Source organism: Amycolatopsis minnesotensis, from assembly GCF_039529815.1.
Lineage (GTDB): Bacteria > Actinomycetota > Actinomycetes > Mycobacteriales > Pseudonocardiaceae > Amycolatopsis > Amycolatopsis minnesotensis.
On the sequence record NZ_BAAANN010000032.1, the window covers coordinates 1 to 110,768 of the forward strand.

Here is a 110,768-nt window from a genome sequence, read left to right on the forward strand (position 1 = left end):
CTCAACTGGCTCACCCCCAAAGAAAAACTCACCATGCTACTGTCCTAAATAGAGCATGTTGCGACCACCGCATGAATCCGCCCGTCCTTCGGGGCATGTGACGCCGCGAACTCGGCTCTCATTGCGCGGGGGGTGGCGCTGCTGATGCCCCGAAGGTGCCCTTTGCGGCGTCTGGTTCCCTCAAGGGCGCCTTCGGGGCATGCGCAGCGGACCTCGCCTCGACCCCGATAGGAGCATTCTTCGGGGTATGGAGCAGGCGCCCGCCGGTCAGGCGGTGACCGGGGTCGCCCAGTCGATGTGGTGGGCCCACATCCACTCGCCGGCGTCCTGCCCCGCCTTCGGGTTGCGGAAGGCGCGCCGCAGGAAGGCATCCCGGATCAGGTGGCTCACCGGGCCGCTCATCTTGTTGCTGCCGTTGCGCTTGCCCTGTTCGACGACCCGTTCCACACGCGCGCGGCGCAGCTTTTCGTAGTGCCGCAACGCTTCGGGGACCGTCGAATCGCGCAGGCACCGGCCGAGCGTGACGGCGTCCTCCAACGCCATCGCGGCGCCCTGGCCCGCGGCGGGCGAGGTGGCGTGCGCGGCGTCACCGATGATCACCATGCGGGCGGTGCGCCAGTTCGGCACGCTCGGGAAGTCGTAGGTCGACCACGGCGTGGAGATCTCCTCGGTCGCTTCGATGACCGCCCCGATCGGCGAGCGATCGCCCGCGGTCAGCCGCAGCAGCTTCGCGCGCCACTCCTCGCTGGTGATCCCGGCCAGCTCGGACTGGGTCGGTTCGCGGCGTCGCGGCAGGTTGGCGAACCACCACACTTCGCCTCCTGGCCGCGGCACGTAGGCGTGGAACAGGCGCTTGCCGAAGGTCATGTGCATGACGCCCGGCTCGCCGCCGACCTCGACATCGCGGGTGAAGCCGCCGGTGTTCAGCAGCGGGATGTACCGCGGCGCGGGCGCGGCGGGGTCGATGATTCGGCGCACCTGTGACCGCAGGCCGTCCGCGCCGATCAGCAGGTCGCCGTCGGCCTCGGTGCCGTCGGCGAACCGCGCGCGGACGCCGTCGGCCGTTTCCGACGCGCTGACCAGCCGTTTCCCGTACTCGGTGTGGACGCCTCTGCGCACGGCCTCGTCGCGCAGCGCGACGTAGAGGTCCGAGCGCCGGACCGTCTGGCTGACGGTGCCGTCCGGCATCGCGCCGCCGAGCGGGAACTCGGCGAGCCGGTGCCCGTCGCCGAGGCTCAGCGACATCTTCGGCGTGTCGAAGCCGAGCCCCTTGACCAGGTCTTTCAGGTCCAGGGCGTCGAGTGCGTCGAGCCCGTTGACGGCGAGGGTCAGGAACGCGCCGACGCCGTCGGCGCTCCGGTCGTACGCCTCGTAGAGCCGCACGTCGTGGCCCGCTTTGCGGAGTGCCATCGCGGTCACGGTGCCCGCGATCCCGCCCCCGATGATCAGCGCCTTCGCCATGTCCTTCATCCCCTCGAACCTCTTAGAAACTAATTCGTTTCGTCGAACTAAATAGTGGGTTAGAATCCCGGGCGTGTCAAGCCGCAAGGAACAGCTCGTGGGCAAGGTGCTCGACGGTGCCCGGCTCTGGTCGACGGAGACCGTCATGTTCCACACCGCCATCGCCGAGACCGCGGGGCTTTCGGCCACCGAGTCGAAAACCGCCGACTACCTGGACCGGCTCGGCCCGCTCACGCCGAAGGAGCTGGCGAAGCACTCCGGCCTCGCCCCCGCCTCGGTCACCGCCCTCATCGACCGGATGGAGCGCAAGGGCGTGGTCCGCCGCCGCCCGCACCCCGGCGACCGGCGCAAGGTGCTGGTGGAGATCGACTCCGACGGCCTGCGGGCGGACGTGCACCTGTGGGACTTCCTGATCTCCTCGGTGGTCAAGGCGTGCGCGAGCTATTCCGAGGCCGAGCTCGACACGATCGTCCGGTTCATCGGTGAAGCCACGGAAATCACCCACGAAGCAACCGCGCGCCTGCCCGGCCACACGAAAGAGATCACCTAGCCGGGTGGCTTTGTCCACTGTGGAGATAACGAAAGCGCCCGAATCGGCGACACATGACAAGATCCGATCGTCACGTCGCCTTGTTCGGGGGTCACGCGCATGTCCGTTGCGGGCAGGTTGTTTCGCATTCTGCTGGCCTCGTTGGTGGCGTTCGCGGGGGTGACGCTGGTCGACGCGCCCGCCGAAGCGGGCGTGGTGAAACCGTTCGCGCTGAACTTCAACAAGACGCTCTACGGCGACTTCCTGTACGTCGGGAACGGCGTCACCCGGTGTCCCGTCGCCGGTGACGGTGCCCCGCTGACGGGGAACAATCCGTTGTCAGCGTGCGCCGCGACGGCGGACCGCACCGACACGAGGGTGAACGACAACTACTTCATCCAGTGGACCGATGTCGATTCCGATCCCGGCACGTTCAATTCCAGCCGTGCCGCGGTGACGATTCCGCCCGGCGCCAAGGTCGAATTCGCGCGGTTGAACTGGGCAGGCAACACCGGTGTCTACAACCTTTCCCCCGGGTTCCCGTCGAACGTCCCGATGTGCCAGCGGCGGAACTTCGACACGCCCGCGATCCTGCCGCCGGGCACACCCGCGAACCAACCGGTCCGGCTGACCGTCGGCGGCGGGAAGGCCGCCGATATCGCGCCCGGTTCCTACACCGAGGACCCGTCGGCCAGTTACAGCGGCGGCCAGTACTACTCCGCCTACGCCGACGTCACTTCGGCGTTCGCGGGGGCGCCGACCGGGTCCGCTCTGGACCTGACGGTCGGGAACGTGTGGGCGCCCAAGGGGTTCAACTGCATGGGCGGCTGGTCGATCGCGGTCGTCTACTCCTACCCCGAGCGCAACGCCGACCACGCGCCGAACAAGCGCGAGGTGTTCGTCTACGACGGGCACGTGCGGCAGAACAGCACGGACCCGACCACGAACGCCACGGTCAGCGGGTTCCGGGCCGCCGCGGCGGACGCGCACGTCGGCGTCACCGCCTACGAAGGTGACTGGGGCATTTCCGGCGACCGCTTCCTGATCAACGACACCCCGCAGCGAGAGCCCGACACCGGCGATCCCAACAACTACTTCATTTCCAATACCAACGGGGCGACCGAACCCGGCGCGAAGAACAATTTCAGTGTGGACGCGAAGTCGTTCAAGACCGCGGCGATCCCGGCCGGGGCGACGAGCGCGAGACTGGGATTCGGCACGACCGGCGATTCCTATCTCGCGCAGAACCTGGCCTTCTCCACGCCGGTTCCCGAACTGCAGATCACCAAGACCGCGTCGCCTGCCGTGGTCCACGAGGGCGAACCGGTGACGTTCACGATCAAGGTCACGAACCCGAGCGGTGCGCCCGCTTCCGGGGTGCGGGTCGAGGATCCGGCGTATCCGGCGTGCGCGAAGACGATCGGGAACCTGGCAGGCGGCGCGAGCACGACGTACACGTGCACCGCGACCGCGCCCGGCGACGATTTCGCCAACACCGCGAAGGTCAGCGGCAGAAGCGCACTCGACGAGCCGCTCGACGGGTCCTCGACCACCACGGTCGACGTGATCCACCCCGCCGTCGGCATCACGAAGAAGGCCGACAAGCCCGCCTACCGCGCGGGCGACCGGGTGACCTTCACGGTCCGCGCCACCAACACCGGCGATGTGCCGCTGACGAACGTGACCGTGGCCGACCCGAAGACGGCGAGCTGCGCGCGCACGCTCCCGGGTTCGCTCGCCGCCGGCGCGTCGACGGAGTTCACCTGCACCACGACGGCACCGGTGGCGGGTGGCGTGAACACCGCGACGGTGACCGGCGCCGATCCGCTCGGGAAGCAGGTCACCGCGACCGCCGACGCGCCGGTGCCGGTCATCGCGCCCGCGATCGAGGTCACCAAGACCGCCGATCCGGTGACCATCCACGCCGGGGACAAGGTGACCTGGACCATCACCGTGAAGAACACCGGGGACAGCCCGCTGAACCCGGTGAAGCTGACCGACGACACCACGACCGCGTGCAGCAGGACGTTCGGTGCGCTCGCGCCGGGCGCCGCCCAGACCTATTCGTGCACGGCGAACCCGTCGAACACCACCACGAACACGGTCACCGCGGACGGCACCGACGCCTCGGGCCAGCACGTGACCGATACCGCGTCCGCCACGGTCACCGTGATCAACCCCGGCCTCACCATCGAAAAGTCCGCGAATCCGGCCGTCGTGCACGCGGGTGACCAGGTGACGTTCACCATCACGGTGACCAACTCCGGTGACGTGCCGCTCGCCGATGTGTCCGTTGTGGACAATCGGACGCCTTCGTGCGCGCGGACGATCGGCGCACTGGTGCCGAAGGGAACGCGGACGTTCACCTGTACCGCGCCCGCGCCTGCGGACGACTTCACCAACACCGCCACCGCCTCGGGCAAGGACCCGATCGGCCGCGAGGTGACGGTGACCGACGACGCCGTGGTCGACGTGATCCACCCGGCGGTGACGATCACGAAGGACGCCACCCCGACGGCGGTCCGCGAGGGCGACACGGTCACCTACGCGATCACCGTCACGAACACCGGCGACGTGCCGCTGTCGAACGCACGGGTGGCCGACGACCGGACTCCTGCCTGCGCGCGAACCTTCGATTCGCTTGCACCACAAGGAAAACAGACCTACCAGTGCACGACGGTCGCCGGCGCGCAGGGCTTCACCAACACCGCCACCGTCACCGGAACCGACCCGATCGGCGGTGCTGCCAAGGCAACCGACGACGCGACCTTCACCGTGCAGCAGCCCGCCGTCACGATCGCCAAGGACGTGCGCGGCGGCCCGTTCCGCGAAGGCGACACGGTCACCTACGCGATCACCGTGACCAACACCGGCGACGTGCCGCTCACCGGGGTCGCGGTGACCGACCCGCTGGCCCCGGACTGCGCGAGGACCTACAGCGGCACGCTCGCGGTGAACGGGACCTGGACCTTCGAGTGCACCAGTACCGCTCCCGCGGACGATTTCACGAACGTGGCGACCACGACCGGAACGCCGCCCGTCGGGCCGCCGGTGACCGCGACGGACGACGCGAAGGTGAGCGTGATCCACCCCGCGATCGCCATCCAGAAGGACGCCGCGCCCGCCGTGGTGCGCGCGGGTGACACCGTGACCTTCACGATCACGGTCACGAACACCGGCGACAGCCCGCTGTCCGACGTCACGGTGGCCGACCCGGTGGCCGCGTCCTGTGCGAAGCACCTGGGAACGCTTGCCCCGCAAGGGAAGCAGACCTACCAGTGCACGATGGTCGCGGGTGAGGGCGACTTCACCAACACCGCGACGGTCACCGGCACCGACGGCAGCGACCGGCCGGTGACCACGGCCGACGACGCGAGCGTGGACGTGATCCATCCCGCCGTCGAGATCCGGAAGGACGTCGCGCCCGGCGAGGTGCGCGAGGGCGACACGGTCACCTTCACCCTCACCGTGACCAACACCGGCGACGTCCCGCTGACCACTGTGTCCGTTGTGGACGATCGAACGCCCGCCTGCGCGAGCACGATCGGCGCGCTCGCGCCGAAGGACACCCGTACCTACACCTGTTCCGTCGTCGCGGGCGCGGCCGGGTTCACCAACACCGCGACCGTCACCGGCACGGATCCGACCGGCCGGCCGGTGACCGACGAGGACGACGCGTCGTTCGTGGTCCGCCATCCCGGCCTGTCCATCACCAAGGACACCGTCGGCGGCCCGTTCCGCACCGGTGACCAGGTGACCTTCCGGATCACCGTGGCCAACACCGGTGACGGTCCGCTGCGCGCGGTCACCGTGGTGGACCCGGTCGCCGCGGACTGCGCGCGCACCTTCGCCGAGATCGCCGCCGGTGCCTCGGAAACCTACGAGTGCACGATGACCGCGCCCGGCGACGACGTCGTGAACGTGGCGACGGCGACCGGCACCCCTCCGGTCGGGCCGCCCGTGACGAGCACGGATGACGCGAAGGTCGACGTGATCCACCCGGCCGTCACGATCACCAAGGACGCGTCGCCGACCACCGCGCGCGTCGGCGAGACGGTGACCTTCACCCTCGTGGTGCGCAACACCGGTGACGTGCCGCTGACAAATGTGTCCGTTGTGGACGATCGGACGCCGTCGTGTGCCCGCACGTTCGACCGGGTCGAACCGAGCGGCGTGGAAACCTACACCTGCACGGCCGCGGCGGGCCAGGACGACTTCACCAACACCGCGACGGTCACCGGCACCGAGCCGACCGGCCGCACCGTGACCGCGGCCGACGACGCGAGCGTGGACGTGATCCACCCGGCGGTCACGATCACCAAGGACGCCAACCCGGCGGCGGTCCGCGAGGGCGACACCGTCACGTTCACCATCACCGTGACCAACACCGGAGACGTGCCGCTCACCGACGTGTCCGTTGTGGACGATCGAACCCCGGCCTGTGCGAACACGATCGGCACCCTCGCGCCGCAGGGCACGAGCACGCACACCTGCACCACCGTGGCGGGCACCACCGGGTTCACGAACACCGCGACCGTCACCGGCGACGATCCGACGAAGCAACCCGTGACCGCCACCGATGACGCGACGTTCACCGTGCAGCACCCCGGGATCGCGATCACGAAGGACGTCCGAGGTGGACCGTTCCGCGAAGGCGACTCGGTGCCGTTCACGATCACGGTCACGAACACCGGGGACGTCCCGCTGACCGGGGTGACGGTCGCGGACCCGATCGCCGCGGAATGCGCGCGGTCCGTCGGCGACCTGCCGGTGGGCGGGAAGCGGACCTACCCGTGCACGATGACCGCGCCCGGCGACGACGTCACGAACGTCGCGACGGTGACCGGAACCCCGCCGACCGGGCCGCCCGTGACGAGTCAGGACGACGCCGAGGTCGACGTGATCCACCCGGGTGTCGAGATCCAGAAGGACGCGTCGCCGCCGCTGGTGCGGCCGGGCGAGCAGGTGACCTTCACGATCACCGTGACCAACACCGGAGACGTGCCGCTCACCGGTGTGTCCGTTGTGGACGATCGGACGCCCGCGTGCGGGTTCACCGTCGCCACGCTCGCGCCGAACGCCACCGAGAAGCACACCTGCACGATCACCGCGACCGAGGACGTGACCAACACGGCGACGGTGACCGGGGACGATCCCACCGGCCGGAAGGTCACCGGCACCGACGACGCCGAGGTCGACGTGATCGGGCCGGGCATCACGGTGACCAAGACCGGGCCGGCGAAACCCGTGCTACCGGGCCAAAAGGTCACTTTCACCGTGGTCGCGAAGAACACGGGTGACGTGCCGCTGGTGAACGTCAAGCTCGACGACCCGGTGGCGAAGGGCTGCTCGGCGGAGATCGGCTCACTCGCCGTCGGCGCGGAGTCGAAGCCGGTCACCTGCGAGCTGACCATGGGCGACGCGGACATCACGAACACCGTCACGGCCACCGGCGACGACCCCACGGGCAAGCCGGTCGACGCCACCGACGACGCGGTGGCGAAGGTCGCGAAGCCGGGCCTCGACGTCACCAAGAAGGCGTCCGCGGAGACCGCTCGGGCGGGCGAAACCGTCACGTTCACGCTGACCGCGACGAACACCGGCAACGTCGACCTCGTGCCGGTGAAGGTGAGCGACCCGACGCTGCCGGTGTGCGATCGGACGTTCGACAAGCTCGCGGCGGGCGCGAAGCAGGAGTGGACGTGCACCACCACCGCGCCGCAGACCGGCGAGCTGGTGAACGTCGCGACCGGCACCGGCACCCCGGACACCGAACAGCCGGGCGACCCGGTGCGCGACACGGGCACCGCGAAGGTCGCCGTGCACACGCCCGAGGAACCCGGGGTGCCGGGAACACCGGGCGAACCGGGCACTCCCGGCGCCCCCGAGCCGGGCGGACCGAGGAAGCCACTCGCGAAAACCGGTGTCGACGTGCTGATTCCCGGTCTCGCGGGCTTCGGGATGGTGCTCATCGGCGCGGCGCTCGTGTTCGCGGGAAGGCGGACACGCCGTGACTGAGCCGGGTGGTCCACCTCACCATCTGGTATGGCATGGTCCAGACCATGTGAGAGGTTGACCCAGACGGGTGTGCGCCGCCGCGCCGTTTGCGCGGGCGGTGTCGCACGAGGTCGGAATCGATGCGGATTGCGGGTGTGGCCGTGAGCAGTACGGCGATCGGGAAGCAGGGATCGGGGGCCGAGCACCAGCACTTGGCCCATGTCGTGTTCATCGCGGGCGCCGCCGCCGTCGGCGGGTTCCTGTTCGGCTACGACAGCTCGAACATCAACGGCGCCGTGCTCGGCATCCAGAAGCACTTCGAGGTGGGGCAGGCCGCGACCGGGCTCACCGTGTCCAGCGCGCTGATCGGCTCCGCGGTCGGGGCCTGGTTCGGCGGGCTGCTCTCCGATCGCATCGGCCGCATCCGCACCATGCAGCTCGCCGCGGTGCTGTTCCTGGTCAGCGCGATCGGCGCGATGTTCCCGTTCAGCATCTGGGACCTCGCGATCTGGCGCGTGGTCGGCGGGATCGCGATCGGTGTCGCCTCGGTGATCGGGCCCGCCTACATCGCCGAGGTCGCCCCGCCCGCCTACCGCGGCAGGCTCGCGTCGCTGCAGCAGCTCGCGATCGTGCTCGGCATCGGGGTGTCCGCGCTGGTCAACTGGGTGATCAAGGACTTCGCGCCGCTCGGGCCGGACGGCAGCCACGACCTCAACGGCTCGCTCGGCGGCCTCGAACCGTGGCAGTGGATGCTCGGCGCCGCCGCGGTGCCCGCGATCATCTACTTCGTGCTCGCGTCGGTCATCCCCGAATCGCCGCACTACCTGCTTTCCATCGGGAAGACCGGAAAAGCGCGCGCGGTTCTGTCCGAAGTGGAGGGTATCGAGGACGACGAGGCGCTGGACGCCAAGGTCGCCGACCTGCGCCGCGGGATGCGCACCGAACGGCGGTCGAGCGTGAAGAGCCTGCTCGGCGGGAGGTTCGGGCTGCTGCCGATCGTGTGGGTCGGTATCGCGCTCGCCGTGTTCCAGCAGTTCGTCGGGATCAACGTGATCTTCTACTACTCGGACACCCTGTGGCACTCCGTCGGCCAGAACACCGATTCGCTGCTGATCTCGATGGTCAGCCCGGTCATCAACATCATCGGCACCTTCATCGCGATCGCGTTCATCGACCGCGTCGGCCGGAAACCGTTGCTGCTCATCGGTTCCGTCGGCATGGCGATCGGACTCGGCGTGGCAGCCATCGCGTTCGGCAACTCGGTGAAGGTCAACGGCGAACTGAGCCTGCCGGGCGCGTGGGGCCCGGTGGCGCTGGTGTTCGCGAACGTCTTCGTGCTCTCGTTCGCGCTGTCGTGGGGCGTGATCCTGTGGGTGCTGCTCGGCGAGATGTTCCCGCTGCGCATCCGCGGCGCCGCGCTGGCCGTCGGCACGGCCGCGAACTGGGTGGCGAACTGGCTGGTCACGGTCAGCTTCCCGAGCATGGGCGACTGGAACCTGAGCGTCACGTACTGGATCTACGCCGCGTTCGCGCTGCTGTCGATCCCGTTCGTGCTCAGGTTCATCCGCGAAACCAAGGGCACCGCACTGGAGAACGTCGCCTAGCGTCCGGGCTGGATCGAGCGCCCGAGGTGGGCCATCAGCCGGGTGGTGGGGGTCGACGGTTCGGGCACGGGCTTGGCCGGCCCGAAGCCGCCCGGCCGCCGCAGCATGTCCTCGGGCACCGACGCCACCAGGGCGCGGCAGAACGCCAGCGCCTGCTCGGGCAGCTCGACCAGCCGCCCCTGCGAGCGGTGCACGTCCCAGCTGTGCAGGGTCAGGTCGGAGACGGGAAAGGTGAGCGCACGGCGAAGCGGGACCGCACCCTCCGGGGATGCCCGCGGTGTGTCCAGGTCGGCGCCGGGCAGCGCGTCCCGCAACCGCGCGGCCAGCTCGCGGAGCCGCGCTGCCGGGTCCTCGTACATCCAGTCCGCGGGATCGGAGGGACCTGGCCGGATCTCGCCGTCCTCGACGTGCGTCACGATCTTCGTGGCGCTTCCGGTGGCGTGCGCGACCAGCTCGCGCACGCTCCAGCCCTCGAGGTTCGACGGCTCGTCCCAGCTTTCCGGCGGCGTCTGCTCCACCGCGGCGAGGAACAGGCCCAGCGCCTCGGTGGCCATCGCGCCGATCGGTGCGGTTGTGTCGGTCATGGTCGAACGATAGGACCCGCCCCCGACAATTCCGGTGCCGCGGGGTACCGCGCGGAAGACTTTGTTGCGAGGGCGCGTGGCCGCGAGGGGCGAGTTCGCGGCGTTGGATTCCCTGAAGGCGTCCTTCAGGGATCCCGGAGGTGTACGAGAATGCCCTTTCGTGCGCCTGGGAGCCCCCGATTTCAACGTTACCGGGTGGCACCGACATTCCTGGTGCAGCGCGGGCCGGATGCGTTCCCGCGCTGAAGGTCGCATGCGGGGTGTGAGCGGGCGACGCGGCAGTCGGAGGTCGCTTTTCGGGGTGCGGCCGAGAAGTCTAGGTGAAGGAGCCGTGCCTGCCTTCGCCGTCGGCGAAGCGTTTCGCTCCGGCGAGGGTGTCGGCCGCCAGGGACGTCAGGCCGTGCCGGTACTCCGCCACCAGAGCATCCTTTTCGGACAGTCCGTTCTGGTCCATCAGGGAGAGCCGGTCCTCCCGCAGGCAGGTCTGCGGGAAGCCGGCGATCTCGGCGGCCAGCCGTTCCGCGGCGACGCGGGACTGGCCCGGTTCGCACACCCGGTTGACCAGGCCCATGCCCAGTGCTTCGGCCGCGTCGACGGGGCGGCCGGTGAGCACCAGGTCCATCGCCCGGCTCGAACCGATCAGGCGCGGCAGCCGCACCGTGCCGCCGTCGATGAGCGGCACGCCCCACCGGCGGCAGAACACGCCCAGCACGGCGTCCGGTTCGGCGACCCGGAGATCGCACCACAGCGCCAGTTCCAGCCCGCCCGCGACGGCGTGCCCCGCGATCGCGGCGATCACCGGTTTGCCCAGCCGCATCCTGGTCGGTCCCATCGGGCCGTCGCCGTCCTCGGTCAAGGAGTTGCCGCGTTCGGTGCCGACGGCCTTCAGGTCGGCGCCCGCGCAGAAGGTGCCGCCCTCGCCCCACATCACGGCGACGGAAGCCTCCTCGTCGGCGTCGAATTCGCGGAACGCGTCAGCCAGCATGGCGGCGGCCGAGCCGTCGACGGCGTTGCGCTTCTCGGGGTGGTCCAGGATCACCGTGGTCACCGGGCCCTGCCGTTCGATGCGGACGCCCATCAGGAAGCCCTTGCCCTGTCGATGATCGCGGCAGTGTCCACACCGGACGGCAACGTGCCGAAGGCGACGCCCCAGTCCCCGCCGAACCGCGACGCGCAGAACGCGTCGGCGACCGCCGGGGCGCCGAACCGCACCAGCAGCGAGCCCTGCAGCACCAAGGCCATGCTCTCGACGATCCGGCGCGCGCGGTATTCGATGTCCGCGAGATCGGAGAGGTCCTTGCGCAGCCGCGCGTGCGCGTCGTCGAGGCGCGAATCGGCGCCCGCCGCCAGTTCGACCTCGGTGAAGAAGGCGTCCACTGTGTCCGGTTGCTTCGCCATGGCGCGCAACGCGTCCAGTGCGGCGACGTTGCCCGAACCCTCCCAAATGGACATCAGCGGCGCTTCGCGGTAGAGCCGCGGCATCCCGGACTCTTCGACGTATCCGTTGCCGCCAAGGCATTCCAGTGCCTCGGCCGCGTGCGACGGCGCGCGCTTGCAGACCCAGTACTTCGTCACCGCGAGGCCGAGCCTGCGGAACGCCTGCTCCTCGGGACGTCCGGTGGCGCCCGCGAGCCGCATGCCGACGGTCGTCGCGGCCTCCGACTCGAGCACGAGATCGGCCAGCACGTTCGCCATCAGCGGCTGCTGGTCGAGCGCCTTGCCGAACGCGTGCCGGTGCGTCGCGTGGTGCACGGCCTGCACGGTCGCGGCGCGCATCCCCGCCGCGCTGCCGACCGCGCAGTCCAGCCGGGTGTTATTGACCATCTCGATGATGGTCCGCACGCCACGGCCCTCCTCGCCGACGAGCCAGCCGACGGCGTTCTCGTACTCGATCTCCGACGACGCGTTCGACCGGTTGCCGAGCTTGTCCTTCAAGCGCTGCAAGCGAAGCGCGTTGCGCGTGCCGTCGGGCAGCACGCGCGGCAGCAGGAAGCACGAGAGCCCGCCCGGCGCCTGCGCGAGGGTGAGGAACAGGTCCGACATCGGCGCGGAGGTGAACCACTTGTGGCCGACGATCCGGTAGGTCCCGTCGCCGTTCGGGCGCGCGGTCGTGGTGTTCGCGCGCACGTCGGAGCCGCCCTGCTTCTCGGTCATCGACATGCCCGCGATGAGCCCGCGCTTGGTGCCGGGCTCACGCAGGCCGTAGTCGTATTCCCGCGCGGCGAGCAGCGGTTCGTACTTCGCCGCCAGCTCGGGGTTGTGCCGCAGCGCCGGAATTGCCGCGTACGTCATCGAAACCGGGCAGGAATGGCCTGCCTCGACCTGGCCCCACACGTACATCTTCGCGGCGCGCGCGGCGTGCGCCGACGGCCGGTCGTCCCGCCACGGCGCGCCGTGCAGGCCGTGCGAAACCGCGACGCGCATCAGGTCGTGCCAGTGCGGGTGGAACTCGACCTCGTCGATCCGGTTGCCGTACCGGTCGTGCGTGCGCAGCACCGGTTCGTTCTCGTTGACGAGCCGGCCCCACTCCCGCGCTTCCTCGCCGCCGGCGAGCTCGCCCAGCTCGTGCAGCTCCGGTTCCGCCCAGCCCGCGCCTTCGCGGTCCAGCGCCGCCAGCAGCGCCGGATCGGCGGCCACGTCGTGCCCGTGCAGCGGCGGAACCTGGTTGGTGACCTCATGTGTGGGCATCCGAACCTCCAAGCGGGGAAATCGCCCGTACGGCGAAGCGGCAGAGTTCTTCGATGGCGGCGGCGTCGCCCGAGGTGAGCGGTCCGATGAGCACTTCGGCGAACGCGCCGACCAGCCCGGCCGCGGTGATCGCCGGATCCTGCGGGGTCAGCTCGCCCGCGCGCACGCCGTCGGCGACGTGCCTGGCGACGATGTCCCGGAACGCCTGCCGGAACACCAGCCGCTCGGTCTCGATGGGCGCGTCGACGGGCTCCGCCAGCAGCGCGTACGCCAGCCGCGGTGCCTTCAGCGCGCGCCCGGCGAACGTGTTCACCACCGCGAGCACCCGTTCGCTCGCGGTGCCCGGCCGGTCCGCGGCGGCCGCGACGGCGTCGACCTCGCGGGTCACCACGCGCCGGAACAGCTCGACGACCAGATCGGCCTTCCCGGGGAAGTGCTGGTAGACGCTGCCGGTGGCGACGCCGGCCTTCGCCGCGACGGCCGCCATCGAGCAGCCCGCATAGCCGCTTTCGGCGAGCAGTTCCGCGGCCGCGTCGAGGATCGCGGCCCGCTGTTCGTCGAGTCGCTGCTGGACCTTCGGCGTCCGTCGGTAGGGCACATCAAGAAGTGAAGCACTGATTCAGTGCTTCAGGCAAGGACCGGTAAAATCATTCGGATGCGGCTGCCCCCGCGCCTCGCGCGCCTCAACTGGTACCTGCCCCAACCAGTGCAGCGCGTGTGGGCGGGGCGAGCGCCGGGGCTCGGCCTCGTCCGGTATCGAGATCGGACGACCGGCACCTACCGCAGCGTCCCGGTCACGGCCTTCCGCATCCAGGACGGGTTCGTGCTCCCGCTCCCCGACGGCCCCGGTGTCGACTGGGTGCGGAACTTCAAGCGGGCCGGTGGTGGCGGCATCCGGCACCAGGGCCGCTACTACGTGATCGGCACGCCGGAGGTGCTGCCCGCCGCCGAGCTGGAAGGCGATCTGACCGAGGACGGGGAAGAGGTCATCCGGCTGCTCCAGGCGACGGAGGTGCTGCGGGTCCCGATCCGGTAGCCGGGTTCCAGCGCGTCGCCACTTCGTCGCCGTAGCGCGCGAGTACGCGGGCGCGCAGGTCGGGATCGTTGCGGGGCACCGGTTCGATGAAGACCTCGGTGACGTCGTTGAACTTCTCGACCAGCTCCGCGGCCAGCCGGACGCACACGTGCTCGACGTCGGACGCGCCGAGCGAGTCGTCGAAGTCCACGCGCGTGCAGACGAGCACCTGGTCGGTGCCCATCAGCATGGTCTGCAGGTCGACGAGCGCCTCGATCTCCGGTGTCGCGATGATCGCCCCGCCGATCCCGCGGACCAGCCTCGGGTCGGCCTGCCTGCCGATCAGCAGGCCGCGGTTCGTGCGGCCCAGGAGGTAGGCGACCACGGCGAGCAGCAGCCCGATCGCGATCGAGGCCGCGCCGTCCCACGCCGCCGAACCGGTGAGCTGGTGCAGCCCGAGCCCGGCGAAGGCGATCACCAGGCCGACGAGCGCGGCCGAGTCCTCGAACAGCACGGTCTTCGGCGCCGGGTCGTCGATCAGGCGCAGGTACTCGCCGAGCGTCTGCCGCGCCGCCGCGGATTCCCGGCGCACCTGCCGCACGGCCTGCACCCACGACACCGATTCCATCGCGAACGCCAGCGCCAGCACGAGATAGCCGACGATCGGCGCCGTCTGCTCTTCGGGCTCGCCGAAGATCGTCGAAAAGCCTTCGTAGAACGAAAACATCGCGCCCGAGGCGAAAATGGACACCGCGGCGAGCAGCGACCAGAAGTACCGTTCCTTGCCGTAGCCGAACGGGTGCACGCGGTCCGCGGGGCGGTCGGAGCGGCGCAGCGCGGTGAGGAGCAGGACCTCGGTGATGGTGTCCGCCACCGAATGCGCGGCCTCGGAGAGCATCGCGCCGGAACCGGTGATCACGCCCGCCACCAGCTTCATGATCGCGATCGCCAGGTTGACGCCGCCGGCGAGCACCACGGTGAGCGTGCTCTCCCCGCCCTTTTCTGCCTCGGTCACCGGCCGATCGTAGTGCGCGCCCGCGCCCGTCGCCCGGTTAGAGGAACCGTTGCAGCGCGCCTTCCACCACCGCGGCGAGCCCGTCCGCGTCCGGCGCCGCGAATGCCGCGTCGCACGCGCCGTTGAGGCCCGCGAACGCCTCCGGGGTGCCGATGCCGACCGTTTTCGCGCCGAGCTGCCGCGCCGTCCACGCGGTCATCAACGCGATGTGCGCGCTGTTGCCGTCGGCCTTGCCGGTGACGATCGTGACGATTCCGGCGCCGTCGAGGAATTCGCGCACATTGTCCGCTTCCCATTGCGCGCCACCGGCCACGAATTCGACGTGCGGCAGGTTCGCCAGCCCGGACACGCGCAGCTCTTCGAGCGCTCTCAGCCCGTCGGCGCCGATACCGGCGATCACGACCCGCTCGGGCAGCCGCTGCGCGCGCTCCTGGAGCTTGCGGATGTTCTCGAGCCGCTCCAGTTCGGCCGCCACCACGTCGACGGGGAGGTCGAGCGTGCCCGCGATCTCGTTGGCGGTCAGGTCCTCCAGGAAGTGCAGCGCGCCGACGGTCCTGGTCACCGGCGGCAGGTCGCGCAGGGTCGCGCGGAGCAGGCGCTGCGCGGACTGGCGGTGCAGCACCGCGAGCTGCCCCGGTTCCCAGGCGGGCAGGCCGTCGCGGCGCCTCGATCGGCCGTACCGGTTTTCGCGACGGTACGCGTCGGCGACGGCACGCACGGCGAGCCCGGTCGCGGACCGGTAGTTGGCGGGAAGCGAGCGTTCGCGGCGTTCGTCCCAGAGGCGGCGGAGCGCTTCGTACGCTTCGTCCGTCGAGGCGACGGCCAGTTCTTCGTCGCCACCCGCGGCGACCCTGGCGGTGGCCAGCGTGCGGGGTGCCATCGCACGAACGAAACCCACGAAGTCTGGGGGATCCGTATTCTCGCGCACTGTCATGATGGTGCGCGATGAAGGGGCTCCAAGCCCAAGAGAGTGCTAAAGGTTACTCCATCCGGGTTAGACGGAGAGCACTCTCAGAGCCGTTGCAGCCCGTCGAGGACCCGCTCCATCAACGCCAGCGGCGGACGCCCGGCCGTCGTGGTTTCCCCGCCCTGGAGGTGCACGAGCCGCAGGTCGGCGAGGTCGCTGACGACGACACGGGTGACGCCGAGCGGGATCCCGAGGAAGGCCGAGATTTCGGCGACGGACACCGGCGTCCCGCAGATCTCGTGCACGCGCCAGTAGGCGGGTCTCGTCGGGACGCGGTTCATGCCCTGCTCGGGCGCCACCGTGACGAGCGTTTCCAGCGCGAGCCGGTGCGTGCACCGGGTGCGGCCACTGGTGAGCACGTACGGCCGCGTCCGTGGGCGGATGGGGTTCCTTGATCGCATTCCGTCACCGGCCATGTGCGGGAAATCAGTGCGGCCGCGCACCGTGTTACGGGTTGACTCGAAAAGACGCTTCCCTGCACAAAAAATTTATGCGGGGAAGCGTCTTTTCGGGTGGTGTTATTTGTCTTCTTCGGAAAGCGGCGTTCCGGTGGTCACCTTTTCGGTCGATTCGTCGGCCTTGCCGTCGGCCTCCGCGTCGGCGCCCGTTTCGGGGGCGGGATTGCGCTTCACGGCGGTCAGCAGGAGCTGCGCGACGTCCACGATCTCGACCGATTCGGCCGCCTTGCCGTCGTTCTGGCGCGCGGTCAATCCGTCGTTGAGCATCACGCGGCAGAACGGGCAGCCGGTCGCGATCTTCGACGGCGCGGTGCCGAGCGCTTCGTCGACGCGCTCGATGTTGATCCTTTTCCCGATCTTTTCTTCCATCCACATGCGCGCGCCACCGGCGCCGCAGCACATCGACTTGTCGCCGTGCCGCGGCATTTCCCGAAGCTGTGCGCCCGCCGCGCCGACCAGTTCGCGCGGTGCGTCGTAGACCTTGTTGTGGCGGCCCAGGTAGCACGGGTCGTGGTAGGTGACGTCCTCGGCGACCGGGGCCACCGGGGTGAGCCGCTTCTCGCGCACCAGGCGGTTGAGCAGCTGCGTGTGGTGCACGACGTCGAACTGGCCGCCCAGCTCCGGGTATTCGTTGGCGAGCGAGTTGAAGCAGTGCGCGCAGGTCACCACGATCTTGCGCTGCAGCGGGTCGCGGCCCTCGAACACCGAGTTCAGCACCTCGACGTTCTGCTGCGCGAGCATCTGGAACAGGAACTCGTTGCCCGCGCGCCGCGCCGGGTCACCGGTGCAGGACTCCTCCGGCCCGAGCACCCGGTACTCGACGCCCGCGATGTGCAGCAACTCCGCGACGGCCCGCGTGGTCTTCTTCGCGCGGTCCTCGAAGGCGCCGGCGCAGCCGACCCAGAACAGGTACTCGGCCTCGCCGAGATCGTCGGATGTAACGCCGTAGACCGGCACCTCGAAGTCGAGGTCCTCGGCCCAGGCCATCCGGTCCTTGGCGTTCTGGCCCCACGGGTTGCCCTTGTTCTCCAGGTTCTTGAACATCCCGTTCAGCTCGGACGGGAAGTTCGACTCGATCATCACCTGGTAGCGGCGCATGTCGATGATGTGGTCGACGTGCTCGATGTCGACGGGGCACTGCTCGACGCAGGCGCCGCAGCTCGTGCACGACCACAGCACCTCGGGGTCGATGACGCCGAGCTCGCCGGCGTCGCCGATCAGCGGGCGCTCCGCCTCGGCGAGCGCGAGCACGTCGATCCCGGCGTGCCGCTCCTCCTCGGTTTCACCCTTGAGGCCGATTTCGTCCCCGGCCATGTCCTTTTTGCCGCCCGCGAGCAGATACGGCGCCTTCGCGTAGGCGTGATCGCGAAGCTGCGTGATGACGAGCTTCGGCGAGAGCGGTTTCCCGGTGTTCCACGCGGGGCACTGCTCCTGGCAGCGGCCGCATTCGGTGCAGGTGCTGAAGTCGAGCCAGCCCTTCCAGCTGAAGTCCTCGATCTTCCCGGCGCCGAACACGTCCTTTTCGGGGTCGGCCTCTTCGAAGTCGAGCGGCTTGCCCTCGCTCATCATCGGCTTGACCGCGCCGAGTGCCACGCCGCCGTCGGCCTCGCGCTTGAAGTAGATGTTGAAGAACGCGCTGAACCGGTGCCACGCGATGCCCATGGTCATCGTCCTGGCGATCACGATCAGCCAGACGGTGGCGCTCATCAGCTTGATGAACGCGAACACGGAGACGAGGTCCGGGCTGGCGGGCAGCAGCTCGCCGATGGGGTTCGAGACGAACGCGGCCCAGGTGGGCGTCTCGTGGGCGTGCAGCGCGGCCTTCGCGGCGCGGACGCCGATGATGCCGATGCCCTCGATCAGCACCACGGCCTCGATGAAGTAGGCCCACTTGAAGTTCGAGCCCTGGAACCGGCTCTGGCGATCGGCGCGGCGCGGGTGGTTGCGCTGGCGGACGCCGATCAGTACCAGGATGCCGACGATGGTGCCGACCCCGAGCAGCTCCATCAGCAGGCTGAACAGCGACCAGTCGTCGAGGATCGGCCAGCCCCACTCCGGCACGAAGACCTCGCCGTAGGCCTCGAACAGGGCGAGCGAGCCGATCAGGAAGCCCCACATCACGAGCCAGTGCGCGGGGCCGACGGAGCGCTTCCGGTTCATCCGGGTGTGCGCGGCGAACTCCTTGACGAGCGTGCCGAGTCTCGCCATGAACGGGCCGTTGCGGGTCCCGTCCGGCTGGCCGAGGCGGATGATGCGCACGAAGCGCGCGATCGTCGCCGCGAACATGCCCCAGGCGACGATGCCGAGCAGGACCGAGAGCCCGCCTAGCGTCAGCTGTACAGCGCCCATGATCGGGTGCCTTTCGTCCGGATGTGGTGGGTAGCGCGGAGCTTAACTCTTCTTACTGATGAGTAACCGATCAGCGGACCCTAAGTCCCCCTGATGTGGCACAGGACTCTCTTTCTAATGGGACGATCGTTCAGGTAGTTTTGGGGCATGCTCGCTTACCTGTTGCTGGGCGTGGCCGTGGTGGCCGAGGTCACCGCCACGATTTCACTGAAACTCTCCGAGGGCTTCTCGAAACTGGGCCCGTCGGTGCTCGTCGTGGTCGGCTACGGCGTCGCGTTCTTCATGCTCTCGCAGGTGCTGAAGCTCGGCCTGCCGATCGGCGTGGCGTACGGGATCTGGGCCGCCGCCGGGGTCGCGCTGGTCGCCATCGTCGGCGCGGTGTTCCTGCACGAACGGCTCACGCCGACGATGATCGGCGGGATGGTGCTCGTGATGGCGGGCGTGCTGCTCATCGAACTCGGCGGTGCGCACGGGTGAAACCGCAGCCGGACGGGCGGAAGGCGCGCGGCGAGAAGCGGCGCGCGGAGATCATCGACGCGGCCCTGCGCGTGATCGAACGCGATGGCGTCGCGGGCGTGACGCACCGGACGGTCGCCGTCGAGGCCGGGGTGCCGACCACGTCGACCACCTACCACTTTTCCTCGTTGGACGACCTGCTGATCGCGACGCTCATTTCGTGCGCGCGGGACATGGCGACCGAGGTCTACTGGATGATCGACCGCGCGCGCTCCCGCGGCAGCCGCGGCGCCGAAGAGGTCGCCGGGCTGCTCGCCGAAGCGCTGGGGCCGCGGCGGGGCCGGACGATGGCGGAGTACGAGCTGTACCTGCTCGCCGCGCGCCGCCCGGAACTGCGGCCCGCCGCGCGGCGGTGGCTGGACGTGCTGACGTCGATGGTGCGCCACGACGACGAAGTAGCGTTCCGGGTCTTCCTCGCCGGTATCGACGGCCTGCTCATCCAGGGCCTGATCGACGACGAACCCCCGTCGGCCGAGGAACTCCGCCCCGTCGTGGACTACCTCCTGAAACCCCGCTGACCTATGCTTTTCCTTATAGGGGGCGCTTTTCGTCCCTGAAGGGGTCCTTCGGGGAATCTGACGCCACAATCTCGCCCCTCGTCCCTCGCAGCGCGCGGCATGGTGATGCTGATGCCCCGAAGGGGCGCCTTCACGGCATCACATTCACCCAGGGGCCCCTTCAGCGCATGCGCGGCGGTCGTCGCCGATCCGTCTCCCACTGTGCTGCTCTGAGCACTGTGCTGCTCTGAGCACTGCGCTGCCCTGAAGCACTGCGCTGCCCCGAAGGAGCACTGTGCTGCCCTGAAGGTCGCCTTCGGGGAATCTGATGCCGCGAAGGTCACCTTCGGGGCATGAGGATCGCCAACGCCGCGCGCTGCGAGGGCCGCTCCCTTCGCGAGCGTCGGCGGCGCGGTGCACGAGGGCCGTGGCATCACGGGCTCGGGGCGGGTCAGTGCTCGGGTGCGCCGAATCGGGCCAGTTCGTCACTGTCGTGGCGTTCGAGCAGACCCTCGGCGCCGTTTTCGAGGGCGCGGGCCGTTTCGATGGACCGCGGGAGCATGGTCGTTTCGTAGTGCTCGATGGCGTCTTCGATCGTGGCGGAACCGGCCAGCGCGAGGGCGAGTTCGCAGGCATCGAGCATGGCCAGGTTGACGCCGACGCCGAGCGGCGGCATGAGGTGGGCGGCATCACCGAGCAGGGTGACGGTCTTCGAGCGCGCCCAGGTGTGCGGGACCGGCAGCACGAACAGCGGGCGATCGACGTACGGCCCGTCGTTGCCGGTGATCATCCGGAGCAACGACGGCGCCCAGCCGTCGAAGACGTCGAGCAGCCGCGCGCGGATCTTGGCGGTGTCGCTCAGGTTGTTCGCGGCGATCCAGTCGGCTGGCAGGCGCTGGATGATGTAGACGCGGATGTGGTCGCCGCTGTTGCGCTGGGCGAACAAGGCACGGTCGCCGTCGGCGGCGGTGGCGCTGCCCTGGCCGACGAGCTCGGCGACGTCGGGGTGCGCGTTCTCGACGTCCTCGAACCAGGCTTCCAGGAGGCTGATCCCGCTGTACTGCGGTACGGCGGGCGACACCGCCGCGCGTACGCGGGACGAGGCGCCGTCGGCACCGATGACCAGGTCCGTCTCGACGGTGGTGCCGTCGGTGAAGTGCAGTTGCCGCGGCCCGTCGTCCGGGCCGCTGACCCGTTCGAGGGCGCGGCCCCACCGCACGGTCCCCGGCTCCAGCGAGCCGAGCAGCAGGTCGCGCAACTGGCCGCGGTCGATCTCCGGTTTGAAGAGCTCGCCCTCGTCGGGCACGTGGTGGCCGACGAGGCGGCCGGCCGGATCGAGCGCGCGCATCTCCTGCCCCTCCGGGCGCGACCGTCTGAAGAACTCGTCGAGCAGGCCCGCCTCGCGCAGGGCGAGTTGCCCGTCGTCGGCGTGCAGGTCGAGGGTGCCGCCCTGGTTGCGGGCCTTCGGGTGCGGGTCGCGGTCGTAGACCGTCACGGGGATGCCGTGCTTCTGCAGGATGCGGGCGCCGGTGAGGCCGCCGGGACCCGCGCCGATGATGCTGATTCGTGAGTTCATGGCTGCTCCTCTCGTCCGTGGTGACACGTCCAGAAAAGCAGAATCACTAAAAAAGTGCAATCACTTCACTAATCGAGTGTGGCCACCTTCGCGGCGCATGAGCGCCGCGTAGAGCGCGCCGGGGACGAGGAGGCCGAGCAGCCACGAGATGTCGGCGCCGCCGAGGACCGGGGCCATCGGGCCGACGAAGATGCCGTCGACGTTGGCGAACGGGATCTGGATCGCGATGCCGAGTACGTATGCGATCAGCGCGCGAGCCGACCAGCGCCCGTAGCGGCCGTTCGGGTCGTACACCGCGTCGAGGTCGTAGGTTTCCTTGCGCACCAGGTAGAAGTCGACCAGGTTGATCGAACTCCACGGGGTCAGGAAGTACAGCAGGAAGTCCAGGAAGAGGACGAAGTTCGAGAGGAACTCGCCCCGTCCGAGTATCGCGAGCACGCCGCCGAGCACGCCGACGGCCGCGATGTAGGTGACGCGCGCGGCCTGCGAAAGCGCGGCGCGGCGGCTGAACGCGGTCAGCGCGGTCGCGACGGTCATGTACCCGCCGTAGATGTTGAGCACGTTCACGGTGAACTTCCCGATCGCGACCGCGAACAGCAGCGGGATCAGCAAGGCCTCGCCACCGAGGCCGACCACGTAGGCGACTTCGTGGCCCTTGAACGCCTTCCCGGCGATCGCGTAGGCCAGCGCGCCGAACGACATCGCCCACACCGCGCCCAGCACGGTGCCGCCGTAGGTCCACCAGAAGGTCGAGCGCACCGAGGTCGCCGACGGCAGGTAGCGCGAGGTGTCGGCGACGTACGGGCCGAAGGTCAGCTGCCAGGACGCGGTGAGCGAGAGCGCGAGGAGGAACTTGGGGAAGTCCAGGTGCGGCGCGGCGAGCACGGCACCGAGGTCGTGCCCGCTGACCAGCCGGATCGTGAGGTACGCGAAGACGACGACGGAAAGCGCGGACGCGACCCAGCCGAACCGGTGGATCAGCCGGTACCCGACGATCGCGATGAGGGCGGAAGCGACGGCGTACACGGCGATCGCGGCGTCCGCGGGCAGGTGCGTGATCTGCGCGACGGCCTGGCCGCCGAGCACGTTGCCGCTGGCGAAGTAGCCGAGGTACATCACCACGACGAGCACCAGCGGCAGCACCGCGCCGTACACCCCGAACTGCGCCCGCGACTGGATCATCTGCGGGATGCCGAGCTTCGGCCCCTGCGCGGCGTGCAGTGCCATCGGAATGCCACCGAGCGCGTTCCCGAGCACGACCGCGACGATCGCCCACAGCGGATGCACGCCGACCAGCACGGTCAGCGCCCCGGTGACGGCGGAGGTGATCTGCGTGTTCGCCGCGAACCAGAGCGTGAAGAGGCTGCGGGGATGGCCGTGCCGCTCGGATTCCGGGACCGGGTCGATCGACCGCCGTTCAAGGGTCGCGGCTGCCATGTGACCTCCTGTGATCGTGCTTGGAGGCACTTAACGGCAGGGGGACCTGGATGGCCTAGTGGGCGGGACCGGAATCCGTCTGAGATCCGAGACGCTGAGTGAAGGCGGCCCAGGATCGGGTGGAGGTTCGGACGGTGCCGGAGGTGCGGGCTTTGGTGCCGCGGATTGGGCTTCGGGCGGCCTCCTTCACCTTGGGGAGTCTGGTTCCCTTCTCCCACAAGGAAAGCCGCGCGGGGTGATGCGATGGGTGTCGCCATGACCTCGTTCTGTCACCGGGGTCCGGCAGTTTTCGGGGCTGGTCCTCGGAAACTGGTACAGATTCGCGCCACCCGTGCGCTAGTTTCACGGGCATGATCACGACCAAGGGCGACTACGAACTCGACGACGACCGTACCCGGGTGGACACCGACGTGGTGTGGGACTTCATGTCCACCGAGGCGTACTGGGCGCGCTGGCGCGAACGCTCCGATGTGGAGGCGCAGCTCGCGGCGGCGTGGCGGATCCTCGGCGTGTACGAAAAGGATTCTGGCCGCATGGTCGGTTATGCGCGCGCGATCTCCGACGGGGTCAGCATCGCCTATCTCGCCGATGTCTTCGTGCTCGACGCGGCTCGCGGGAACGGGTTGGGGAAGGCGCTCGTGCACGAGATGGTCGAAAACGGGGCCGGGGCGAGGATGCGGTGGATGTTGCACACGAACGATGCGCACGGGTTGTACGCGCAGTTCGGGTTTGGGGTGCCGGATGGTACTTATCTGGAGCGGCCTTCTCGGCGGTGACGTGTTTGGGGGGCGCGGTGATTGCCAACGGAACGAAAACCCTTGGTCGCCTTGGTGTGCCGTCCCCGACGCATTGTTGGTCCCGGATTTTTGTTGGCTTGCGGTGTTGTTGTGGGCGCGTTGTGGCAGGTAGTCATCTTTGTTGTACCTGATCGGGTTAATGGTTGATTGGTAGAATTGTGGCGTGGATGTACTGGAGATTTCTGACGGTCGGGTTATTTCTGATTCTGCGGAGCATTGGAAGAGATGGTTCCGGTTTGGGCAGGCGATGTTGTTGCGGCAAATCGCGCAGATGAGTGGGGTGTGGTCGCGAAGATCGGTGCTGGCGTGGGTGGCGTTGTCGTGCAACTGCACCCAAGCCGGGGCGGAGAAGAAAGCGGCGCTCGCTGACGCGGTGACCTCCTACCTCCCGCGCACCCTGGAGGCGTTGGAGAACGGGCTCATCGATGAGGGCATGGCATCGAAGGTGTTTGAGGCTACCGCGTGTGCGTCCCGGGAGGTCGCGGCTGAGGTGGACTCGCGGTTGACGTTCGAGAACAAGAATCCGGGCTCGTTACGACGGATGGCCAACTCGCTGCTGATGCGGGTCGACCCCGAGGAGTACGAGCAGCGGCGGCGAGCGAAGACGGCGGCGCGGATGGTGGAGATCCGGCACGGGGATCACGGGTCCTCGACGTTGTTCGCGGAGTTGCCCTCGGATCGGGCACAGGCGATCTACGCCCTGTGTGACCGGTACGCGTTGGACAAGAAGCGCCAAGGCGACATGCGCACCACGGACCAGCTCAGAGCCGATGGCCTCGTGGAACTGTGCCTGGGCGGGGAGTGCGGAGGTAAGCCGACGGCGCAGGTCTTCGTCTACATCGACCTGCCGACCCTGACGGGCCTGCGGAACAACCCCGCCGAACTGGCCGGATGCGGCGAGATCTCACCCGAGATGGCCCGCGAGATCGCCTTCGACCCGAACTCGGTGTGGAACCGGATCGTGTCCGAGCCAATGACCGGGCTACCGATCGACATGGGCCGCAAAAGCTACCGGCCGTCGAAAAAGATGCGCAGGTACGTCCAGGTCTTGCACCGCACCTGCTACCTGCCGGGCTGTTTCCGGCCCGCCCAGTACAGCGACCTCGACCACATCCAGCCCTGGAGCGAAGGCGGCGGCACCGACAAAATCAACTTCCGGCCCTTCTGCCGCGTGCATCACGGCCTGTGCGACGAACCCGGCTGGGAATTCCACACCGACGACGACGGCACCATCACCGTCACCACCCCCGACGGCCGCACCTACACCGAAAAACCGACCGGATTCTGCTGACTGTCCTAACTGGACTCTTCGATCAACGGGCGGAGCGGGTCGCGGACGCCCGCGATGTCGAGGCCGCGGAGCAGCCTGGGGGTGACGTCCTTCAGGCGATCAGCTGCACCTCGGTCGAGTCGACGTCCACACCTCCCGCGCGCCCGAAGTGCCGTTCGAACCGACAGCCCTGTCCAGGTCGATCACCGTGATCGGGTGCGGGCCCTGGCCGGTGAACGGCGGTGCGTTGCCACCCGCGGTCTTCGTGGCCGGTCAGCACCGTGGTGAGCGGGGGCTGGCCCTGCGGGACCGTCAGGTGGGGACGAGTGCCGTCGGGTTGGGGGCTTGTGGTGCACGGGGGTACCACCGGAAGCGCGGCGACCGATTCATTCCCGGCGCGAGCTGGGCCGGGTGGCTAGTCCCGGCGACGCAGGCCGTCCACGACGAGTTCCAGCAGGTGCCGCGCGCGGGTGTCCCACTCGGCCTCGTCGAGCCGGGAAAGGTAGCCGGTGAGCAGGATGACATCGCGCGCGTCGACATCCGGACGGATCGTGCCATCGGCCTTGCCCGCGACGAGCAGCGCGGTCAGTGCGTCGCCGATCGGACCGTGGCTGTGCGCTACCAGATCACGCTGGACGCCCGCCTCGACCGCGGCGAACACGCCGCGCTTGACCCGCGCGTAGTCGATCACCCGGTCGAACCACAGGCGCAAGGCGGCGAGCGGTTCGTGCTCGGTCAGCAGTGCGGGCGCCGCCGCGACGAGCTCGTCGACGTCGTAGGCGTACACCTCGGCGAAAAGCGCCTCCCGCGTCGGGAAGTGGCGGTACAGGGTGCCCTGCCCGACGCCCGCCTCCTTGGCGATCGCGTTCAGCTTCACCTCGCCGGAGCGCGCGATGACGGTGCGCGCGACCTCGATGATGCGCGCGCGGTTCTCCGTCGCGTCGGCGCGCCGACGGGTCGCGTTCATCAACCCTCCCTTTGCCTAAGCGGACACGTGTCCGGTACGGTTTCACGGGTTAACCGGACACGTGTCCACTCTATCGCGGAGGGTTCCCATGTCAGCAGTCGACGGCAAGGTCGTCGCCATCACCGGGGCGAGCAGCGGCATCGGCGAGGCCACCGCGCGCCTGCTCGCCGAACGCGGCGCCGCCGTCGTCCTCGGCGCGCGCCGCACCGAACGCCTCGAACGGCTCGCCGCCGACATCCGCGAGCAGGGTGGCCGCGCGGTCGCCTGCCGGATGGACGTCACCCGGCGGGCGGACCTGGACCGGCTCGTCGAACGCGCCGTCGCCGATTTCGGCAGGCTCGACGTGCTGGTCGGCAACGCGGGCATCAGCAGGATCAGCCCCGTCGCCGACCTCGACGTCGACGGCTGGTCCGCCATGATCGACGTGAACCTCCGCGGCGTGCTCCACGGGATCGCCGCGGCGCTGCCGGTGTTCCGGGAGCAGGGTGAAGGGCATTTCGTGACCACGCTGTCGACGGCGGGCATCAAGATCAAGCCGACGATGGCCGTCTACGCCGGAACCAAGAACGCGGTGCGCACGCTGCTCGAAGCGCTGCGCCAGGAATCCACCGACGGGACACTGCGCACCACGTCGATCTCGCCCGGTTTCGTCGGCACCGAGCTCGCGTCCTCCATCGACGATCCGGTGGTGCGCGAAGGGATCCAGCGCACGATGGAGGCGTTCGCCATCCCGCCCGCGGCCGTCGCCAGCGCCATCGCGTTCGCCATCGAGCAGCCGCGTGACGTCGAAATAGGCGACATCACGATCCGCCCCACCGTGCAGGACTAGCTTCCGGTCACCTCCGCGCGGTGAGCGGGCTCAGGGATCACTCGTCGTCGGTGCCTTCGGTCCGGCAGAAGTCGACCAGTTCCGCGAAGTTCGTGAACCGGGTCAGCTCCCCGTCGTCCACTTCGTACCGCCAGGCGATCCACTCCCCCTCGGCGCCGGGGTCGGCCGGATCGAGCAGCCAGTAGTCGTGGCCGCCCGCCACCAGCAGCGACCGCTCGAAGATCGCGGGCGGATGCCAGTCCCCCTCGTCCGGGTGCTGGTCCGACTCGCCGTAGAAGACCTCGGCGACGGCGATCGAGGTCTCGCCCGCGGCGGTGTCGCGGAACCAGGCGAGGCGGTCGCACGAGTACAGCTCGTCGGTCCACGCGCCGATGCCGGGGCACCCGTCGCTGGTCAGCAGGAAGTGGCGGAAACTCGGCGGAAACCGCACAGCGAGGCGGTGTTCGGCCGCTGCCACGGCCCGCTCGGTGCCGGGTTCGTTCCCCAGCACGCCACCTTCCCCATGACGATCGTCCACCGCGGCGTCTCCTTTCCTGGTTCTTGGCTGGGGTCCGTCGTGCGGAAGCCGCCCTCCATCGCGACATGATCGGTGATGAAGAGGGCGGGTTACCCGCGCTCACCGCCGAAACTGCCCTCGCGGACAAACATCCGAATCCGAAAAACTGGTCAGTCTTCCTGACACGCGTCGGCGTGGCCCGCGAGCCTGCCCGCCAACGCGCGCACGAGGTCGCGGAGTGCTTCGGGCCGTTCGAGGACGAACGGCCGGTCGAGCGCGGCGAGCAGCGGCGGTATCCAGTCGAGCCGCTGCGCCCTGATCCGGGCCCGCACCCAGGGCGCGTCCTCGTCCAAGGTCGCGATGGAGGGCGGGAAGACGGAGCGGACGTGCTCCGGCGTCGAGCGGATCCGCACGGACACCTCGTGCCGGTGCGGCGCCTCGGCGATCGCGGTCAGCACGTGCTGGGCCGGGTCGAAGCCCGCTGGCACGTCGAAGGTTCCGGCGCCCGCCTCGGCGGTCTTGATCCGGTCCACGCGGAACGTGCGGACCTGCCCGCTGGCGGAGTCGAAGCCGGTCAGGTACCACCGCCCGGAATGCGCCACGACCCCGTACGGGTGGACGACGCGTTCGCTCGCGCCGCCGTGCCCCGCGGTGTAGGCGAGTTCGACCTGGCGGCGATCCCGCGCCGCTTCCGCGACCGTGAGCAGCACTTCGGCCTCGGCGGTGAGCGCCGATCGCGCGGGCGCGGTGAAGTCGGCGATCTCCAGCAGCGCGTCGAGCCGTCGCCCGACGGCCTCGGGCAGCACCCGCCGTACCTTCGCGGCCGCGCTCTCGGCGGCCGCGGCGGAGGTGGTGATCAGCCCGGCGCGCCTGCCCGCGACCAGGCCGAGCTGGACGGCGAGCGCCTCTTCGTCGCTGAGCATGAGCGGCGGCATCCGGTAGCCGGGCGACAGGCGGTACCCGCCGTACCGCCCGCGCACCGAGCGGACCGGGACGTCCAGGTCGAGCAGGTGCTCGACGTAGCGGCGGACGGTGCGCTCGTCGACGTCGAGGCGCTCGGCGAGCTCGGCTACGGTCCGGGTGCCGCCGCGCTGGAGGATCTCCAGCAGGGCGAGTACGCGCGCGATCGGCCGGGTCACCGGCGAAGTTTCGCAATACCGGGCGGATCCTGTCCACTATTGCTTCTAGCGTGGCCGGTGTCCCCAGGAGGACGGGTCAGGACCGCTCTCCCCGTCGAAAGGATCCGCCATGCAGTTCGTTTCCGTCCGCGTCATCACCGACGACATCGCCCGCCTCGTCGAGTTCTACGAGCGGGCGACCGGCCTCCAGGCGCGATGGCCCGCCGAGCGGTTCGCCGAGTTCGCCGGCGCGTCGTGCACGCTGGCGATCGGCAGCGCCGAGACGATGGCGCTGTTCAGCGCCGGGGCCGCCGTGCCGGGGTCGAACCGGACCGCGATCCTCGAGTTCCTCGTGGACGACGTCGACCGCGAGTACGAGCGGCTGGCGAGCCTGGCCCCCGAGATCGTGCAGAAGCCGACCACGATGCCGTGGGGGAACCGCTCGCTGCTGTTCCGCGACCCCGACGGCAACCTGGTCAACTTCTTCACACCGCGGACCGAGGCCGCCCGCGCGAGGCTTGCCTGACCACGGCTTTCCCGCCGCGAAGGGAGCCTTCACGGCACCGCGTTCCCCGAAGCGCTCACCCGCACCGGCCCGGACGGCACCGACCGGCGCGCACTGTCCACTATGGATGAATTCGCCGATGCGCTGGACGGTGGGGTCCGGACCTGGCTCGCCGGGCAACGGTCAGCGTGACTTCGGGAAGGCCGCCCGCAGCACGGGCCCGTTGACGAGGAAGGCGGCGGGCACCAGTGCGACGGCGCCCGCGATCTGCAGCACGGCGAACCACAGCGGGAGCGCGCCCGGGATGCTGTCGACGGCGACGAGCGCGATCGGCGCGACCACCGAGATGATGCGGACGCGCACATGGGCCCACCGCTTTCCCCGCGCGGCGAGGTCGGTGAACCAGTAGGTCACCACCGCGCTCGCGAACATCCCGGCTCCCCGGCCCCACATGAACGAGGTCACCTCGTGGCCGGTGACCGAAAGAACGACGACCACGGCGAGGACGGCGGCGCTGAACGCGCCGTAGGCCGCGACGGACTTCTTCACGGTGCCGAAGACCCGGTGCGTGTCGACCGGCGCGGACTGGGTGCTGGTTTCCATTTTTCCTTCTTCCACTTTGGTGTGGTAACGAAGTTAGGGAGCGCGCGGGCCGCCCGGTACCGGTCTGGGCGCACGGGTGGGTGTGGCTGGACCTACTCCTGGCGCGAACCCCTGTGGCTCCGGCGCCGCGCGGTGCACAGTGGACACACCAAGCCGGAGGAGGGAGGGCCATGCGACAGCTGGTGTCGAGTGCCTGTGTGGGGTTCGGGCGGGCGTGCGTGCTGGCGGTCGTCGGCATGCTGGTCCCCGCCGTGTGGGCGGGCGCCGTGGCGCTGACGATCTGGTGGGGCAGCCCGTGGGCGGGGATCGGGCCGTTCGTGTGGGCATGGCTCGGCACGATCCTGCTGGCCCGCCCGATCTGCCGGATGGTCCGCTTCCTCGTCGCGAAGTGGACGGCCACCGCGATCCCCGCCGGGTACCGGCGGGCCGAGCCGGTGGTGCGGATGTCGACCGGGTACTGGTGGAACGGCTCTTCGTACTCGCGCAGCAGCCGCGAAGCCCGCCAGGACCAGCGGCTGCGGCTCTGGCGGACCGATCCCGCCACCTGGCGCGACCTGCGCTTCATGGCGATCCTCCCGCTCACCGTCGGCGTGGTCGCGGCCGTCCCGCCCGTCGGGGTCGCGGTGGCGGTGCTCGGGTTCAGCGGGCCGGTGCCCCTGCTCGGAGTCCTCGGACTGGTCGTTGCCGCCGGGAGCGCGCCGTACGCATGGCGGCTCCTGGAGCCGGTGGCCGTCCGCTTCCTGCGCGCTTCCCCCGCGATGGAACTGGAAGACCGCGTCGACGAGTTGACGGCCCAGCGCGCGGACACCACGATCGCGCAGGCGGCCGAGATCCGCCGGATCGAACGGGACCTGCACGACGGCGCGCAAGCCCGCCTGGTTTCGCTCGGCATTTCGCTGGCCACCGTGGAAAAGCTGATGGACACCGACCCGGACCGGGCCAAGGCGCTGCTCGCCGAAGCGCGGTCGGGCGCCGCTTCGTCGATGGCGGAGCTTCGCGAACTCGTCAAGGGAATCAGCCCGCCGGTGCTGACCGAACGCGGGCTCGTCGACGCCGTTCGCGCCTTCGCCCTCGACAGTCCACTTGAGACAGTGGTCGTCGCGGAGGTGGAGCTGCGCCTCGATCCGCCGGTCGAAGCGGCCGTCTACTTCGGAATCGCCGAGCTGGTGACCAACGCGGCCAAGCACGCCGGGGCGAGCAGGGCACGGGTTTCGATCGCCAGGGACGGCCGCGACACCGGCGTCGTCGTCGAGGTCGAGGACGACGGCAGGGGTGGTGCCGAGGAGCGGCCCGGCGGCGGGCTCGCGGGCCTGCGCCGACGCCTCGCGGTGTTCGACGGCACCTGCGAGATCACCAGCCCGCGGGGCGGGCCGACGACGGTGAGGATGATGGTGCCATGCGAATCGTGGTAGCCGAGGACCTCTACCTGCTGCGCGAAGGGATGGTCCGGCTCATCGAGGCCTACGGGCACGAGGTGGTGGCGACGGCGGCCACCGGCCCGGAGACGCTCGAGGCGCTGCTGAAGTGGCGCCCGGACGTGTCCGTGGTCGACGTCCGGATGCCGCCGAACCAGTCGGACGAGGGGCTGAAGGCGGCGCTCGCGGCCCGCCGCGAACTGCCGGGGCTGCCGGTCCTGATCCTGTCCCAGCACGTCGAACAGCTCTATGCCCGCGAACTGCTGGCCGACGGCGCGAGCGGGGTCGGCTACTTCCTCAAGGAGAGCGTGTTCGACGCCGACCAGTTCGACGACGCACTGCACCGCGTCGCCGGTGGCGGCACCGCGATGGACCCGGCCGTGATCACCAAGCTGCTGTCCAGCGGGTCCTCGAACCGGCGGCTCGAAGGTCTCACCGAACGCGAGCACTCGGTGCTCGGCCTGATGGCCGAGGGCCTGTCGAACCAGGCCATCGGCCAGCGGCTGTTCCTCAGCGAAAGCGCCGTCAGCAAGTACACGACGTCCATGTTCGGCAAGCTCGGCATCACCGACGACGACAGCAGCAACCGCCGCGTGCTGGCCGTGCTCACCTACCTGAACCAGAGCTGACCGCGCGCCGGTCAGCCGATGCGGCTCGCGAGCGTCGGCTGACCGGGGCCGGAAAGCCCTTCCACCGCACCGCGCCTGCCCGCGATGGCCATCAGGATCGCCTCGCCGGTGCCGCGGACCTCCGGGCCGGTCCCGTTCGTCCAGTCCACATCGATGGCGACGAGGTGCAGTCCCCGCGCACGGGGACCCGCGCCGACGGGCGGCGCCTTCAACGCGGCCGACAGCACGGTCTTCAAGCGCTCCTCCGGCATTTCCCTCGGCAGGCCGAGCGGGCGGCGGATGTCCTGGTGGTGGATGAACCCGTCGACGAGCCCGATCATGCCGCCGAACAGCGTGCTGAACCCCTTCGGCTCCAGGTGCGCGTTGAGGAACGCGAGCAGTTCCTCCGGCGTGCGCGTGCGGTAGCGGGCCAGCGCGACCTCGTTGATCCGGCCCGGCTGGAACCGGCCCTTCACGAGCGTCGCGAGCACGCCCCCGAAGCCGAGTTCCTCGTAGCTGGTCATGTGCGCGACGACATCGCGGACGCGCCAGCCCTCGCACAGGGTTTCGTGGTCCCACTGCTCTGGCGTGAGCGTCGCCAGGAACGCGGCGAGATCCGCCCGTTCCTCGCGCGCGAGATCCTTCATCGTCATGCGCTCATCCTGTCAGCCCGGCGGAGCCGGTGGCCCGTCTCGCCGCGAGTCCCTGCTGGCCACCATGACCGCGCTGGACGCCATCTCGCGAAGGACGCGTTCCGGGGCCATGCCGCGCCCGTCCGGGCCGGGTGCTCAGCCCTTGTTCTCGTGGGTCGGTGTGATCGTCGCGCGGCCCAGCGTGTGGCCGAACATGTTGAAGCCGAGGAACGCGGGCGTGGCGTTCCCGTCGACGGAGTCCGTGAGCGATTCCACGTCGAGGGCGTGCACGGCGAAGATGTAGCGGTGCGGCCCGTGTCCCGGCGGCGGCGCGGCGCCGAGGAACTGCTTCACGCCGCCGTCGTTCTTCAGCGTGCGCGCGCCGGCGGGCAGGCCGGAGCCGCTCGAATCGCCGGCGCCGGAGGGCAGTTCGGTCGTCGACGCGGGCAGGTCGAGCACGGCCCAGTGCCAGAACCCGCTCGCGGTGGGGGCGTCCGGGTCGTAGCAGGTGACGACGAAGCTCTTCGTCCCCTCCGGGGCGCCTTCCCACGAAAGGTGCGGCGAGCGGTCTTCGCCACCGGCGCCGAAGATGCCGCTGAGGTGCGGGGTGGCGAGCGGTTCGCCGTTCGCGACGTCGTTGCTGCGCAGGGTGAAGCCCGGCGCGGGGGGAAGGAAGTCGTACGGGTTGGGGGGCTGCGGCATCGATCCTCCATGTTCTCGGGAAAGCTGCGCCGCCGACTCTAGTGCGGTCGTGCCGCGTTCGCCGGGGTGGAGGTAGGGGCAGCCTCAGGGGCGATCCGGGGGATCGCCCCGATGTCCCCGGTGCCCTCGACCCCTTAGCGTCATCGACGTCGAAAAGCTGCGACTGGAGGACTCAATGGTACGGCCGGCACTGGCACTCGGGGGGCTCGCGCTGATCGGGCTCGGTGTGGTCATGGCCACCGGCTGGTGGTGGCCGTCCTCGGCGCACGCCGACGCCGAGGTCGCGGAGGCGGTGAAGACGGTGCGCATCGACAACGGCTCCGGCTCGGTCAAGATCAGGACCGGTGCCGACGCGAAGTCGTCCGTGCGGCAGGAGTTCAACTACCACTGGGGCGACAAGCCGGGCAACTCCTTCCGCGTCGAGGGCGACACGCTGGTGCTCGCCGACTGCGGCAGCGACTGCTCCGTCGACTACGACGTCGTGGTGCCGAAGGGGACCGTGGTGACCGGGAAGAACGGCTCGGGGGACGTGAAGATCCAGGGGGCCGCGAGCGCGGACGTCACCTCGGGCTCCGGCCAGGTCACCGTGCTGGGCGTCGAGGGCCCGGCGACGGTCAGCACCAGCTCCGGCGACATCGAAGTGCACGACATCGGCGGCGAGGTGCGAGCGCGCGCCCAGTCCGGGCACGTCCGCGGCGACGGGCTGCGCGCGAAGATCGACGCCGAGGCGCAGTCCGGTGACGTGGACCTGAAGGTCACCAGCCCGCAGGACATCCGCGCGCACACCGGCAGCGGCCACGTCAGGCTCACCGTCCCGCAGGACACCTACCGCGTCGAAGGCGATTCCGGCAGCGGCGAACGGGACATCTCCGTCGGCCAGAGCGCGTCCGGGACGCACCTGCTCGACATCGACACCGGCAGTGGCGACGTCACCGTGCAAGCCGCCTGAGCCGCTTGAACCGTCCACACCAGACAATCGGGGGAAGAAACCGCCATGGGAAAGACAGAACTGCGGGTGCTGGGCGCCGTCGTGCTCGGTGCCGCGGTGGCGCTGGCGATCACCGCCTGCACCGGGCTGGGGCCAGCCGAGGCCGCGAGTGACGGAAAGCCGATCACCGCACCGGTTTCCGTGGTGAAGTTCGACGTGCCGACCGGCGGAGTGCACGTGCGCGTCGAGGACGGCGCGCCGGTTTCGATCCGGCGCGAGCTGAAGTTCTCCGGCACCAAGCCCGTCGGCGACTCCCACCACGTGGAGGGCGGCGCGCTGGTGCTGAACGGCTGCGGCGACGGCTGCGCGGTCAACTACGACGTGGTGGTGCCCGCCGCGCTGCCGGTGTCCGGCCACGTCGGCACCGGGTCCGTGGTGCTCGACCGCGCGGCCTCGGCCGACGTGCGCACCACCACCGGCGGGATCGACGTGCACGGAGTCAGCGGCACCGTGCGCGCCGAGGCGCGGACCGGGGACGTGCGCACCGCGCAGACGAAGCCGGGCGCGGTGTACGCGGCCGCGCAGACCGGCTCGGTCACCGTGACCGTGCCGCCGTCCACCTACCGCGTGACCGCCGAGGCGCGGACCGGCCGCGTCGACCTCCGGATCCCGAACACGCCGTCGGCGGCCGACACCGTCGAAGCGCACGCCGGGACCGGCTCGGTCACCGTGACTCCCGCGGCGAACTGAGGACCGTGTTGAAGCTCGAAGCCCTCGCCGCGGCGGCCCTGCTCGTGCCGCTGGCCGCCGGGACCGCCGTCGCGGCCGGACCCGCGCCGCTGACCTGGACCCCGTGCGCTGCCCCTGGCACCGACCCGACGGTCGAATGCGCGTCGGTCGAGGTGCCGATCGACCGCGCGAACCCGGCGCTCGGCACCGCGAAGATCGCGCTGAACCGGTTGCCAGCCAAGGACAAGGCGCATCGCGCCGGCTCCCTGCTGACCAATCCCGGCGGGCCGGGCGGCTCCGGCACCGCGAGCATCGCCTATCAGGACATCGGCTTCGGCACGCCGGAGTTCGCCGAAATCCGCCGGCGCTACGACGTGATCGGGTTCGACCCGCGCGGGATCTGGAAGTCCACGCCGAGGATCCGGTGCGGAACGCCGTACGACCCCGCGGTGAACCGGTTCCCCGTCGACCGCGCCGGGTTCGACCGGCTCGCCGCGTTCACCAAGGCCGCTGGCGAAGAATGCCTCGCCAAGACCGGCCCCCTGCTCGCGAACGCGGACACCGCGAACGTCGTCGAGGACGTCGACGCGATCAGGGCGGCGCTCGGCGAGGACACGGTTTCCTGGTTCGGCCTGTCCTACGGCACGGAAATCGGCGCCATGTACGCCGCGAAGTATCCGCAGCGCGTGCGGGCGATGGTGCTCGACGGCGCGATGGACCACGCCCGTTCGTCGCGGCGCGCGATCGTCGACGAGGCCGCGGCCGTCGAGGACGCCTGGCACCAGTTCGCGACCTGGTGCGACAGTTCGCCGGAGTGCGCACTTCGCGGGCAAAACGTCCTCGCCTACTACGACGGGCTCATGGCGGACGGCGAGCGGGGCAAGGTGCCGTCGAAGCACCTCGGCCGTCCCGCGACCGCCGACGAACTGGCTTCGGGCGCTTACAACGGCCTCGTCGTCTCCAGCGCGTGGCCGGTGCTGTCGAAGGCGCTCGCCGACGCGCGGGCCGACGCCAGCAGGCTGACCACGGCTTCGCAGTTCACCAGGGAGGACTACCCGGCGTACATCGGCGTCGGGTGCCACGACATCCCGTCGCCGTTCGCCGGTCCGCGCGACCTGAAGGCGGCCGCGGACCAGGTGAAACGCGTCGCGCCGCATTCGTGGCGGTACTCGGAGTTCTGGACGATCACCACCGCGTGCACCGGCTGGCCGGTCCCGCCGAAGAACCCGCCGCATCCCGAGCACATCTCCGGGACCGCGCCGATCCTCGTCGTCGGCGGGCAGCACGACCCGGCGACCCCGCTGGTCTGGGCGAAGGGCCTGACGTCCCGCATCGACAACGGCACCCTGCTCACCTACGCCTCGCCGGGGCACTCGGGCACCTACAACTCCAGTTGCGCGCGTGCCGCCATCGCGAAGTACCTGGTGAGCGGCGTCACACCGGCGAAGGGCGCGATCTGCCCGCCGTGAGGGAACAACTCGCGCAGGTGGCTCGTTGGACTGGCAGAAAGGTTGAGCGACCCCGGCTCAAGTCCAGCTTGACGGCGGCGGCTCTCTCTCGATAGAACTTGAGCAGGCCCCGCTCAACGCGGGCGCACCTGTGCAGGTCGGAAACGTAGTACACCGCGGTTCAACCGCACTGATCAGGAGGAACATCATGGCGCGAGCGGTCGGCATCGACCTCGGCACGACCAACTCGGTCGTCGCCGTCCTGGAGGGCGGCGAGCCGGCGGTCATCGCCAACTCCGAAGGATCCCGCACCACCCCGTCCATCGTCGCGTTCGCCAAGAACGGCGAGGTGCTGACCGGGCAGCCCGCGAAGAACCAGGCGGTCACCAACGTCGACCGCACGATCCGGTCCGTCAAGCGCCACATCGGCACCGACTGGAAGACCGAGATCGACGACAAGTCCTACACGTCGCAGGAGATCAGCGCGCGGGTGCTGATGAAGCTCAAGCGCGACGCCGAGTCCTACCTCGGCGAGGAGATCACCGACGCGGTGATCACCGTCCCCGCCTACTTCGAGGACGCGCAGCGCCAGGCCACCAAGGAGGCCGGGCAGATCGCGGGCCTGAACGTGCTCCGCATCGTCAACGAGCCGACCGCGGCCGCGCTGGCCTACGGCCTGGACAAAGGCGAGAAGGAACAGACCATCCTGGTCTTCGACCTCGGTGGCGGCACGTTCGACGTCTCGCTGCTGGAGATCGGCGAGGGCGTCGTCGAGGTCCGCGCGACCTCCGGTGACAACCACCTCGGCGGTGACGACTGGGACGAGCGCATCGTCACCTGGCTGGTCGACAAGTTCAAGGCCTCCAACGGCATCGACCTGACCAAGGACAAGATGGCGCTGCAGCGCATCCGCGAGGCCGCGGAGAAGGCGAAGATCGAGCTGTCCAGCTCGAACAGCGCCAGCATCAACCTGCCGTACATCACCGTGGACGGCGACAAGAACCCGCTGTTCCTCGACGAGACGCTCTCGCGCGCCGAGTTCCAGAAGATCACCTCGGACCTGCTGGACCGCACCAAGTCGCCGTTCAACAACGTCATCCGCGACGCGGGTATCGCGGTCGGCGACATCGACCACGTGGTCCTCGTCGGCGGTTCGACCCGCATGCCCGCCGTCGCCGAGCTGGTCAAGGAGCTGACCGGCGGCCGCGAGCCGAACAAGGGCGTGAACCCGGACGAGGTCGTCGCGGTCGGCGCGGCACTGCAGGCCGGTGTGCTCAAGGGCGAGGTCAAGGACGTCCTGCTGCTCGACGTGACCCCGCTGTCGCTGGGCATCGAGACCAAGGGCGGCGTGTTCACCAAGCTCATCGAGCGGAACACCACGATCCCGACGAAGCGCTCGGAGATCTTCTCCACCGCGGACGACAACCAGCCGTCGGTGCAGATCCAGGTGTTCCAGGGTGAGCGCGAGATCGCCGCGCACAACAAGAAGCTCGGCATGTTCGAGCTGACCGGTCTCCCGCCCGCGCCGCGCGGCGTGCCGCAGATCGAGGTCACCTTCGACATCGACGCCAACGGCATCGTGCACGTCCTCGCGAAGGACCTCGGCACGAACAAGGAGCAGTCGATGACGATCACCGGCGGCTCCGCGCTGCCGAAGGACGACATCGAGCGGATGGTCAAGGACGCCGAGGCGCACGCCGAGGAGGACAAGACCCGCCGCGAGGAGGCGGAGACCCGCAACCAGGCGGAGACGCTGGTCTACCAGACCGAGAAGTTCGTCAAGGACAACGAGGACAAGCTCCCCGACGAGCTCAAGGGCAAGGTCAAGACCGCGATCGACGAGGCCAACGAGTCGCTCAAGGGCACCGACTCGGCGAAGATCCGCGAGTCCATCGAGAAGCTGAACACGGCTTCCCAGGAGCTCGGCACGGCGCTCTACGCCAACGCGAACGCCGCGCAGGAAGGCGCCGGTGACACCGCGTCCGCCGGTGCGGGTGCCGCCGGTGACACCGGTTCCGCCAAGGCCGACGACGTCGTGGACGCCGAGATCGTCGACGACGAGAAGGCCGACGACAAGTCCGGGGATGCGAAGAAGTGACTGGCAAGCACGACGAAAGCGCACAGCAGGCTCCGGAGGAGCCCGTGGTGGTCCGCGATCGCCGGAAGATCGACCTGGAGACGGGGCAGCTGCGCGAGCAGTCCGCCCCGGAACCGGTCGAGCCGGAAGGTGCCGCGGCCGAATCGGGTCCGTCGCTCGGAGAGTCCATTGTGGATGAAGCGGTGCCCGCGCAGACCGATCTCGAAAAGGAGCTGGCGGAGCGCACCGCCGATCTGCAGCGAGTGCAGGCGGAGTACGCGAACTACCGGCGCCGCGTCGAGCGGGACAAGGAAGCCGTCGCGGTCGCCGGCAAGGCGTCCGTGGTCGGCGACCTGCTCCCGCTGCTCGACGATCTCGAGCGGGCCGAGCAGCACGGCGACTACACCGGCGCGCTGAAGGCCGTCGGCGACAAGCTCGTCGCCGGTCTGCAGCGCGCGGGGCTCGCGTCGTTCGGTGCCGAGGGCGAGCCCTTCGACCCGAGCGTGCACGAGGCCGTCCAGCACAACACGTCGCCGGAGGTGGCAGGGCCGACCGTCACCGTGGTGATGCGGCGCGGCTACCAGCTCGGTGACCGGGTGCTGCGGGCCGCGCTGGTCGGGGTCACCGACCACGAGCCCGGCGCGGCGCCGGTCGACCCGCCGTCCGAGGGCGAACTGCCACTGGACGGGGTCGCCGAGGCGGCGAAGACCGAAGAGAACTCCGAACACTAGATACGACCAGGGAGGAGGCGCCCGATGAGCGCTCGGGAGTGGATCGGCAAGGACTTCTACCGTGAGCTGGGCGTCTCCTCCGACGCCACGGCGGACGAGATCAAGAAGTCGTACCGCAAGCTGGCCAAGGAGAACCACCCGGACGCGAACGCCGGGAACCCGCAGGCCGAGCAGAAGTTCAAGGCCGTGTCCGAGGCGTACGGCGTGCTGTCCGATCCGGGCAAGCGCAAGGAGTACGACGAGGCGCGCCAGATGTTCGGCGGCGGCGGGCCCGGCGGGTTCAACTTCCCCGGCGGCCAGGGTGGCGGCGGTTTCGACGTCGGCGACATCTTCGGCCAGGCAGGCGCGCAGGGCGGCGGTTTCGGCGGGCTCGGCGACATGCTGGGCAACCTGTTCGGCGGCCGTCGAGGCGCCGCGGGTGCCACGGCGAACCGCCCGCAGCGGGGCGCGGACGTGGAAACCGATGTCCGGATCGACTTCGTCGAGGCAGTGAAGGGCGCGACGCTGCCGTTGCGGCTGTCGAGCCCCGCCACGTGCGCTACCTGTGGCGGCAACGGTGCCAAACCGGGCACGAGCCCTCGGCTGTGCCCGACGTGCAGCGGCAGCGGGCTGGTCAGCCGGAGCCAGGGCGCGTTCGCGTTCTCCGAGCCGTGCCAGGACTGCCGAGGCCGCGGCAAGATCATCGACGACCCGTGCCCCGAATGCGCGGGCGAGGGCGTCAGCACCCGCACCAGGACGCTCACCGTGCGGATCCCGCCCGGTGTCGACGACAACCAGCGCATCCGGCTGGCCGGCCAGGGCGAACCGGGCCGCGGCGGCGCGCAGGCGGGCGACCTGTTCGTCCGCGTGCACGTGGCGCCGCACCCGCTGTTCGGGCGCAAGGAGCTCGACCTGACCATCACGGTCGGCGTGAGCTTCGCCGAGCTCACCCTCGGCGGCACGATCACGGTGCCCACGCTCGACTCGAAGGTTTCGGTGAAGGTTCCGCCCGGTACCGCCAGCGGCCGCGTGCTGCGGGTGCGGGGCAAGGGCATCACGAAGCGGGACGGCAAGCAGGGCGACCTGCTCGTCACCCTGCAGGTCGCCGTTCCGTCCACTGTGGACGAGAAGGCGAAGGCGGCGCTGGAGAGCTACGCGGAGGCCGTCAAGGATCAGGACCCACGTCCGGAGATCACTGAGCTGCTGCAAGGGCGGTGAGCACGATGGCGGTGTTCGGCATGCTCCCGGGCGGGGGGCTTCCAGGCGGTGCCGACGAGGACACCCCGGTCTTCGTCATCTCGGTGGCCGCGCAGCTCTCCGGGATGCACGCGCAGACGCTCCGCTCCTACGACCGGCAAGGGCTCGTCTCGCCCGGCCGGACCTCGGGCGGCGGGCGGCGCTACTCCATGCGGGACATCGCCGTCCTGCGCGAGGTGCAGCGGCTCTCCCAGGAGGAGGGCGTCAACCTCTCCGGTATCAAGCGCATCATCGAACTGGAGAACCAGGTCGACGCGCTGCGGATGCGGGTGCAGGAACTGACCGAAGAGCTGGCCTCGGCCTACGCCGCGGCCGAACAGGCGGCGGCGTCGATCCACGCGTCGTACCGCAAGGACCTGGTGCCGATGCGGCAGCAGACCTCACTCGTGGTCTGGAAACCGCGCCGCACCCGCTGACCCTTCCGGCCAGGCCCGCCGACGTCCGCACCCGGACCCGGCGGGCCCTTTTCGTGCGCGCGCCGAACCCGCTCGGTCCCGCCGAACCTGCCTGGCTGATCGAACGCACCTGGTCGCACCGGGCAAAACCTGCTCGCGCCAACCACAACTGGTTAAGAAGAATCCCCCACCCGTCCCGGGGGCGGCCCCAAGCCCAGCATACCGCCACCCCGTCCCGGAAAGGGGCGACTGACCGAGTTGTCCACAGGTGCCCCGGCTGTGGACAACTTAGTTGACAGCGCGCGGTTTTCCTGGACCGGATTCCCCGGAACAGAGCCCGGCGATTGTGCGGATTCCGTGGGACGCGTGGAGCCGGTCGGCATCCTGGCGCGGCCGGACGCGCTCCGCGCCACCGAGGTAGACGGCGTCGTGTGCTTCACCGGAATGCCGTCGAACGAGTGGCTTGTGGTCCGGACCTGAAGCTCAGCGCAGGTGTTCGGCGAAGAACGCGAGCACCCGCCGCCAAGCGTCCTCATTGGACTCGTGGTGGTACCCGAAACCGGTGGTGACGCGCAACAGGCGGTTCAGCGGGAGCTGGTTCGCGAAGCTGTGGCCCGCGTCCGGGTATTCCTTGACGTCGTGCGGAATCCCGCGCTCGGCGAGTGCCGACTCCAGTTTCGCCGCGGCACCCTTCAGGGTCACGTCCTTGCGGCCGAAGCTCGCCACCACCGGGCAGGCTTCGTCCAAAACGGACAGGTTCTTCGGGAGCTGGCCGTAGTACGGCGCGGACGCGTCGAACTCGCCGCTGGCGGCGACGAGCGCGAAACCGCCGCCAAGGCAGAACCCGACCACGCCGACCTTCCCGGTGCAGTCGTCCCGCTCGGCGAGTGCGCGGCGCGCCGCGTCGATGTCGTCGAAGGCGCGGCCCTTGGCGGCGAACAGGTCGCGGAAGACGCCCTTCAGGCAGCGCAACGCGCCGCCCCGCGAGTACATGTCGGGCGCGAGCACGAGATAGCCCGCGGTGGCGAACCGTTCGGCGATGGTCTTCGCGTCCTGGGTGAGCCCGGCCGCGTCGTGGATGAGCACCACCGCCGGATACGGGCCGGGGCCGGACACCTCCGGCAGTGGCTCGGCGAGGTACCCCTTGATGGATCCGTCGGCAACCGTGATCGCAGTCTCCATCCCGCGAGGCTACCCGCGAGTAATGAGAGTCTCCAGTGGCGAGCGGTCAGTCGATGGTGAACGGGTCGTAGCGGATTTGATCCAGCGCCGTTCCCGCGACGAGCATCCTGGACACGGTCGCCCTGATCATCGCGGGCGACCCGGACACCAGCACGTTGTGGTCGGGCCACGCGCCGTGCCGCGTGATCGCTTCGGCCAGCGTGCCGTGTTCGCAGCCGGTGAGGCCGGGGCCGTGCTCCACCACCGGGGTCACGGTGAGCCACGGGTTCGTCGACGCGAGCATGCGCAGGTTTTCCAGGTTGTAGAGGTCTTCGCGGGTGCGGTCGCCGTAGAACACCCGGACCCTCGGGTTCTCGCCCCACTGGGCCAGTTCGTCGAGCAGGGACTGGACGGTCGCGACCCCGGTGCCGCCCGCGACCATCAGGACGTCGCGGTCGCTTTCCCGGTCGACGCTCATCCGGCCGAGCGGCGGCCCGAACCGCCACACGTCGCCTTCCTGGGTGTGGCTGACGATCGCGCGCGAGACCCAGCCGCCCTCGACCGCGCGCACGTGGAACTCCATCGAGCCGTCTTCGCGCGGGGCGTTCGCGGGTGAGAGGTACCGCCACAACCGGGGCCGCTGCGGCACTTCGACGCTCATGTACTGGCCGGGGAGGAAGGGAAGCTGCCGCTCCGGCTGGAGCCGGACGAGCGCGAGGTCCCAGCTGAGCCTGCGGTGCTCGGCGACGGTGGCCGTCCAGGACGCCGGGTTCGTGTCGGCGGCGGCCGCCTCCTGCATGGACCTGGCGATGATCGTGAACGCCTCGGCCCAGGCGCGCTCCACTTCGGGCGTCCATTCCGGACCGAGGTGCTTCTTCAGCGAAGCGAGCAGCGCGGTGCCGACCGCCTCGTAGTGCTTGGGGATGACGCCGAACTTGCGGTGGTCCCTGCCGAGCTGGCGCAGGAACGGCACCAGGTCGTCCGGGCGGTCGACCATCTGGACCACGTGCACGAGCGCGCGCACGAGCCTGCCGCGCTGCACTTCCATGTTGATCGGGAAGAAGTCGCGCGTCGCGGGCGCGAGGGTGAACAACATGCCGTAGAAGAACTGCGAGATCTCCGGCAGGTACGGCTCCGCCTTCGCCCAGGCATCCCTGATCAGCCGCACCATGTGGGTGACGGCTGGCGGGGCCTCCCGGTGACTGGTCCGGGGGACGGGGCTGACGGCGTCGGCGGTCATCTCGGTGTCTGCTCGCAGGGATTTCGGTGGGCGGGGATCCTCCGTGGGGGATTATTCATGAACGGCCCGTCGTTACGAGTTCGTCGGCGGACACCGGCCACACCCCGCGATCAGTGGCCACTTCGGTCATGAATATTCCATCCTCTTGATCAAATGCGCGTCGCGGGGATGCCGGGCGGGCAGTCCGCAGAGTAACCGGCAGGCGGCCGAATCCCAGCAAGGTTGCGCCAGACGGGTGGTGTTGCCCGGCACTGGGGTGCGCTAGCTCACGCCAAGGATAGTTGTGCTAAGCAACTAGCTGATAGTAAACTTGTATGGCGCAAGCAATTGGCGCGAGCACCGCGAAGAAGAGGGAGGCCGGTCCACATGGGTGAGCAGCCGGAAACGCTCGAACGCCCCGCCGTGGGCACCGAAGCGGACCTGGGTGTCGAGCCGCGTGGCGGCCCCAGTGACAACGCCAGCATGGAGCTGATGCGCCAGCTCCGCGCCTCCGCGCAGCTCCAGCACGGCTGGATCGCGCAGGCGTGGAACGCCGAGCCGGGCATCCACCCCGCCGCGGGCATGCTGCTCGCGGAGCTGGCCCATCGCGGTGAGAGCCGCCCGTCCGAGCTGGCCAAGCGCCGCATGGTGGACCTGTCCGTGATCAGCAGGCAGATCTCCCAGCTCGCCGCCGCGGGCCTGATCGAACGGCGGCCCGCCCCCGAAGACGGGCGCGCGGCGCTGATCCGGGTCTCCGAACAGGGCGAGGCGCAGCTCGAACGCTGGCGCGGGCTGTACATCGCCTTCGTCAAACGCGCGCTCGGGAACTGGTCCGACGACGACGTCGACGCGCTGACCCGGCGACTGGAACTGATGAACGAAGACCTGCGCGACGCACTGGGTGGCTGTCCCGCGCAGGACGGAAAGAAGTGAGGGGGACCGTGAGCACACCAACCGTGACGAGCGCCGGCCCGGCGGAACCGATGACCCACCGGCAGATCATGAAGGCGTTCTCGGGCCTCTTGCTGGCCCTGCTCGTCGCCATGCTGTCGTCGACCATCGTGTCCAACGCGCTGCCGACGATCCTCGCCGATCTCCACGGCTCGCAGAGCCAGTACACCTGGGTGGTCACCGCCACCCTGCTGACCTCCACCGCGACCACGCCGCTGTGGGGCAAGCTGTCCGACCTGTTCAGCAAGAAGCTGCTGTACCAGCTCGCCATCGTGATCTTCACGCTCGGCTCCGCGCTCGGCGGCATCGCGCAGTCGATGCCGGAGCTGATCGCCTACCGCGCGCTGCAGGGCATCGGCCTCGGCGGGCTGCAGGCACTGATCCAGGTCGTGATCGCGGCGATGATCTCGCCGCGCGACCGCGGCCGCTACTCCGGCTACATCGGTGCCACCTTCGCCGTGGCGACCGTTTCCGGCCCGCTCGTCGGCGGGCTCATCGTGGACTCCCCGCTCGGCTGGCGCTGGTGCTTCTGGGTGTGCGTGCCGGTCGCCGTCGCCGCGTTCGTGGTGCTCGGCAGGACGCTGCACCTGCCCGTCCTCACGCGCAAGGTCAAGATCGACTGGCTCGGCGCGACCCTGCTCGTCGGCGGTGTCGCCCTGCTGCTGATCTGGGTTTCGCTGGCGGGCAAGAGCTTCGCGTGGGGCTCGTGGACAACGGTCGCCTACGTCGGTGGCGCGCTCGTTTCGCTCGGGCTCGCGGTGTTCGTCGAGTCGCGGGCCAGCGAGCCGGTGCTGCCGCTGCGCCTGTTCCGCAACCGCACGATCACGCTGTCCGTGCTCGGCACGCTCGCGGTCGGCACGGCGATGTTCGGCGGCTCGGTGTTCCTCGGGCAGTACTACCAGATCGCGCGCGGCTTCTCCCCGACGCACGCGGGCCTGATGACGATGCCGCTGGTGCTCGGCCTCTTCCTCTCGTCGACGGTTTCCGGGCAGGTCATCTCGCGCACCGGCCGCACGAAGCCGTTCATGGTGGCGGGAGCGGTGTTGCTGCTGGTCGGCCTCGGGCTGCTCAGCACCGTCGACCACGCCACGAACCTGACCCTGATGGGCTCGTACCTCGCGGTGATGGGCATCGGCATCGGGTTCCTCATGCAGAACCTGGTGCTGGTCGTGCAGAACACGGTGGCCATGCACGACATGGGCTCCGCGTCCTCGGTGGTCACGTTCTTCCGGACGCTCGGCGGCTCGGCCGGTGTTTCCGCGCTCGGCGCGGTGCTGTCCGCGCAGGTCGCGACGAACGTCAGCGCGGCGCTCGGCGGCAAGGGCGGCGGCGCGGGCGGTGGCTCGCTCGACCTCAAGGCGCTGCCGGAACCGGTCCGCGCCGTTGTGCGCACCGCCTACGGCGACGCCACCGGCAAGGTTTTCCTGATCGCCGCGTGCATCGCGGTTGTCACGCTGCTCGCGGTGGTACTCATGAGGGAGACGCCGCTGCGCGCGAGCCTCGACTTGCGCGAGGAGGCGGCGCCGGAGGAGGCCGAGACCGTGGAATTCCAGCCGATCCAGCAGGCGCACGCGCCAAGGCACGCCCGAACGGACGACCGGCCGCGCGCCTGGTTCGAACCGGAGCAGCAGCCGGTCTCCCCCGTGCACGGCGTGGTGCTCACCCCGGATGGCGCCCCGGTCGTCGGCGCCGCGGTGACGCTGACCGACGCCGCGGGCCACCAGGTCGCCCGCACCAGCACGAACGACGTCGGCGGTTACCGCCTCCCGGCACCGGGGAGCGGTCACCACATCCTCATCACCGCCGCGCCCGAGCACACGCCGGAAGCGGTGGCGCTCGACCTCGCGGGCAGGCCACTGCACCACGACGTCACCATGGCGCGCGCCGACTCACTCGTCAGCGTGCACTGAGCGGCTCGCTCAAAGCCCCCGGAGGCTGCGCCTCCGGGGGCTTCTCGCTGCCCGCCAGCAGCCGGGATGAAGAAAAACGAAGTTGAGCGGAACAGACTCAACTTTTCTGACGTTGTACTTGTCGATGGCCCATGGTGGAGGCTGTCACCAGGCATGCACAACACAGAGGTGAGGGATGGACGCTTTCAACCCGACGACGAAGACCCAGCAGGCGATCTCGTCGGCGGCGCAGGCGGCGACCGTCGCGGGGAACCCGGACGTCGCGCCGCCGCACCTGCTCGGTGCGCTGCTGGCCCAGGGCGACGGGATCGCCGGGCCGTTGCTGACCGCCGTCGGCGCCGACGTGGACCAGGTGCACAAGGAGCTGGAGCCGATCGCCCGCGCGCTCCCTTCGGCGACCGGTGCCACCGTGTCCACGCCCCAGTTCGACACGTTCGCGCTCAAGTCGCTGACCCACGCGCAGAAGCTCGCCACCGAACTCGGCGACGAGTACGTCTCGACCGAGCACCTGCTGGTGGGGCTCGCGTCCGAGGGCGGCCAGGTCGCCGACCTGCTCAAGCGGCACGGCGCGACCCCCGACGCGCTGCGCGACGCGTTCCAGAAGGTGCGCGGTTCCGCGCGGATCACCAGCCCCGATCCCGAAGGCACGTTCAAGGCGCTGGAGAAGTACGGCGTCGACCTGACCGCGCGCGCCCGCGCCGGCGAGCTCGACCCGGTGATCGGCCGCGACACCGAGATCCGCCGCGTCGTCCAGGTGCTTTCGCGGCGCACCAAGAACAACCCGGTGCTGATCGGCGAGCCCGGTGTCGGCAAGACCGCCATCGTGGAGGGCCTCGCGCAGCGGGTCGTCGCCGGTGACGTGCCGGAGTCGTTGCGCGGCAAGCGGGTCGTGTCGCTCGACCTCGGGTCGATGGTCGCGGGCGCGAAGTTCCGCGGCGAGTTCGAGGAGCGGCTCAAGGCCGTGCTCAAGGAGATCACCGACTCCGCGGGCGAGGTCATCACCTTCATCGACGAGCTGCACACCATCGTCGGCGCCGGCGCGACCGGTGAGGGCGCGATGGACGCGGGCAACATGATCAAGCCGATGCTCGCCCGCGGTGAGCTGCGCATGGTCGGCGCGACCACGCTCGACGAGTACCGCCAGCACATCGAGAAGGACGCCGCGCTGGAGCGGCGCTTCCAGCAGGTCGTGGTCGGCGAGCCGTCGGTCGAGGACACCATCGGCATCCTGCGCGGCCTCAAGGAGCGCTACGAGGTGCACCACGGTGTCCGGATCACCGACGCCGCGCTGGTCGCCGCCGCGACGCTGTCCGACCGCTACATCACCGCGCGCTTCCTGCCGGACAAGGCGATCGACCTCGTCGACGAGGCGGGTTCGCGGCTGCGGATGGAGATCGACTCGCGGCCGGTGGAGATCGACGAGGTGGAGCGGCGCGTCCGCCGCCTCGAGATCGAAGAGATGGCACTGTCCAAAGAGGACGACGCGGCGTCGCGGGAGCGTCTCGCCGCGCTGCGCGCCGAACTGGCGGAGCAGCGCGAGCAGCTCTCCGCGCTGACCACGCGCTGGCAGAACGAGAAGGGTTCGATCGAAAAGGTCCGCGACCTCAAGGAGCAGCTCGAACAGCTGCGCGGCGAGGCGGACCGCGCCGAGCGCGACGCCGATCTCGGCCGTGCCGCCGAACTCCGCTACGGCAAGATCCCGGCGCTGGAGAAGGACCTCGAAGCCGCCACCGCGGCCAGCGAGTCCGCCGCGAGCGCGCAGGTCATGCTGAAGGAGGAGGTCGGCAGCGACGACATCGCCGACGTGGTGAGCCTGTGGACCGGGATCCCGGCGGGCAGGCTGCTCGAAGGTGAGACCGGCAAGCTGCTCCGGATGGAGGACGAGCTGGGCAAGCGCGTCATCGGCCAGCCGGAGGCCGTCACCGTCGTGTCCGACGCGGTGCGCCGCACGCGCGCCGGTGTCGCCGACCCCGACCGGCCGACCGGGTCGTTCCTGTTCCTCGGCCCCACCGGTGTCGGCAAGACCGAGCTGGCGAAGGCGCTCGCCGAGTTCCTGTTCGACGACGAGCGCGCGATGCTCCGGATCGACATGAGCGAGTACTCGGAGAAGCACTCGGTGGCCAGGCTCGTCGGCGCGCCCCCGGGGTACGTCGGCTACGACCAGGGCGGGCAGCTCACCGAATCCGTGCGGCGCAGGCCGTACTCGGTGGTCCTGCTCGACGAGGTCGAGAAGGCGCACCCCGACGTGTTCGACGTGCTGCTGCAGGTGCTCGACGACGGCAGGCTCACCGACGGCCAGGGCCGCACGGTGGACTTCCGCAACACCATCCTGGTGCTGACGTCGAACCTCGGCTCGCAGGCGATCGCGGACGCCTCGCTCGACGAGCGGCAGCGGAAGGACGCGGTGCTTTCGGTGGTGCAGCGCCACTTCAAGCCCGAGTTCCTGAACCGGCTCGACGACCTGGTGGTGTTCCACGCGCTCGGCACCGAGCAGCTGACCTCGATCGTCGACATCCAGATCGACCGGCTCGCGAAGCGGCTCGCGTCGCGGCGGCTGACGCTGGACGTCACGGACGGGGCCCGCGAGTGGCTCGCGCTCAACGGCTTCGACCCGATCTACGGCGCGCGCCCGCTTCGGCGGCTCGTGCAGTCCGCGATCGGCGACAAGCTCGCGAAGCAGCTCCTCTCCGGCGAGATCAGGGACGGCGACACCGTCCGTGTCGACATTCCGGAGTTCGAAGCGGGCGATTCGCTGACCATCGAGCGCGCATAAGGGCGGTTTCCCCGAACGGGTTGCGGCGACACGGCCAGCTGATCTTGGTCGGCTGGCCGTGGGGGATACCCTGATGGTCGTGGGTATTCCGGCGTGGATCTGGTTCGTCATCGCCGCCATCGCACTGGTGGCAGGCCTCGGGCTGCTCGCGGCCGACCGGTCGAGAGAGGGCTCGCGCAACCGAGAGCGCGCGCGGTGGGCCGATCTGCGCGGCTGGCAGTTCGTCGAGGAGGACGAACGCCTGCCGCGCCAGTGGTCCGGCGGCGCCATCGGGTACTTCGGCGCGGAGGCCGCGGTCAACGTGGTCGCGGGCTCGACGTTCACCTCCGACGGCAGGCGCCCGGTGTTCGTGTTCGACATCGAGTCCGACGGCCAGATCCCGGCCGTGGTGGTCGCGGTGCGCTGCAACCGGGTGCACCCGGTGCTCGTGGAGCTGTGGCTCGCGAGCGTGCCGTTCCAGCGGGCCGAGATGCCGGAGCTGCTCGGCCCGGTCGGCCAGCGCTACGCCTTCGCCGACGACGCCGAGGGCGCCCGCGCGCTGATCACCCAGGAGCTGGTGGACGCCGCGGACTCGCTCGGCGGCGACGTCGGCGTCACCTGGCTCGAGAACGAATGGGTGCTCGCGAGCGCGGCCCCGAACGTCGGCCCGTCCCGCCTCGAACGCCTGCTGCGGGACCTCGGCGAGATCGCCGACATCGTCGACCCGTTCGACGACGAGTTCAGCGGCACCCCCGCCCCCGCCGCGGGCAAGCACTGGCAGCAGGCCCCCGCGGCCCCGGAGCACGGCGGCGGTGCCACCGAGTACCAGGCGCCCCCGCCCCCCGCCCACTGACCCGAAACGGCCCCGCCTTCGCGGCGGGGCCGTTTTCGTTCTTGCGCTTGTTCGCGGGATCCCGCGAGGAGTTGTCCACATCGGCCGCCGCCTGTGGACAACACGGCACTTCCGGGCCGATCCCACCCCATCCCCGGTAAACTGGGCTTGGGGCCGCCCCCGGGACGGGTGGGGGATTCTCTATCGGTAGCGGAGAAAGTCCAGCGCGGCGAACTCGGTGCTGGTCGCAGTCATTCCGGTTCTGCTCGCGAGAGCACCGTTCCGGAAGGATGTTCCTGTAGCGGTCGAGGCCGAGGTCCGCTGCGTATTCCCTGAAGGTGCCCTTCGGGGACCAAGCCCCTCCCCGCCCATCGCACCTGGAATCGACGCGCGCATCGTCCCCGAAGGTGCCCTTCGGGGACCCGCCTCACCGCGTCGTCCAGGGCACGAGCCGGGCAAAAAGAATGGCCCCGCCACAGCGGGGCCATTCCTGCCGAACGCCTAGTCCAGGTGCGGCGTGATCTTCAGGCCGTCGACGGAAACACCGCCGCCGACGAGTTTCTGGCCGAGCACCCCGATCCGGAGGTCGTTGTCGTGCTTGACCGACGCGTCGCGCGTCACCTCCGGCACTCCCGGCTTGCTGTCCTTTGTGGACTGGGAAACGCCTGCCGCGGTGTCGACCGTGGTCTTCGCGCCGCCGGAGACGGTCAGCACCTTGTCGATGCCGAGCGAGCCGCTGGTTTCGTCCGAGAAGTGGCCCTTGGTGAGCGACTTCGCCGTCGAGTCGACCTTGCCCGCCGGGCTGACCGTCGTGGCGCTGTGGTTGGCCGAGTCGAACGAGCCCTCCTGCGCCGTGGCGGCCGCGGCCGAGAGCGGGCCGAGCTTGCCGCCCACCGCGTGCGCCTGCTTCAGCTCGCCGGAGGCGTTGCCGCCGGTGACCACGGTCGCCGAGCCGTCGCGGTTCCGCTCGGCGTCGAGCACGCCGCTGAACGAGCCTCGCGCGCCCTGGTCGGAGGCCACCGTGCCGCCGGCGAGGTCGCCGAACGTGACGCCCTGCGAGGAACTGCGCGCGGCCTTCGCCTCGGCGCCTCCCTTGACGACGCCGTGCACGTGCCCGTCCTTGGAACCGGAGAGCCCGGCGTAGCGGTCGGCGCTGGCGCCGACGCTTTCGGCGTTGTTGCTGAACGCCGAGTTGCCGCCCTTGCTCACGGCGTGGGACATCGAGTTGTCCGCGACCACGTGGTGTCCCTCCTGGGTGGCGGTGTCGAGCGTGCCCGCCACGGGATCGAACTCGAACGCCTCGCCGCGGTCGTTCGTGACTTCGGCGTTCTGCTTGTTGCTGGTGAGCGCGGCGCCGTCGCCGAAACGGACGCCTTCGGTGTTACCGCGCGAGCCCGCGACGCCGGTCGAGCCGACCTCGGAGGCGGAGACCGCGCCGTTCCGCGAGACGTGCAGGTCCCGGTTGCCCTCCGCGGCGACGCGGCCCGCTTCCTCGGAGGTGTGCGCGATCCCGTAGTCGCCGTAGCCCACGGCGTACTTCTGCGATTCGCTGCCCGCGAGCAGCCCCTTCGCGTACGCGGTCGAATCAACGCCGGACAGCCCGGCCGTGGTGGTGTCGGCGGCGTCCACCGCGCCCTTCGCCGCCTGCGCCTGCTCGGCCGCGATCTTGGCGCCACCGAGGTCACCGGCGTAGGTGTCCTTGTTCATCGCGTCCACGAAACCCTTGACGAACGCGGTGTAGCCCGCGCCGTCAGGGGTCTGGATGGGCTGGACGCCCTTGTCGAGGCCGTGCTGGAACGAGTGCTCGTTGTGGTGGTCGATCGGCAGGTCGGGGCTGGTAGCCGCCCACCCGGTCGCCGGTCCGGCCAGCAGGAGCGCGAACGGCGCCGTACCCGCGGCTACCTTCGGCAGGTAGCTCATTCTCCGCTTGTTGTGCTTCCCCATAAGAAGGTCCTCACAGTCAGAGCTTGCATCGGACAAAGCTTGTCTCGGACAGCCCGTTCATCGGAGTGGTGATCTCGGTTACTCCGAATGGCGGCCCGAACGATACTGCCCGTCCTAGTACCCCGCATGGGTGGGACTTAACCGACCACTTTGGGTTAACGCCAATGAGTCAGTATTCCCAGTTCGGCTGACCTCTTCTGTACTCACAGCAATCATTGACGCGTCGGTAACGTGGTCGCCATGCCCACCGCCCTCATCACCGGCGCCACCGCCGGAATCGGTGCCGAGTTCGCCCGCCGCCTCGCCGCCGAGGGACACGACCTCGTGCTCGTCGCACGGGACAAGACCCGTCTCGAAGCACTGGCCGCCGAACTCGCCGAACGTCACGGCATCGCCGCTACCCCGCTTCCGGCCGACCTGAGCACCGCGGACGGCCGTCTCGCCGTCGAGGACAAGCTCGCCGCCGAGCAGGTCGACCTGCTCGTCAACAACGCGGGCTTCGGGCTCAACGGCGACTTCTGGACCGTTCCGCCCGACGAACTGCAGGGCCAGCTCGACGTCAACGTGACCGCCGTGCTGAGGCTGACCAGGGCCGCCCTGCCCGGCATGATCGAGCGCGGCCGCGGCGACGTGATCAACGTGTCGAGCGTCGCCGGGTTCATGTCCGGCCACGAGGCGACCTACACCGCGAGCAAGAACTGGGTGGTGTCGTTCTCCGAGGGCATCGCCGGTTCGACGCGCGGCACCGGCGTCCGCGTGCTCGCGCTCTGCCCCGGCTTCACCCACACCGAGTTCCACGAGCGGCTCGGGATGAAGAAGATCGGCCCGAAGTTCCTCTGGCTCGACGCGGGCTCGGTGGTCCGCGAGGGGCTCGCGGACCTCCGCCGCGGCAAGGTGGTGTCCGTGCCCAGCCCCCAGTACAAGGCGATCGTCGCCTTCCTCGGCCTCGTCCCCCGGTCGCTGATGCGCGCGGTCGGGAACAGGGTCGCGGCACGCGACCGGATCAACGGACGCGTGTGACAAACTCACGCCGTGCGGAAACCGGATCACGCGGCGAAGATCGAACTGGCCAGGCTCGTCACCGAACTGGCCGTGGTGCACGGGAAGGTCGTGCTTTCCTCCGGTAAGGAGGCCGGTTACTACGTCGACCTCCGGCGGGCGACCCTGCACCACGCGGCGGCCCCGCTGATCGGGCAGCTGCTGCGCGAGCTCACCGCGGACTGGGACTACGTCGCGGCGGGCGGGCTGACCCTCGGCGCCGACCCGGTGGCCACCGCGATGCTGCACTCCGCGGCGGCCGACGGGATGGTGCTCGACGCGTTCGTGGTGCGCAAGAACGCCAAGGAGCACGGCATGCAGCGCCGGATCGAAGGCGTCGAGGTGCGCGGTCAGCGCGTGCTCGCGGTGGAGGACACCTCGACCACCGGCGGCAGCGTGCTCGCCGCGGTCGAAGCCCTGCACGAGGCAGGCGCCACCGTGGTGGGCGTCGCGACCGTCGTCGACAGGGACACCGGTGCCCGCGAAGCGATCGAAAGCGCCGGGCTCGAATACCGGTACCTGCTCAACCTCGAAGACCTCGGCCTGAACTGACCCCGAGCCGGGCGGGCGGCCCGAGCGGCCACCCGCCCCGCCGGTCACTTCTTGAAGGCGCCCTTGACCTTGTCCGCGGCACCGGAGACGGCGTCCTTCACGTTCTCCACGGCGTCCGCGACCCCGGCCTTCGCCTGGTCCGCCTTGCCCTCGCCCTGGAGCTGGTCGTCGCCGGTGACCTTGCCCGCGGCCTCCTTCGCCTTGCCGCCGAGATCGTCGGCCTTGTTGCCGAAAGACATGCTGGCTCCCTTCGCTGGTGACGGCACCGGGCCCGGGCCGTCCTCGCCCCGCTCGACACCGCGGCGCGCCGGATCCTCACGCCAGGGCGCGGGTGACGACGCTCACCCATAATTCGACCGTGACGTTTCGGGCTCCGGAGTGTCCAAGGGGTCATGGGAGGTGCCGTGAGCACGACGACCAGCGCGGGGGAACACCCGCCTGCCCCGCTCGACGACGAGACGCTCGTCGCCAGAGCGCGCCAGGGCGACGTCCGCGCGTACGAGCAGCTCGTGCTGCGCTACCAGGGCCCGATGTTCCGGCTCGCCTCCCGCATGCTGGCCAGCAGATCGGACGCGGAGGACGTGGTGCAGGAGGTCTTCCTCACCGCGTGGCGCAGGCTCGGCCAGCTGCAGGAGGACGCGGCGTTCGTCGGCTGGCTCTACCGGGCCACCACGAACCGGTGCCTCAACCACATCCGTGCGCGGCGCCCGGTCGCCGAGGCGGACTACGAGACCACCGAGTCACCGAGGGCGGAGACGAGACCGGAGCACGCGGTCCAGGTCAGCGCGCAGCTGGAGGCACTCGAAAAGGCGTTGCAGCAGCTCACCGCCGAGCAACGGGCGTGCTGGCTGCTCCGCGAGGCACACGGCCGGTCCTACGACGAGATCGGCCGGATAGTGGGGACGAACAGCACGGCGGTGCGCGGACGCATCGCGCGGGCGCGTGCCCAGCTGGCAGAGGTGATGCGGCCATGGCGGTGAACTACGAGCTCCCCTGCGAGCGCGATCTGGAACAGGTGTGGGAACGGCTCGACGAGGTCGGCGCCGGGCGCGCCGACGAGCACGAGCTGAGCTGCCCGCACTGCCGCACGGCGCGGGAGAGCCTGCAGGCGCTGCGCGCGGCGACCGACGAGCTGGTGGCCGAGGCCGACCAGCCCTCCCCCGACCTGGTCGGCAAGATCATGTCGGCGGTGCGGGCGGAGGTGCGGCGCGGGCACATGATGCGGCTGCCGAGCCCCGAGCCGGGCGTGGTCGAGGTGAGCGAGCAGGCGGTCGCGGTGGTGCTGCGGTTCGCCGCGGACGCGGTCACCGGGATCAGGGCCCGCCGCTGCCGGGTCCGCACGGTCGGCATCGGCGACGGCGGCGAAGCGATCGTGGAAGTGGACCTCACCCTTGCGGTGAGTCTGCGGAACGTTACCGGCAGTGAGGCGTTGACTGAGGTGAGGGAGCGGGTCAGCGCCGCCGCGGCGGCACGGGTCGGCCTGCGTCTCGAGCGCTTGAACCTGATCGTGGACGACGTGTACGAGGCGGATGGGTGATGACAGCAACGGAGCCGGTGGCGGAGTACGTCATCAGCGACACCGTGGTGTCCAGCGTGGCCGCGCGCGCGGCGATCGCGACGCCGGGCGTGGTGCGGCTCGAACCGGGACTGGTCGGGCTCGTCACCGCGTGGGGGCGCGCGGCGCGCCAGCGCTGGGAAGGCCTGACCCCGGCGCCCGCGGACGGCGTCACCGCGAAGATCGTCGACGGGCAGGCCGAGGTGAAGGTGGACCTGGTGACTTCGTCGATCGATCAGGCCGCGGCGGTCGGCCAGGCGGTGCAGCGCGCCGTCTCCCGCGAGGTGGCCGCGCAGACCGGGCTCGCCGTCTCGGCGGTGACGGTGTCTATTTTGGACATCGAGCCGGGGACGCGGTGATGGCGAAGACCGATCTGGTCGCGGAACTGCTCGACGCGCTCGCCAAGGTCGACGGCCTGCGCCCGGCGACCCCGCTGGCGCCGCCGAACCAGACCTGGATGTGGTGGGACTGGCAGTCCCTCGCCGTCGATCTCGACGACGAAGTGGTGCGGATCCGTTTCGTGGCAACGAAACTGCCACTTCCCCCGTTGCTGCGCGCCGCCGAGGGCGCGGTGCGCCCGATCCTGCGCGGCACCGCGTGGGAGACGGCCGCGCTCACGCTCGTCGTCGCCGACATCGACGGTGAAGCGTTCACACCGATGCGTGATCGGGACCACACGATCGGGTCGTGACGTTCTCCGAAGTGCTGTGTCTACAGGGTATCGGGGTAGTAAACGAGCCCCGGCCCAAGACAGCTCCGGTCCAAGACACAGCAACCAGAGGGAGAACCGTTCATGAGCACCTCGACCGCGGAGAAGAGCACCACCGTTTCCAAGCCCGGCAACACCACCGAGGTGAGCGCGCTGGTGACGAAGCAGGGCGCGACCACCATCGCGGACACGGTGGTGCAGAAGATCGCCGGCCTCGCCGCCCGTGAGGTGAGCGGCGTCTACGACCTCGGCGGCGGCGCGGCGCGTGCGTTCAGCGCGCTGCGCGAGCGCATCCCCGGCGCCAGCGCGAGCGCGGGGCAGGGCGTGTCGGTCGAGGTCGGCGAGAAGCAGGCCGCGATCGACCTTCAGCTCCTGGTGGAGTACGGCGTTTCCATCGCCGACCTCGCGCGCTCGGTGCGCAAGAACGTGATCACCGCGATCGAGCAGATGACCGGGCTCGAGGTCGTCGAGGTCAACATCAACGTCAACGACGTGCACATCCCCGGTGACGAGGACGAGCCCCAGAACGACCGGGTCCAGTGAGCCAGGCGGCCGCCGCGCACCCGCGCGGCGGCCCGGTTCCTTCGGAGAAGGAGATCGTCATGAACGGCACGCTCTACGGGCTCATCGTCGGGCTCGCGCTCGGTTTCGCGGCCGCGTTCGGCGGGTTCCCGGCCTTCGTCATCGTCCTCGTGCTCGGCGCGCTCGGCCTGCTCGCCGGCCGGTGGCTCGACGGCAAGCTGGACCTCTCCGCGCTCGTCGGCGCGGGACGGGACCGGGGGTAGCCCGATGTCGCTCGCAGTCGAAGCGCCCGCCGCGAGGCATCGCGCCGAGGACGTCGAAGAGCAGACGGTCGACGTCGAAAAGGACGACGGCGCCGAACGGGGGCGCACCACCCTCGAACCGCGCACCGTCAAAAAGATCGCCGCGCACGCGGTCGCCGAGGTTCCCGGTGTCGGAGACGGTGCGAAGGTCGACGCCGCGATCGACCGCGAATCGGCCACGCTGACCGTCTCGCTCGAGGTGCGCTACCCGGAGTCGGTCGCGCGCACCACCGAGGCCGCGCGGGCGCACCTGATGGCGCGGACCGCCGCGCTCACCGGGCTCACCGTGCCGAAGGTGGACATCGTGGTGACCGCGCTGCGGTCCGAGGAGACCGGGAAGCGGAGGGTGCAGTGATCCGGCGCCCGCGCCGCAGCCTGCCCGCCGCGCTGGTCGCGCTCGTCGTGCTGGCCGCCTGCGTCTTCGTCGCCGTTTCGGGTGTCCAGTACCTGCTCGGCGGCCGGCCGTGGCTGACCTTCGACACCGCGCTGGACACCGTGCACGGGATGACCTGGGACGGCGTGCCGGTGCTCGTCGCCGGGGGCGTGGCCGCGGTCGTCGGGCTCGTGCTGCTGCTCGCGGCGGTACTGCCGGGCAAGCCGATCGTGCTGCCGCTCGCGCCGTCCGGTCGCGACGAGACCTCCGGGGCGACGCGGCGCAGCGTGCACGGCGAACTGCGCCAGACCGCGGCTTCGGTCGACGGCGTTTCGTCGGCGAAGGTGAAGCTGCGGGCCAGGAAGCTGACCGCGCGCGTGCGGACGGGCCGGACGGTGACCGAGGGGCTCACCGGCGCGGTTTCCTCCGCGCTCGAAACACGGCTCGACCAGATCGCGCCCGCGAAGCGCCCCCGCGTCCGGGTTCGCGTGAAGAAGACGAGGAGCAGCTGATGGCGAATCTGAACCGGCCCGCGCGGGTGAACCGCGCGCTGCTGGCCGTGCTCGGCCTCGTGCTGCTGGCCGCGGGCGCGTTCGCACTGGTGACCCATTTCGGGGCGCTGCGGGTGCTGGACCCGTCCTCGCCGGTGGTCCCGTCCCTGTCCGCGCCGCCGACCTGGGCGTACTACGCGGCGATCGCGGTGGCGGTCGTGCTCGGGCTGCTGTGCCTCCGGCTGCTCGCCGCGCAGGCGTTCCGCCGCCCGAGGCCGGGCACCTGGCGCTTCGAGAGCGAACCCGAACGCGGCGGGACCCGGCTGAACGGGTCCGTCGCCACCGAGCCCCTGGCCGGGGAGATCACCGCCTACCAAGGCGTCCGCTCGGTCAACGCCACCCTCGCCGGCCGCCGGGAGGACCCGACGCTCTACCTCACCGTCGGCACCGAACAGGGCGCCGACCTCGGCGAACTGCGCGAGCGCATCGACGAGGACGCGGTGCCGAGGCTGCGGCGCGCGCTCGACCTCGACGCGCTCCCCGTCGTGCTCGAATTCCGCCTCACTACCAAGACGGGCGCCCGCGCGCTGTAGGGCTGATACCCGTGTTCGCTCGGGGGAAAACCCTGATGCGCACGCCCTGACCCGGTTGTAGCGTCGTTGACGTGGAGAAACCGGAGAAGCCGGGTACACCACCCGAGCGACCAGGGCACCAGCCGCCGTCCCCCCGCCGGTCGCGGGGAGACGGCGAGCCGGAGGACTATCCCCGCGAATCGCCCACGCCCTATCCGGGGCACGGGCCGCAGGAGCTTTCCCCGGAGGACCCACCGCCCGATGGTGGTCTCTAGATCACTTTGTCGACCGGTTCTCAGCCGTCGAGGAGTACGGTCGGACGTGAAGTGACTGTGAAAAGGGGGATGTGCGCATGTACCGGTTTCTCGCCGACCTGACCGTCCTCGTGCACATCCTCGCGCTGGTCTACATCGGCTTCGGGGGCTTCCTCGCGTGGCGCTGGCCGAAGGCCATCTTCGTGCACGTTTCTTTCGCGGTGTGGGGCGTCGCCGTGAATACTTTTCCCATTCCCTGCCCGCTGACCGCGCTGGAGAACTTCTTCCGCCACCAGCAGGGCCTCACCGATCTTCCCGGCGGGTTCAACGCCTACTACCTCTACGACACCGTGTTCCCGAGGGCGTGGCTGCCGCTGATCGCGGTCATCGCGTTCGGCGTGGTCGTGATCTCCTACATCGGCGCGTACCAGCGCTGGCGCCGCGTCCAGCACGGTGACCAGGTGCCGGGCCACCCCATCGGCCTCGGCTAGGGAACAATCACCCCGGTGTGGGTGGTCTGTTCGTACGCGTGGGAGAACCGGATGGCTCGGCGGTGACCGGGCCGAGCGAGTGGGGCGCGCGCGAGGAGGTCGGCGTCGGCCCGTGGGACGGCCCGTGGCCGGACGACCCGCGGTACGACCCCGAGCTGCTGGAAAACGGCGACCGCCGCAACGTGGTCGACCCGTACCGCTACTGGCGCCGCGAGGCCATCGTGTCCGATGTGGACACCCGTCGGCACCCGTTCCACGTGGCGATCGAGAACTTCCAGCACGATCACAACATCGGCACCGTGGTGCGCACCGCGAACGCGTTCGCGGCGGCGGCCGTGCACATCGTCGGCCGCCGCCGGTGGAACCGCCGCGGCGCCATGGTCACCGACCGGTACCAGCACCTCGAACACCACGAGGACGTGACCGGCCTGCTCGCCCACGCCGCGGCACGGAACCTCGCGGTGGTCGGCGTCGACAACACACCGGGCGCGAGTCCACTCGAAACGGTCGAACTGCCCCGCGACTGCGTGCTCCTGTTCGGACAGGAGGGACCGGGGCTTTCCGGTGCCGCACAGGAAGTCGCCTCGGTGGTGGTGTCGATCGCGCAGTTCGGCACGACCCGCTCGATCAACGCGGGTGTCGCGGCGGGCATCGTGATGCACACCTGGGTCCGCCAGCACGCCGATCTCGGCGATGCGTGGTGACTTTCCCGGGCGGGTAAGCGCCTAGGCGGGGGTGACCTCCACCGGAATCCCATTGAGGACCGCGGTGCCGGACAACGCGTCGAGCCGGGTTTCGTCGGTCAGCAGGTTCGTGTTGACCCCGGCGTGCGCGGCGGCGACCCTGGTCCGCGTGCCGTCGCCGCCGTGGCCCCAGCCGTGCGGGATGCTGACCACGCCGGGCCGGATCTTCTCGGTCACCTCGACCGGCACGGCGATCTTCCCCGCGGCCGATCCCACGTTCGCGAGCCCGCCGTCGGTGAGGCCCAGGCGCCGAGCGTCGTCGGGGTGCACCTGGACGGTGCAGGTGTTGGAGCCGCGCACGAGCGGTTCGAGGTTGTGCATCCAGGAGTTGTTGGAGCTGAGGTGCCGCCTGCCGATCAGCACGAGCGGGCTCGGCGTGGCACCGAGCTCGGCCGCCAGCCTCGGCACGTCCGAGGTGATCGGCTCCGGGGCGAGTTCGATGCGGCCGCTGGCCGTGTTGAGCACGCCGGGCACGCGCGGGCGCAACGGTCCGAGGTCGACGCCGTGCGGCGCCGCTTCGAGATCGGCCAGTGCCAGGTCGTACGGGCCGCCGCGCAGCATCAGGTCGATCAGCCGCGCGGGCCCGGTGCGGTCACCGGCGAGCGCACTGTCCACTCCGGACCGCCGCGCCACTTCGGCGGCCACGAAATCGTCCATCGCGGATAGTTCGGCGGCGGGCTGCCCGGTGACGATCGCGGTCAGCCGCAGCATGGTTTCCCACTCCTGCGGCAGTGCGGTGCCGAGCGCGGCCGGGGTCCAGTTCGCCACGTTCCGCACCGCGAGCTGGTAGAACGTGACGTCGTAGTGCGGGCGTTCCAGCGGGCTCGGGCCGGGCAGGATGACGTCGGCGTGCCGCGTGGTCTCGTTCAGGTACACGTCGAGGGAGAGCTGGAAGTCGAGCCGCCCCAGCGCTTCCGCGAGCCGCTCGCCGTTCGGGGCGCTCAGCGCGGGGTTGCCGCTCACCGTGACGAGCGCGCGGACCCTGCCGTCGCCGGGGGTCAGGATCTCGTCGGCGAGCGTGGCCACCGGTACTTCGCCGAACACCTCCGGCAGGCCGCGCACCCTGGTCCGCCACCGGCCCGCGGTGAACGGGCGGCGCTTGCCGTGCGCGCTGTTCGCCTGCCCGGCCGCGGCCAGCGGGAACAGCACCCCGCCCGGCCGGTCGAGGTTGCCGGTGAGCACGTTCAGCACGTCCACCAGCCAGCTCGCGACCGTGCCGAACGACTGCGTCGTGGTGCCGATGCGCCCGTACACGGCGGCGCGCTCGGCGTCGGCGAGGTCCAGTGCCATCCGGCGGATCTCGGCGGCCTCGATCCCGGTGTGCCCCGCGACGGCGTCCGGGGTGAACGGGCGGGCGAGTTCGCGGACCTCGCCGAGCCCGTTCACGTGCTCCGCGAGGTGCCCCGGCGCGACGCGGTTCTCCGCGAACAGGACGTTGACCAGTGCGAACAGCAGCAGCGCGTCGGTGCCGGGCCGGATCCAGTGGTGCTCGTCGGCGAGTTCGGCGGTGCGCGTGCGCTTCGGGTCGACGACCACGATCCGGCCGCCCCGCGCCTGGATCGCCCTGAGCCTGCCGCGGGTGTCCGGCGCGGTCATCAGGCTGCCGTTGGACACCAGCGGGTTGGCGCCGAGCAGCAGCAGGTGGCCGGTGCGGTCGAGATCGGGCACCGGGATGGAGAGCGGGTCGCCGAAGAGGTAGCCGCAGGAAAGGTGCTTCGGGAGCTGGTCGACCGAGCCCGCCGTGTAGAAGTTCTTGGTGCCGAGCGCCTTGTAGAACACGCGGCCGTACAGCGCGAGCGCGGTGTTGTGCACGCCGGGGTTGCCCGCGTAGACGGCGACCGCGTCGCGGCCGTGCTCGTCGAGGATCGGGCGCAGCCTCGCGTCGATCTCGGCGAACGCCTCGTCCCAGCCGACCTCGACGAACTCGCCTTCGCGCTTGACCAGCGGCGTGCGCAGCCTGTCCCGGTCGTGGTGCAGCGCGCCGAGCGACGCGCCCTTCGGGCACACGTACCCCTTCGAGAACACGTCGTCGGCGTCGCCGCGGACGCCTTTCACCGCCGGTCCGTCGAAGGTGACTTCGAGGCCGCAGCACGCCTCGCACAACGGGCAGGTGACGTTCGCGGTGGTCATAGTGCCCGAACATACCGAGCGGTATGTCGCGGGGCAAGGGAAGATGGCGGGATGAGGGCGGAACGCGCGGCGGCGGCCGAACGGGCGATCACGGTGCGGCACCTGCGGCCGGTGTGGGGGCTGCCCGGCACGGTGCTCGGGCGCAGCGGCTGGCCGCCCGATCCCGGCCAGCGGCTGCACTGGCACTGGAACTACTGGTGGCAGTCGCATCTGCTGGAGGCGCTCGCGGACGCGCAGCACCGCGCGCCGACGGCGGCGCGCGCCGGGCTCATCGCGCGGTTCGCGCGCTCGGTCCGGCTGCGGAACTTCGGTAGCTGGGTGAACGAGTACTACGACGACATCGCGTGGCTCGGGATCGCGCTGCAGCGGGTGGGCGGCGACCCCGGCGCGCTCGACGCGATCGCGAACCGGCTCCGGTCGGGGTGGACGCCGGACGCCGGTGGCGGGATCTGGTGGCGTCGCGGGGATCGGTTCAAGAACGCGCCCGCGAACGGCCCCGCCGCGATCTTCCACGCCCGCGCCGGGGACACCGAGCACGCGCGCGGCCTGCTGGACTGGATGACCGAACGGCTCGTCGACCCGGACACCGGGCTCGTCCGGGACGGATACCGGGTGGACACCGGTGAGATCGTGCCGCACATTTACACCTACTGCCAAGGGGTTTACCTCGGTGCCTGTGTCGAATTGTCCGAAGTGGACTCGGCGAAGCGGGTGATCAGGGCGGTGTCCGGGCACTGCGCGCCGGACGGGGTGATCCGGGGGCAGGGCGGCGGGGACGGCGGGCTCTTCGCCGGAATTCTGGCGCGCTACCTGGCGTTCGCGGCGCGGAAGCTGCCACCGTGCGAGGAATCCGATACCGCGGCGGGAATCGTGCTGTCTTCGGCGGACGCGTGCTGGGATTCCGCGGCCGATGCGCGGGGCGGGCCGTTGTTTGGTCCGGAATGGACAGAACGGGTTTCCGCCGTGCCCGCGAAAGGTGCTGTGGCGCGGGATCTCTCGGTTCAGGTCGGCGCGTGGATTCTGCTGGAGGCCGCCGCCACGCTCGGTTAGCCCCGCCGGGTTCCGGGTTCTCGTGCGGGTAAGCCCCGGAGAAGCGTGCCGAGGAACAGCTCGTAGCGCGGGGCGTGCTCGCCGAGGTCGAGCGGGTTCTCCTGGGACGCGAGCCAGCTCACGACCGAGGTGATGAAGATGTACCAGCTCTGCTCGGCCAGGCCGGGGTGGACGCCCGCGTTGGTGAAGGCGGTGACGACCTCGGTGCGGAGCCGCCCGAACGACCCGGAGTGGCGGTGCGGCCTGGCGGTGCGGGTGGCGTAGCCGGGCACCGCGAGGAACTGGTCGTGCATGGCCCAGGCGAGGCGCGCGAGCCAGGGCCGCCAGTGGCGTTGGGGCGGGCCGTCGGCGGGCAGGATGCGCTCCACCATGACCTCGCTGACCAGGTCGAACAGCTCGTCGCGGTTCTTGACCCAGCGGTAGAGGGCGCCGTGGCTGACCTCGAGGCGGGCGGCGAGTTCGCGCATGGTCACCGTGTCGAGGTTCCCCGCCGACAGCGCGGCGTCGACGATCCGCTCGCGGTTGATCTGCGCGGGGCGTCCGGGGCGGGCTGTCGTGACGTCGGCCATGACCGGGACTCTAGTTTGTGACCAGTGGTCACTAATAGGCGTACACTTCGGCTGTGGCCGATCTTTCGAGGTGAGGAGGAACGGTGGAGGGCACGGTTGCCGCCGGTTTCGAGCCGGTACGGGACGAGTTCGCCGCGATCGCCCTTGGGGAGGGCGGTGACTTCGCCGCGCAGGTAGTGGCCTACCGGCACGGCGAGCGGATCGTGGATCTGTGGACGGGTCCGGAGATCACCGGCGATTCGCTGCTCGGCGCGTTCTCCGCGAGCAAGGGCGCCGCGCACCTGGTCGTCGCGCTGCTGGTGCAGGACGGCGTGCTCGACCTGGACCAGAGGGTCAGCCACTACTGGCCGGAGTTCGCGGTGGAAGGCAAGCGGGACATCACTTTGCGCGAGGTGCTGGCGCACCGCGCGGGCCTGGTCGGCGCGGACACGGGATTCGCGCTCGACGAACTCGCCGACGACCGGATCGTCGCCGACCGGCTCGGCGGGCAGCGCCCGTACTGGCGGCCCGGCACCGCGTTCGGCTACCACGCGCTGGTCGTCGCGGCGCTCAGCGGCGAGGTGGTGCGCCGCGCCACCGGGCGGACCAGCCAGCAGCACTTCGCCGAGCGGGTGCGCGATCCGTACACAGTGGACTTCTACTTGGGACTCCCGGCGGACCGGGAATCCCGTTACCTGAGCGCACAACCGATGCTGATGACCCCGGAGCGGGCGGTCGCGCCCGATACCGGTCCGAACAGTATCCCCGGTATCGCGTTCAACCGGAACCACCCGCGGAACCCGGAACTGTGGCGGCTCCCGAACTTCCGGGTGATCAGGGCGGGCGGTCCCGCTTCGCTGGGCGGCGTTGCCTCGGCGCGCGGCATGGCCAGGATGTACGCGGCCGCGACCAGTTCGGTGGACGGCATGCCTCCGCTGCTGAAACCGGACACCGCCGCCGCGTTCGCGCAGATCCAGTCGCTCGGCTACGACCTGGTAACCCGTGAGCACAAGACGTTCGGAGTCGGCTTCCACGCCACGTCCGAGGTGTACCCGGTGCTGGGGCAGGGTGCGTTCGGCCACAGCGGCGCGGGTGGGCAGCAGGCGTTCGCCGATCCGCGCAACGGTGTCGCCTACGGCTACAGCAGGCGGCGGTTCCCTTGTCCCAGCGGGCCCGCGCCGGAGAACGACCGGCTGATCCGCGCGCTTTACGCGTCTCTCGTGCGGTCCCGGTAGTCCTGGCCCCACTGTTCGAGCATCCCGGTGATCGTGCGCAGGCTTTCGCCGATTTCGGTCACCGAGTACTCGACCTTCGGTGGCACCTGCGGGTACACGGTGCGCAGCACCAGGCCGTCGGCCTCCAGTTCGCGCAACTGCCTGGTCAGCATCCGTGGCGTGATGCCGTCCAGCGCCCGGTCCAGCTCGCCGAACCGCATGGTGCCGTCCAGGAGGTGCCGCAGGATGACCAGTTTCCACTTGCCGCCGATGACCTCCAGCGCGGCCTCGACCGTGCACTCGTCGGCCAGGTCGTCGATCCGGGGCATGGCGCCTCCTCACTATCCTTCTTGATAGTACTGGCTGAAAAAGACCGTACTTGTCGTGCTGGCTGGTACGGGACACGCTCTGGTCATGACTTCGATCGAGCGCGTGACGCACGACCCGGACTGGTACGAGCCCTACCGCATTTCCCTGGCCATCAAGGCGAACGGCCTGGTCTTCGTCTCCGGCCAGGCCGGGATCGACGAGCAGGGCCGGACCGTCGGCGGTTTTGAAGCCCAGGCGCGCCAGGCGTTCCGCAATCTGCGGACGGTGCTCGGGGGCAGCCTCGACACCGTGGTGAAGGTGACCATCATGGTGACCGACATGAGCCATCTCGATCAGATCGTCCGGCTGCGCGAGGAGTACTTCACGCCGCCTTATCCGGCTGACACGCTGGTTCAGGTCGCGGGGCTGGCGCAGTCTGACTGGCTCATCGAGATCGACGCTATCGCGGTGGATCGGTGATCGTTGATCCGGAATCGCCGGTGCCGTTGTGGCAGGCTGGCGATCTTTCGGCACCCGATGGTGTGATGGAATGTGCTTCGCGGGGCGGTGGAATCGCGGGGTGTGTATCGAAGAGGAAGTTTCCAGGTGGCCGCACTCATCTGACGGCGACAGTCCACAGTGGACCGGAGGTCAGCAGCCGCAGGAGGCGCGGTGCCGGAATTCCGGGGCCAGCCGCACGGTTTCCGGGCGTCGTTCGGGGGTGGTGAGCCTGCGCAGCAGGAGGTGCACGGCGGCGCGGCCGATTTCGGCGACCGGTGGGGCCATCACGGTGAGGGCGGGGTCGACGGTGCGGGCCCACGCGGGGTCGCCGTAGGCGGCCAGTGCCACGTGGTCGCCGATCCGCAGGCCGCGGCGGTGCAGTTCGTAGTGCACGCCGACCAGCATCGCTTCGTTCGCCACCACCAGTGCGGAGAGCGCGGGGTGGTCGTCAAGGAGCTTGCCCGCGGCGGCGGCGCCACCGCTCGCGTCGCCTCGGCCGTTCGCCACCAGGTCCGGGTTCCAGCGCAGGCCCGTCCTGCCGAGGCCGAGCCGGTAGCCGAGCGCGCGCTCGTCGCCGGCCACGCGGCCGGGGAGGTCCGCGACGAAACCGATGCGCCGGTGCCCGCGGGTGCCGAGGTGGCGGACGAGCGCCGAGATCGCCTGGATGTTCTCCGCGCCGGACTGGTCCACGTCGTTGCGGTTCGCCACGTGGTCCACCAGCACGGTCGGGATGCCCAGCCGCACCAAGCCGGTCACCACCGAGTCGTCACCGGCCGCGGGTGACAACAGCACGCCGTCGACGTTCTGCTCGCGCAGCGACCGGACGACCTCGGCCTCGGTGGCCACGCTGTCGCCGGTGTCCGCGAGCGTGATCGCGCAGCCCGCGTCGGCCGCCGCGTCCTCGATCGCGTGCACCACGCGCGTGACGTGCGGGTTCGACGGATCGTGCAACGCCATCGCCACCCCGAACCGGTGGGTGACAGGTGTGTCCCAAAGAGGGAGTTCCGGACTGACCGCGGTCATGATTTCTGGCCCCTACTCGCTTGCGAGTGACCGTAACCCCGTTTCGGGTGTCATCCGGTCGGGAAGGGCCAGAGTCGCCGCAGAATCAGGCGTGTGGGTGAACGAGTGCGCAACCGCAGGATTCTCGGTGACGCAGCGTAGGCGGAAGGCGGACGGTTTCCGGGCGGCGGTCGGGATCGGCGATCCTGGCGAGCAGCATCCGCACGGCCTGCCGTCCGATCGCCTCGACCGGCTGCGCCATCGTGGTGAGCGGCGGGTCGACCAGTTCGGCCCACTCCACGTCGTCGTAGACGACCACCGGCAGGTCCGTGCCGATCCGGATACCGCGGCGGCGGGCCTCCTTCAGCACGCCGACCATCATGCTGTCGTTGCCGACCACCAAGGCCGTCGGCGGTTCGAGCCGCGCGAGGAGCTTGCGGAACGCCTCGGTCCCGCCCTCGGCCGACGAGTGTCCACATTCGACCAGATCGGGGTTCCAGGTGAGCCCGCCGCGGCCGAGCCCGAGCCGGTAGCCGAGGATGCGCTCGTCGCTCGTGGTCAGGCCCGCCGCGCCGCTGATCAGGCCGATCCGCCGGTGCCCGAGCGAGGCGAGGTGCTCGGTCAGCGCCGAGGTGGCCTGGATGTTCTCGCTGCCGACCTGGTCGACGTCGCCGCGCGTGGCGAGCCGGTCGACGAGCACGGTCGGCACGCCGAGGGAGACCAGTTCGCTGATCACCGCGCCGTCGCCGGAGGACGGGGTCAGCAGGATCCCGTCGACGCGGCGCGAGCGCAGCGCCCGCACGGTGTCGCGTTCGGTGCCGACGGTGTCGTGGGTGTCCGCGAGCAGCACCGTGTACCCGGCGCTCGCCGCCTCCCGCTCGATCGCGCGCATCACCGCCGCGAAGTACGGGTTGGCGAGCAGCGAGATCGCCACCCCGAGCGATCTCGTGCCGCCGGTGACCAGGGAACGGGCGATCGCGTCGCCGGTGTAGCCGGTCGTTTCGATCGCCTTCAGCACGGCGATCTTCGTTTCCTCCGCCACCGCGCGGGTCCCGTTCACCACGTGTGAGACGGTGGTGATCGACACCCCCGCGAGTTCCGCGATGTCGCGCTGGGTCGGCCGGGTCGACCTCGACGGCGGCATGCTCACCTCTTTCAACTCGCAAGCGTTTGCGCAAACGCTTGCGAGTGAGCATAGGCGGCTCTACGTTCTGCGGCATCGAACGGGAGGTACCCACCCATGAGACAGCGTGGTCTCACCGCACGCGCGACGGCACTGGCCGTCACCGTGCTGGTCACCGCCGGAGCCTGCACGGTGCAGCGGCACTGGGGCGGCGGGTCGAACGCCGGAAGCGGCGGCAAGGCCAAGGTCGGCCTGGTCACCAAGACCGACACCAACCCCTACTTCGTCGAACTCCGCAACTCCGCCGGTGCCGCGGCGAAGGCGCAGGGCGCGGACTTCAGCGCGCTCGCCGGCCAGTTCGACGGTGACAACGACGGCCAGGTTCGCGCCATCGAGAACCTCATGCAGCAGGGCGCGACCACCATCCTCATCACGCCGAGCTCGTCGACCGGCGTGCTCGACGCGATCAAGCGCGCCCGCGAATCGGGTGTGCTCGTGATCGCGCTGGACACCGCGACCGAACCGGCCGAGGCCGTCGACGCCACCTTCGCCACGGACAACTTCGAGGCGGGCCGCCAGCAGGGCGCCTACGTCAAGGCCGCGCTCGCGGGCACGGCCCCGAAGTTCTTCATGGTCGACGGCACCGCGGGCAGCACGGTCGACACCCAGCGGCACGGCGGGTTCCTCAAGGGCATGGGCCTGACCGACGCCGCGCCGGAGATCAAGGGCAAGACGCCCGCGAACGGCGACCAGAGCCTCGCCCAGCAGGGCACCGAGAACCTGTTGCAGCGCACCGCGGACATCAATTCGCTGTACACCATGAACGAGCCGATGGGCCGGGGCGCGGCCGCCGCGCTGCGGGCGCGCGGGCTGACCGGGCAGGTCGTCGTCGGCTCGATCGACGGCGGCTGCGAGGGCGTGCGGAACGTCAAGAGCGGCGAGCTCGCCGCGACCGTCATGCAGTTTCCGAAGAAGATGGCCGAGCAGGGGGTGACCGCGGCCGTGGAGTACGCGAAGACCGGGAAGAAGCCGCAGGGGTTCGTCGACACCGGATCGGTCGTGATCACCGACAAGCCGGTGCCCGGCCTGCCGAGCCAGAACAGCGCGTGGGGCCTGCGGAACTGCTGGGGTGGTCAGTGATGACGGCGGCGACCGCGGCTCAGTCGGCTCAGTCGGCGCAGTCCGGGGAACGCGCGACGCTCGGCGAGTTCTTCCTGCGCGCGCCCGCCGTCGGGCCCGCGCTCGCGCTCGTCGTGGCGGTCGCGGTGTTCTCCATCGCCACCGACACGTTCCTCAACCTCGACAACCTGTCGCTCGTGGTGCAGCAGTCCCTCGTGGTCGGCACGCTCGCGCTCGGGCAGACGCTGATCATCCTGACCGCGGGCATCGACCTGTCGAACGCGGCCGCGATGGTGCTCGGCACGCTGCTGATGGCGAAGCTGCTCGCCGGCGGCGTCACCGGGATCTTCGCGCTGCTGCTGGGAATCATCGCGACCGCGCTGCTGTCCACTGTGACCGGTGCGCTCGTCACGCGGATCAAGCTGCCGCCGTTCATCGTCACGCTCGGGATGCTGACCATGCTCACCGCGACCGCGAAGCTCGTCGCGGGCGGGCAGGGGGTGCGGATCGACGACGGCCTGCTCACCTGGCTCGGCACCCGCCGTTACCTCTTCGGCGGCATCCCGGTGACCTACGGGATGACGCTGGCGCTGCTGATGTTCGTCGGCATGTGGTACGCGCTGACGAAAACCGCGTGGGGCAAGCACGTCTACGCGGTGGGCAACGCGCCGGAATCGGCGCGGCTGTCCGGGATCAAGGTGAACCGCACGGTGCTTTCGGTGTACGTGGTGGCGGGCGTGATCTTCGGGATCGCCGCGTGGCAGGCGCTCGGCCGCGTGCCCAACGCCGACCCGAACGCCTACCAGCTCGGCAACCTCGACTCGATCACCGCGGTGGTGCTCGGGGGCACCAGCCTGTTCGGCGGCCGCGGATCGGTGCTCGGCACGATGCTCGGCGCGCTCGTCGTCGCCGTGCTGCGGTCGGGGCTGACCCAGCTCGGCGTGGACGCGCTGTACCAGGACGTGGCGACCGGCGCGCTGGTGATCGCCGCGGTGGTCGTGGACCGGCTCGCGAGGAGGCAGCGCTGATGACCGAGCAGCAGGAAACCCTTTCCGCGCGCGGGTTGGTGAAGCGGTACGGCCGGGTGACCGCGATCGACGGCGCCGACTTCGACCTCTACCCCGGCGAAGTGCTCGCCGTGGTCGGTGACAACGGGGCGGGCAAGTCGAGCCTCATCAAGGCGCTTTCCGGTGCCGTGGTGCCGGATGCCGGTGAGATCAAAGTGGACGGCCGGACCGTCCACTTCAGAACCCCGATCGACGCGCGCCGCTACGGCATCGAGACGGTGTACCAGGACCTCGCGCTGGCGCCGGCGCAGGACATCGCGTCGAACATGTTCCTCGGCAGGGAAAAGCGCCGCGGTGGCCTGTTCGGACTGTTCCGCGCGCTCGACACGGCGACCATGCGCACCGAGGCGCAGCGCGTGCTCGACGAGCTGGGCATTCAGGTCAAGTCCATCACGCAGCCGGTGGAAACGCTCTCCGGCGGGCAGCGGCAGGGCGTCGCGGTGGCGCGCGCGGCGGCGTTCGGCACCAAGGCCGTGATCATGGACGAGCCGACCGCCGCGCTCGGGGTCGCCGAGTCCGGCAAGGTGCTCGCGCTGATCGACCGCATCCGCGAGCGCGGCCTGCCGGTCGTGCTGATCAGCCACAACATGCCGCACGTGTTCGACATCGCCGACCGCATCCACGTGCACCGGCTCGGCAAGCGGGTGGGCGTCGTGTCGCCGAAGACGCACAGCATGAACCAGGTCGTCGGGCTGATCACCGGCGCGCTGCGCATCGGTGAGGACGGTGCGGTGGAAGAGGTGGCGGCCGCGGTGCGCGCGGGGCTGAAATGACCGTACTCCTCGCCGGTCTGTCCACTGTGGACGTCGTGCAGCGCGTCGACGGGTTCCCGGCGCCGGGTGAGAAGGTGCAGTCGGGCTCGGTCGACGTCGCCGCCGGTGGCCCCGCGGCGAACGCGGCGGTGACCGTGGCGGCGCTCGGCGGGCGCGCGGTCCTGCACACCGTGCTCGGCGCCCACCCGCTGGCCGGGCTCGCCCGCGCGGACCTGGAGTCCTGTGGTGTGACCGTTGTCGACGCCGCGCCCGGCCACCCGGACCCGCCCGCGTTGAGCAACGTCGTGGTCAGGGAAGGCGATGGCGAGCGGACCGTGGTGTCGCGCAACGCCGCCGAGACCGGCCCGATCGGGTCGCTCCCGGTGCCGCCGGAGGACACGCGGGTGGTGCTCGTCGACGGGCACCACCCCGAGCTGGCGATGAACGCGGCGCGCTGGGCACGGGCGCGCGGTGTCCCGGTGGTGCTCGACGCGGGGAGCTGGAAGCCGGTGCTCGACGAGCTGCTGCCGCTGGTCGACATCGCCGCCTGCTCGGCGCACTTCCGCGTGCCGGAACCGGATCTGCACGCGCGTGGGGTGCCGGCGGTGGTCGTCACCGCGGGTCCCGAGCCCGTTCGATGGTCCACAAAGGACGGATCGGGCGAGGTCGCGGTTCCTCGGGTGGCCGCAAGGGATACGCTCGGCGCGGGCGATGTGTGGCATGGTGCGCTTGCGTTCGGCGTGAGACTGCTCGGGCTGCCCGAGCTGATCGGGTTCGCCAACGAGGTGGCCGCCGAACGCGTGCGCCACGCCGGGCCGAGGAGCTGGCTGGCCGCGGTCAGCGACAAGGGAAGGGGAATCGGATGACGTCGTTCGACGAGCTGCTCGGCAGGGCGGAAGCCCTGGCGTCGGCGGGAACGCGGAAGCTGCTCGGCATCGTGGGCGCGCCCGCGTCCGGCAAGACCACGCTCGCCTGGGGCATCGCCGAGAAGCTGGGCACGCGCGCCGCCGTGGTCGGGATGGACGGGTTCCACCTCGCGCAGGTGGAGCTGAACCGGCTCGGCCGCGCCGAGCGCAAGGGCGCGCCGGACACCTTCGACGGCGCCGGGTACGTGCACCTGTTGCGGCGCCTGAAAGCCGCCGAGGAAACCGTGTACGCGCCGGAGTTCCGCCGCGAGATCGAGGAGCCGATCGCGGGCGCCGTCCCGGTGTCACCGGACGTGCCGCTGGTGATCACCGAGGGCAACTACCTGCTCGTCGACGAAGATCCGTGGAGCGGTGCGCGGGCGCTGCTCGACGAGGTGTGGTTCCTCGCGCCCGACGAGCCGGAGCGCATCCAGCGCCTGGTCACCCGGCACCGCCGTTACGGCCGCTCGCTCGTCGAGGCGCAGCAGCGCGCGCTCGGCTCGGACCAGCGCAACGCCGACATCATCGCGACCACCGCGGCCCGCGCGGATCTGGTGCTGGAAAACATGCCGCTGGTGAACTTCGAGATCTAGGATCGCCGGTATGACGGGGGTGCTGATCGTGACCGGCGGAAGCCGGGGCATCGGCGCCGAGGTGTGCGCGCTCGCCGCACAGCACGGCTACGACGTGGTGGTGAACTACGCCGGCGACGAGCAGGCCGCCGCGACCGTGGTGAAACGCGTCGAAGAAGCGGGCCGCAAGGCGGTCGCGGTGCGCGGCGACGTGGCGGTCGAAGCGGACGTCTGCGCGCTGTTCGACGCGGCCGCCGGGCTGGGCACGCTCACCGCGCTGGTGAACAACGCCGGGATCACCGGCAACACGCCGGGCAGGCTCGACGCCCAGCGCGTCGAAACGGTGCGGCGCGTGCTGGACGTCAACGTGACCGGCGTGTTCCTGTGCGCGCGGGAAGCGGTGCGCCGCATGTCGACGCGCTACGGCGGCGAGGGCGGCGTGATCGTCAACGTGTCCTCGACGGCCGCGCGGACGGGTTCCGCCGGCGAATGGGTGCACTACGCGGCGAGCAAGGCCGCCGTCGAGACGATGACCTTCGGGCTCGCGCAGGAGGTCGCGGCGGAGGACGTCCGGGTCAACGCGGTGGCGCCGGGCATGGTCGAAACCGGCCTGCACGCGGCGGCGGGCCTGCCGGACCGGCTCGGCCGGCTCGCGCCGACCATCCCGATGGGCCGCGCGGGGCGTCCCGAGGAGATCGCCGAGGCCGTGCTGTGGCTGTTGTCCCCAGCCTCTTCGTACGCGACCGGCGCTGTCCTGCCGGTCGGCGGTGGCCGCTGAGGAGTTGTCCACAGATCTGCGGGTTGTGCACAATGCCTGTGGATAACCCGGGTGGATGCGGCGGGCGGCTATTTGTGGACGTTTTTGTTCTCCGATTGGCGGGGAAACGAGTGGGTAACTCTTCGCTGTGAAGGCGGTCCAACCCGGATCTTGCGCGTCTCAAGAGTCGTTCAAGCGTGGGGACCGGCGAACCGGGCCGACGCTCCTCAGACAGCCCCACAAGGGTGGGAAGGACGGCATGTCCAAGCTCACGAGTGTGCATCACCTGGCGCTCACCGTCACCGACGTCGACCGCAGCGTGCCCTGGTACGAGCGGGTGCTCGGCCTGGTGGAGTTCGCGCGGCGCGAAGATGCGGAGACCGGGTTGCGCAAGGTGGTGCTGAGATCGCCGGGTGAAGAGTTCTCGGTCGCGCTGGTGCAGCACCCGTACGCCGACCGGCGGCCGTTCGACGAGCGGGTCACCGGCCTCGACCACGTCGCCTTCAAGGTTTCGTCGCAGGCCGACCTGCGACAGTGGGAAGAGCGCCTGGCCGAGTACGGCGTGACCTACACGCCGGCGAAACCGTCGCGGACGCTGCCGGGCTCGCTCGTGGTGGTGCTGCGCGACCCCGACGGCATCCAGCTCGAGATCTGGGCCGATCCCGAACCCTGAGCCGCCCCGAACGCGAGTGCGGCAGGAATTGCGGCACTGCTTTCGTCGTGCGCCAGCGCTTACGTTTCCGCCCGGTAGGGGCGTCGAAATCGTCGCGGAAGGCACTTTCCCCGCCTGCGCCGCAAACTACGCACGCGGTTCGAAACCGAAACGCGCCTCGTGGTCTGGGGCCAGGTGAGTACGCGGGCTGGGGTCGCCGCTGCCGGGTCCCCGAAGGCGTCCTTGAGGGAATCTGACGCCACAAATCCTCCCCTCGCGGGGCTCGCCGCTTGGGTCGCTTCGCTGCCGCATGCCGCATGCCGCATGCCGCGAAGGGCACCTTCGCGGCGTCAGATTCCCCCAAGGCGTCCTTCAGAGCATGCGCGAGCGAAGGCGACGGGGCGCTAACGGACGAGCTTAGGCGCGAGGGGGCGATTTGGGGCGCTCTGTTCCCCGAAGGCGCCCTTCAGGGACGGCGGCACTCGGGTGAAGTGCGCGAGGGGAAGATTTGCGGCGTCTGGTTCCCCGAAGGTCACCTTCGGGGCATCAGCGGCGCCATGCTCCGCGCTGTGACGGCCGAGAATGCGGCGTTGGGTGCCCTGAAGGCGTCCTTGAGGGAATGTGATGCCGCGAAGGGCACCTTCAGGGCGCTCTATGCCCCGAAGGTCACCTTCGCGGCATAGGAGGGCGGAGCAGGAACTGCACGAGGGGGAGATTTGTGCGTCTCATGCTTCGAAGGCGTCCTCCGGGGCATGCGCGCAAGGGGCCGAAGAGAAGGTCAGGTGTGGGCGGATTCGATGTCGTCGACGGGCTTCCGCATTTCCTGGCGGTACCGCCACACGCCGTAGGCCGTGCCCAGTACGAAGAACGCGATGCTCAGCCACAGCACGACCGTCTTCACCCACGGGATCTGGTCCAGCAGGCCCGCGCCGTAGTAGCCGAGCAGCACCAGCGTCGGCACCCACAGCACGCCGCCGACCGTGGTCGCCAGCAGGAACCGCCGCTGGTCCATCCGCGCGGTGCCCGCGATCAGCGGCGCCAGCGTGCGGATCCACGGGATCCACCTCGCGGCGACGATCGCGAAGAAGCCCTTGCGGTCGAGGAAGGAGCGCGCGCGGTCGAGGTTGTGGCGGTTCAGCACCTTGCCGCCGCGGCGGGCGATGAACTTGGTGCCGGTGCGCTTCCCGATCACGTAGCCGATGTGGTTGCCGATCACGGCGACGAGCAGCGCGGCGACCGAAAGCAGCCACGCGTGCCACGGCGCGTCCTGCTGCGCGAGCACCACCCCGGCGGCGAACAGCAGCGAGTCGCCGGGCAGGAACAGGCCGACGATCAGCGCGCATTCGACGAACACGAAGCTCAGCACGATGACCCAGACCAGTGTCGGCCCGGCGGTATCGAGCCAGCTCACGCCGAAGCCGGCGGATTCGGCATACACCCCGTTCACAGCCATGAGCCTACGTGTCCGTCGTTGCCGGCATGTGCCCGAATCGAATTTCCGGCGTGTCCGTTATGTGAAGAAGGGGGCGTTACCGCGGCTGACCCGCGGCAACGCCCCCTTGCCAAGATCATCAGAACTCCGGCAGGGACTCACCCTGGAGCGCCTGGATGTCCAGTTCGATCTTCACGTTGGTGCCGATCGCGGCGACCCCAGCCCGCACCATCGCGTTGTAGTTGATCGCGAAGTCGTTCCGGTGCAGCTGGGTCTCCGCGTGGAACGCGGCGCGCACCCCGCCCCACGGGTCGGGGCCGTACCCGCCGTAGGTCAGGTCGAGATCGACCTCGCGGATCTGCCCGTGCAGCGCCAGCTCGCCCGACAGCGTCCACGAGTCGGCGCCGCGCTGGCGCATCCCGGTGCTGGTGAACGAGATCAGCGGGTACGCCTCCACGTCGAGGAACTCCGGCGAGCGCAGGTGGTCGTCCCGCATCTTGATGCCGGTGTCGATGCCCGCCGTCTTGATCTCGGCGTGCACGCTCGACTGCTCGGCGGGCCTGCCGATGGTGATCCGCCCGGACACCTCGCTGAACCGCGCCTTGATGCTCGCGATCCCGAGGTGCCGCGCGGTCGCGACCACCGACGAGTGCATCGGGTCGATCACCCACGGCCCGGCCGGCGGGAGCTCGACGGCCCCCGCCACCGGCGCCAGGATGATCTCCCCGAGCGAGGCCGAACCGTCCGAGGCGACCTGCGCGGTCCGCGCGACCGGGGTGAACCCGGCCGCGGTGAGCACCGCGGTGTAGACCCCGGGCGCGAGCGGCTCGGTCATTGCCGTGCCCCTCGCGTCCGCGGCCACCCTGGCCACCTGGCGGCCGGACAGGTCCGTCACGGTGAGCACCGCGTGCTCGACGGCCCAGCCCTCGGTGGTGCGGAGATCCGCGCGGAGCCCCGTCACCGGTGGTCCGCCGCGAACTCGTCGATCGTCTGGTCGTAGCCGAGCCGGACGTCGTGCGTGGACTCGCCGCCGCCGGCGAGGTTCACCTGGCTCGTCGCGGGCGGGTAGCCGCTCGCGACGACCGTGTACTCGCCCGCGGGCAGGTCGCTGACCAGGTAGCGGCCCTCGCCGTCGGTCCGCGCCACGGCGGCGACGTTGCCCTCGGCGTCGAGCACCGTGATCCGCGCGTCCGGCACGATCCGGTCGCCGTCGGTCCGCGCCGTCCCGGCCAGCAGCACCGCGCCGGTCAGCTCGACGTCGTGGCGGAGCTGCCCGCTGTCCGGCACCGCGAGCGTCACCGCGACCGGGCGGAAGTTCTCCGCGCTGGCCACCAGCGTGTAGTTGCCCGCGCCGACGCCGTGGAAGGTGTAGACGCCATCGGCCTGCGTGATGAACGCGCCGGTGACCTCGCCACGCTCGTCGGTCAGCGTCACGGTCGCGGCGCCGAGCGGGGTCGCCTGGCCCGCGACCCGCACCAGCCCGGTGACTTCGCCGGACCCGGTCAGCGTCAGGTCCAGCTTCGCGGGCGCGCCCGCGTTCACCACGACGCTCGACGCCTGCGGCTGGTGCCCGGGGGCGGACACGATCAGCACGTAGGTGCCGGGGCCGGGCGTGCCGACCGAGTAGCTGCCGCCACCGCCGCCGGTCGCCCTGCCGACCTGGCGGCCGCGCTGGTCGATCAGGGTCAGCGCCGCGCCGGCGACGGACGAGCCGTCCTGCCGCCGGACGTGCCCCGCGATCGTCTGTGCGCCGTTCGAGGCCACCGAGCCGTTCACGCTCACTCCTGCCGCCGAATTGGTGATGGGTGCCGCCGCCGGGTAGGCGCCGTGGCCGTTCTCGCTGATGCGGGAGTGCTTGCCCGCACCGACCAGTTCCGGCTCGCGGTCCCGCCCGTCGAGTGCCGCGTCGGCATCCGCCCACGCGTCGAACTCGGTGGTGGTCTCGGCGCCGGTGGCCGCCGCGGTCACCGCCGGTTCGTCCTCTTCGAGCAGCGCCTCGCCGCCTTCCAGCGTCGCGGCGGCGGCCGAGGGGCCACCCGCGAGCGGGATCTCCTTCATGAACAGCAGCACGATGAACGCCAGCACCGCGACGCCGCCCGCGACGTAGAACACCGTCGAGATCGAGTCGGTGAACCCGATCAGCACCGGGGTCTTGATGGCCTCGGGCAGGCTCGCGATCCCGCTGGTGTTGGACTGCAGGTCGCCGACCGCGCCGCCCATCCCCGGCGGGGTGTTGCCACCGAAGGCCTTCGTGATGTTGCCGGGCAGCACGTTGAACAGGATCGTCAGGAACACCGCGACACCCGCGGTACCACCGATCTGCCGGAAGAACGTGGCCGACGCGGTCGACACGCCCATGTCCCGGCGCGGGCCCGCGTTCTGCACCGCGATGATCAGCGTCTGCATGCAGTTGCCGAGGCCGAAGCCGATGATGAACGCGGCCAGCAACGGGTGCCACAGGCCGCTGTCGTACTCGACCTGCGCGAAGAAGAACGCGCCGATCGCGATCAGCAGCGTGCCGATCACCGGGAAGATCTTGTACCGCCCGGTGCGGCTGGTGAGCTGGCCGGACAGCACCGACGCGCCCATGATGCCGAGCATCAGCGGCAGCATCAGCAGGCCCGATTCCGTCGGCGTGTAGCCCTGCACCACCTGCATGTACTGCGGGATCATCATGATCGCGCCGAACATCGCGACACCGACGATGAAGCCACCGATGATGGCGACGGTGAACGTCGAGTTCTTGAACAGCCGCATCGGGATGAGCGCGGCGTCCTTCATCAGCTTTTCGATCACGATGAACAGCACGATGCCGACCGCGCCGATCACGTAGCAGACGATCGCCGAAGTCGAGCCCCAGCCCCACTTCTGGCCCTGCTCGGCGACGACCAGGAACGGCACCACGCCGACGGCGAGCGCGAGCCCGCCCCACCAGTCGATCTTGTGGTCGTGCCGTTCGTGCGGCACGTTCAGCACCTTCGCCACCACGAACAGCGCGACGATGCCGATCGGCACGTTGATCAGGAACACCCAGCGCCAGCCGGCGATGTCGTAGCCGAAGAAGCTGCCCAGCTTGTCGAACCCGGCGAAGAAGCCGCCGAGCACCGGCCCGAGCACGGTGGAAATACCGAACACGGCGAGGAAGAAGCCCTGGTAGCGGGCGCGCTCACGCGGCGGCACGATGTCGCCGAGGATCGTCATCGCCAGCGACATCAGGCCACCGGCGCCGAGGCCCTGCACCGCGCGGAACGCGGCGAGCTCGTACATCGAGGTGGCGAACGTCGACGCGATCGAACCGGCGAGGAAGATCGTGATCGCGGCCAGGTAGAACGGCTTGCGCCCGTAGATGTCCGACAGCTTGCCGTAGATCGGCGTGACGATCGTCGAGGTGATCAGGTAGGCGGTGGTGATCCACGCCTGCAGGTCGAACCCGTTGAGATCGTTGGCGATCTTGACGATCGAGGTGCCCACGATCGTCTGGTCGAGCGCGGCGAGGAACATCCCCGACATCAGGCCGATCAGGATCGTCACGATCTGCCGGTGCGACAGCCGTGGTCCTTCCCCCTCGGCCGACAACTCGGCGGCAGGTGGCCGCTGAGCGGGTTTTTCGGTGGTGCGGGTCATGCGGTTAAGCCCCCTTGGCTTGCACCGGCGAGTGGTCGTCGGCGATCTGTGGAGAGTGCTCCTCGATACCGGTGTTCAGGCGGTCGAGAAGCGTGTTCAAGGTGTGGCGGTCTTCTTCTGGCCACTCGGCCAGCACGCCGGCCAGCCACAGGTTGCGCTGCTTGCGGTTCTCTTCGAACACGCGCTCGCCCTCCGCGGTGGCGGCGAGCAGGCAGGCACGGCCGTCCTCGGGATCGGCCTGGCGCTCGACCAGTCCGTGCTGCACGAGGGAGCTGCTCTGCCGGGAGATCGTGGAGATCTCGGAATGCAGGCCCTCGGCGAGCTTGCTCGTCCGCTGCGGGCCGTCGTGGATCAGGCTGAACAGGATCGCGTAGGCCGCGCGCTCGATGCCGTCCGGACCCTGCTTGGCGACCTGCGATTTCGCCTTGTGGAGTAGGCGCACGAACCGGACGAGCTGGTAGCCGAGCTCGTCGGCCAGGTCCAGTTCGGCCTGCGGGGTCGCCCCGTTACGGGTGGAAGCCATCGCTTTGGGTCTTTCCTGTGGTTTGTCATATTTGGCGGCTGCAACTAGTTGCCTTCAGCAAGGATGCGCCCCGATGCGATGGTTGCACAAGTCAAATAACTCCTCTGTGTCACAAACCACGTTAGTTGATACACGCAACCTTATTTTTCGGGCCGGTACGTCCGGTTTGCCGGGCGAAGGGGTGAGTGCGCCCGGCGACGGAATGTGACCGCCGTCTCCGTGGTTGCACCCGGCATGGCGAACGACGAAGCCCTGTCCGCGCTGCTCGGCAGCCGGAACCTCGGCGTGCTGGCCACCTTGAAGCGTGACGGCAGGCCGCAGCTTTCCAATGTCACCCACTTCTACGACGCGGAGAACCGCCGGATCCTGGTATCGCTGACCGACGGCAGGGCGAAGACGAAGAACCTGCGCCGCGATCCGCGCGCGAGCTACCACGTGACCAGCGAGGACGGCTGGTCGTACGTGGTCGCGGAGGGCGACGCCGAGCTGTCCGCCGTCGCGGCCGATCCGCACGACGCCGCCGTCGAGGAGCTGATCGACCTCTACCGCAAGGTGCAGGGCGAGCACCCGGACTGGGACGACTACCGGCGCGCCATGGTCGAGGACCGGCGCCTGGTCCTCCGGCTCCCGGTCACCCGCGTCTACGGGATGGCCCGCTGACGACGTTTAGCCCGCTAAACGCACTCAGGCGCCGAGGCGGGCGAGTACTTCTTCGACGTGTCGCAGCAGGGGCGATTCGGTCGGGTCGCCGAGTGCCGCGCGCAGGTAGAGGCCGTCGCCGACGAGGGAGACGACTTCGGCGGTCATCGGGTCCTCGATGTGCTCGCCGAGCAGGTCGCGCCAGTCCTGGCCGCACTTGCGGGCGGCGTCGGCGACCTTGGGCTCGTGGATCAGGAGCCGGATGATCGCCATGTTCGTCCGGTACAGCGCGTGGTTCATCGTGACGTCGGTGACCGCGGTGCGCAGGTAGTACCGGACCACGCCCTCGTCGGCGTTCTTCGCGCGTTCGAGGTCCTCGTCGTTCAGCGCGATGAGCCGCTTCGTCAGGCCGTCGACCAGCGCGTCCTTCGAGCCGAAGTGGTAGAGCAGGCCGCCCTTCGACACCCCGGCCTTCGCGGCGACGGCCTCCAGCGTGACCGTGCCGGGGCCGGTGTCGATGAGGATTTCTTCGTACGCGTCGAGGACGCGATCGCGTGCGGGCGTTTTCGGCATGACTTGACTGTACCGTCCGGACGGTTTACTTTCGAGAGCGAGTTGGTACTGTACCGTCTGGACGGTTGAGCAAGGAGAGGGAATCATGGCTGGGCGCGGGGGCAAGTGGTGGGCACTGGCGGTGCTCGTGCTGCCGATGTTGCTGATCAGCGTGGACATGACCGTGCTGGGGTTCGCGCTGCCGTACCTCGCCGAGGACCTGGCGCCGACCGGGGTCGAGCAGCTCTGGATCGTGGACATCTACTCGTTCATGCTCGCCGGGCTGCTGGTGCTGATGGGCACCCTCGGCGACCGCATCGGCAGGCGGAAGCTGCTGCTCATCGGCGCCGCCGCGTTCGGCGCGGCGTCGGTGCTGGCCGCGTTCTCGGGCACACCCGCACTGCTGATCGCGGCGAGGGCGCTGCTCGGCGTCGGCGGCGCGACGCTCATGCCGTCGACGCTTTCGCTGATCAGGACCGTGTTCACCGACGCGAAGGAGCGCAAGCTCGCGATCGCGGTGTGGAGCGCCGGCTTCTCCGGCGGCATGGCGCTCGGGCCGGTGCTCGGCGGCTGGCTGCTCGAGCACTTCTGGTGGGGCTCGGTGTTCCTGATCAACGTGCCGGTGATGGTGCTGCTGCTCGCCGTCGGCCCGTTCCTGCTGCCCGAGGCGCGCGACCCGAACCCCGGCCGGTTCGACGTGGCGTCCGCGGCGATGTCGTTCGCGACGGTGCTGCCGATCGTCTACGGCGTCAAGATGGCCGCCGAGCACGGCTTCGGCGTGGTGGAGGCGGTCAGCGTGGCCGCGGGCCTGGTGTTCGGCGTGCTGTTCGTCCGGCGCCAGCGCACGCTGAAGGACCCGATGCTCGACCTCGAGCTGTTCAAGAACCGCGCGTTCTCGGTGTCGGTCGCGACGAACACGCTCGCCGTGTTCGCCGTGGTGGGCCTGCTCTTCCTGGTGCCGCAGTACTTGCAGCTCGTGCTCGGGCTCTCGCCGGTGCGCGCGGCGCTGTGGATGCTGCCCGCCACGGTGGCCGGGATCGCGGGCGCGCTGCTCGCGGCCAAGCTCTCCGCGCGGTTCCGCACCTCGTCGCTGGTCGGGCTCGGGCTCGCGATGTCCGCGGCCGGATACCTGGTGATGTCGTTCATCGGCGTCGAATCGGGGCTCGCCGCGCTCGTCATCGGGTTCGTGCTGGTCGGCGGCGGGGCGGCACTCGCGGAGACGCTGACGAACGACCTCGTGGTGTCCGCGGTGCCGCCGGAACGCGCGGGTGCCGCGTCGGCGATCTCGGAAACCGGGTACGAGCTGGGTGGCGCGCTGGGCACCGCGGTGCTCGGCACGCTGGCCACCGCCGTCTACCGGGCCGGGATCCCGGCGGACGCGCCCGCGGCCGCCCGCGAAACCATCGGCGGCGCCGACGCGGCCGCCAGGGCCCTGCCGGACGGTCACGGCCTGCTCACGGCGGCGCGCGAGTCGTTCGTCGACGGCATGCACGTGACCTCGTTCGCGGGCACGGTGCTGCTCGTTTTGACTGCGGTGCAAGCCTTTTTGCTGCTGCGTGCGCACAGGCCGGTTACCGTTGAGGGATGAGTAACGACGCTCTGGTCGCGAAGCTTCGCGACGGGCTCGGCAAGGACGCCGTGCTCACCGACCCCGATGTCACCGCCAGTTACGCGCGGGACATGATGCCGCTCGCGCCCGGCGGCAGCCCACTCGCGGTGGTGCTGCCGTCGGACGCCGAGGGGGTGCAGGCCGTGGTCAGAGCATGCGCCGAGGCGAAGGTGCCGATCGTGCCGCGCGGCGCGGGCAGCGGGCTTTCCGGTGCCGCGAACGCGATCGACGGCTGCGTGGTGCTCGTGCTGACCAAGCTCGACCAGGTCGTCGAGATCGACGCGGGGAACCGGCTCGCCGTGGTGCAGCCCGGCGTGGTCAACCTGGACTTCCGGAACGCCGTCGAGAAGCACGGGCTCTTCTATCCGCCCGATCCCTCCAGCTACGACTGGTGCACCATCGGCGGCAATCTGTCCACCAACGCGGGTGGGCTGTGCTGCGTGAAGTACGGCGTCACCACGGATTCCGTGCTGGGGCTGGAAGTCGTGCTCGCGGACGGCTCGCTGCTGAAGACCGGGCGCCGCACCGTGAAGGGTGTCGCGGGCTACGACCTGGCGAAGCTGTTCGTCGGCTCCGAAGGCACCCTCGGCGTGATCACGCAGGCGACGGTGGCGCTCAAACCGCTGCCGCAGGCGCCCGCCACGCTCGTCGCGGGCTTCACCACCACCGAGGCCGCCGGCGAGGCCGTGGCGCGCGTGGTGAGCGAGGGGCTGGTGCCGTCGCTGCTGGAGATCATGGACGCCGCCTCGATCAAGGCGTCCGAGGCATACCTGAAGACCGACATCGGCGCGGGCTCCGACTGCAAGGCGCTGCTGCTCGCGCAGTCGGACTCCGGTGCCGAGGTCGCGCGCCGCGAACTGGCCGCGCTGGAGCAGATCTGCACCGACTGCGGTTCGGACATGACGTACGTGACCGAGGACCTCGCCGAGGGGAACATGCTCCTGCAGGCGCGCCGGGTCGTGCTGACCGCGCTGGAGCACTACGGCATCTGGCTGACCGACGACGTGTGCGTCCCGCGCACCAGGATCGCCGAGCTGATCGCGGGCTGCGAGCGCATCTCCGAGGAGGTCGGCCTGCGCATCGCCGTCGTCGGCCACGCGGGCGACGGCAACATGCACCCCACGATCGTCTACCAGCCCGATTCCCCCGAGGAGTTCGAACGCGCGAAAACGGCGTTCGACGCGATCCTGGAGGTCGGGCTGTCACTCGGCGGCACGGTCACCGGGGAGCACGGCGTCGGCAAGATCAAGCGCGAGTGGCTCGCGAAGGAGATCGGGCCGGTCGGCCTGCGGGTGCACCGCCAGATCAAGCGGGCGCTCGACCCGGAGAACTTGTTCAACCCCGGGTCGATGTTCTCGCTCTAGGGAGGGCAGGGTCGCTGCTGCCTAAGGTGATCCCGGCGGCCGCGGCGACCACGACGAGCGCTTTCCTGGTCTTCGTCATTCGGAGGACGTTACGAGCGTGCTCCGGGAGCCTCCCCGGACGTCTTCCCTAAGGGCGGTAGCAGGTCACGTACACGGTGGCGTACCAGCTGTTCGCGCTCACCTTCTGCGAGTGGTGCGAGCTCTCCGGGCACTGCCCGAAGGTGTATCCGGCGGCGTAGCCCTGCTGCTGCGCGTAGTAGAGCGCTTGCGAGACGGCGAACGCCTCGGTGCTGGCGTAGGCGGAGGCGTTGTACTGGTTCATCGACGCGGACGCGATTCCCGCGCTGCCCGCGGTGATCCCGGCGGCCACGGCCAGCACGGCGACTGCTTTCCCGGTTTTCGTCATGGCACCGATGCTAGGAACGCCGGCCGGGGACCCGTCCCGGATCCGCCGCCGAACGGATGACCCGGTCAGTCGCGGATGCGGGGGATGCGCTGCGTGACCTCGGCCTGGCTCTCGGTGTTCTCGGTGTTCTCGGCGGTCAGCTTCTTTTCCTTGCGCGCCTTGAAGTACTCGATCACGATCGGCACCACCGAGATCAGCACGATCACGATGAAGATCGCCTCGACGTGCTGGCGGATGAACGAGATCTGGCCGAGCAGCGCGCCGAGCACGGTGATCCCGGCCGCCCACAGGATGCCGCCGATCACGGTGTAGGTGAAGTAGCGCTTCGGGTCCATCCGGCCGATGCCCGCGATCCAGGTGATGAACGTCCGCACGAACGGCACGAACCGCGCCAGCACCACGGCCTTCGGGCCGTGCTTCTCCAGGAACGCGTGCGTCTTGTCGACGTACTCCTGCTTGAAGAACCGCGAGTTCGGGTTCTTGAACAGGACCGGGCCGAGACTGCGCCCCGCGTAGTAGCCGACCACGTTGCCGAGCAGCGCCGAGGCGGTCACCAGCACGCACACCAGCCACAGCGGCGCGTGGATGCTGCCGGAGGCGATGAACAGGCCCGCGGTGAACAGCAGGGAGTCACCGGGCAGCACCGGGAAGATGCTGCTCTCGATGAAGATGACGAGGCAGAGCCCGACGATGACGTACGCCCCGAACTCGTTGAGCAGGTACTCCGGGTTCAGGAAGTCGGTAATCGAGGCCAGCGTGGTCGTGGTCTGCGCGAGGATCACGACAAAAACGGTACAGGCCTCACGCTGAGTGCGGCCGGGGCGGTCAGACCAGGGTCAGCAGCCCGATGATCGACCCGGCCGCGAGCCCGAGCAGCACGGCGACCAGCAAGATCCAGTGCGCGGCCAGCGGACGGCGGACGGCCGCGCGCTGCTGGGCCGGGGCCGCCTCCTGCCGGACGGGGCCGGTCGTCTCGGCGTCCAGCGCGGCGCGCTCGCGTTCGAGCGAGGAGGCGTCGGCACCGGACAGCAGGCCGTAGCTCGGCGGTGGCGGCATCCGGTCGGCCGGTCCGGTCATCGACCCCTGGCCGGGGGAAGCGGCCAGCCACGGCATGGACCCCGGGTCGGCGGCCAGTGCCGGCATCGATGCCGAGCCGGAGAACAACCCCGGCGGCGGTGGCCCGGGATCGGCGGCAAGCGAGGGCTCGCTCGGCGACGGGGCGGGCCCCTTCGACGGGGCGGACGGGGCGGACGGGGCGAGCGGGGCGGGCTCCGACGGCGCGCTCCTCGCCTGCGCCTTCAGCGCTTCGGCGAGAAGCTTCTCGGCTGGGTCCTCGGCCTCACTCACGAGACCAGGGTAACCAGCCTCAGCCCTTCGGGTCCGGCACCCATTCGCCACGGCGCAGCACGCGCGCCGGGTGCAGCTTCTCGTCGAGCACCACCAGGTCGGCGTCGAGGCCCGCGCGCAGCGACCCGGTGCGGTCCGCGACGCCCAGCAGCTCCGCCGGCCGCGTCGCCGTCGACCGGACCGCTTCGAGGATGTCGAGCTTGCTGCATTCGACGAGATTGCGGAACGCGCTGTCCATGGTGAGCGTGCTGCCCGCGAGCGAACCGGTGTCCGCGAGCGTGGCGACGCCGTCGGTGACGTCCACGTCGAGCCTGCCGAGCGTGTAGGAGCCGTCGGCGGCGTCGGTCGCCGACATCGCGTCGGTGATGAGCACCGTCCGCCCGCGCCCGGCGTGGTCGGTGACCAGGCGCAGGACCGTCGGGTGGATGTGCACGAAATCGCAGATCAGCTCGATGGTGATCCGCTCGTCGTCGAGCAGGGTGCCGACCGGGCCCGCCTCGCGGTGGTGCAGCGGGCGCATCCCGTTGAACAGGTGCGTGGCGACCGTGGCCCCCGCGTCGATGGCGGGCCGGATCTGCTCCTCGACGGCGTCGGTGTGCCCGATCGCGGCGAGCACGCCGGCCTCGGTGAGCTGGCGGATCGCGCGGACGCCGCCGTGCAGCTCCGGCGCGAGGGTGACCATCCTGATCGCGCCCTTGCCCGCGGTGAGCAGCTTGTCGACGGTTCGCGCGTCCGGTTCGAGCAGGGCGGCGGGGTCGTGCGCGCCGCAGCGGGCCTCGGAGATGAACGGGCCTTCGAGGTGGATCCCGGCCAGCTCACCGTCGGTGACGAACTCGTTCAGCACCGCGACCTGCTCGCGCAGCGCGGACACCGGGTCGGACACCAGGCTCGCGAGCATCGTCGTGGTGCCGTGCCGCCGGTGCGCCTTGATGGCGTTCCGCAGCTCCTTCTCGTCCCCGCTGGAGAACGAGCCACCGCCCCCGCCGTGGCAGTGCGTGTCGACGAATCCCGGCACGACCAGCGCGCCGCCGACGTCGACCCGCGCCGTCTCCGGCGGGGTGCCCGTGCCGATCCCGGCTATCCGTCGACCGGAAACCCTGACCCAGCCGTCCTCGAGCAGCCCGTCCGGGCAAGCGAGGCGCCCACCCGCGATAACGAAGTCTCCAGCAGCCATCACGCCTCCAGCATATTGGTCTAAACCAAGCTGGTGGGGTGGAACCCTGTGGTTCGTTACGCGGCAGTGCCCTTGCGGTGCTCCGAAGCTGTCCGGTATGCCCTACTTGGGGGACGCCATCGCCTTTTGCAACGCTTCCAGGGCCCTGCTCGCGGTGGATTTCACCGTGCCCTTCGAGATGCCGGCGGCGTCCGAGATCTCCGCCTCGGACAGCCCGCCGTAGTACCGGAGCACAAGCACCTCGCGTTGACGGGGCGGCAGCTTGCCCAGCGCGCTCACCACGGCCTGGTGTTCAGTGGACAGCATGGCAAGGCTTTCCGCCGAGCGCGCGTTGACCGCGTGCGGCGGCACGTACTCGCGCGCGGTCTTCCGGCGGCGCAGCACGCTGCGTGACCCGTTGACCACGGCCGTGCGCAGGTAACCGACGGCGGCCGCGGCGTCGCGCAGGCTGCCCCAGTTCCGGTAGAGCCCGGTGAACGCCTCCTGCACCACGTCCTCGGCCGTCGCGGGCTCGTCGACCAGCAGGATCGCGAGCCGGACCAGCCGCATCCGGTGCTGGCGGTACAGGTCTTCGAGGGTCAGCGGCGCGGCGGCTGGGGCTGGCGCCGGCGCGGGCCCGTCGATCGTGCGTAGATGCCCGAGAGTGCGTTCGACGCTCTTCTCGGCACTACCCTCCGCCATGGATCCCCGCTCGTGCTCGACTCGGACTGGCCGCGTTTGCTTCACACCTGACATACGCAGGGACAGCCTATCGGGTTGACCGCCTCCCGCCACAATCCGCGTTGCGGGATCGCCTGCGGCGACGCTGGGCGGGAAGCGCCGAAGGTACCGTCACCGGTGTTGGGTTCGCGTTCGGCCGGTTCGTGGTCCGGCTCGTCAGCAGTGTCTTCGGAGGGGTCATGGCCTGGTTCCTGGTGGAAATTCGCTACGTGCAAGAGAAACTCGACGCGGTGCGGCCGAAGCATCGCGAGTTCCTCGGCAGGCTCGCCGCCGAAGGCGTGGTCGCCGTCGCGGGCCCGCTCGGGGACAACAGCGGCGGGATCACGCTGTACCAGGCCGAGGACGAGGCGGCGCTGAACGCGATCATCGACACCGACCCGTACTTCCTCGAGGGCGTGATCGCGGAGCGCTCGGTCCGCGAGTTCAAGCCCGTCATCGGCGCCTGGGTGCCCTGACCGGGCGCGTGCCCTGCCCACGGTGTCCCGGTGGGACGGGGTGGCGGAAGCCGTCGTTTCCTCCGGAGGTCGGCTTGGGCGTCAGAGATCCAGCGCGACGTCGCCGCGGTCCACGCAGATCCGCACCGCGCCGCCGGTCACCGCGGGCACCTCGCACGTGCCGCAGAAGCCCTGGCGGCACGAGTACGCGATGCCGGGCACGGTCTCGCGCAGCACGTCGAGCGTGGACCGGTCCGGGGGCACGTCGACGGTGACCCCGCTGCGCCGCAGTTCGACGCGGTAGGGCCGGCCGCCGACGATCGGCGGGGTGGAGAAGCGCTCGAAGAAGACCGGGTGCCCTTCCAGCGCCGCGTCGAGCCGGATCCCGGTCAGCATCGGGACGGGCCCGCAGGCGTACACGGGTGCGCCCGGCGGGGCGCCGTCGAGCAGTTCGGCGCCGGAGGCGGGGATGCCGTACTCGGTGTCGGGCCGGATCCACACGCGGCCGGGGCCGGCCAGTTCGCCGAGGAACGGCATGGAGGCCAGGTCGCGGCCGGTGTAGACCAGCCGCCAGTCGGCGCCCGCCGCCGCGGCGGCGCGCACCATCGGCAGGATCGGCGTGATCCCGATCCCGCCCGCGATGAACTGGTAGCGCCCGCTCGCCACGAACGGGAAGGCGTTGCGCGGCCCGCGCACGGTGATCTTCGTGCCCTCGCGCAGCGCGTGCGCCTCGGCCGAGGCCTCGCCGATCCGGCGCACCGCGATCCGGTAGTGCGTGCGGTCACCCGGATCGCCGCACAGCGAGTACTGCCGCACCAGGCCGGACGGCAGCCCGAGGTCGAGGTGCGCGCCGGGACGCCAGCGCGGCAGCAGGCCGCCCGCGGCCGGCACGAGCCGCAGGCTGACCACGCCCTCGGCCTCCGCCGTCACGGCCGCCACCACCATCGGCAGGTTCCGGTCGACCGCCCGCACCGGCGGCCGCCGCTTCCCGCCGGCCACCGCGAGCCGCCGGTACACCGCGACCGCACCGGCCACAGTGGACATCAGCCGGTCGCGGCGCGCGCTGCCGTCGAGCCGCGTCGGGAACCCTGGGACGGTGGCTCCTCCGCTGGGAAGAGCACGTCGTCGGCTCACTTGGGCGCGTCGGCCGCCTGCGCGGCGGGTGAGCCTGCCAGGTACGCCACGGCCTGGTCGGTGTTGCCGGTTTCGGTCGGGTGGTAGTTCCGCCGGAAGTACGGCGCGATCTCCCGGCGGAGCTGCCTGCCGGTGGGCAGCAGACCGCGTTTGGCGGCCGAACGGTAGGCGCGGAAGCTCGCCCTGCCCGGCCTGGTCGGGTCGTTGCGCATCAGGAACCGCGTGCCGCGCAGGAAGATCCACGCCAGCACCGGCGTCACCAGCACCATGCTGCGCACCCGGCGCGGGTAGCGGCCGTCGAGGTGCATGAACAGGTCGAAGGCCACCGAGCGGTGTTCGACCTCCTCGGCGCCGTGCCAGCGCAGCAGGTCGAGCATGGTGGGGTTCGCCTCGGCGAAGTCGAGCGCTTCGGCGTCGAGGATCCACTGCCCGAGGAACGCGGTGTAGTGCTCGATGGCCGCGATCGCCGCGAGCCGCTCGACGAGCCATTCCTCGCTCGCCTTCGGCGGCAGGTCGCGGTCGCCGAGGATCTTGCGGAACATCCACTCCATCTGCGCGATGTAGGGCCGCACGGGCAGCCCGGCCGCTTCGAGGTGCGCCGCCGCGCCGTCGTGCGCCTCGGCGTGCATCGCCTCCTGGCCGATGAACCCGAGCACGTCCTCCTTGAGCCGCTCGTCGCGGATCAGCGGCACCGCCTGCTTGAACACCTCGACGAACCAGCGCTCGCCCTCGGGCAGGGCCAGGTGCAGCACGTTCATCGTGTGCGTCGCCTGCGGCTCACCGGGGATCCAGTCCATCGGCAGCTTCGACCAGTCGAACTGCACGTTCCGCGCGTGCAGCACGATCTGCTCGTGCTCTTCGGCCGCGGTCATTTCGCGCGCCCGCTCAGTTCGTAGTCGCTCGGATCGACCTTGCGCGTTTCCGCCCAGTAGCGCCAAGCGAAGCCCGGCCAGATGGTCCGGTTGACGCCCTTCGCGTCGAGGTACCAGCTCTTGCAGCCGCCCTGCGTCCAGACGCCCTTGACCAGCTTGTCCTGGATCTCGCGCTGGAACTCGTCCTGCACGCCCGGCCGGACGTCCAGCGCGGCCGCGCCGCGCGAGTCGGCGAGCTTGATCGCGTCCACCACGTACTTCGACTGGGACTCGATCATGAACACCACCGAGTTGTGGCCGAGCGCGGTGTTCGGGCCGAGCAGGAAGAACAGGTTCGGGTACCCGGACACCGTGACGCCCTTGTGCGTCCGTATCCCGCCCTCGGACCACTCCTTCGCCAGGCTGCGCCCGTTGACGCCGGTGATGTCGAGGTACTCCAGCGCGTCGGTGACGTGGAAGCCGGTGCCGTAGATGATCGCGTCGGCCTCGTGCTCGACACCCGCGCCGTCGACGACGCTGTGCTCCTTGACCTCGCGCACGCCGCTGGTGTTGACGTCGACGTTCTCGCGGGCCAGCGCCGGGTAGTAGTCGTTGGAGATCAGCACCCGCTTGCAGCCCATGGTGTAGTCGGGCGTCACCTTGCGGCGCAGCTCGCGGTCCTTGATCGCCTTGCCGATGTTGCGCTTCGCGAGCAGGCTCGCGAGCTTCATCAGGCGGTGGTGGCCGTTGAACCCGATCGCGCGCGCTTCGAGCAGCCAGAACAGCAGGTTCCGGTAGACCCGCTGCAGGCCGGGGACGTACTTGAAGGCCGTGCGCGCCCAGCCCGGCATCGCGTGGTCCGGTTTCGGCATGATCCACGGCGGCGTGCGCTGGAACAGCGTCAGGCCGGTGACCTCGGGCGCGATCTTCGGCACGAACTGGACCGCGCTGGCCCCGGTCCCCACCACGGCGACCTTCTTGCCGCGCAGGTCGAAGTCGTGGTTCCACCGCGCCGAATGCCACGTTTCGCCCGCGAAACGTTCGATGCCGGGCAGCGCCGGGATCTGCGGGATGTGCAGGCCGCCGACGCCGGCGACCAGGAACTGGGCGACGAACTCCTCGCCGGTCTTCGTGTCGACCCGCCACTGCCGCTTCTCGTCGTCCCAGTGCGCGCCGGTGATCTCGACGCCGAACCGGATCCGCTCGCGCAGCCGGTACTTGTCGGCGACGCCGCGGAGGTAGGCGAAGATCTCCGGCTGCGGCGAGAACGACCGCGACCAGTCCGGGTTCTGCTCGTAGGAGAACGAGTACATGTGCGACTGGATGTCGCAGGCGCAGCCGGGGTAGGAGTTGTCGCGCCAGGTGCCGCCGACCTCGTGCGCCTTCTCCAGGATCACGTAGTCGCGGATACCGGCCTTCTCGAGCTGGATCGCCTGGCCGAGCCCGGCGAACCCGGTACCCACGATCACGACCTTGACCTCGGTCATCTGCTGGCCTCCGCTGCGGTGGGGAAGGTTTCGCAGATACACGTTACCTGAGGTAACAGTTACTTACTAGTACGTTCCGCCGAGTTTGGTGTGATCCCAGGTCACGAGCTTGGTCGGGGTGAAGATCAGGCCGACCCGCTTGGGTGCCTGTCCCTCGATGAACGCCCTCAGTTCGCTGGGCACCGGGTCGCCCGGCTTCGCGCCCGCGTAGCGCTGCGTCAGCGTGATGCCGATCTCGGTGACCTTCGCGGTGTCCGTGACGAGCTCGACGTCGGTTTCCATCGAGATCCCGCGCAGCGACTCGTAGGTCTCGCCGTCCTCGACGAGCACCGTCGCTTCGGGCAGCCGTCGCAGGTTGGCCACCTTCTGCGAGGTGCCGTAGGTCCAGGTCGCGACGCCTTCGCCGTGCGGGAAGTACCAGAGCGGCGCCAGGTGGGGGCGGCCCTTGGGGCCGATCGTGGCGACGTTGATGACCTTCTGCCCGGCGAAGAACGCCTCGACCTCTTCCGGCGACATCCGGATCTGATCACGACGGGACATGCGCACACTCCTGTTGTCGGGTGGACAACAGCATGCCCCCGGCGTGCTCCCGAGATCAACGTTTGGTGGCGGCCCGTCCGCCGTGCCCGGTCACCGAGGACTCGTACGCGCCGCGCGCCTCGATGTCCGCCAGCGCGGCCTTGTCCGCGGCGGGGACCCTGCTGCGCGAACCGATTTCGATGATCGGCGGCAGGAACGCGCGGATCAGCTTGAGCCCGCCGACCCACTTCGGCGCGTGGATCGTGCGCGCCCGCTTGAGGATTCCGTCCTCGATGCAGTCCAGCGCGACGCTCAGCGGGTAGGTCTTGCCGATCAGGCCCGGCATCGTCGCGCGCAGCTTCCCGAACACCGGGTGCGCGTCCGCGCTCTCCACCAGGTCCGTCTTGATCCAGGTCGGGTGGGCGACGCCGACCTTCACGCCGAGGTGCGCGACCTCCGGGCGAAGGCTGTTCACGAACGCCTCGACACCCGCCTTCGCCGCCGAGTAGTTCGCCATCGCGGGCGCGTGCGTGATCGCGGCGAGCGAGGAGATCGCGAGCAGGTAGCCGCGACGCTCGATCACGTAGGGCAGCGCGACGCGGAAGGTGCGCCACACGCCGAGGAGGTCGACCTCGATCACCTTCTCGAACGCGCGCGGGTCGACCGAGCGGACGAAGCCCGAGGTCGCGATCCCGGCGTTGGCCACCACGATGTCGATCCCGCCGAAGTGGTCCCGGACGCCCGCCATCGCGCGCTCCAGCGCGTCCCAGTCGGTGACGTCGGCTTCCCACGCCTTGGCGGAGTCGCCGATCCGGTCGGCGACCTTCTGCTGCTCCTCGGGTTCGAGCCCGACCAGTGCGACCTTCGCGCCGCGGGCGGCCAGCCGCTCCGCGAGCCCGGCGCCGATCCCTCGCGCCGCGCCGGTGATGAGCACGACCTTGCCGTTGACGTCGCCGACCCTGCCCTGAGCCACGGTGCCCTCCAATGGACGCTGACGCTGGTGGAGCGCACCGTACCTCAACCTACTCCCAGTAGGCTACTGGTGAGTATGAATTCGTGGCGATGCCCTTCGGGGAACGCGCCTCGCCCTGCCGCATGCCGCCGTATGCAGCGAGGGCCGAGGGGCGGCCTCCGGAGCCCGCTCGCCGTTATTGTCCGACGCGGCCGTCTATCCGCTCGCGCAGCAGGTCCGCGTGACCGTTGTGCCGCGCGTACTCCTCGATCAGGTGCACCAGCACCTCGCGCAGGGAAACCTCGCCGGAGTGCGGGGCGTGCCCGCGGACGTCGAGATCGGGCGCGTCGGCGACGAACCGGTCGGTGAACGCCGTCTCCTCCCGCCAGAGCCGCCACGCCTCCTCGACGACGCCGGGATCGGCAACCGCGCCGTCGAAATCGCCGTCCGGGTTTTCCGCGGTGCAAAAGAGCTTGGGCACGTCGAGCGCCGCCATCCGGGTCCGGAACCACATGCGCTCCATCTCGGCCAGGTGCCGCACCAGCCCGAGCAGCGACAGCGCCGACGGCTCCACCGCCCGCCGGGCGAGTGCGACGGCGTCGAGGCCGCCGCATTTGACTTCGAGTGTCAGCCGCTGGAAGCGCAGGTATTCGGTCAGCGTCGCACGCTCGTCGCCGAGCCGGATGCCGTCCTCCCTGGGGTCCTGGTCGAGATCGAGGAACATGTCCGCGCGCCGGTTCGCCATGACCGCAGATGATGAACTCCCGGCGAAGAAGGCGCCACGGATTTTCACCCGGGGATGAATCCGTCTCGCCGCGTGGTTGCATCGGGGTATGACTGTGAGCCTCGGCAAGATCGGAATCTGGCAGCACGAGTCCCTCCTCACCGGGGAGGTGGCCGCCGAGCTGGAGGAGCTCGGGTACGGCGCGATCTGGATCGGCGGTTCGCCCGACGGGGAACTCGGCGTCGTCGAGCGCCTGCTGGACGCGACGAAGGCGATCCCGGTGGCCACCGGGATCGTGAACATGTGGAAGGACGACGCCGCCACGGTGGCCGCCTCCTACCACCGGATCGCCGCCAGGCACCCCGGCCGGTTCCTGCTCGGCGTCGGCATCGGGCACCCGGAGCACACGCGGGTGTACCAGAAGCCCTACGACAAGATCGTGTCCTATTTGGACGAACTGGACGCGGCGGGCGTACCGGCCGACGAGCGCGTGCTCGCCGCGCTCGGGCCGAAGGTGCTCAAGCTGTCCGCCGAACGCGCCCGCGGCGCCCACCCTTACCTGACCGTGCCCGCGCACACCAGGGAAGCGCGCGAAATCCTCGGGCCGGACAAGCTGCTCGCGCCCGAGCAGAAGGTGGTGCTCGACACCGACCCGGACCGCGCCCGCAGCGTCGGCCGTCCCGCGATCGAGCTGTACCTGGGCCTGGACAACTACGTCCGCAACCTCAAGCGCCTCGGCTACACCGACGAGGACGTCGCGAAACCCGGCAGTGACCGCCTGGTCGACGCGCTCGCCCTGCACGGCGACGCCGAGACCATCGCACGCGGCCTGAACGCCCACCTCGAAGCGGGCGCCGACCACATCACCGTCCAGGCCAGCGGCGGCGACCCGCTCCGGACCTACCGAGAGCTGGCGAAGGTCCTGTTCTGACCACCCGGTGTTTGACCTCCAGCGAGGTCGAGGTCCTACCGTCGGGGCCATGACGACGAGGGGGCACGGATGAGCGAGATCTGGCACGGCGAGCAACTCGACCTCGACGCCTACCTGGCGAAGGTCGGCTTCACCGGTGCGGTGGAGCCGACCGCGGAGGCCCTCGCGGCCCTGCACGCCGCGCACGTCGGCGGTATCGGGTTCGAGAACGTCGACATGCTGCTGAAGCGGCCGTACCGGCTCGGCGTCGAAGACCTGCAGGACAAGCTGGTGCGGCGGTCGCGCGGCGCCACCTGTTCCGAGCACACCACGCTGTTCGGGGCCGTGCTCGACCGGATCGGCTTCGGCGTCACCGGTCTTTCGGGCCGGATCCTGATGGGCAGCGGCAAGATCCGGCCCGCGACCCACGGCCTCCTGCGCGTGGAAACCGCGGAAACGGCGGACACCGGCCGGGTTTGGGCCTGCGACGTCGGTTTCGGCGGCGGACCGCTGGCACCGATCGAACTCGCCGACGGCGCCGAAGCGTCCTCCGGCGTGTGGAGCTACCGGCTGGCGAAGGGCCGCACGGAACTCGGCGGCGAGCGCTGGACCCTCAGCTCGGTGCGCGACGGCGCGTGGATCGACATCCACGCGTTCACCCTCGACCCGCGCTACCCCGCGGATTACCAGCTGACCAGTCATTTCATCGCGACGCATCCGAAATCACCGTTCGCTGGCAGGCTTTTCGCGCAGCGGATGCTGCCGGAATCCCTGCTGATCCTGGACGACACGCGGCTGACCGTGAACACACCCGACGGCGTGCGCGAAGAACGCGCGATCGAACCCCGCGAGATCCCGTCGACGCTCGCGGACGCCGTCGGCGTCACGCTCGACGCCGACGAGGCAGCCGGTCTCGTCGCCTTCCTCGAAGCGAAGCGGGCCCGGGAACCGGTCGCGTAGCGGGCACGGTGTCCGCCCCCGTGCCGACCTCGTACGATTCGGCCTGGACGCACCCTTGTTTCGAGGAGGACAACGATGCCCATCGCCACCCCCGAGGTCTACGCGGAGATGCTCGACCGGGCCAAGGCGAACGAGTTCGCCTACCCGGCCATCAACGTGACCTCGTCGGAAACCCTGAACGCCGCGATCCGCGGGTTCGCCGAGGCGGAGAGCGACGGCATCATCCAGTTCTCCACCGGCGGCTCCGAGTTCGCCTCCGGCCAGAAGGTCAAGGACATGGTCGTCGGCGCCAGCGCGCTGGCCGAGTTCGCGCACGTCGTCGCCGCGAAGTACGACGTCAACGTCGCGCTGCACACCGACCACTGCCCGAAGGACAAGCTCGACGGCTTCGTCCGCCCGCTCATCGAGATCTCGGCCGAGCGCGTGAAGAACGGCCAGAACCCGCTCTTCCAGTCCCACATGTGGGACGGCTCGGCGATCGACCTCGAGGAGAACCTGGAGATCGCGCAGGAGCTGCTCGCCAAGACGGCCGCCGCGAAGATCATCCTCGAGGTCGAGATCGGCGTCGTCGGCGGCGAAGAGGACGGTGTCGCGAACGACATCAACGACAAGCTGTACACCGCCGAAGGCGACTTCCTGAAGACCATCGACGCCCTCGGCGCAGGCGAGAAGGGCCGCTACCTGCTCGCCGCGACCTTCGGCAACGTGCACGGCGTGTACAAGCCGGGCAACGTGAAGCTGCGCCCGGACGTGCTCAAGGGCGGCCAGGCCGCGGCCGCCAAGAAGCTGGGCCTCGCCGACGACGCGAAGCCGTTCGAGCTGGTGTTCCACGGCGGCTCGGGCTCCGCGCCGGAGGAGATCCTGGCGGCGCTGTCCTACGGCGTGGTGAAGATGAACGTCGACACCGACACCCAGTACGCGTTCACCCGCCCGATCGCGGAGCACTTCTTCAAGAACTACGACGGCGTCCTCAAGATCGACGGCGAGGTCGGCAACAAGAAGGTCTACGACCCGCGCAGCTACCTCAAGGCGGCCGAGACCGGGATGGCCGCCCGCGTCGTCGAGGCCGCGCAGAACCTGAAGTCGGCGGGCCAGAAGCTCTGACCCCCGCTCAGACCACCGCGTCGGGCACGATCTCCGCGATCGTGCCCGACGCGCGGTTGCGCTCGGCGCGCTCGTTCCACCAGCGCGTCGCCGGGCTCGCGGCCCACCACAGCAGCCCGACGGCCACCAGCGTCACCGGTACCGTCCAGTACTGGATCGGCGGCGCCGACTCGGTGTGCGCGTCGCCGAGCAGCCACGGCCGCAGCCGCGACTGCACCCAGAACGCGCCGTACCCGAACCCGGTGACCAGCAGCGCGCCGACGACGGCCGTCCGCGCGCGGTGCTCGCGGCCGATCCGGAACGCGACGTCCACCGCGAGCCCGACGAACAGCAGGTAGAACGGGACCGTCGAGGCCGGGAACCCGCCCGCGACGAGCAGCGGCCAGATCAGCGAGCGGTAACCGACGTAGAGCACGGCGACGATCGTGGCCGTCCACGCCTTCCCGACAGTCCGGCGCGCCATCGCCAGCACCAGCGCCATCACGCCGATACCCCAGAGCGGGTACAGCCATTCCGGGATCGGCAGCGTGAAGTGCAGCACCGCGGCGCGGTCCACCGGCCTGCCCAGCTGCTGGGCGGCGAAGTCCAGGAGCGTCGGCTCGGCTTCCGGCTGCCCGCGTTCCCATGCCCGCAGCCCGAGCACGCCGTACTCCTGCTGGCCGTTCGGGAAGAACGTGTTCTCCAGGAAGAACGCCCACAGCCCGATGAGCATCCAGCTCCGGAAGCGGCCCGGCACGGAGAACTTGATCCAGCCGTCCAGCACCCCGGCCAGCATGATGCCGGTGCCGAGGTAGAGCATCAGGTGCGACGGGCTCCACGCGGTGAGGTCGAGCCCGTTGACGCGGTGGTTGATCACGTCGAGCGGCGCGGCCACCAGGAAGACCACGGTGCCCGCCTGCATCAGGCGCAGCGAGCGCCGGTCGCAGCCGAGGCCGGTGTAGCTGTGGATGGCCACCAGCACCAGGATGATGCCGGTGCCGACGGTGTTGATCAGGTGCGGCGGCGCCAGGTCGTCGCGGAGCCACTGGAAGTGCCACGACATGTCCCACGACGAGCCGACCAGCTTGAACGCGAACGCCACCAGCCACATGCCGTAGGCGAAGTTCAGCGCCCACGGTTTCGTCGGCTGGCCCGGCGCGCCGCGCTTCCAGTACAGCCGGAAGAACAGCTTCGTCTTCGCGACCGGGTTCCGCGGGACCACCTCGGGCTCGGCCCGCTCGGACGTCCGCACTCCCTCACTCATGCTTCACATCATCCCCGGCCGCGATCGCCCGCGGGCGCGCGCATGGCAAAACCGGCATTCACTCGTAAGGGTGGCGAGGTTGCCTGTCACCGGGCAGGCGCGGCATCGTGTTCGCCGATGATGTCGAAACGTATGGTCGCGGCCGTGATCGTGTTCGCGCTGGTGCTCGCCAGCGGCAGTGTGCTGGCCGGGCTCTTCCTCGGGTGAGGGACGGGCAGAATGGCGGTATGACGCACAACTTGCTGGGACCGGAGCCGACCCTCCTGCCGGAGCACACCGCCGCGCGGGCCGCACTGGACGCGGGCACCGATCCCGCCGAGGTCGCCGCCGAACACCCGTACTACAGCGAAGCCTGGGCCACGCTCGGGGAGACGGCGTTCGAAGCGGGCGAGACCGTCGCCGCGTATGCCTACGCCCGCACCGGCTACCACCGCGGGCTCGACCAGCTCCGCCGCGCGGGCTGGAAGGGCTTCGGGCCGGTGCCCTGGGAGCACCGCCCCAACCAGGGTTTCCTGCGCGCCCTCGCCGTGCTCGCGAAGGCCGCGCAGAAGATCGGCGAAGCCGAGGAGTACGACCGCTGCCGCACCTTCATCACCGACTCGGACCCCGCCGCCGCCGAAGCCACCGGCCTGTCCTGACGTCAGGCGCACGCCCGGAGAACGCTCCTGCGGACGTCCAGTGGCGAGGATGCGCAGATGCCCCGAAGGTGCCCTTGAGGGCATCTGGTGCCCTCAAGGTCGCCTTCAGGGAATCAGCGTCGTCATCCCCGCCTGCCGCGAGGGGCGAGATCGCGGCGCCGGATTCCCCGAAGGCGACCTTCAGGGGCCACGAGCACGCTCCCCGACGCCCCGCGCCTTCGCCGCGCAGAGCAGGGAAACCCGGGATCAGGCGGCGGCTTGCAGGGGTGGAGCCTCGGTCATGGTGGCCAGGTCGGGCGAAGCCACCACGCGATTGCGCCCGCTGCGCTTCGCCGCGTAGACGGCCGCGTCCGCCGCGGCCAGCGCTTCGTCGAGCGTCTTGCCGTCGACGGGGAAGGACGCCACCCCGATCGACGCCGTGAGCGTGTCGATCACCACCGGGCTGCCGTCGTTGGTGTGCGTGTGCACCACGAGCTGCCCCACCAGCTCGCGGATGCGCTCCGCGGTGGCCACCGACTCGCGCTTCGACGAGTTGGCCAGCAGCACCACGAACTCCTCGCCGCCGAACCGGCCTGCCAGGTCGTGCGCCCTGGTCTGCCCCTTCACCAGGGCGGCGACCGATTTCAGCACGTCGTCGCCAGCGAGGTGGCCGTAGGTGTCGTTGACCTTCTTGAAGAAGTCGAGGTCGATCATCAGCGCGCCGAACTCGGAGTGCTCGCGCGCCGCCCTGGACACCTCGCGCTCGGCGGCCTCCTGCCAGGACACCGCGTTGAGCAGCTTGGTCTTCTGGTCCGTGGTCGCCAGCTCCTCGAGCTGCTTGACCAGCACGGCGCGGTGGAGCATGTGGACGGGGAACAGCACGGTGAGCGCCAGCAGCGGCTCGTGCGGCATGACCGCGACGAGCAGGCCGCCGAGGCACAGCGTGGCCAGCTCGAGGATGTTGTCGTCCAAGCTGCCGACGCAGGTCTTCAGGTCCGGCTTCGGGCTCGCGCCCAGTCGCAGGCCGATCCCGGTCAGGAGCCCGTTGAGCACGAAGCTCGTGGTCACCCCCGCCGCGATCGTCGCGGTCTCGGAGAAGGACGCGGGCAGCGCGTGCGCGACCGCGAAGGCGCCGCAGCACGACAGGATCACGTTCGTCGCGTTCGCGAGGAGCAGGTGCGGTGAGCCCGGCCGGATCCCGGACCAGGTCCGCCGCCCGAGGTAGACGTAGACGAGCAGCACCAGCACGGCGGTGACCTGCGGCGGCAGGAGCAGCGCGGCGGGAAGGGTCCACACCGAGGTCATGTTCATGTGCGGGCCGGTGCTCAGGATGCGCCGCTGCCGCTCGATCTTGCGGCTCACCTCGGTCTGGACGACGACGAAGGCCGCCAAAATCCCGAATATGACGAAATGCGACCCCTGGACGGTGCTGGTCGCGGTGGCGTGCCAGACCAGGGCGACCATCGCGATCATGGTGGCCAAGGTGTACAGGAGCCAGGGCAGCGGCCTTTTGGTAACGGGCCAGTTGCGATTGAATATCAGCAGGTCACGGACCGACGGTTCCCCCGATGTGCTCATTTGTCCCCCAAACCCTTGCGCTTACGCCGCGAAGATGCACGTGTACGGCCAGTTTCTACCGAGTTGCGGACTGTCGGCAAGAGCCGGGGGTGTGTATTTTCATCGTGGCGTCGATGAAAGGTGGCCAACCATGCGCGGCAGGGATCAGTGATCTGGGGCGCTAACCAGCGCTAATAGGGGCCACGTCCGCAGGTGGCGGCGCATCAGGATTAATCCGCTTACGCGGACCCTGTGGACGTGGCACCACTGACGACCCACTCGTCACGGGTCACCCGGCTCTTTCGCCATGCCAGTGCGAGGGGAACGGTCAGCACCAGCCCCGCCACGCCGAAGATCCCCACCGTGTGGCTCGCGCCGACGTGGTCCGCCAGCAGGCCGCCGATCAGCGGGCTGATGCCGATCACCGTGGTCAGCCCCGTGTTCGACAGCCCCATCGCCTGCGCGCGCTGCTCGTCCGGCACGCCGAGCGTGAGCGACGCGGTGGCCTGCATGAGCGCGACGGTGCCGAGCGCGCCGGACAGGATGAACAGCGCCATCGACGCGACGATCCCCGGGTTCGCGAAGCACGCCAGCATGGGCACCGCCGCGAGCACCGACAGCAGGCCGGTGAGCTTCGGCCGCTTCGGCTCGGGCACCCAGCGGGTGAACAGGTAGACGCCGATCACGCTGCCGAGCGGGTCGCTCGCGAGCAGCAGCCCGACCGCCTGCGAGCCGCCGCCGAACGACGCCGCGTAGGGCGCCGCCAGGCCCTCGTAGACCGGCAGCATGCCCATCACCCAGGTGAACAGCACCAGCACGCGCAGCGTGGGGTTGCCGAAGATCAGCTTCCCGCCCTGCCCGATCGAGGAGAAGAACGGCTTGCGCTGCTCCTTGCTGGTCGCGGCGGGGCGCGCGCCGAGGCCGAAGCGGATGACCAGCGCGGACAGCACGAACGTGCCCGCGTCGATCAGGAGCGCGACGTGCGGGTCGACGGTCGCGATGAGCAGGCCGCCGCCGCCGAACCCGATCAGCTGCGCGGACTGGATCGTCATGTTGCGGATGCCCATCCCGACCACGAACCGGTCGCCGGTGAGCACCTGCGGCAGCAGCGCGAGCTGCGCGGCCTTGAACGGCGGGTTGAGCAGGGACACCCCGGCGACCAGCAGCGCCATCGCCCAGAACGGCAGGCCCGGGATGGCGACCGCGGCGATGAGCAGGGTGCGCGTGAGGTCCACGGCGACCATCACGGTGCGCCGGGGGAACCGGTCGGCGAGACCGCTCAGGAAGATCCCGCCGAACAGCGATGGCGCGAAGGTCAGCGCGTAGGTGAGCCCGGTCAGGGTCGCCGACGACGTGCTGCGGAACACCAGGACGGAGAGCGCCACCCTGGCGAGCTGATCACCGAAGACCGACAGCAGCTCGCCGAACCACATCGCGCGGAATTCGGCGACGCCGAAGACCTCCTTGAAGGTGGTTCGTCCTGATCCCTCAGCCATCCGCGGCCCCCAAGGCGTAGTCGGGTTGGGACGCTCCGCGACTTTAAGACCACGGTGTAACGGCCTGGTCACGAAGTGTCAGCGGCCCAACCAGTTTCGGCCGGGATCGGCCGTGTGCGGTAGGGCCGTTCGGCCGGGTATCCGGTCAGGAATTCACTATCAAAGCAGAAACCTCGCTCACCATGGTGCGACTCTCCGGCTACAGAACGATGTCACGGCCCCCTGCCTCCGGCGGAATGCGCCGGGACGTCCGGTTCACGATCGGGCAGCTTGGCGGGTCCGCCCGCGGGTCCCGGCGCCCGCGGCGGCGGTCGTGCCCCATGATGTCGCCGTCGCCCGCTCGAAGATCGACGAACCAGGTGAGAGGTCAACGCATGGCAAGCCCCGTCAGGAGGGGTCCGGGCAGGCCGAGGAAGCTGCCCGCCGACGAACAGCGCGCGCTGGTCCTCGCCGCCGCGCGGGAGGTGTTCGCCGCGGACGGCGTGCAGGGCGCCACCATCGAGCGGATCGCCAGGGCGGCCGGGGTCACGCGGCAGGGCGTGTACGAGCAGTTCGCGGACAAGATGGCGGTGTTCGCCGCGGTGGTCGCCGACGCCGAGCAGCTCGTGTTCGCCAGGGTCGGCGCACCGGCGGCCGAAACCTCCGAGCTGAACCTGAAGGCGTGGGCGCACCGCAACTACGCGTCGATGTTCGACTTCGTCGCCGAGAACCCCAGCGCGTTCAGCGTGCTCCAGGAGGCCGAGCGGGTCGGCGATCCGGCGATGACCCGCCTGCGGGAACGGCTGGCGCGGGTCTACACCGCGGAGAGCGAGCGGCGCTGGCGGATGCACGGCGTGGAGCCGGGCAGGGCGGACACCGCGCTGGTCGCGATGTACTTCGCGATGACCGAGGCGCTGGTGCACCTGTCCAGGGCCGGCGACGCGCCCGACCGCGACGCGCTGATCGACCTGCTCACCGAGTTCACCGTCGGCGGGGTGCTGCGCCTCTACGCGCAGTACCCTGACCTCATCGCCCGGTTGCGGTGAGCCGCTTTTCGAACGCGAGCAACCCGTACCCCTCCGGGTCGAGTTCGCTGGTGTCGACCGCGGCGTAGCCGGTCGAGGCGTACAGGCCGGCCGCTTCGGGCTGCTTCGGGCCGGTGGTCAGGAAGATCCGGCGGTAGCCGCGCGCCGCCGCCTCGGCTTCGAGCGCCGTGAGCACGAGCTTCGCGAGCCCGCGCCGCCGGTGCGCCGAATGCGTCCACACCCGCTTCAGTTCGGCCGTTTCGCCGTCGTAGCGCCGGAACGCGCCACCCGCGACGCTTTCGCCGTGTTCGCGCGCGAGCAGGAGCACACCCCCTGGCGCGGCGAACTCGTCCGGGGAGTACTTCGTCATCTCCGTGGTGTTGCCGTACCGGGTGAAGTACTCGTCGGCGAGTTCGGCGACCAGCGGCGCCGCTTCGGGATCGGTGATGGCGTAGGCCGCGATTTCGACCGCGCGCACGGAAGGGACGCTCACCGCCGCATGATATCCGCGGGGCGCGACCGCGTCCGCACCGTGGGAAACGCTGTCAGCGCACGGGAAACCGCGCGTAGCGTCCGATGATATGGCGCCTTTCACGCTCGCGATCGTCGGCGCGGGCCCGCGCGGCGTCGGCGTGCTGGAGCGGATCGCGGCCAGCGCGCCGGAACTGCTCGGCGACCGCGGGCTCGTGGTGCACCTGATCGACCCGTTCCCGCCCGGCCCCGGCCGGGTCTGGCGCTACGACCAGTCGCCGCTGCTGCGGATGAACTCCATGCCGGAGGACGTCACGATGTTCACCGACGAGACCGTGGTGCTCGACGGCCCGGTCGAACCGGGCCCGTCGCTGTCGGAATGGGTCGAACTCGTCCGGACCGGACGCCTCGACGCCGAGATCCCCGCGCCGCTGCTGGCCGAGTTCGCCGAGCTGTCCGTGACGTCGTTCCCGACGAGGCGGTTGCAGAGCCAGTACCTCGGCTGGGTCTACCGGCGCGTGCTCGCCTCGCTGCCGCCCGGCGTGCGGGTGGTCGAGCACGCCTCGCGCGCGGTCGGCCTCCGCGACGGCTCGCCGCAGGAGGTGCGGCTCGCCGACGGATCGGCCGTGGCCGCCGACGCGGTGCTGCTGACCGTCGGGCACCTCGACGCCGAGCCGGACGAACCGGCGGGCGAGCTCGCCGGGTTCGCCGCCGCGCACGGCCTGCGGTACTACCCCGCCGCCTACACCGCGGACGTCGACTACCGCGCGATCCCGCCCGGCGAACCGGTTCTCGTGCGCGGGTTCGGGCTCGCGTTCGTGGATCTGCTGCTCGTGCTCACCGAGGGCAGGGGCGGCCGGTTCGAGGAGGATCCGTGCGGCGGGCTCCGGTACGTCCCGAGCGGACGGGAACCGGCGCTGCACGTCGGTTCGCGGCGCGGCGTGCCCTACCACGCGAAGACGGGGTACCGGTTGCGCGGGAAACCGTTGGTGCTGCCCCGTTTCTTCGATTCGTACACTGTGGACAAGCTCGTCGCGCTGCCGCGCGAACTCGATTTCTTCTCCGACGTGTGGCCGCATATCGCGAAGGAACTGGCCTGGGGGTACTACAGCGAGCTGTTCACCGGGCACCCCGAGCGGGTCGAGCTGGACTTCGCCGTCTTCGCCGACGCCTTCGCGGACCTGGAATGGGAAAGCGCCGGCATGCGCGAGCTGATCGAATCCGCCGTACCGTCCGAAGTGGACAGACTGGACCTCGGGCTGCTCGACCGGCCCCTGTCCGGGCTCCGCTTCGGCACCGGGGAGGAGTTCGGCAAGCACCTGCGCGAGTACGTCGAAGCCGATCTCGCGCGGCGCGCGAACGCGGAGTTCAGCGCCGACCTCGGCGCGTTCATGGCGCTGCTCTCGGTGATCGGGCAGCTACCCGCGCTGATCGGCAGCGGCCGCATCGCCGCGCGCTCCCAGCTGTCCGATGTGGACGGCTGGTTCCACGGGTTCTTCTCGTACTTCGCGAGCGGCCCGCCACCGCGGCGGCTGGAGGAACTGCTGGCCCTGCACCAGGCCGGGGTCGTGTCGTTCCTCGGCGCGGACATCGCGATCGAAGCCGACCACGCCCGCCGCGCGTTCGTCGCGACCAGCGGCAGCTTCCCCGGCGAGGTCGAAGCGCCGACGGTCATCGAAGCGCGCCTGCCCGACCCGAGCGTCCGGCGGGTGGCCGACCCGCTGCTGCGCGCGCTGCGGGATGCCGGGGAGCTGGTGGAGGAATCGGTCACCTCGAACGGAACACGGCTGTCCTCCGGCCGCGTGCACACCCGCGTATCGGATTCGCGCCTGCTCGACCGCGACGGCGTCGCGCACCCGCGCCGGTTCGCGGTCGGCCCGCACACCAGCGCCCGCTCGGCCGCGGCCTTCACCCGCCCCCGCACGAACGCACTGCCGTTCCGCCAGAACGACGCGCTGGCAAGGGAAATCCTGCGCCTCACCCGGTGACGCCCTGCCGCGGAAAGGGGCGGCACCGTTCGGCGGTGCCGCCCCCGGAAAGCTCGAAACCCCAGTGCGTCAGCACTTCCCCAGCATGTCGGTCAGCGCGGTCTTCTCCGCGTCGTTCACGGTGAGCTTGAACTTGGACTTCACCGCGACCCACATCCGTGCGTAGGTGCACCAGTAGCCGGTTGACGGCGGCTTCCACTTGTCCGGCGACTTGTCGCCCTTTTCCTGGTTCACGTTGTCGGTGACCGCGATCAGCTGCGGGTCGGTCAGGTCGTTGGCGTAGGCCTGGCGCTGTTCGTTCGTCCACTTCGAGGCGCCGGTCCGCCACGCGTCGGCGAGCGGGACGACGTGGTCGATGTCCACATCGGACGTCTTGGTCCAGGTGGCGTCGTCGTAGGGGCTGAACCACGAGCCGGAGGTCGCCGCGCAGTCCGAGCCGGTCTTGACGTCCTTGCCGTCGCGTTTCAGCACGACCTCGCGCGTGTTGCAGCTGTTCCCCTGGTCGATCCAGTGGGGGAACTTCTCGCGCGAGTAGCCGTCGAGGCTGCCGTCCGGTGCGACGGTCAGGCTCGTGAGCGCTGCCTTCGCGGCGTCGGCCGAGGGGATGTTCGGCGGCTCCGCGGAGGCGACACCGGCCACGCCCGTGGTCAGTACCGCCGAAAGGCCCAAAATGGTTAACGAGTTGCGAACACTTCGTGACGTTGGCATTTTGCTGCCTCCGTGTTGGATGTGGGGACTAAGTAACCCTTATCCACGAAGGTGGCGAATGCAACACCTCCGGGTGACAACCTTCCAACGGAGGGTCAACGAGCGGGGTCAGCCGCGGGCCAGCCGGAGGTCCGCCGTGTGCCGGTACCACGTCCATTTGCTTATCTGGCGCGGAAACGGCACGCCGTCCAGCACCGGGACGGCCGGCACGCAGCCGATTTGGAACGCGCGCCCGCGGAACGTCGCCGGGCGTTTGAACAGCAGGCCCTTCGTCACGCGGGCGACGAGGCCCGTACCGCCATCCGGGTCAGGGGTTACGGCGATCTCGCGAGCGGCGCCACGGAGAGCCACCTCGTCATCGCAGTAGGCGACACCGCGGATCGGGCCGACGGTGCCCTTGCCGACGAGCACGCCGCCCGAATCGTCCCTGATGAGCGGTACCGGATCCGGGTCGCCGTGCGCCGCGACCTTCAGCGCCTCGGCGGCTCCGGTCGGCAGCCCCCACCGGGCGGCGACGGCCGAGTTCGCGGCGGCGGGCACGAACCCGACCGCGACCCGGGAAAGCGCGTCCTTGCGGAGTAATCGCACGATTACGGAGGCGAGCGCGGCGTCCGTGCCCGCCACCACGATCCGGTCGACATCGCCCAGGTGGGGGTCCACATCCGCCTTGCCGGGCCGGTCCGCGACGGTCCTGACCTCGAAGCCGTCCAGCTCACCCGACACCGGCGCGCCTCGCCCGCAGAGCAGCACCAGTCCCCGCACCGTCAGGTCCTCCGTTACGCTCATGCACCGGCATTCACCAGCGCCACGGGGGGTCCCAGCGGACCACCCCACCGAAATCTCTGTCGCCGAACATCCTGGAGTGTCACATGCCGGCCATCGTGCTGATCGGTGCCCAATGGGGAGACGAAGGCAAGGGCAAGGCCACCGACCTGCTCGGCGACCGGGTCCAGTGGGTCGTCCGGTACCAGGGCGGCAACAACGCCGGGCACACCGTCGTCCTTCCCGACGGCCAGGACTTCGCGCTCAAGCTCATCCCGTCCGGGATCCTGACCCCCGGCGTCGCGAACGTGATCGGCAACGGCGTGGTGGTCGACCCCGGCGCGCTGCTCGACGAGCTGACCGGGCTGGAGGACCGCGGCGTGGACACCTCGCGCCTGCTCCTTTCGGCCGACGCGCACTTGATCATGCCGTACCACGTGGCGATCGATAAGGTCACCGAGCGCTACCTCGGGGCGAAGAAGATCGGCACCACCGGCCGCGGCATCGGCCCCTGCTACCAGGACAAGATCGCGCGCGTCGGCGTGCGCGTGCAGGATCTGCTGGACGAGAAGATCTTCCGCCAGAAGGTCGAGGCGGCACTGGACTTCAAGAACCAGGTGCTGGTCAAGGTCTACAACCGCAAGGCGCTCGACGCGAACGAGGTCGCCGACACCGTGCTGGCGCAGGGCGAGAAGTTCGCGCACCGCATCGCCGACACCCGGCTGCAGCTCAACCAGGCGCTCGAACGCGGCGAGACGGTGCTGCTGGAGGGCTCGCAGGGCACCCTGCTCGACGTCGACCACGGCACCTACCCGTTCGTCACCTCGTCGAACCCGACCTCCGGCGGCGCCAGCGCCGGATCGGGCATCGGGCCGGGCCGGATCACCACCGTGCTCGGCATCCTGAAGGCCTACACCACGCGCGTCGGCTCCGGCCCGTTCCCGACCGAGCTGCACGACGAGTCGGGCGAGTACCTGCGCAAGACCGGTGGCGAGGTCGGCGTGAACACCGGCCGCGACCGCCGCACGGGCTGGTTCGACGCGGTGATCGCCCGCTACGCGACGCGCGTCAACGGCATCACCGACTACTTCCTCACCAAGCTGGACGTGCTCTCCGGGCTCGAGCGGGTGCCGGTGTGCGTCGGCTACGAGGTCGACGGGTTCCGCACCGACGACATGCCGATGACGCAGACCGACGTGCACCACGCGGTGCCGATCTACGAGGAGCTGCCCGGCTGGTTCGAGGACATCTCGGGCTGCCGCACGTTCGAGGAACTGCCCGCGAACGCCCGCGCGTACGTCGAACGGCTCGAAGTGCTGGCAGGCGCCCGCGTTTCGGCGATCGGCGTCGGCCCCGGCCGCGAGCAGACGATCGTGCGGCACGAATTCCTGTAGTTTCCGGGAATCGGGGGCGGGACGGGCGGGTTGTGCCCGTCATGAGCATCGGTGTAGCACTCCTCGCCTCGCCCCATGCCCCCAACGCGATCGACGACCTGGTTTCCCAGGCGCGTACCGCTTCCGCCGCCGGGATCGGTACCGCCTGGCTCGGCCAGCGGTTCGACTACGACGCCGTCGCGGCCGCCGCGATCGTCGGCAGGGAGGTGCCCGGCCTCGCCGTGGGCACCTCCGTGGTGCCCATCTTCGGGCGGCACCCCGTTCTGCTCGCGACCACCGCGCAGACCGCGCAGGCCGCTACCGGTGGCCGGTACACGCTCGGGCTCGGACTCGGCGCGAAAGCGTTGACGGAGTCCGCTTTCGGCGTCCCGCACGAACGTCCCATCAAACGGCTGCGCGAGTTCATCACGGTGCTGCGGTCGATCTTCGACACCGGCCACGTCGACTTCGAAGGCGAGACGCTGACCGCGCGCACGCCGTTGCCCGCCACCGTGGCCGGTGCGAACCCGGTGCCGATCGCGGTGGCCGCGATGGGGCCGCAGGCGCTGCGCGTCACCGGTGAGCTGGCCGACGGGACGCTGCCGTTGTTCGCGGGCCCGAAAACGCTGGAGAACCACATCGTGCCCGCGATCACGAAAGCGGCCGAGGAGGCGGGGCGCCCGGCGCCGCGGATCATCGCGCTGGTGCCGACTGTCGTCACGAGCGACGTCGACGCCGGGAAGGCGAAGATGGCCGAGGAAACCGCGTTCTACGACACCATTCCGTCCTACCAGCGGGTGGTGGCGCTGGAAGGCGCTTCGAAGGCAGCCGAAGTGACCGTCGTCGGTGACGAGGAAAGCGTTGCCGCGCAGCTGAACCGGTACTTCGACGCGGGTGCCACCGAGGTCGTCCTTTCCTACACCGGCCTGACGGGCGAGAAGGACCAGAAGCGGACCGTCGAGCTGGGCGGTCAGCTCTGAGGCCCCTTCCCGAAGGCCGCAGTGCTGATGCGTGAGTCGATTCCGGTGAGATGCGGAGGTCGTGGAGCCCGCTGGGGCCCTGAAGGACGCCTTCGCGGCGTCAGATTCCCTCATGGGCCCCCTTCGGGGCATGCGCGGCGGGGATCTCCCCTGATGGCCACTATGACGGTGTCCAGTGCCGTGAAGGTGCGATTCGGCCTCGCTTCGAAAAGCACTGTGGTTCGAAAGCGCTGTGGTCGAAAAGCGCTGTGGTTCGGACACCGCTGTGGTCCGTCCCGGCCGCACGCCCGCGAGGGGCGGGCGAATCAGCTCACGCGCGAAGTGAGGGTGTTCGTCAGCGCCAGCTCTTCGAGGTCCAGTTCTCGCAGCACTTTGCGGAGCACGTCGTCGTCGAGGTTGCCCGCCTTGGCTTCGGACAGCAGCACTTCCCGCTGGGTGACGAGCAGTTCGCGGCGGGCGCGGATGAACGCGGCGTGCGGGCTGCCGTCGCGTTCCTCCGCGCTCAGCGAGATCGCCGCGACGGCGCCCCGGTACCGGGTTTCCACCAGCGTCCGCAACCGGTTCGCCAGCTTCTCCGCCTTCGCCGCCGGAATGTCCACAGAGGACAGCATCTCGGGCAGGATCTCGTCGAGCCTGGCCAGCGCCGCCTCCATCGCGGCGTTGCGGGCGGCGAGTTCCTCCTGTTCGTCGCGCTCGGCCTCGTGCGGGTCGAGCACGCCGAGCTTCTTGATCAGCACGGGAAGCGTGAGGCCCTGCGCGAGCACGGTCCCGATCGCGACGGCGAAGGCGAAGAGCTGGATCTCGTCGCGGCCGGGGAACGGATCACCGGCGGCGGTCACCAGCGGCACGCCGGTGGCCGCCGCGAGCGTGACGACACCGCGCATCCCGGTCCACGAAAGCACCGTCAGGTACCGCCACGGCGGCACCGGCCGCCCCCGTCCGAACAGCCGCATGGTCTGCGGCAGGTAGCTCGACGCGAACACGTACGGGATCCGGATCAGCATCGTCACGGCGAGCACGATCACCGCGTCCAGCACGAGCGTGCCGTTGTCGCGGGCGTTCGCTTCGACGCCTTCGAGGATGAACGGGAGCTGCAACCCCATCAGCGCGAACACGAGCGCTTCCAGCAGCACGTCGATCGAGGCCCACACCGACGAATCCTGCACCCGGGTCGCCGGTCCCGCGTGCAGCGAGCGGTTGCCGAGGTAGAGCCCGGCGGCGACGACGGCGAGCACCCCGGAACCGCTGAAGTCCGCGGAGAACGGGTGCAGGTGCTCCGCGGTCACGTAGGCGGCGAACGGCACGATGATCCCGATCGTCGACTCCATCAGCGGGTCGTCGAGGCGGCGCCGCACGAAGCTCACCACGACCGCGATCGCCAGCCCGACGGCGACGCCGAGCACGACCGCGACGGAGAACACGGCGAACCCGTGCCCGACCGAGCCCGCGGTGCCGAGCACGGCGGCGAGCGCGATCTTGTAGAGGGTGAGCGCGGCGGCGTCGTTGACCAGGCTTTCGCCGGTGAGCACGGTCATCAGGCGGCGCGGGAGGCCGAGCCTGCGGCCGATCGCCACCGCGGTCACCGCGTCCGGCGGCGCGACGACGGCCCCGAGCACGAGCGCGGAGGCCAGCGGCAGATCGGGCAGCAGCAGGTGCACGGTGAACCCGACGACGAGCGCGGTGACCGCGACGAGCACCACGCCGAGCGCGATGATCGGCCGCAGCGTCGCGCGGAACTGGGTGACCGAGCTTTCCAGCGAGGTCGAGTAGAGCAGTGGCGGCAGCACCAGGCTCAGGATCAGCTCCGGCTCCAGCTCCAGCCTCGGCACATCGGGGATGAACGACACCCCCAGCGCGACGACCACGATCAGCAGCGGCGCCGACAGGTTGTAGCGGCGTGCGAACGCGGTCAGGCCGAGCGAGCCGGCGAGCACGGCCATCAGCGTCAGAATCTCCATCCGAACCTCCAGGGAAGATCCTCGCCCAGGCGGGCGGAGTCCGCTCGCGGCGGGGGAACCTGTCAATGTCTTCCGCTCATCGGAAGAGCACTGATACCACCTGTGCGCGATCCGAATCATTGGGCGCCAAGCGAACGTCCGTGAAGCGCTGGAGGCCAGTGATGCCGGGGATGCCGGTGATGCCGGTGATGTCTCACGAAGCGCGAGCCGGTTCCTGGGTGCGACCGCTGGCCTGGACGGCCGTGCTGCTCGACGGGTTCGACCTGGTGGTGCTCGGGACCGCGCTGCCCGTCCTGCTCCGCGACCGCGTGTGGGGCCTCACGCCGGGTACCGCGTCGGCGGTGTCCACCGTCGGGCTCGTCGGGATGATGCTCGACGGGCTCGCGATCGGCACCTTCACCGACCGGATCGGCAGGCGCAAGGCGCTCACCCTGGTCACCGAGCACGCGCGGGCGGGGAAGGGTGGCAGCGCGACCACCACGGTGATGACCGGCTACCACGTCGGCGCGGTGCTGACCGCGTTGCTCGGCATCGGCCTCGTCCCGGCGCTCGGGTGGCGCGCGATGTTCGCCGCGGGCGCGCTGCCCGCCGTGGTGCGCGGCCTGTTCAGCGGCGGCTTCCTGCGCGCCACGATCGCGTTCTGGGTCACCTCATTCCTGGGGCTGGTGCTCGTCTACGGCCTCAACACCTGGCTGCCGGAGATCATGCGGCAGGCCGGGTACCAGCTCGGTGCCGCGCTGAGCCTCCTGCTCGCGCTGAACCTCGGCGGGATCGTCGGGCTGCTCGTCGCCGGGTTCGCCGCGGACCGGGCGGGTGCCCGCCGCTCGACGATCGCCTGGTTCACCGCCGCCGCCGTGTTCCTCGCGCTGCTGAGCGTGCGCCTGCCGGGGTTCGGGTTGTACGTGGCGGTGTTCCTCGCCGGGTGCTTCGTGTTCAGCGCGCAGGTGCTCGTGTACGCCTACGTCGGCCGGTATCGCCTACCCGTGGGGCTTCTACGCGTTCGCGCTGATCGGGCTGCTCGGCGCGGTGGGCGTGCTGGCCGTCAAGGGCGCCCCGGAAAGTCCACAAAGGACTTTCGAGGTCAGGCGGGGATGAGGCCGACCGGCACGATCCGGCTGCCCTCGGGACTCAGCGTCCTGGCGAGCAGTTCGGCGGTGCCGTGCGAGCGCACGAGCGTGCTCGATTCGGCGATCAGCAGCGCGTCGATCTCGGGATCGGCGGCGAACTCGATCGTGTACCGCAGCAGCTCCGTGTACCGGTGCTCGACGTGATCCGGCGCGACCTCGGCCGCCCACGCGGTGATGAGGAGGCCCTGGCCCCGGGCGAACCGGCGGCAGCCCTCCCGTAGCTCCGCCAGGCTCGCGCCGGGGCCGTCCCATGCGGTGCAGCAGTAAGCCGTTGCCGCGCGGAGCGCCGGCGTCGAGCGCTTCCGCGAGCGCCACATCCACATGTGGGCAAGTTTCCGTTCCCCCCGCCTGGTTCGCCCCGGTCCACCGTCCCGAGTTCCCCGGGCCGCAAGGCCCTTGTCGGGTGCTTGCGCGAGTGCTAGCGGTCGGCGGAGAGTAAGACGACTCGGACTGCAGGGACGGTGAGGCCGGTGGATCCGGGGGAACGCAGGGCGCGGTGGCTGCGCGCGTCGAACGACATCACCGGCTCCTTGCTGTCCGGTAACGATCCGAAGGCTTCTTTGCTGCTCGTCGCGGAACGCGCGCGGCAACTCGCCGAGGCGCCCGTCGCCGCGATCGCGCTGCCGGACGAACAGCGGCCGGGAAACCTCGTGTTCGAAGTCGTGGACGGGGTCGGCCTCGGCGCCGATCAGATCAGCGGGCTGTCCGTCCCGATCGCGGAAACCGGATCGGGGCACGTGTTCGTCACCGGGAAAGCGGCCATCTTCC

General features: G+C 70.1%; 110 protein-coding genes and 1 pseudogene (1 of these 111 running past the window's edge). 61 read left to right on the forward strand and 50 right to left on the reverse strand.

The annotated features are described in order from the left end of the window. Nucleotides 1-267 precede the first annotated feature (267 nt). Entirely contained in the window at nt 268-1,461 is a 1,194-nt protein-coding gene (locus tag ABD256_RS32260) for an FAD-dependent oxidoreductase (protein WP_344427993.1), read from the reverse strand. A 73-nt stretch (nt 1,462-1,534) separates the two neighbouring features. Between ABD256_RS32260 and ABD256_RS32265 the strand changes: the two genes are divergently transcribed. The 3 genes from ABD256_RS32265 (at nt 1,535) to ABD256_RS32275 (ending at nt 9,591) form a co-directional block, all read left to right on the forward strand. Further along, nucleotides 1,535-2,011, forward strand: a complete 477-nt coding sequence (locus tag ABD256_RS32265; protein ID WP_344427698.1) for a MarR family winged helix-turn-helix transcriptional regulator — start codon at nt 1,535-1,537, stop codon at nt 2,009-2,011. Nucleotides 2,012-2,110: 99 nt separating this feature from the next. After that, on the forward strand, nt 2,111-8,008 hold the full coding sequence (locus tag ABD256_RS32270; protein ID WP_344427701.1) for a DUF7507 domain-containing protein: 5,898 nt from the start codon (nt 2,111-2,113) through the stop codon (nt 8,006-8,008). A gap of 140 nt (nt 8,009-8,148) precedes the next feature. After that, a complete protein-coding gene (locus ABD256_RS32275; protein WP_344427704.1) occupies nt 8,149-9,591 on the forward strand; it encodes a sugar porter family MFS transporter in 1,443 nt (480 codons plus the stop codon). Here the strand turns inward: ABD256_RS32275 and ABD256_RS32280 are convergent. The 4 genes from ABD256_RS32280 to ABD256_RS32295 form a co-directional block, all read right to left on the reverse strand. Continuing rightward, on the reverse strand, nt 9,588-10,175 hold the full coding sequence (locus ABD256_RS32280; protein WP_344427707.1) for a TIGR03086 family metal-binding protein: 588 nt from the start codon (nt 10,173-10,175) through the stop codon (nt 9,588-9,590). The genes ABD256_RS32275 and ABD256_RS32280 overlap by 4 nt on opposite strands. Before the next feature lie 316 nt (nt 10,176-10,491). Then, nucleotides 10,492-11,253, reverse strand: a complete 762-nt coding sequence (locus ABD256_RS32285) for a crotonase/enoyl-CoA hydratase family protein (RefSeq protein ID WP_344427710.1) — start codon at nt 11,251-11,253, stop codon at nt 10,492-10,494. Continuing rightward, a complete protein-coding gene (locus tag ABD256_RS32290; protein ID WP_344427713.1) occupies nt 11,253-12,863 on the reverse strand; it encodes an acyl-CoA dehydrogenase family protein in 1,611 nt (536 codons plus the stop codon). The genes ABD256_RS32285 and ABD256_RS32290 overlap by 1 nt, the downstream gene beginning before the upstream one ends. After that, a complete protein-coding gene (locus tag ABD256_RS32295) occupies nt 12,850-13,461 on the reverse strand; it encodes a TetR family transcriptional regulator (protein ID WP_344427716.1) in 612 nt (203 codons plus the stop codon). The genes ABD256_RS32290 and ABD256_RS32295 overlap by 14 nt, the downstream gene beginning before the upstream one ends. Nucleotides 13,462-13,518: 57 nt before the next feature. Between ABD256_RS32295 and ABD256_RS32300 the strand changes: the two genes are divergently transcribed. Further along, a complete protein-coding gene (locus ABD256_RS32300; RefSeq protein WP_344427719.1) occupies nt 13,519-13,899 on the forward strand; it encodes a nitroreductase family deazaflavin-dependent oxidoreductase in 381 nt (126 codons plus the stop codon). On the opposite strand, the gene ABD256_RS32305 is transcribed toward ABD256_RS32300, so the two are convergent. From ABD256_RS32305 to ABD256_RS32320, 4 genes are all read right to left on the reverse strand, one after another. Next, on the reverse strand, nt 13,850-14,893 hold the full coding sequence (locus ABD256_RS32305; protein ID WP_344427722.1) for a cation diffusion facilitator family transporter: 1,044 nt from the start codon (nt 14,891-14,893) through the stop codon (nt 13,850-13,852). The genes ABD256_RS32300 and ABD256_RS32305 overlap by 50 nt on opposite strands. Before the next feature lie 37 nt (nt 14,894-14,930). After that, the gene (locus ABD256_RS32310; protein WP_344427725.1) at nt 14,931-15,773 is read right to left on the reverse strand and encodes a sigma-70 family RNA polymerase sigma factor; all 843 of its coding nucleotides are present in this window, start codon (nt 15,771-15,773) and stop codon (nt 14,931-14,933) included. 131 nt (nt 15,774-15,904) lie between these two features. Then, nucleotides 15,905-16,276: a DUF742 domain-containing protein gene (locus ABD256_RS32315; RefSeq protein WP_344427728.1), complete on the reverse strand. Its 372-nt coding sequence runs from the start codon at nt 16,274-16,276 to the stop codon at nt 15,905-15,907. A gap of 102 nt (nt 16,277-16,378) precedes the next feature. Next, a complete protein-coding gene (locus ABD256_RS32320; RefSeq protein WP_344427730.1) occupies nt 16,379-18,667 on the reverse strand; it encodes a (Fe-S)-binding protein in 2,289 nt (762 codons plus the stop codon). Nucleotides 18,668-18,814: 147 nt separating this feature from the next. Between ABD256_RS32320 and ABD256_RS32325 the strand changes: the two genes are divergently transcribed. Continuing rightward, nucleotides 18,815-19,144: a DMT family transporter gene (locus ABD256_RS32325; RefSeq protein WP_344427733.1), complete on the forward strand. Its 330-nt coding sequence runs from the start codon at nt 18,815-18,817 to the stop codon at nt 19,142-19,144. Beyond that, on the forward strand, nt 19,141-19,701 hold the full coding sequence (locus ABD256_RS32330) for a TetR/AcrR family transcriptional regulator (RefSeq protein WP_344427736.1): 561 nt from the start codon (nt 19,141-19,143) through the stop codon (nt 19,699-19,701). Before ABD256_RS32325 ends, ABD256_RS32330 begins: the two co-directional genes overlap by 4 nt. A 430-nt stretch (nt 19,702-20,131) precedes the next feature. On the opposite strand, the gene ABD256_RS32335 is transcribed toward ABD256_RS32330, so the two are convergent. Further along, the gene (locus ABD256_RS32335; RefSeq protein WP_344427738.1) at nt 20,132-21,256 is read right to left on the reverse strand and encodes an FAD-dependent oxidoreductase; all 1,125 of its coding nucleotides are present in this window, start codon (nt 21,254-21,256) and stop codon (nt 20,132-20,134) included. Between the two features lie 60 nt (nt 21,257-21,316). Continuing rightward, nucleotides 21,317-22,693 carry a purine-cytosine permease family protein gene (locus ABD256_RS32340; RefSeq protein ID WP_344427740.1) on the reverse strand — a complete coding sequence of 459 codons (1,377 nt, stop codon included), beginning with the start codon at nt 22,691-22,693 and terminating at the stop codon, nt 21,317-21,319. A gap of 350 nt (nt 22,694-23,043) precedes the next feature. Here ABD256_RS32340 and ABD256_RS32345 point away from each other — a divergent pair, with 350 nt between their 5' ends. Together ABD256_RS32345 and ABD256_RS32350 are read left to right on the forward strand one after the other, a co-directional pair. Continuing rightward, nucleotides 23,044-23,469: a GNAT family N-acetyltransferase gene (locus ABD256_RS32345; RefSeq protein ID WP_425546559.1), complete on the forward strand. Its 426-nt coding sequence runs from the start codon at nt 23,044-23,046 to the stop codon at nt 23,467-23,469. 292 nt (nt 23,470-23,761) lie between these two features. Further along, entirely contained in the window at nt 23,762-24,781 is a 1,020-nt protein-coding gene (locus ABD256_RS32350; RefSeq protein ID WP_344427743.1) for an HNH endonuclease signature motif containing protein, read from the forward strand. A 394-nt stretch (nt 24,782-25,175) separates the two neighbouring features. On the opposite strand, the gene ABD256_RS32355 is transcribed toward ABD256_RS32350, so the two are convergent. Next, a complete protein-coding gene (locus ABD256_RS32355) occupies nt 25,176-25,727 on the reverse strand; it encodes a TetR/AcrR family transcriptional regulator (protein WP_344427746.1) in 552 nt (183 codons plus the stop codon). A gap of 88 nt (nt 25,728-25,815) precedes the next feature. On the opposite strand from ABD256_RS32355, the gene ABD256_RS32360 reads away from it, so the two are divergent. After that, a complete protein-coding gene (locus ABD256_RS32360) occupies nt 25,816-26,556 on the forward strand; it encodes an SDR family oxidoreductase (RefSeq protein ID WP_344427749.1) in 741 nt (246 codons plus the stop codon). Nucleotides 26,557-26,593: 37 nt separating this feature from the next. On the opposite strand, the gene ABD256_RS32365 is transcribed toward ABD256_RS32360, so the two are convergent. Together ABD256_RS32365 and ABD256_RS32370 are read right to left on the reverse strand one after the other, a co-directional pair. Next, entirely contained in the window at nt 26,594-27,073 is a 480-nt protein-coding gene (locus ABD256_RS32365) for an SMI1/KNR4 family protein (protein WP_344427752.1), read from the reverse strand. A 149-nt stretch (nt 27,074-27,222) separates the two neighbouring features. Next, on the reverse strand, nt 27,223-28,191 hold the full coding sequence (locus tag ABD256_RS32370) for a helix-turn-helix transcriptional regulator (protein ID WP_344427756.1): 969 nt from the start codon (nt 28,189-28,191) through the stop codon (nt 27,223-27,225). Between the two features lie 109 nt (nt 28,192-28,300). Here ABD256_RS32370 and ABD256_RS32375 point away from each other — a divergent pair, with 109 nt between their 5' ends. Beyond that, entirely contained in the window at nt 28,301-28,696 is a 396-nt protein-coding gene (locus ABD256_RS32375; RefSeq protein WP_344427759.1) for a VOC family protein, read from the forward strand. Between the two features lie 162 nt (nt 28,697-28,858). Here the strand turns inward: ABD256_RS32375 and ABD256_RS32380 are convergent, their stop codons facing one another. Beyond that, nucleotides 28,859-29,278 (reverse strand): hypothetical protein, encoded by a 420-nt coding sequence (locus ABD256_RS32380; RefSeq protein ID WP_344427761.1) that lies wholly within the window; start codon nt 29,276-29,278, stop codon nt 28,859-28,861. 170 nt (nt 29,279-29,448) lie between these two features. On the opposite strand from ABD256_RS32380, the gene ABD256_RS32385 reads away from it, so the two are divergent. Together ABD256_RS32385 and ABD256_RS32390 are read left to right on the forward strand one after the other, a co-directional pair. Then, complete coding sequence (locus ABD256_RS32385; RefSeq protein ID WP_344427764.1) at nt 29,449-30,690, forward strand: sensor histidine kinase; 1,242 nt, start codon at nt 29,449-29,451, stop codon at nt 30,688-30,690. Then, a complete protein-coding gene (locus tag ABD256_RS32390) occupies nt 30,675-31,322 on the forward strand; it encodes a response regulator transcription factor (protein WP_344427767.1) in 648 nt (215 codons plus the stop codon). The genes ABD256_RS32385 and ABD256_RS32390 overlap by 16 nt, the downstream gene beginning before the upstream one ends. 11 nt (nt 31,323-31,333) lie before the next feature. Here the strand turns inward: ABD256_RS32390 and ABD256_RS32395 are convergent, their stop codons facing one another. Together ABD256_RS32395 and ABD256_RS32400 are read right to left on the reverse strand one after the other, a co-directional pair. Beyond that, nucleotides 31,334-31,954 carry a maleylpyruvate isomerase family mycothiol-dependent enzyme gene (locus ABD256_RS32395; protein WP_344427770.1) on the reverse strand — a complete coding sequence of 207 codons (621 nt, stop codon included), beginning with the start codon at nt 31,952-31,954 and terminating at the stop codon, nt 31,334-31,336. Between the two features lie 135 nt (nt 31,955-32,089). Continuing rightward, nucleotides 32,090-32,635, reverse strand: a complete 546-nt coding sequence (locus ABD256_RS32400; protein WP_344427773.1) for a YbhB/YbcL family Raf kinase inhibitor-like protein — start codon at nt 32,633-32,635, stop codon at nt 32,090-32,092. A gap of 175 nt (nt 32,636-32,810) precedes the next feature. Between ABD256_RS32400 and ABD256_RS32405 the strand changes: the two genes are divergently transcribed. The 8 genes from ABD256_RS32405 (at nt 32,811) to ABD256_RS32440 (ending at nt 40,659) form a co-directional block, all read left to right on the forward strand. Continuing rightward, nucleotides 32,811-33,584, forward strand: a complete 774-nt coding sequence (locus tag ABD256_RS32405) for a DUF4097 family beta strand repeat-containing protein (protein WP_344427776.1) — start codon at nt 32,811-32,813, stop codon at nt 33,582-33,584. Nucleotides 33,585-33,629: 45 nt separating this feature from the next. Then, nucleotides 33,630-34,313 carry a DUF4097 family beta strand repeat-containing protein gene (locus tag ABD256_RS32410; RefSeq protein ID WP_344427779.1) on the forward strand — a complete coding sequence of 228 codons (684 nt, stop codon included), beginning with the start codon at nt 33,630-33,632 and terminating at the stop codon, nt 34,311-34,313. An 8-nt stretch (nt 34,314-34,321) separates the two neighbouring features. Beyond that, nucleotides 34,322-35,761 (forward strand): alpha/beta fold hydrolase, encoded by a 1,440-nt coding sequence (locus tag ABD256_RS32415; protein WP_344427782.1) that lies wholly within the window; start codon nt 34,322-34,324, stop codon nt 35,759-35,761. A gap of 187 nt (nt 35,762-35,948) precedes the next feature. Next, nucleotides 35,949-37,838: a molecular chaperone DnaK gene (gene dnaK, locus ABD256_RS32420; protein ID WP_344427785.1), complete on the forward strand. Its 1,890-nt coding sequence runs from the start codon at nt 35,949-35,951 to the stop codon at nt 37,836-37,838. After that, nucleotides 37,835-38,548, forward strand: a complete 714-nt coding sequence (grpE, locus tag ABD256_RS32425) for a nucleotide exchange factor GrpE (RefSeq protein ID WP_344427788.1) — start codon at nt 37,835-37,837, stop codon at nt 38,546-38,548. The genes dnaK and grpE overlap by 4 nt, the downstream gene beginning before the upstream one ends. Before the next feature lie 24 nt (nt 38,549-38,572). Then, nucleotides 38,573-39,745, forward strand: coding sequence for a molecular chaperone DnaJ (dnaJ, locus tag ABD256_RS32430; protein ID WP_344427790.1), 1,173 nt, complete (start codon nt 38,573-38,575; stop codon nt 39,743-39,745). A 5-nt stretch (nt 39,746-39,750) separates the two neighbouring features. Then, the gene (locus tag ABD256_RS32435) at nt 39,751-40,200 is read left to right on the forward strand and encodes a heat shock protein transcriptional repressor HspR (RefSeq protein WP_344427999.1); all 450 of its coding nucleotides are present in this window, start codon (nt 39,751-39,753) and stop codon (nt 40,198-40,200) included. Between the two features lie 336 nt (nt 40,201-40,536). Further along, the gene (locus ABD256_RS32440) at nt 40,537-40,659 is read left to right on the forward strand and encodes a hypothetical protein (protein ID WP_344427793.1); all 123 of its coding nucleotides are present in this window, start codon (nt 40,537-40,539) and stop codon (nt 40,657-40,659) included. A gap of 3 nt (nt 40,660-40,662) precedes the next feature. Here ABD256_RS32440 and ABD256_RS32445 read toward each other — a convergent pair whose 3' ends face one another. Both ABD256_RS32445 and ABD256_RS32450 read right to left on the reverse strand, forming a co-directional pair. Further along, entirely contained in the window at nt 40,663-41,361 is a 699-nt protein-coding gene (locus tag ABD256_RS32445; protein WP_344427796.1) for a dienelactone hydrolase family protein, read from the reverse strand. Nucleotides 41,362-41,407: 46 nt separating this feature from the next. Beyond that, entirely contained in the window at nt 41,408-42,580 is a 1,173-nt protein-coding gene (locus ABD256_RS32450; RefSeq protein WP_344427799.1) for a globin domain-containing protein, read from the reverse strand. Between the two features lie 462 nt (nt 42,581-43,042). On the opposite strand from ABD256_RS32450, the gene ABD256_RS32455 reads away from it, so the two are divergent. From ABD256_RS32455 to ABD256_RS32470, 4 genes are all read left to right on the forward strand, one after another. After that, nucleotides 43,043-43,492 carry a MarR family winged helix-turn-helix transcriptional regulator gene (locus ABD256_RS32455; RefSeq protein WP_344428002.1) on the forward strand — a complete coding sequence of 150 codons (450 nt, stop codon included), beginning with the start codon at nt 43,043-43,045 and terminating at the stop codon, nt 43,490-43,492. A gap of 50 nt (nt 43,493-43,542) precedes the next feature. Beyond that, a complete protein-coding gene (locus ABD256_RS32460; protein WP_344428005.1) occupies nt 43,543-45,420 on the forward strand; it encodes an MFS transporter in 1,878 nt (625 codons plus the stop codon). A 175-nt stretch (nt 45,421-45,595) separates the two neighbouring features. After that, entirely contained in the window at nt 45,596-48,193 is a 2,598-nt protein-coding gene (gene clpB, locus ABD256_RS32465; RefSeq protein WP_344427802.1) for an ATP-dependent chaperone ClpB, read from the forward strand. Between the two features lie 79 nt (nt 48,194-48,272). After that, the gene (locus ABD256_RS32470; RefSeq protein ID WP_344427805.1) at nt 48,273-49,025 is read left to right on the forward strand and encodes a type III secretion system chaperone family protein; all 753 of its coding nucleotides are present in this window, start codon (nt 48,273-48,275) and stop codon (nt 49,023-49,025) included. 480 nt (nt 49,026-49,505) lie between these two features. Here ABD256_RS32470 and ABD256_RS32475 read toward each other — a convergent pair whose 3' ends face one another. After that, nucleotides 49,506-50,948 carry a hypothetical protein gene (locus ABD256_RS32475; protein ID WP_344427808.1) on the reverse strand — a complete coding sequence of 481 codons (1,443 nt, stop codon included), beginning with the start codon at nt 50,946-50,948 and terminating at the stop codon, nt 49,506-49,508. Between the two features lie 240 nt (nt 50,949-51,188). Here ABD256_RS32475 and ABD256_RS32480 point away from each other — a divergent pair, with 240 nt between their 5' ends. Together ABD256_RS32480 and pyrE are read left to right on the forward strand one after the other, a co-directional pair. After that, on the forward strand, nt 51,189-51,968 hold the full coding sequence (locus ABD256_RS32480) for an SDR family NAD(P)-dependent oxidoreductase (protein WP_344427811.1): 780 nt from the start codon (nt 51,189-51,191) through the stop codon (nt 51,966-51,968). A 12-nt stretch (nt 51,969-51,980) separates the two neighbouring features. Further along, complete coding sequence (gene pyrE, locus ABD256_RS32485; RefSeq protein ID WP_344427814.1) at nt 51,981-52,538, forward strand: orotate phosphoribosyltransferase; 558 nt, start codon at nt 51,981-51,983, stop codon at nt 52,536-52,538. A 44-nt stretch (nt 52,539-52,582) separates the two neighbouring features. Here the strand turns inward: pyrE and ABD256_RS32490 are convergent, their stop codons facing one another. Beyond that, nucleotides 52,583-52,777, reverse strand: coding sequence for a CsbD family protein (locus ABD256_RS32490; RefSeq protein ID WP_344427817.1), 195 nt, complete (start codon nt 52,775-52,777; stop codon nt 52,583-52,585). A 153-nt stretch (nt 52,778-52,930) separates the two neighbouring features. Between ABD256_RS32490 and ABD256_RS32495 the strand changes: the two genes are divergently transcribed. The 11 genes from ABD256_RS32495 to ABD256_RS32545 all read left to right on the forward strand — a co-directional run bounded on the left by ABD256_RS32495 (nt 52,931) and on the right by ABD256_RS32545 (nt 58,511). Next, on the forward strand, nt 52,931-53,518 hold the full coding sequence (locus ABD256_RS32495) for an RNA polymerase sigma factor (protein ID WP_425546560.1): 588 nt from the start codon (nt 52,931-52,933) through the stop codon (nt 53,516-53,518). Beyond that, nucleotides 53,509-54,075 (forward strand): Asp23/Gls24 family envelope stress response protein, encoded by a 567-nt coding sequence (locus ABD256_RS32500; RefSeq protein WP_344427823.1) that lies wholly within the window; start codon nt 53,509-53,511, stop codon nt 54,073-54,075. The genes ABD256_RS32495 and ABD256_RS32500 overlap by 10 nt, the downstream gene beginning before the upstream one ends. After that, nucleotides 54,075-54,452, forward strand: coding sequence for an Asp23/Gls24 family envelope stress response protein (locus tag ABD256_RS32505; protein WP_344427826.1), 378 nt, complete (start codon nt 54,075-54,077; stop codon nt 54,450-54,452). Before ABD256_RS32500 ends, ABD256_RS32505 begins: the two co-directional genes overlap by 1 nt. Further along, nucleotides 54,452-54,784 carry a hypothetical protein gene (locus tag ABD256_RS32510; protein WP_344427829.1) on the forward strand — a complete coding sequence of 111 codons (333 nt, stop codon included), beginning with the start codon at nt 54,452-54,454 and terminating at the stop codon, nt 54,782-54,784. The genes ABD256_RS32505 and ABD256_RS32510 overlap by 1 nt, the downstream gene beginning before the upstream one ends. A 102-nt stretch (nt 54,785-54,886) precedes the next feature. After that, nucleotides 54,887-55,345: an Asp23/Gls24 family envelope stress response protein gene (locus ABD256_RS32515; protein ID WP_344427832.1), complete on the forward strand. Its 459-nt coding sequence runs from the start codon at nt 54,887-54,889 to the stop codon at nt 55,343-55,345. Between the two features lie 59 nt (nt 55,346-55,404). Continuing rightward, nucleotides 55,405-55,587 carry a hypothetical protein gene (locus ABD256_RS32520; protein WP_344427835.1) on the forward strand — a complete coding sequence of 61 codons (183 nt, stop codon included), beginning with the start codon at nt 55,405-55,407 and terminating at the stop codon, nt 55,585-55,587. A gap of 4 nt (nt 55,588-55,591) precedes the next feature. Then, complete coding sequence (locus ABD256_RS32525; RefSeq protein ID WP_344427837.1) at nt 55,592-55,981, forward strand: Asp23/Gls24 family envelope stress response protein; 390 nt, start codon at nt 55,592-55,594, stop codon at nt 55,979-55,981. Further along, a complete protein-coding gene (locus ABD256_RS32530; RefSeq protein WP_344427840.1) occupies nt 55,978-56,511 on the forward strand; it encodes a DUF6286 domain-containing protein in 534 nt (177 codons plus the stop codon). Before ABD256_RS32525 ends, ABD256_RS32530 begins: the two co-directional genes overlap by 4 nt. Beyond that, a complete protein-coding gene (locus ABD256_RS32535) occupies nt 56,511-57,083 on the forward strand; it encodes an alkaline shock response membrane anchor protein AmaP (RefSeq protein ID WP_344427843.1) in 573 nt (190 codons plus the stop codon). The genes ABD256_RS32530 and ABD256_RS32535 overlap by 1 nt, the downstream gene beginning before the upstream one ends. A gap of 331 nt (nt 57,084-57,414) precedes the next feature. Continuing rightward, nucleotides 57,415-57,807 (forward strand): DUF2784 domain-containing protein, encoded by a 393-nt coding sequence (locus ABD256_RS32540; RefSeq protein WP_344427845.1) that lies wholly within the window; start codon nt 57,415-57,417, stop codon nt 57,805-57,807. 38 nt (nt 57,808-57,845) lie between these two features. Then, complete coding sequence (locus ABD256_RS32545; RefSeq protein WP_344427847.1) at nt 57,846-58,511, forward strand: TrmH family RNA methyltransferase; 666 nt, start codon at nt 57,846-57,848, stop codon at nt 58,509-58,511. Nucleotides 58,512-58,532: 21 nt separating this feature from the next. On the opposite strand, the gene ABD256_RS32550 is transcribed toward ABD256_RS32545, so the two are convergent. Further along, entirely contained in the window at nt 58,533-60,680 is a 2,148-nt protein-coding gene (locus ABD256_RS32550; protein ID WP_344427850.1) for a molybdopterin-dependent oxidoreductase, read from the reverse strand. A gap of 51 nt (nt 60,681-60,731) precedes the next feature. Here ABD256_RS32550 and ABD256_RS32555 point away from each other — a divergent pair, with 51 nt between their 5' ends. Then, the gene (locus ABD256_RS32555) at nt 60,732-61,730 is read left to right on the forward strand and encodes a glycoside hydrolase family 76 protein (protein ID WP_344427853.1); all 999 of its coding nucleotides are present in this window, start codon (nt 60,732-60,734) and stop codon (nt 61,728-61,730) included. On the opposite strand, the gene ABD256_RS32560 is transcribed toward ABD256_RS32555, so the two are convergent. Continuing rightward, on the reverse strand, nt 61,727-62,299 hold the full coding sequence (locus ABD256_RS32560) for a TetR/AcrR family transcriptional regulator (protein WP_344427856.1): 573 nt from the start codon (nt 62,297-62,299) through the stop codon (nt 61,727-61,729). The two genes, ABD256_RS32555 and ABD256_RS32560, sit on opposite strands and share 4 nt — an antisense overlap. Nucleotides 62,300-62,382: 83 nt before the next feature. Between ABD256_RS32560 and ABD256_RS32565 the strand changes: the two genes are divergently transcribed. Next, on the forward strand, nt 62,383-63,513 hold the full coding sequence (locus tag ABD256_RS32565) for a serine hydrolase domain-containing protein (RefSeq protein ID WP_344427859.1): 1,131 nt from the start codon (nt 62,383-62,385) through the stop codon (nt 63,511-63,513). Here ABD256_RS32565 and ABD256_RS32570 read toward each other — a convergent pair. Continuing rightward, complete coding sequence (locus ABD256_RS32570) at nt 63,486-63,821, reverse strand: winged helix-turn-helix transcriptional regulator (RefSeq protein WP_344427862.1); 336 nt, start codon at nt 63,819-63,821, stop codon at nt 63,486-63,488. The two genes, ABD256_RS32565 and ABD256_RS32570, sit on opposite strands and share 28 nt — an antisense overlap. An 85-nt stretch (nt 63,822-63,906) precedes the next feature. Between ABD256_RS32570 and ABD256_RS32575 the strand changes: the two genes are divergently transcribed. Beyond that, a complete protein-coding gene (locus ABD256_RS32575; protein WP_344427864.1) occupies nt 63,907-64,281 on the forward strand; it encodes a RidA family protein in 375 nt (124 codons plus the stop codon). Nucleotides 64,282-64,452: 171 nt separating this feature from the next. On the opposite strand, the gene ABD256_RS32580 is transcribed toward ABD256_RS32575, so the two are convergent. Together ABD256_RS32580 and ABD256_RS32585 are read right to left on the reverse strand one after the other, a co-directional pair. Continuing rightward, nucleotides 64,453-65,325, reverse strand: coding sequence for a LacI family DNA-binding transcriptional regulator (locus ABD256_RS32580; RefSeq protein ID WP_344427866.1), 873 nt, complete (start codon nt 65,323-65,325; stop codon nt 64,453-64,455). A gap of 85 nt (nt 65,326-65,410) precedes the next feature. Further along, on the reverse strand, nt 65,411-66,448 hold the full coding sequence (locus ABD256_RS32585; RefSeq protein ID WP_344427869.1) for a LacI family DNA-binding transcriptional regulator: 1,038 nt from the start codon (nt 66,446-66,448) through the stop codon (nt 65,411-65,413). A 96-nt stretch (nt 66,449-66,544) separates the two neighbouring features. On the opposite strand from ABD256_RS32585, the gene ABD256_RS32590 reads away from it, so the two are divergent. From ABD256_RS32590 to ABD256_RS32620, 7 genes are all read left to right on the forward strand, one after another. Beyond that, nucleotides 66,545-67,567, forward strand: coding sequence for a substrate-binding domain-containing protein (locus ABD256_RS32590; RefSeq protein ID WP_344427872.1), 1,023 nt, complete (start codon nt 66,545-66,547; stop codon nt 67,565-67,567). Further along, nucleotides 67,567-68,574 carry an ABC transporter permease gene (locus ABD256_RS32595; RefSeq protein WP_344427875.1) on the forward strand — a complete coding sequence of 336 codons (1,008 nt, stop codon included), beginning with the start codon at nt 67,567-67,569 and terminating at the stop codon, nt 68,572-68,574. The genes ABD256_RS32590 and ABD256_RS32595 overlap by 1 nt, the downstream gene beginning before the upstream one ends. Continuing rightward, nucleotides 68,574-69,386 (forward strand): ATP-binding cassette domain-containing protein, encoded by an 813-nt coding sequence (locus ABD256_RS32600; protein WP_344427878.1) that lies wholly within the window; start codon nt 68,574-68,576, stop codon nt 69,384-69,386. The genes ABD256_RS32595 and ABD256_RS32600 overlap by 1 nt, the downstream gene beginning before the upstream one ends. Then, the gene (locus ABD256_RS32605) at nt 69,383-70,231 is read left to right on the forward strand and encodes a PfkB family carbohydrate kinase (RefSeq protein ID WP_344427881.1); all 849 of its coding nucleotides are present in this window, start codon (nt 69,383-69,385) and stop codon (nt 70,229-70,231) included. Before ABD256_RS32600 ends, ABD256_RS32605 begins: the two co-directional genes overlap by 4 nt. Then, complete coding sequence (locus ABD256_RS32610; RefSeq protein WP_344427884.1) at nt 70,228-70,863, forward strand: nucleoside/nucleotide kinase family protein; 636 nt, start codon at nt 70,228-70,230, stop codon at nt 70,861-70,863. Before ABD256_RS32605 ends, ABD256_RS32610 begins: the two co-directional genes overlap by 4 nt. A 10-nt stretch (nt 70,864-70,873) precedes the next feature. Beyond that, nucleotides 70,874-71,620, forward strand: a complete 747-nt coding sequence (locus ABD256_RS32615) for an SDR family oxidoreductase (protein ID WP_344427887.1) — start codon at nt 70,874-70,876, stop codon at nt 71,618-71,620. A gap of 238 nt (nt 71,621-71,858) precedes the next feature. Then, nucleotides 71,859-72,272 (forward strand): VOC family protein, encoded by a 414-nt coding sequence (locus tag ABD256_RS32620; RefSeq protein WP_344427890.1) that lies wholly within the window; start codon nt 71,859-71,861, stop codon nt 72,270-72,272. 757 nt (nt 72,273-73,029) lie between these two features. On the opposite strand, the gene ABD256_RS32625 is transcribed toward ABD256_RS32620, so the two are convergent. From ABD256_RS32625 to ABD256_RS32640, 4 genes are all read right to left on the reverse strand, one after another. Next, nucleotides 73,030-73,698: a DedA family protein gene (locus ABD256_RS32625; RefSeq protein WP_344427893.1), complete on the reverse strand. Its 669-nt coding sequence runs from the start codon at nt 73,696-73,698 to the stop codon at nt 73,030-73,032. 124 nt (nt 73,699-73,822) lie between these two features. Beyond that, nucleotides 73,823-74,644 (reverse strand): YceI family protein, encoded by an 822-nt coding sequence (locus tag ABD256_RS32630; protein WP_344427896.1) that lies wholly within the window; start codon nt 74,642-74,644, stop codon nt 73,823-73,825. After that, nucleotides 74,641-77,307, reverse strand: a complete 2,667-nt coding sequence (locus ABD256_RS32635) for an MFS transporter (RefSeq protein WP_344427899.1) — start codon at nt 77,305-77,307, stop codon at nt 74,641-74,643. Before ABD256_RS32635 ends, ABD256_RS32630 begins: the two co-directional genes overlap by 4 nt. Before the next feature lie 4 nt (nt 77,308-77,311). After that, complete coding sequence (locus ABD256_RS32640; RefSeq protein ID WP_344427902.1) at nt 77,312-77,830, reverse strand: MarR family winged helix-turn-helix transcriptional regulator; 519 nt, start codon at nt 77,828-77,830, stop codon at nt 77,312-77,314. 234 nt (nt 77,831-78,064) lie between these two features. Here ABD256_RS32640 and ABD256_RS32645 point away from each other — a divergent pair, with 234 nt between their 5' ends. Continuing rightward, entirely contained in the window at nt 78,065-78,490 is a 426-nt protein-coding gene (locus ABD256_RS32645) for a PPOX class F420-dependent oxidoreductase (protein WP_344427905.1), read from the forward strand. Between the two features lie 24 nt (nt 78,491-78,514). Here ABD256_RS32645 and ABD256_RS32650 read toward each other — a convergent pair whose 3' ends face one another. Continuing rightward, on the reverse strand, nt 78,515-79,042 hold the full coding sequence (locus tag ABD256_RS32650) for a TetR/AcrR family transcriptional regulator (protein ID WP_344427908.1): 528 nt from the start codon (nt 79,040-79,042) through the stop codon (nt 78,515-78,517). An 85-nt stretch (nt 79,043-79,127) separates the two neighbouring features. On the opposite strand from ABD256_RS32650, the gene ABD256_RS32655 reads away from it, so the two are divergent. Continuing rightward, on the forward strand, nt 79,128-80,609 hold the full coding sequence (locus ABD256_RS32655; protein ID WP_344427911.1) for an MFS transporter: 1,482 nt from the start codon (nt 79,128-79,130) through the stop codon (nt 80,607-80,609). Next, nucleotides 80,606-81,994, forward strand: a complete 1,389-nt coding sequence (locus ABD256_RS32660) for an FAD-binding oxidoreductase (protein ID WP_344427913.1) — start codon at nt 80,606-80,608, stop codon at nt 81,992-81,994. The genes ABD256_RS32655 and ABD256_RS32660 overlap by 4 nt, the downstream gene beginning before the upstream one ends. Before the next feature lie 127 nt (nt 81,995-82,121). Here ABD256_RS32660 and ABD256_RS32665 read toward each other — a convergent pair whose 3' ends face one another. From ABD256_RS32665 to ABD256_RS32685, 5 genes are all read right to left on the reverse strand, one after another. Next, a complete protein-coding gene (locus ABD256_RS32665) occupies nt 82,122-82,400 on the reverse strand; it encodes a hypothetical protein (RefSeq protein ID WP_344427916.1) in 279 nt (92 codons plus the stop codon). A gap of 65 nt (nt 82,401-82,465) precedes the next feature. Then, entirely contained in the window at nt 82,466-83,182 is a 717-nt protein-coding gene (locus ABD256_RS32670) for a DedA family protein (RefSeq protein ID WP_344427918.1), read from the reverse strand. A gap of 43 nt (nt 83,183-83,225) precedes the next feature. Continuing rightward, nucleotides 83,226-83,747, reverse strand: coding sequence for a hypothetical protein (locus ABD256_RS32675; RefSeq protein ID WP_344427920.1), 522 nt, complete (start codon nt 83,745-83,747; stop codon nt 83,226-83,228). 19 nt (nt 83,748-83,766) lie between these two features. After that, nucleotides 83,767-84,921, reverse strand: a complete 1,155-nt coding sequence (nagA, locus tag ABD256_RS32680; RefSeq protein ID WP_344427923.1) for an N-acetylglucosamine-6-phosphate deacetylase — start codon at nt 84,919-84,921, stop codon at nt 83,767-83,769. 102 nt (nt 84,922-85,023) lie between these two features. Then, a complete protein-coding gene (locus ABD256_RS32685; RefSeq protein ID WP_344427926.1) occupies nt 85,024-85,602 on the reverse strand; it encodes a SigE family RNA polymerase sigma factor in 579 nt (192 codons plus the stop codon). 218 nt (nt 85,603-85,820) lie between these two features. On the opposite strand from ABD256_RS32685, the gene ABD256_RS32690 reads away from it, so the two are divergent. Continuing rightward, nucleotides 85,821-86,096: a YciI family protein gene (locus ABD256_RS32690; RefSeq protein WP_344427929.1), complete on the forward strand. Its 276-nt coding sequence runs from the start codon at nt 85,821-85,823 to the stop codon at nt 86,094-86,096. Nucleotides 86,097-86,177: 81 nt separating this feature from the next. On the opposite strand, the gene ABD256_RS32695 is transcribed toward ABD256_RS32690, so the two are convergent. From ABD256_RS32695 to ABD256_RS32720, 6 genes are all read right to left on the reverse strand, one after another. After that, on the reverse strand, nt 86,178-87,119 hold the full coding sequence (locus ABD256_RS32695) for a PDR/VanB family oxidoreductase (RefSeq protein ID WP_344428008.1): 942 nt from the start codon (nt 87,117-87,119) through the stop codon (nt 86,178-86,180). 86 nt (nt 87,120-87,205) lie between these two features. After that, a complete protein-coding gene (locus ABD256_RS32700; protein WP_344427931.1) occupies nt 87,206-88,081 on the reverse strand; it encodes a metal-dependent hydrolase in 876 nt (291 codons plus the stop codon). Next, nucleotides 88,078-89,547, reverse strand: coding sequence for a flavin-containing monooxygenase (locus tag ABD256_RS32705; RefSeq protein ID WP_344427934.1), 1,470 nt, complete (start codon nt 89,545-89,547; stop codon nt 88,078-88,080). The genes ABD256_RS32700 and ABD256_RS32705 overlap by 4 nt, the downstream gene beginning before the upstream one ends. Nucleotides 89,548-89,613: 66 nt before the next feature. Next, entirely contained in the window at nt 89,614-90,087 is a 474-nt protein-coding gene (locus ABD256_RS32710) for a pyridoxamine 5'-phosphate oxidase family protein (protein WP_344427937.1), read from the reverse strand. A 55-nt stretch (nt 90,088-90,142) separates the two neighbouring features. After that, the gene (locus tag ABD256_RS32715) at nt 90,143-91,039 is read right to left on the reverse strand and encodes an SDR family oxidoreductase (protein WP_344427939.1); all 897 of its coding nucleotides are present in this window, start codon (nt 91,037-91,039) and stop codon (nt 90,143-90,145) included. 175 nt (nt 91,040-91,214) lie between these two features. Then, nucleotides 91,215-91,763, reverse strand: a complete 549-nt coding sequence (locus ABD256_RS32720) for a DinB family protein (protein ID WP_344427941.1) — start codon at nt 91,761-91,763, stop codon at nt 91,215-91,217. Nucleotides 91,764-91,851: 88 nt separating this feature from the next. On the opposite strand from ABD256_RS32720, the gene ABD256_RS32725 reads away from it, so the two are divergent. The 3 genes from ABD256_RS32725 to fbaA all read left to right on the forward strand — a co-directional run bounded on the left by ABD256_RS32725 (nt 91,852) and on the right by fbaA (nt 94,716). Beyond that, on the forward strand, nt 91,852-92,673 hold the full coding sequence (locus tag ABD256_RS32725) for an LLM class F420-dependent oxidoreductase (RefSeq protein WP_344427943.1): 822 nt from the start codon (nt 91,852-91,854) through the stop codon (nt 92,671-92,673). A 69-nt stretch (nt 92,674-92,742) separates the two neighbouring features. Then, on the forward strand, nt 92,743-93,612 hold the full coding sequence (locus ABD256_RS32730; RefSeq protein WP_344427946.1) for an arylamine N-acetyltransferase family protein: 870 nt from the start codon (nt 92,743-92,745) through the stop codon (nt 93,610-93,612). A gap of 75 nt (nt 93,613-93,687) precedes the next feature. Continuing rightward, nucleotides 93,688-94,716 (forward strand): class II fructose-bisphosphate aldolase, encoded by a 1,029-nt coding sequence (fbaA, locus tag ABD256_RS32735; RefSeq protein WP_344427949.1) that lies wholly within the window; start codon nt 93,688-93,690, stop codon nt 94,714-94,716. 7 nt (nt 94,717-94,723) lie between these two features. On the opposite strand, the gene ABD256_RS32740 is transcribed toward fbaA, so the two are convergent. Continuing rightward, nucleotides 94,724-95,959: a hypothetical protein gene (locus ABD256_RS32740; RefSeq protein WP_344427952.1), complete on the reverse strand. Its 1,236-nt coding sequence runs from the start codon at nt 95,957-95,959 to the stop codon at nt 94,724-94,726. Nucleotides 95,960-96,186: 227 nt separating this feature from the next. Between ABD256_RS32740 and ABD256_RS32745 the strand changes: the two genes are divergently transcribed. Further along, nucleotides 96,187-96,597, forward strand: a complete 411-nt coding sequence (locus ABD256_RS32745; RefSeq protein WP_344427955.1) for a DUF3151 domain-containing protein — start codon at nt 96,187-96,189, stop codon at nt 96,595-96,597. 246 nt (nt 96,598-96,843) lie between these two features. Here ABD256_RS32745 and ABD256_RS32750 read toward each other — a convergent pair whose 3' ends face one another. Together ABD256_RS32750 and ABD256_RS32755 are read right to left on the reverse strand one after the other, a co-directional pair. Next, nucleotides 96,844-98,049 (reverse strand): GGDEF domain-containing protein, encoded by a 1,206-nt coding sequence (locus tag ABD256_RS32750; protein ID WP_344427958.1) that lies wholly within the window; start codon nt 98,047-98,049, stop codon nt 96,844-96,846. A gap of 323 nt (nt 98,050-98,372) precedes the next feature. Further along, nucleotides 98,373-99,629 (reverse strand): MFS transporter, encoded by a 1,257-nt coding sequence (locus ABD256_RS32755; protein ID WP_344427961.1) that lies wholly within the window; start codon nt 99,627-99,629, stop codon nt 98,373-98,375. A gap of 374 nt (nt 99,630-100,003) precedes the next feature. On the opposite strand from ABD256_RS32755, the gene ABD256_RS32760 reads away from it, so the two are divergent. Next, entirely contained in the window at nt 100,004-100,654 is a 651-nt protein-coding gene (locus ABD256_RS32760; protein ID WP_344427964.1) for a TetR/AcrR family transcriptional regulator, read from the forward strand. On the opposite strand, the gene ABD256_RS32765 is transcribed toward ABD256_RS32760, so the two are convergent. Beyond that, nucleotides 100,635-101,126: a GNAT family N-acetyltransferase gene (locus ABD256_RS32765; RefSeq protein WP_344427966.1), complete on the reverse strand. Its 492-nt coding sequence runs from the start codon at nt 101,124-101,126 to the stop codon at nt 100,635-100,637. The genes ABD256_RS32760 and ABD256_RS32765 overlap by 20 nt on opposite strands. Before the next feature lie 88 nt (nt 101,127-101,214). On the opposite strand from ABD256_RS32765, the gene ABD256_RS32770 reads away from it, so the two are divergent. After that, nucleotides 101,215-103,092: an FAD/NAD(P)-binding protein gene (locus ABD256_RS32770; protein WP_344427969.1), complete on the forward strand. Its 1,878-nt coding sequence runs from the start codon at nt 101,215-101,217 to the stop codon at nt 103,090-103,092. Nucleotides 103,093-103,161: 69 nt separating this feature from the next. Here ABD256_RS32770 and ABD256_RS32775 read toward each other — a convergent pair whose 3' ends face one another. Together ABD256_RS32775 and ABD256_RS32780 are read right to left on the reverse strand one after the other, a co-directional pair. Continuing rightward, nucleotides 103,162-103,800, reverse strand: a complete 639-nt coding sequence (locus tag ABD256_RS32775) for an HNH endonuclease family protein (protein ID WP_344427972.1) — start codon at nt 103,798-103,800, stop codon at nt 103,162-103,164. Between the two features lie 108 nt (nt 103,801-103,908). Next, nucleotides 103,909-104,586 (reverse strand): hypothetical protein, encoded by a 678-nt coding sequence (locus ABD256_RS32780; protein WP_344427975.1) that lies wholly within the window; start codon nt 104,584-104,586, stop codon nt 103,909-103,911. 83 nt (nt 104,587-104,669) lie between these two features. Between ABD256_RS32780 and ABD256_RS32785 the strand changes: the two genes are divergently transcribed. Together ABD256_RS32785 and ABD256_RS32790 are read left to right on the forward strand one after the other, a co-directional pair. After that, a complete protein-coding gene (locus ABD256_RS32785; RefSeq protein ID WP_344427978.1) occupies nt 104,670-105,956 on the forward strand; it encodes an adenylosuccinate synthase in 1,287 nt (428 codons plus the stop codon). A 41-nt stretch (nt 105,957-105,997) separates the two neighbouring features. Then, entirely contained in the window at nt 105,998-106,915 is a 918-nt protein-coding gene (locus tag ABD256_RS32790) for an LLM class F420-dependent oxidoreductase (protein WP_344427981.1), read from the forward strand. 305 nt (nt 106,916-107,220) lie between these two features. Here ABD256_RS32790 and ABD256_RS32795 read toward each other — a convergent pair whose 3' ends face one another. Beyond that, on the reverse strand, nt 107,221-108,873 hold the full coding sequence (locus tag ABD256_RS32795; protein WP_344427983.1) for a Na+/H+ antiporter: 1,653 nt from the start codon (nt 108,871-108,873) through the stop codon (nt 107,221-107,223). A 188-nt stretch (nt 108,874-109,061) separates the two neighbouring features. Here ABD256_RS32795 and ABD256_RS32800 point away from each other — a divergent pair. After that, nucleotides 109,062-109,968: pseudogene (locus tag ABD256_RS32800) on the forward strand (MFS transporter). Here ABD256_RS32800 and ABD256_RS32805 read toward each other — a convergent pair. After that, complete coding sequence (locus ABD256_RS32805; RefSeq protein WP_344427985.1) at nt 109,955-110,323, reverse strand: hypothetical protein; 369 nt, start codon at nt 110,321-110,323, stop codon at nt 109,955-109,957. The pseudogene ABD256_RS32800 and the gene ABD256_RS32805 overlap by 14 nt on opposite strands. A gap of 147 nt (nt 110,324-110,470) precedes the next feature. Here ABD256_RS32805 and ABD256_RS32810 point away from each other — a divergent pair, with 147 nt between their 5' ends. Then, nucleotides 110,471-110,768, forward strand: partial view of a GAF domain-containing sensor histidine kinase gene (locus tag ABD256_RS32810; protein ID WP_344427987.1) — the start only. 758 nt of this gene lie beyond the right edge of the window; only the first 298 of its 1,056 coding nucleotides appear in the window; it begins with the start codon at nt 110,471-110,473; its stop codon lies off the right edge, out of view.

What these genes read in the sequence shown, in the direction of transcription:
- ABD256_RS32725 (WP_344427943.1), top strand. Translation starts at nt 91,852, where the DNA reads ATGACTGTGAGCCTCGGCAAGATCGGAATCTGGCAGCACGAGTCCCTC.
- ABD256_RS32460 (WP_344428005.1), top strand. Translation starts at nt 43,543, where the DNA reads ATGACCCACCGGCAGATCATGAAGGCGTTCTCGGGCCTCTTGCTGGCC.
- ABD256_RS32325 (WP_344427733.1), top strand. Translation starts at nt 18,815, where the DNA reads ATGCTCGCTTACCTGTTGCTGGGCGTGGCCGTGGTGGCCGAGGTCACC.
- ABD256_RS32375 (WP_344427759.1), top strand. Translation starts at nt 28,301, where the DNA reads ATGCAGTTCGTTTCCGTCCGCGTCATCACCGACGACATCGCCCGCCTC.
- ABD256_RS32455 (WP_344428002.1), top strand. Translation starts at nt 43,043, where the DNA reads ATGGAGCTGATGCGCCAGCTCCGCGCCTCCGCGCAGCTCCAGCACGGC.
- ABD256_RS32720 (WP_344427941.1), bottom strand. Translation starts at nt 91,763, where the DNA reads ATGGCGAACCGGCGCGCGGACATGTTCCTCGATCTCGACCAGGACCCC.
- ABD256_RS32710 (WP_344427937.1), bottom strand. Translation starts at nt 90,087, where the DNA reads ATGTCCCGTCGTGATCAGATCCGGATGTCGCCGGAAGAGGTCGAGGCG.
- ABD256_RS32560 (WP_344427856.1), bottom strand. Translation starts at nt 62,299, where the DNA reads ATGGCCGACGTCACGACAGCCCGCCCCGGACGCCCCGCGCAGATCAAC.
- ABD256_RS32770 (WP_344427969.1), top strand. Translation starts at nt 101,215, where the DNA reads ATGGCGCCTTTCACGCTCGCGATCGTCGGCGCGGGCCCGCGCGGCGTC.
- ABD256_RS32535 (WP_344427843.1), top strand. Translation starts at nt 56,511, where the DNA reads ATGGCGAATCTGAACCGGCCCGCGCGGGTGAACCGCGCGCTGCTGGCC.
- ABD256_RS32395 (WP_344427770.1), bottom strand. Translation starts at nt 31,954, where the DNA reads ATGACGATGAAGGATCTCGCGCGCGAGGAACGGGCGGATCTCGCCGCG.
- ABD256_RS32445 (WP_344427796.1), bottom strand. Translation starts at nt 41,361, where the DNA reads ATGGAGACTGCGATCACGGTTGCCGACGGATCCATCAAGGGGTACCTC.
- clpB (WP_344427802.1), top strand. Translation starts at nt 45,596, where the DNA reads ATGGACGCTTTCAACCCGACGACGAAGACCCAGCAGGCGATCTCGTCG.
- ABD256_RS32500 (WP_344427823.1), top strand. Translation starts at nt 53,509, where the DNA reads ATGGCGGTGAACTACGAGCTCCCCTGCGAGCGCGATCTGGAACAGGTG.
- ABD256_RS32505 (WP_344427826.1), top strand. Translation starts at nt 54,075, where the DNA reads ATGACAGCAACGGAGCCGGTGGCGGAGTACGTCATCAGCGACACCGTG.
- ABD256_RS32620 (WP_344427890.1), top strand. Translation starts at nt 71,859, where the DNA reads ATGTCCAAGCTCACGAGTGTGCATCACCTGGCGCTCACCGTCACCGAC.
- ABD256_RS32795 (WP_344427983.1), bottom strand. Translation starts at nt 108,873, where the DNA reads ATGGAGATTCTGACGCTGATGGCCGTGCTCGCCGGCTCGCTCGGCCTG.
- ABD256_RS32575 (WP_344427864.1), top strand. Translation starts at nt 63,907, where the DNA reads ATGACTTCGATCGAGCGCGTGACGCACGACCCGGACTGGTACGAGCCC.
- ABD256_RS32655 (WP_344427911.1), top strand. Translation starts at nt 79,128, where the DNA reads ATGGCTGGGCGCGGGGGCAAGTGGTGGGCACTGGCGGTGCTCGTGCTG.
- ABD256_RS32550 (WP_344427850.1), bottom strand. Translation starts at nt 60,680, where the DNA reads ATGACCACCGCGAACGTCACCTGCCCGTTGTGCGAGGCGTGCTGCGGC.
- ABD256_RS32280 (WP_344427707.1), bottom strand. Translation starts at nt 10,175, where the DNA reads ATGACCGACACAACCGCACCGATCGGCGCGATGGCCACCGAGGCGCTG.
- ABD256_RS32490 (WP_344427817.1), bottom strand. Translation starts at nt 52,777, where the DNA reads ATGTCTTTCGGCAACAAGGCCGACGATCTCGGCGGCAAGGCGAAGGAG.
- ABD256_RS32650 (WP_344427908.1), bottom strand. Translation starts at nt 79,042, where the DNA reads ATGCCGAAAACGCCCGCACGCGATCGCGTCCTCGACGCGTACGAAGAA.
- ABD256_RS32390 (WP_344427767.1), top strand. Translation starts at nt 30,675, where the DNA reads ATGCGAATCGTGGTAGCCGAGGACCTCTACCTGCTGCGCGAAGGGATG.
- ABD256_RS32615 (WP_344427887.1), top strand. Translation starts at nt 70,874, where the DNA reads ATGACGGGGGTGCTGATCGTGACCGGCGGAAGCCGGGGCATCGGCGCC.
- ABD256_RS32570 (WP_344427862.1), bottom strand. Translation starts at nt 63,821, where the DNA reads ATGCCCCGGATCGACGACCTGGCCGACGAGTGCACGGTCGAGGCCGCG.
- ABD256_RS32635 (WP_344427899.1), bottom strand. Translation starts at nt 77,307, where the DNA reads ATGACCCGCACCACCGAAAAACCCGCTCAGCGGCCACCTGCCGCCGAG.
- ABD256_RS32480 (WP_344427811.1), top strand. Translation starts at nt 51,189, where the DNA reads ATGCCCACCGCCCTCATCACCGGCGCCACCGCCGGAATCGGTGCCGAG.
- ABD256_RS32475 (WP_344427808.1), bottom strand. Translation starts at nt 50,948, where the DNA reads ATGGGGAAGCACAACAAGCGGAGAATGAGCTACCTGCCGAAGGTAGCC.
- ABD256_RS32525 (WP_344427837.1), top strand. Translation starts at nt 55,592, where the DNA reads ATGTCGCTCGCAGTCGAAGCGCCCGCCGCGAGGCATCGCGCCGAGGAC.
- ABD256_RS32775 (WP_344427972.1), bottom strand. Translation starts at nt 103,800, where the DNA reads ATGCCAACGTCACGAAGTGTTCGCAACTCGTTAACCATTTTGGGCCTT.
- ABD256_RS32345 (WP_425546559.1), top strand. Translation starts at nt 23,044, where the DNA reads ATGATCACGACCAAGGGCGACTACGAACTCGACGACGACCGTACCCGG.
- ABD256_RS32740 (WP_344427952.1), bottom strand. Translation starts at nt 95,959, where the DNA reads ATGAGTGAGGGAGTGCGGACGTCCGAGCGGGCCGAGCCCGAGGTGGTC.
- dnaK (WP_344427785.1), top strand. Translation starts at nt 35,949, where the DNA reads ATGGCGCGAGCGGTCGGCATCGACCTCGGCACGACCAACTCGGTCGTC.
- ABD256_RS32640 (WP_344427902.1), bottom strand. Translation starts at nt 77,830, where the DNA reads ATGGCTTCCACCCGTAACGGGGCGACCCCGCAGGCCGAACTGGACCTG.
- ABD256_RS32300 (WP_344427719.1), top strand. Translation starts at nt 13,519, where the DNA reads ATGCGGCTGCCCCCGCGCCTCGCGCGCCTCAACTGGTACCTGCCCCAA.
- ABD256_RS32360 (WP_344427749.1), top strand. Translation starts at nt 25,816, where the DNA reads ATGTCAGCAGTCGACGGCAAGGTCGTCGCCATCACCGGGGCGAGCAGC.
- ABD256_RS32660 (WP_344427913.1), top strand. Translation starts at nt 80,606, where the DNA reads ATGAGTAACGACGCTCTGGTCGCGAAGCTTCGCGACGGGCTCGGCAAG.
- ABD256_RS32515 (WP_344427832.1), top strand. Translation starts at nt 54,887, where the DNA reads ATGAGCACCTCGACCGCGGAGAAGAGCACCACCGTTTCCAAGCCCGGC.
- ABD256_RS32690 (WP_344427929.1), top strand. Translation starts at nt 85,821, where the DNA reads ATGGCCTGGTTCCTGGTGGAAATTCGCTACGTGCAAGAGAAACTCGAC.
- ABD256_RS32790 (WP_344427981.1), top strand. Translation starts at nt 105,998, where the DNA reads ATGAGCATCGGTGTAGCACTCCTCGCCTCGCCCCATGCCCCCAACGCG.
- ABD256_RS32745 (WP_344427955.1), top strand. Translation starts at nt 96,187, where the DNA reads ATGACGCACAACTTGCTGGGACCGGAGCCGACCCTCCTGCCGGAGCAC.
- ABD256_RS32435 (WP_344427999.1), top strand. Translation starts at nt 39,751, where the DNA reads ATGGCGGTGTTCGGCATGCTCCCGGGCGGGGGGCTTCCAGGCGGTGCC.
- ABD256_RS32520 (WP_344427835.1), top strand. Translation starts at nt 55,405, where the DNA reads ATGAACGGCACGCTCTACGGGCTCATCGTCGGGCTCGCGCTCGGTTTC.
- ABD256_RS32665 (WP_344427916.1), bottom strand. Translation starts at nt 82,400, where the DNA reads ATGACGAAAACCGGGAAAGCAGTCGCCGTGCTGGCCGTGGCCGCCGGG.
- ABD256_RS32600 (WP_344427878.1), top strand. Translation starts at nt 68,574, where the DNA reads ATGACCGAGCAGCAGGAAACCCTTTCCGCGCGCGGGTTGGTGAAGCGG.
- ABD256_RS32510 (WP_344427829.1), top strand. Translation starts at nt 54,452, where the DNA reads ATGGCGAAGACCGATCTGGTCGCGGAACTGCTCGACGCGCTCGCCAAG.
- ABD256_RS32645 (WP_344427905.1), top strand. Translation starts at nt 78,065, where the DNA reads ATGGCGAACGACGAAGCCCTGTCCGCGCTGCTCGGCAGCCGGAACCTC.
- ABD256_RS32590 (WP_344427872.1), top strand. Translation starts at nt 66,545, where the DNA reads ATGAGACAGCGTGGTCTCACCGCACGCGCGACGGCACTGGCCGTCACC.
- fbaA (WP_344427949.1), top strand. Translation starts at nt 93,688, where the DNA reads ATGCCCATCGCCACCCCCGAGGTCTACGCGGAGATGCTCGACCGGGCC.
- ABD256_RS32450 (WP_344427799.1), bottom strand. Translation starts at nt 42,580, where the DNA reads ATGACCGCCGACGCCGTCAGCCCCGTCCCCCGGACCAGTCACCGGGAG.
- ABD256_RS32355 (WP_344427746.1), bottom strand. Translation starts at nt 25,727, where the DNA reads ATGAACGCGACCCGTCGGCGCGCCGACGCGACGGAGAACCGCGCGCGC.
- ABD256_RS32410 (WP_344427779.1), top strand. Translation starts at nt 33,630, where the DNA reads ATGGGAAAGACAGAACTGCGGGTGCTGGGCGCCGTCGTGCTCGGTGCC.
- ABD256_RS32340 (WP_344427740.1), bottom strand. Translation starts at nt 22,693, where the DNA reads ATGGCAGCCGCGACCCTTGAACGGCGGTCGATCGACCCGGTCCCGGAA.
- ABD256_RS32580 (WP_344427866.1), bottom strand. Translation starts at nt 65,325, where the DNA reads ATGACCGCGGTCAGTCCGGAACTCCCTCTTTGGGACACACCTGTCACC.
- ABD256_RS32405 (WP_344427776.1), top strand. Translation starts at nt 32,811, where the DNA reads ATGGTACGGCCGGCACTGGCACTCGGGGGGCTCGCGCTGATCGGGCTC.
- ABD256_RS32270 (WP_344427701.1), top strand. Translation starts at nt 2,111, where the DNA reads ATGTCCGTTGCGGGCAGGTTGTTTCGCATTCTGCTGGCCTCGTTGGTG.
- ABD256_RS32290 (WP_344427713.1), bottom strand. Translation starts at nt 12,863, where the DNA reads ATGCCCACACATGAGGTCACCAACCAGGTTCCGCCGCTGCACGGGCAC.
- ABD256_RS32310 (WP_344427725.1), bottom strand. Translation starts at nt 15,773, where the DNA reads ATGGCACCCCGCACGCTGGCCACCGCCAGGGTCGCCGCGGGTGGCGAC.
- ABD256_RS32705 (WP_344427934.1), bottom strand. Translation starts at nt 89,547, where the DNA reads ATGACCGAGGTCAAGGTCGTGATCGTGGGTACCGGGTTCGCCGGGCTC.
- ABD256_RS32380 (WP_344427761.1), bottom strand. Translation starts at nt 29,278, where the DNA reads ATGGAAACCAGCACCCAGTCCGCGCCGGTCGACACGCACCGGGTCTTC.
- ABD256_RS32350 (WP_344427743.1), top strand. Translation starts at nt 23,762, where the DNA reads ATGAGTGGGGTGTGGTCGCGAAGATCGGTGCTGGCGTGGGTGGCGTTG.
- ABD256_RS32785 (WP_344427978.1), top strand. Translation starts at nt 104,670, where the DNA reads ATGCCGGCCATCGTGCTGATCGGTGCCCAATGGGGAGACGAAGGCAAG.
- ABD256_RS32335 (WP_344427738.1), bottom strand. Translation starts at nt 21,256, where the DNA reads ATGAACTCACGAATCAGCATCATCGGCGCGGGTCCCGGCGGCCTCACC.
- ABD256_RS32595 (WP_344427875.1), top strand. Translation starts at nt 67,567, where the DNA reads ATGACGGCGGCGACCGCGGCTCAGTCGGCTCAGTCGGCGCAGTCCGGG.
- ABD256_RS32495 (WP_425546560.1), top strand. Translation starts at nt 52,931, where the DNA reads ATGGGAGGTGCCGTGAGCACGACGACCAGCGCGGGGGAACACCCGCCT.
- ABD256_RS32260 (WP_344427993.1), bottom strand. Translation starts at nt 1,461, where the DNA reads ATGGCGAAGGCGCTGATCATCGGGGGCGGGATCGCGGGCACCGTGACC.
- dnaJ (WP_344427790.1), top strand. Translation starts at nt 38,573, where the DNA reads ATGAGCGCTCGGGAGTGGATCGGCAAGGACTTCTACCGTGAGCTGGGC.
- ABD256_RS32285 (WP_344427710.1), bottom strand. Translation starts at nt 11,253, where the DNA reads ATGGGCGTCCGCATCGAACGGCAGGGCCCGGTGACCACGGTGATCCTG.
- ABD256_RS32780 (WP_344427975.1), bottom strand. Translation starts at nt 104,586, where the DNA reads ATGAGCGTAACGGAGGACCTGACGGTGCGGGGACTGGTGCTGCTCTGC.
- ABD256_RS32750 (WP_344427958.1), bottom strand. Translation starts at nt 98,049, where the DNA reads ATGATCGCGATGGTCGCCCTGGTCTGGCACGCCACCGCGACCAGCACC.
- ABD256_RS32320 (WP_344427730.1), bottom strand. Translation starts at nt 18,667, where the DNA reads ATGGGCGCTGTACAGCTGACGCTAGGCGGGCTCTCGGTCCTGCTCGGC.
- ABD256_RS32610 (WP_344427884.1), top strand. Translation starts at nt 70,228, where the DNA reads ATGACGTCGTTCGACGAGCTGCTCGGCAGGGCGGAAGCCCTGGCGTCG.
- ABD256_RS32700 (WP_344427931.1), bottom strand. Translation starts at nt 88,081, where the DNA reads ATGACCGCGGCCGAAGAGCACGAGCAGATCGTGCTGCACGCGCGGAAC.
- ABD256_RS32555 (WP_344427853.1), top strand. Translation starts at nt 60,732, where the DNA reads ATGAGGGCGGAACGCGCGGCGGCGGCCGAACGGGCGATCACGGTGCGG.
- ABD256_RS32540 (WP_344427845.1), top strand. Translation starts at nt 57,415, where the DNA reads ATGTACCGGTTTCTCGCCGACCTGACCGTCCTCGTGCACATCCTCGCG.
- ABD256_RS32695 (WP_344428008.1), bottom strand. Translation starts at nt 87,119, where the DNA reads ATGTCCACTGTGGCCGGTGCGGTCGCGGTGTACCGGCGGCTCGCGGTG.
- ABD256_RS32730 (WP_344427946.1), top strand. Translation starts at nt 92,743, where the DNA reads ATGAGCGAGATCTGGCACGGCGAGCAACTCGACCTCGACGCCTACCTG.
- ABD256_RS32605 (WP_344427881.1), top strand. Translation starts at nt 69,383, where the DNA reads ATGACCGTACTCCTCGCCGGTCTGTCCACTGTGGACGTCGTGCAGCGC.
- ABD256_RS32385 (WP_344427764.1), top strand. Translation starts at nt 29,449, where the DNA reads ATGCGACAGCTGGTGTCGAGTGCCTGTGTGGGGTTCGGGCGGGCGTGC.
- ABD256_RS32585 (WP_344427869.1), bottom strand. Translation starts at nt 66,448, where the DNA reads ATGCCGCCGTCGAGGTCGACCCGGCCGACCCAGCGCGACATCGCGGAA.
- ABD256_RS32685 (WP_344427926.1), bottom strand. Translation starts at nt 85,602, where the DNA reads ATGGCGGAGGGTAGTGCCGAGAAGAGCGTCGAACGCACTCTCGGGCAT.
- ABD256_RS32805 (WP_344427985.1), bottom strand. Translation starts at nt 110,323, where the DNA reads ATGTGGATGTGGCGCTCGCGGAAGCGCTCGACGCCGGCGCTCCGCGCG.
- ABD256_RS32315 (WP_344427728.1), bottom strand. Translation starts at nt 16,276, where the DNA reads ATGGCCGGTGACGGAATGCGATCAAGGAACCCCATCCGCCCACGGACG.
- ABD256_RS32400 (WP_344427773.1), bottom strand. Translation starts at nt 32,635, where the DNA reads ATGCCGCAGCCCCCCAACCCGTACGACTTCCTTCCCCCCGCGCCGGGC.
- ABD256_RS32760 (WP_344427964.1), top strand. Translation starts at nt 100,004, where the DNA reads ATGGCAAGCCCCGTCAGGAGGGGTCCGGGCAGGCCGAGGAAGCTGCCC.
- nagA (WP_344427923.1), bottom strand. Translation starts at nt 84,921, where the DNA reads ATGGCTGCTGGAGACTTCGTTATCGCGGGTGGGCGCCTCGCTTGCCCG.
- ABD256_RS32755 (WP_344427961.1), bottom strand. Translation starts at nt 99,629, where the DNA reads ATGGCTGAGGGATCAGGACGAACCACCTTCAAGGAGGTCTTCGGCGTC.